The sequence below is a fragment of the Colwellia sp. BRX8-4 genome, from assembly GCF_014077345.1.
Taxonomy (GTDB): Bacteria; Pseudomonadota; Gammaproteobacteria; order Enterobacterales; family Alteromonadaceae; genus Colwellia_A.
Genome location: NZ_JACGVS010000002.1, coordinates 288,357 through 380,448 on the forward strand (window position 1 = coordinate 288,357; position 92,092 = coordinate 380,448).

A 92,092-nucleotide genomic window follows, 5' to 3' on the forward strand; every position below is an offset into this window, starting at 1 on the left:
GGGCTTAGGTTTTGCTTCACTCGTTGACCCGGTTAGTGGCATGAATGTTCCTGCTGTTGGCCAATTTTTCTTGATTCTATCTACCCTGATGTTTTGGGCAATGGACGGACATTTAGCCTATATACAATTTATTGTTGCCAGTTTTGAAACCTTGCCCATCGGGGAGTACAAGTTTACGGCCGATAAATTTAAAGAAGTGGTTGAATGGGGCGAGTGGATGTTTGTTACCGCGTTATCGTTAGCATTAGCGCCGCTAACGGCTATGTTATTGATTAACTTTTCTTTTGGAGTTATGACGCGAGCAGCCCCGCAATTAAATATTTTTGCGATAGGTTTTCCGGTAACTATGTGTGCTGGTTTGTTAATTATGTGGTTAACTATGGGTAACTTTTTTACGCATTATGAATTGCAATGGCAACGTGCACTCGACTTTAGCTGTTACCTCATTAATTGTAAGGCAAACTAATGGCTGATGCAGGTAGCGGTGAAAAAACAGAAGAACCTACGGCTAAGAAAATTGCTGATGCGAGAAAAAAAGGTCAAATAGCACGTTCAAAAGATTTAGGCACTATGTTTGTGTTGGTGGGGAGTGCTGTTGCAATAATGCTGGTTGGCGGTATGTTAACTGAAAGCTTAGCCGGAATTATGAAACGGTCATTTAGCTTGAGCCGTGAAGAAGTCATGGACATTCATGCGTTATACAATGTGCTTAGGGGCTCGGTAGGCACGTTAGTTGCTCCAATGTTGTGGATATTCTCTATTATTATCGTCGCCGCTTTTATTGGCAATACTATGTTGGGAGGGATGAGTTTTTCTTCTGAGGCTATGGCGCCAAAGGCTAGTAAATTGTCACCTTTAGCCGGTTTAAAGCGTATGTTTGGCATAAAAGCTTTAGTCGAGTTATTCAAGTCGTTAATGAAGTTTTTTGTGGTTTTTATTGTCGCGTATCTGTTGTTGAGTAGTTTGTTTCCAGAAATATTAGGTCTTAGTTTGGAGCTGATCCCACTGAGTTTAGAGCACTCGGTAACTTTATTACAATGGATGTTTTTAGCATTAGCCTTATCGGTAGGTATTATTGCTGCGATTGATGCGCCCTATCAAACTTGGGATCACAACCGTCAGTTAAAAATGACTAAGCAAGAAATTAAAGACGAAATGAAAAATTCTGAGGGTAGTCCTGAAATCAAAGGTCGTATTCGTCGTACTCAATATGAAATGTCGCAGCGTAAAATGATGCAAGAAGTGCCAGACTCTGATGTGGTTATCACCAATCCGACGCATTATGCGGTTGCGTTGAAATATGATGTCACCGCCGGTGGTGCGCCAATGTTAGTGGCAAAAGGTATTGATGAAATGGCGATGCATATTCGTACTATCGCTAAAGAAAATAATGTTGAAATTATTGCTTCTCCGGCATTAGCACGGTCTTTATATTATAGCGCAGACGCCAATCAAGAAATCCCAGAAGAGCTCTTCGCTGCGGTTGCTCAAGTGTTAGCTTTTATTTTTCAACTTAACGAACATAAAAAAGGTAAAGCCAAAAGGCCGACACCGATTGCAAAAAACCTTCCTATCCCCGATGAGTTCAAATATTAATGCTCTTTATAATCATTGGGTTAAGTGTTTTGTTGTCGATTTATCCATCACTCTAATTATATTTAATCGACGTTGGTCTACTTATTGCTATTTCATGGTATGCGTCAAAAAAATATCATAAGAGTAATATGCAGTTAATTACTTCATTTAAAGAGTTCAAAAAAAGTAAAATAAACCTATTTTCTGGTTTAGGTACGCCAATATTAATTATGGCGGCGCTTGGTATGGTTATTTTACCTATGCCGGCATTTTTACTCGATATACTTTTTTCTTTTAATATTGCCTTATCTTTGGTGGTATTACTGATCACCGTTTATACCTTAAAGCCTCTTGAATTTGGCTCTTTTCCTGCCGTACTGTTAATTGCCACTATTTTACGTTTAGCACTAAATGTCGCGAGTACACGAGTGGTGCTACTTGAAGGTCATGAAGGGCCTGATGCTGCGGGTAAAGTTATTGAAGCCTTTGGCTCTGTGGTTATTGGAGGTAACTATGCGGTTGGTTTAGTGGTTTTTGTTATATTAATCATTATTAACTTTGTGGTTGTTACTAAAGGTGCTGGGCGTATTGCTGAAGTAACCGCGCGTTTTACCCTCGATGCTATGCCCGGTAAGCAAATGGCAATCGATGCTGATTTGAATGCTGGCTTTATTACCGCTGACCAAGCAAGAGAAAGACGTATCGAAGTCACCAGTGAAGCTGATTTCTATGGCTCAATGGATGGTGCCAGTAAGTTTGTTAAAGGTGATGCGGTTGCCGGCATATTAATTTTATTGATTAATATTATCGGTGGACTCGTTATCGGTATGGTACAACACGATTTAAGCTTTGACAGAGCGGTTGAAATATACACCTTATTAACGATTGGAGACGGCCTAGTAGCGCAAATTCCAGGTCTACTTTTATCGGTAGGTACGGCGATTGTTGTTACGCGACAAAATACCTCTCAGGACATGGGCGAGCAAGTCAGCAGTCAATTAGGTCAAGAACGTTCTTTGTATATTGCTGCCGCCGTTATGTTTGTCATGGGTGTTATTCCGGGCATGCCACACTTTGCATTTTTATTCTTTGCTTTTATGATCGCTGGAACCGCCTTTTTAAGTGGAAAGTACAAAATTGCCAAAGAAAAACAATTAGCGGATAAATCAGATGCTGAACAGGTTGAAACCCAGCAACAAGAAGCAGAAGTAAAAGACTTAGGTTGGGACGATGTTAACCATGTTGACATTATCGGCTTAGAAATTGGTTATCGCCTAATACCTCTAGTAGATAAATCTCAAGGTGGGGAACTCCTTAACCGTATTAAAGGTGTTCGTAAAAAACTTTCCCAAGAATTTGGCTTTCTAGTGCCAGCGGTACATATTCGCGATAATCTTGATTTAGACCCTAATGTTTATCAAATATCATTAATGGGCGTGACTATCGGTGAAGCTGAAATTAGACACGATCATGAATTAGCGATAAATCCAGGGCAAGTGTTTGGCAAACTTGACGGCGTGGCAACAATCGATCCTGCTTTTGGACTAGAAGCAGTATGGATAAAACCAGCACAACGCGAACATGCTCAGTCTTTAGGCTATACCGTGGTTGACGCATCAACTGTCCTTGCCACTCATTTAAGTCAAATACTAACAAATAACGCGGCACAGTTACTTGGTCATGAAGAAGTACAAAACCTTCTTGATATGCTAGGCAAAAATTATCCTAAATTAATTGAAGGGTTCATCCCTGATGTTTTATCACTGGGTACTTTGGTTAAAGTACTACAAAACCTAATGAATGAAGGTGTTGCTGTTCGTGATATGCGCAGTATTATTCAAACGTTAGTTGAATATGGTCCTAAGTCCCAAGACCCTGAAATTTTAACCGCCGCTGTTCGTATTACCTTGCGTAAATTCATTGTTCAAGAGTTAGTGGGACCCGTGACTGAGGTACCTGTCATAACTTTGGCGCCAGAGTTGGAACAGATGTTGCACCAGTCTATGCAAATGGCTGGCGACGATGGTGCTGGCATTGAACCAGGTTTAGCAGAACGGTTACAGAAATCATTAGCTGATGGTGCTCAACAACAAGAAATGGCGGGTGATACGCCAATATTGTTAACCTCAGGGATTTTAAGAGCGGTACTGGCTAAATTTGTTAAATATACTATTCCAGGCTTGCGGGTGATTTCATACCAAGAAATTCCTGATGATAAGCAGATAAAAATAGTAAGCGCCATAGGTCAATAATTACGATATCAGTAATGAGCAGCAGAAAATATTTGCGGTTAAATGAATAAGTCATTAACAGCGATTGCAGTTGATAAGGGGTTAGTTTTGAAAATTAAACGTTTTGTAGCAAAAGATATGAGAAGTGCGCTGACACAAATCAAAGACGAGCTAGGTGCTGACGCTGTGATTATGTCAAATAAACGCGTACCTGAAGGCGTTGAACTAATGGCTGCGGTTGACAACAACGTAGAAATTAAGGCAGCACAACCCGTAATGCAAAATTCTCCTGAAAACAACTCAACAGCGCAAGCAACAAACAGTTTTGACCGTTCGATTGACAATGATGTGGTCAATATTAGACAAAATAATCCTTTGACCAGTCCTAGTGTTTCGCACAACTCGGCAGCAGAAGATACCCGCTTACCCTCAGACAGTTTAGCGGCTTTATTAAGTCGTCAAGTTCAGCAAGCACCTGCAAATATTGGTCAAGGTATTAATCAAGCTCAGCATGATAAAATCGTCCAGGCAGCCGCTAAGCTAAATAATCCAAATAACTCAGCGCAAGTTTCAACGCCAACACCGTCAAGCAATATTGAGCAGCAATTTAAAAGCTTCACCGACCGTTTAGAGCAAAATAGCCAAGAACAAGGTGATGAACAATCAAGCGACTCATATCAACAGCCGGTGATGAACCAAGCACAGTCTTTAGTAAGCGATGGCTTACCGCCACAAAATGTAAATAACGCCGACTTAGAGAAAATGAAACACGAAATGTCTTCTATTCGTGAATTACTAGAACATCAAATTTCGGGGTTAATGTGGCAGGATATGGCGCAAAAAGATCCCGCTCGTGCGATGTTGGTTAATCGACTAATGTCTTTGGGTATGAGCGAACAAGTTTCAGATCAAATTGCAGGTTATATTCCAGCACAAAAAAATGACCAAGATACTTGGTTATTAGCGAAGAAATTTATCAGCCAACAAATTAATACCACTAATAATGACATTATTCATCGTGGTGGCGTGGTTTCATTAGTGGGACCTACCGGCGTAGGTAAAACAACTACCGTAGCTAAACTCGCGGCGCGGTTTGCTCAGATTCATGGCGCAGACCAAGTGGTGATGATCTCAACAGATAACTACCGTATTGCTGGATTTGAACAATTAGCCACTTACGGCCGAATTATTGGTTGTGATGTAAAGCTTGCTGGTGATGCAAAAACCTTAGATACATTGTTGCAACAGTTCTCCAAAAAGAAACTGATACTTATTGATACTGCAGGTATGGGGCAACGTGATATGCGTTTAGCTAAACACCTAACTACTTTAGTTTCTAATGCAAGGGTCAGAATTCGCAACTATTTAGTGTTAGCTGCTAATACTCAACAACGAGTTATGCAAGAAAATGTTGATCGCTTTAAAAAAGTACCTTTAGCTGGCTGTATTTATACTAAACTTGATGAAAGCCTTAGCATAGGAGAAATAATTTCCACTTCGATTCAAAACGGTTTAGCGATAGGCTACTTAACGGATGGACAAAGAGTTCCTGAAGATATTAAAGTTGCAAATGCTGAAAAACTCGTTACGCTAGCAGATAAAATGAGCGCGAAAAATCAAATTAATAATCCAATAAATTGGCGAACAGCACCGATGAGTGCTAATACAGCTGTATTTCCATAACTTGTTCTAAATATGTGAATTTTGAAGCTATAAAAATATGCAGATTAAATGATTATAGGGTTATACTAAATTAAATTGATAGCTATTCGTAAGAAAGTAGAGAAATACGATAAATGAATGATCAAGCAAGTGGCTTAAGAAAAATGCAAAATTCAGCTCCGGTAAAAGTCATTGCTGTCTCTGGCGGTAAAGGCGGAGTAGGTAAAACTAACGTTTCGCTTAATACCGCTATTGCACTTGGACAATTAGGACAACGAGTTTTAGTTTTAGATGCCGATTTAGGCTTGGCTAATGTCGATGTTATGCTAGGTTTGCGGGTAAAACGTAACTTATCACATGTGCTTTCTGGCGAGTGTGAATTAGACGATATAATTATTGAAGGTCCCGCTGGTATTAATATCATTCCTGCTACGTCAGGTTCACAATCTATGGTCGATTTAACGCCTGCTGAACATGCGGGTTTAATTCGCGCTTTTAGTGATATGAACACAAAATTTGATGTACTTATTGTTGACACTGCCGCCGGTATTTCCGACATGGTACTAAGCTTTTGCCGTGCCTCACAAGATGTGATGTTAGTGGTCTGTGATGAACCTACATCTATTACTGATTGCTACGCCTTAATGAAATTATTAAGTCGAGATCATGGTGTATTTAAATTTAAAGTTGTTGCCAACATGGTGAGAACGCCAAGAGAAGGACAGCAACTCTTTGGTAAGCTTTCTAAAGTTACCGATCGATTTTTAGATGTTGCACTTGAACTCGTTGCTGTCATTCCATTTGACGAAAATATAAGAAATTCCGTTAGAAAACAAAAAGCAATTGTTGAAGCTTATCCACAATCGCCTGCAGCGGTTGCTTTTAAATCTTTAGCAGGTAATTTAATTAAATGGCCGGTGCCTAAACAAGCGTCAGGTCATTTAGAGTTTTTTATTGAACAATTGTTAGAACATTAATAACAAGAGTAATCAGATATGAGTACTTTGTTGAAAGTTCTATATCTTTCCTATAATTTAGCGAGTGAGCGATAGTGGTAAAACCAAATGCTTACAGTATTCAAACTGATAAATCTGCTATAATTTCGCAGCATACAGTTTTAGTGAAAAGAATCGCTTATCACCTATTAGCAAGGTTGCCTGCGAGCGTGCAGGTTGATGACCTTATTCAGTCAGGCATGATAGGCCTGCTTGAAGCGTCTAATAATTTTGATCACGGCAAAGGTGCAAGTTTTGAAACCTTTGCTGGTATTCGTATCCGTGGTGCTATGCTTGATGAAATACGCCGTGGTGACTGGACTCCCCGCTCTGTTCATAAAAATAGCCGCATGGTCAGTGAAGCGATAAAATTGCTTGAAGCAAGTTTAGGTCGTGATGTAACTGATATTGAAGTTGCTGAAAAACTTGATATTTCGTTAAATGACTACCATCATATTCTAAGTGAGGTAAGTACCGGTAAAATAATTGGTATTGAAGACTTAAGTACGGGGGCAGATGCTATATCGAATATGGAAGATGTGAATAATAACGATCCCTATGATAATTTTGAAAAAATAGTTTTTAAAAAATCGTTAACAGCATGCATTTCCACTTTACCCGAACGCGAAGCTCTAGTACTGTCACTATATTACGACGAAGAATTAAATCTTCGAGAGATTGGTCAAGTGCTTGATGTAAGTGAGTCGCGTGTTAGCCAAATTCACAGTCAAGCGATGCATAGGTTAAAAGGACGTATGCAATCTTGGCAAAGTTGAGTAGAATATACATATAATCACAATTTTAAAATGTTCTCACCGGAGGGTGCCTTGGATAAAAATATGAAAGTTCTTGTTGTTGATGATTTTTCAACGATGAGACGTATCGTCAAAAACTTGTTACGAGATTTAGGTTTCACTAACATTTCAGAAGCAGATGACGGTAGCACTGCTTTACCGATGTTAAAAGAAGGCTCTTTTGACTTTGTTGTAACTGATTGGAATATGCCAGGTATGCAAGGTATTGATTTGCTCAAAGCCATCCGTGCCGATGCGAAGTTATCACATATCCCAGTATTGCTGATTACTGCTGAAGCAAAGAAAGAACAAATTGTGATGGCGGCTCAAGCGGGTGTTAATGGCTATATTGTAAAACCATTTACCGCAGCGACGTTAAACGCCAAGTTAGATAAAATATTTCAACGCTTAGGTTAATTCCTTAATTAGATAGATAATTAATTAATCTAAACGTGAGGTTTTTGCATGAGTGCGAATACAAATGTGCATGTTTCTTTGGAAGAAGCAAAGCTACTGGTCGAATATTTAGAAAGTGGTCAACAAGACAAGGCAGATGAATTAATTGCTGAAATTCAAAATCCAATTAATTCTGAATTGTTTGCTGAAATAGGCAAGCTGACTCGCCAACTACATGACTCATTAAATAATTTTCAATTAGATTCCAGGTTAAATGATTTAGCGACAGCAGATATCCCCGATGCTCAAGAACGTCTAAACTACGTTATAACGCGAACGGAAGAAGCCGCTAATAAAACCATGGATGCTGTTGAATCTATTTTTCCCGTTGTGGATACGATACAAAAGCAAATAAAGGCTGTTAATCCGTTATGGCAAAAATTAATGCATAACAAATTGGAATTAACCGAATTTAAAAGTTTATGTGTTGATATAGATTTATTATTAAAAACGACAGATAGAGAATCAGTGCGTATGCATGATTTAATGACTGATGTTTTGATGGCGCAAGATTTTCAAGATTTAACCGGACAAGTTATTCGTAAAGTTATTGATCTAGTTCGTGAAGTAGAGGATAGCTTGATTGGTATGCTAACCGCTTTTGGTATTACGACAGATAGTAATGCAGAGCGAAGTAAACCTAAAGTAGGTGATAACTTAGTTGAAGGCCCGATCGTTAATGCAGCACAACGTGATGATGTTGTCGCTGACCAAGATGATGTTGATGACCTTTTATCAAGTTTAGGATTTTAATAGGAGTTGCTGGATGTCATTTGAGCAAGATGAAGAGATTCTTCAGGATTTTTTAATAGAAGCTGGAGAAATACTTGAAACGCTTTCGGAACAACTCGTAGAACTTGAAAACGACCCCGATAATGCCGAATTATTAAATGCTATTTTTAGAGGTTTTCACACCGTTAAAGGTGGAGCCGGATTTTTAGCATTACATAATTTAGTTGACGTATGTCATGGCGCGGAAAATATTTTCGATCTGTTACGTACCAACCAACGTAGTGTTAGTGCAAGCTTAATGGATGTTATTTTACAAGCGCTTGATGTTGTAAATGAAATGTTTGTACAAGTTCAAAACGGCGAGAAACTTGATAAAGCTGATGCTCAACTACTTGCAGAATTGCATCGTTTAAGCCAACCAGAAGGCAAAGAGCAAGCGCCTGCGCCAGTCGTTGTTGAAGCAGTAGCTACTCATGAAAGCGAAAGTTCTTCTAGCGATGAAATGTCAGAAGATGAATTTGAACGACTTCTCGACGAACTCCATGGTGGTGGCTCAGCTTCTACGCCAGCCCCAGCACCTGTAGAAACAGCAACGTCTTCAGACAGCAATGATATTTCAGATGACGAATTTGAATCCTTACTCGATGAACTTCACGGTCAAGGTGCTTTTTCGCCTGAAGTCGCTGCTAATAATTCAAGTAAACCATCTTCATCGAATAGCAGTTCATCAGATGAAATAAGTGACGATGACTTTGAAGCTTTATTAGACGAATTACATGGTCAAGGTCAAGCGCCGAAATTATCTGTTACTCCAGCACCTAGTGCACCAACACCTGTTGCTCAAACACCAGCCGCGAAGCCAGCACCGGTAGCTCCTGCAGCTAAACCTGTCGCTAAAGCGCCAGTGCCAGAAAAAGCGCCCGCTAAAGCAATGCAGGGTGAAACGACTGTTAGGGTTGACACTAAACGTCTTGATCAAATTATGAATATGGTTGGTGAGCTTGTTTTAGTGAGAAATCGCTTAACAAGTTTGGGCTTAACCAAAGAGGATGAAGATTTAACGAAAGCTGTTTCTAACCTTGATGCGGTAACGACTGATTTGCAAGGTGCGGTAATGAAAACCCGTATGCAGCCAATCAAGAAAGTCTTTGGACGATTTCCTCGAGTTGTTCGAGATTTAGCGCGCAGTTTAGACAAAGAAATTAAATTAGTGCTCAAAGGTGAAGAAACCGATCTAGATAAAAACCTTGTTGAGGCACTCGCTGATCCATTAGTGCATTTAGTGAGAAACTCTGTAGATCACGGTATAGAAATGCCTGATAAGCGCGAAGCATTGGGGAAACCAAGAGAAGGTGTCGTGGTGCTTTCTGCTTCTCAAGAGGGTGACCATATATTATTAACCATCAAAGATGATGGTGCAGGCATGAATGCAGAAAAGCTCAAAGAAATCGCGATTACTCGTGGTGTTCTTGACGCTGACTCTGCGGCTAGAATGACAGATAAAGAAGCCTTTAGTTTAATTTTTGCTCCAGGGTTCTCTACCAAGACTGAAATTTCAGAAGTTTCAGGCCGTGGTGTTGGCATGGATGTAGTCAAGACTAAGATCACCCAGTTAAACGGTACGGTAAGTATAGATTCTGAAATGGGCGTAGGTACAATCTTAGAGATTAAAGTACCGTTAACGTTAGCTATTTTACCGACATTAATGGTTATTGTTGGTAAGCAAACATTTGCTTTACCACTTGCTGGCGTGAATGAAATATTTCATCTTGATTTAACCACCACCAACGTTGTTGATGGACAATTAACCATTATTGTTCGTAAAAAGGCGATTCCACTCTTCTACTTAGATAAGTGGTTAGTACGTGATTTTGTTGAGAAGCCAAGAGAAAAAGGTCATGTGGTTATTGTTCAATTGGGCAATCAGCAAATTGGCTTTGTGGTCGACAGTCTAATTGGTCAAGAAGAGGTGGTGATAAAGCCACTCGACCGTCTATTACACGGCACACCAGGTATGGCCGGCGCAACAATTACCAGCGATGGTGGTATAGCGTTAATTATCGATGTGCCTAATATGCTGAAGTTTTACGCAAAAAAATCTGTTGTTAATAAAAAATTACGCTCTTAACGTATAATAAAGCCCTATTAAATTTTATTAGGGCTTTTTCATTCATAATAACAAATGAGATAATAAATGCCCTATAAGGTGTTGGTTGTTGATGACTCGAGTTTCTTTAGACGTCGAGTTACCGATATTTTAAATAAAGATCCGAACCTTACTGTTATTGATGTTGCTGTAAATGGTAAAGATGCTGTTGAAAAGGCTGTATCATTAAAGCCTGATGTGATCACCATGGATATAGAAATGCCATTGCTTAATGGTATTGAAGCTGTGAAACAAATAATGGCGAAAGCGCCAACATCAATCTTAATGTTTTCATCGCTCACTCATCAAGGTGCTAATGCTACCCTCGAGGCCTTAGAAGCCGGAGCACTTGATTTTCTCCCGAAAAAATTCAGTGAAATAGCCAAAACAACTGATGATGCAGGTAGTTTGCTGCGTCAACGAGTGGTTCAATTAGCGAAGACTAACGGTTTATTGAAAAGAAAATTGGCAGTAAAAGCTCACGCGTCACGAATTAGCCTATCTTCAACGGCCACTAATCCGGTGAGTAAACCCGTAAATAAATTCGACATTCAATCGAGAACTCCGCTGCGAACAACTAAAACTGAACCGAGTCAAAGCGAAAGTATTCGCAGTCAGGTTGTTAAAAGAAGCTCAGGTAAAAGTTACCAACTACTCGCTATAGGTACATCAACGGGGGGACCAATTGCCTTACAAAAAATATTAACGCAATTGCCGCAAAACTTTCCGCTACCCATTATTCTAATACAGCATATGCCCGCTGCTTTTACTTTTGCTTTTGCCAATCGTTTAAATACCTTGTGCAATATTAATGTTAAGGAAGCAGCAGATGGGGATATTTTAAAACCTGGTTGTGCTTACCTAGCGCCTGGTGGCAGGCAAATGATTATTGACGGTACGCCAAAATTAGCCAAGTTAAAAATTATAGAAGATAAGTCTGAAAAAATTGCTTTTAAACCAAGTGTTGATGTGAGTTTTGGCTCAGCAGCTAAGGTATTTGGTGGCTCAGTATTGGGTGTTGTATTGACCGGTATGGGCTCTGATGGCCGAGAAGGTGCTCGCATGTTAAAAGGTAAAGGGGCGACAATATGGGCACAAGACGAAGCTTCTTGTGTGGTTTATGGTATGCCGCAAGCCGTTACCGTTGCAGGTATTTCTGTTTTATCTTTAGCATTAGAAGATATCAGCCAAAGTATTATCAAGGAAGTGGACCATGGATAAGTTAACCATTGCCGGGCTTTTTGTCGCAATTACGGCCATATATTTAGGTTTTATTCTCGATGGAGGCTCCCTCGCTGCGTTATTTGAGTTACCTGCCTTTATCATTGTCTTTGGCGGTACTTTAGGGGCTGTAATGTTACAGTCATCTTCAGCGCAATTTTTTCATGCGTTGTCTTTATTAAAGTGGATATTTTATCCACCCAAGTATGATATTGACCAAGGCATTGATTCGATAGTTTCTTGGTCTGAAAAAGCACGAGAATCTGGATATTTATCACTGGAAAATATTGCCGAAGAAGAACAAGATTTTTATACCAATAAAGCGCTTAACTTATTAGTTGATGGTATAGAAGTAGACAACTTGCGTATCTCATTAGAATTAGATTTAGATCTTTATCGCGAGCATAATTTGCGCTCTGCTCATGTTTTTGAGTCTATGGGCGGTTACAGTCCTACCATAGGTATTTTAGGAGCGGTACTTGGCCTCATTCATGCGATGAGTAACCTTACCGATCCCACTTTACTTGGACAAGGCATTGCAACGGCTTTTATTGCGACTATTTACGGCGTTGGTTTTGCCAATTTAATATACCTACCCGTTGCTAATAAAATAAAGGCTATTATTCACCAGCAAACCATGTACCGAGAAATGATTGCTGAAGGCCTTATTTCTATTGCATTAGCAGAAAATCCACATGCCATTGAAAATAAGTTGTCGGCCTTTCGGTTAGAGCAATGAACCACTTAAGGAAACGTCGACATTCAGTCGAAAATGATAATGTCGACAGATGGTTAGTTTCATACGCCGATTATATGACCTTGCTCTTTGCGTTATTTGTTGTTTTATATGCAATGGCAATGGTTGATGAAGAGCCCTATGAAACCGCGACAGAATCAATAGGTAAAGTTTTTCAAGCCAATAATAAACTACCTAAAAATCGGGGGCATGGTGACGATATCCTCGATGTTAACAGCTCAAAAACTAATAAGCGCTTGTATGGTAATGGCATTTTAGATGTCGCTGGCCCTGAACTTTTTGACGGTGAGAAAACACTTTCTAATGTTTCTGACAGTCAGGTAGGCACTAATCTAACGTCACTAGAAAAAGAATTACATACCGCCTTGTATGAATTAATCGAATCAGGTTATGCGCAACTGCAGATTGATGGTGATTGGTTAGAAATAGAATTAAATAGTGGTATGCTTTTCCCCAGCGGCTCATCATCAGCAACCAACAATGCAACAACAATACTTGCGGTTATTTATGATGTAATTGGTTCATCCAGCAATTTTATTCGCATAAGAGGCTATACTGATAACCAACCGATTAATACTGAGATATTTTCTTCAAATTGGGAATTATCAGTTTTTAGAGCAACGGCTATTTTACGAGTGCTTGAAGACTTATCCCTTGATCCTGCTCGTATGGCTATTGAGGGGTATGGGCAATATTATCCACGAGAAGACAATAAAACAGCACAAGGCCGCGCGCAAAACCGTCGTGTTGTTATCGCTATATCAAAATATGGTTTAGAAAAGTCAAATTTACTTGCGACCCCTACCATCAGCATTAAAGACGTCGAAGCCATAAAGCAGATAGATAATGGTGATGATGAGGATAATGAAATACGTATCATAAGACTTGATAATGGTGGCATTAGAATTACAACACGAGAAGATGATAACCCCTCTTCTGAGCAGAACAATAATTAGTACAACGAAATAAGTAGGTTAGCAACTTGGTAGTATGGACCGTAGCAAATCAAAAAGGTGGCGTTGGTAAAACCACAACAACAATCTCCTTAGGTGGCTTATTAGCTGAGCAGGGCTATAAAGTGTTGTTGGTAGATACTGATCCCCATGCTTCTTTGAGTTATTATTTTGGTATCGAATCTGAAGATCTTGAGTTAAGTGTTTACGATTTATTTGTTCAAGTTTCAACGAAAGAACAAATAATGCAAAGTTTATGTCCAACGAAATACGACAATATAGATATACTCCCGGCAACTATGGGCTTAGCTACTTTAGACCGTTCACTCGGTAATAAAGGTGGTATGGGCTTAGTGTTGAAAAAAGCGATGATAAAAATAGCCGATGAATATGATTATGTCTTAATTGATTGTCCTCCGATTTTAGGTGTGCTGATGGTGAATGCTTTGGCGGCATCGCAACGTATTATTGTGCCAGTGCAGACTGAGTTCTTAGCCTTGAAAGGCTTAGACCGCATGATGAAAACAATGGATATTATGCAAGTTGAGCAAGATAAGCCGTTTAAATATACCATAGTGCCGACCATGTTTGATAAACGTACTAAGGCATCATTACTGACCTATAGAAAGTTACAAGAGCTATACGATGATAGTGTTTGGGCCGGTGTTATACCGGTAGATACTAATTTTAGAAATGCCAGTTATGCAATGCAGGTACCTTCAGATTACGCACCGTTAACACGTGGTGTTAGTGCATATAAAAAACTACTAAGCAGTTTATTAGAACTGCAAAAATTAGGTTAATTGTCCAATGGCAAAGTCACTCGCTGCAAGTAAGAAACTAATGCAGAATTATTTATCAGAATTGTTGACTGAAGATCAGCAAGAATCGGACCTGCCAATTATTTCTGTAAAAGCAAAATATCAGCAACCGTTAGAAAAACTTTTACAAAAAGTTGATATTACTGAACGTATTGCCGACCCAATAGATGAACCTGTTTATACTGTTAAAAGCTCTGTAAAAAATGAACGACCTAAAATAGTTGAAGAAAAAGTTCAGGACAAAGTCGAAGAAAAAACACAATTGACTCTTGATGAACCGCTTAAGACAAGAAAAAGTGATCAGCCATTAATTGTTCATCAGAGTAAAAATTATCGAAAGGGTAGTTTTCAAGCGATGTTCTTTAATGTTGCGGGTTTAACGATTGCAGTGCCGTTGATTGAATTGGGTGGCATACATAACGAAGACAAAACAACGAGTCTAATGGGTAAGCCTAAATGGTTTACTGGTGTTATGTTACATCGAGATGAAAAAATTAATGTAGTGAATACCGCTTTATGGGTAATGCCAGAAAAATGTGACGAAGCGTTAATAAATTCGCTAAACTATCAATATATTGTCATGCTAGGTAATAGTCATTGGGGATTATCGGCTGAAACATTAGTCGATACAGTGACGTTAGAGCAAGAAGATGTAAAATGGTTAGACCTACCGAACAAACGACCTTGGTTAGCCGGTTTAGTCAAAGAACGTATGTGTGCACTACTTGATGTCGAGTCTTTGATTAAGTTACTTGACGCAGGCGCAAATATTAACCAAGATTAATGGCTAGATCTCCAGATAGTATTATACTATGTACACTAGACGAATAATCAAACAGATTGATTTTCAATAAGATATTTAAGAGGCAGGCTGTATGGCTGATGATAGACGTAATGCAAATGAAAACGTAGACAACGATGAAGTGTTGCAATGGGTAACCTTTAAGCTTGATAGTGAAACCTACGGTATTAATGTAATGCAAGTGCAAGAAGTTTTGCGTTATAGTGAAATTGCACCGGTGCCAGGAGCACCTACATATGTATTAGGTATCATTAATCTGCGAGGGAACGTTGTTACTGTCATTGATACCAGACAACGCTTTGGGCTTAAACCTGCGGATATTTCTGATAATACTCGTATTGTTATCATTGAAGCCGAAAAACAAGTTATTGGTATCTTGGTAGATAGTGTCGCTGAAGTTGTTTACTTAAAAAATTCTGAGATAGATGATGCTCCGAATGTAGGTAATGACGATAGTGCACGATTCATTCAAGGTGTTTCAAACAGAGAAGGTGAGTTATTGATTTTAGTCGACCTAAATCAGTTACTTTCTGACGACGAATGGGATGAACTTAAACAGTTCTAGGCTGTTTACTGAGTCTCTTTAAATAAAGCCTGACTTATCAGGCTTTATCTAGTTGTAATGGTTTAAGAAGCGTTTATGTTTATTATCTCGCCACTTTTGATTTTAGTTAGCAGTTTTGTGCTTTTTATAGTGCTAATTGGTTATATTTATCGCCAAAAAACTTATTTTCATCGAACTAATAAAGTGCTGAAAACACAACTTGAAACGCAAGAGTTGTTTATAAATGAGCTACAATCGTCGCAAAATAGCGTAAATAAACAATTGCTTGAGTTTAATAATAAGCTTGAAAGTCTGCAGTTAGAAAACGAGCAAGTCAGTAAACAACTTGAACATCGTATTAAAATACTGCAAGAAGAGAGTGGGCTTCAAAAGCAATTAATAGATCAATTTCAAAATCAGCAACCGCAAGATAAACTCTATTCACGTGCTTTTAAACTCGTTGAGTTAGGCGCAGAGATCGATGAGGTCGTTCGAGAATGTGACATCCCACTTGCTGAAGCTGAGATGTTAATATCTGTCCACAGAAATAAAACATCGCCTTCTTAAAACCAATCATTTTATGGTTTTTCCGCAGATAAATAGTTAAAGCTTTTATGTTGCATTGCATTTTTGCGTGGTAAACTGCGTCATTATTTTTTTACTCAATATCAAGGACGCTAAGTGAAAGTAGCCGCTATATTTTCTTATTTGTTCAATAATCCAACAAAAAGAATTGTTGTCATTCTACTGGCATTAGTTATTTCTGCCTGTTCATCAACACCTGCTGAAAATAGTGCTAGTGTTTCAGATCCTAAAGATCCATTAGAATCAATTAACCGACCGTTTTGGACTTTTACCTGGGATTATGCAGACAAATATGTGCTTAAACCGACAGCCCAAGCGTATGTTGAATATATGCCAACAGACTTTAGGTCCGGGATACATAATGTTGCCTTAAACCTAAACGAGCCATCAACGGTTATAAATAACCTGCTGCAAGGAAAGTTTAGTGAAGCGGGTAAAAGTACGGGGCGTTTTATCCTTAACTCTACTATCGGCATATTTGGATTTTTTGACCCAGCAAGTGACTTCGAATGGATCAGAGCACAAGAAGAATTTGGTGAAGTCTTAGGCTCATATGGTGTTGGAGATGGACCTTATCTAGTTATACCGGCTCTTGGGCCAAGCTCAGTTCGTGAAGAAGTGGGTGACTATGTTGATAAATACTACTGGCCATTAGCTATTATTGATTTTTGGCCTAACTTACTTCGCCAAGCCGTACTCGGGCTTGAACAACGAGCTGCGCTTGTTGATCAAGAGCAAATTATTAATGAATCTATTGATTCGTACGAATTTGTTAAAAATGCTTACTTTCAAAATATGGAATTTAAAGTTTATGATGGTAACCCGCCCATCGTGATTGATGAAGACAGTGAAGACGAAATTAATGCCTTTTTAGAAGAACTCGATAACATGGCAGACGTTGATCAATAAACTTGCTTTGCAGAGTGAAGCTTAGAATACTTCAAGCTTCACTCATTTTTACAAAACTATTAATTAAAAAAAAAGCTGTGGTGTTAGTGTAAATCGCGGTTTTTTTGATGTGATAATTAAAGATTAAGCTAATTTATTATACTGCTTGATCGCAACACTGAGATATTTACGGGTAAAAATTAACGATACTGGCCGAAGTAAAATAAAATACACGGCTAGAAAACTAAACAAAGATACCACAAAGAGCAGCCCATCTAATTGTGCCATAAATATAAAAGGTGGCACCAACATTATTAACTTCAAAATATTTAATACGAACTTCTCTGGTGCGGTCAATTTAGCGGCAGCGAGTGTTAAAATCTGCTGTCTTTGCCCAAGCGAATAGCTTTCGAGTTCGGGAAGTTTATTTGTTGAAAATATAAAAGCCATAGGTATCGTATTTTTAGTGAGTAATAGCAGTATTCTACAGTATTTTTACACTTAATTAAGCAAACAAGTACCGAATTGTCTCTGGGTTTGGTAGAATTGCGGCAAATTTTTTGTGAGTGAAATATAAATGAATATCATTGAAGCTAATTTTGACGCAGCAGGTAAAAAGTTTGCCATCGTTGTTTCACGTTTTAACAGTTTTGTAGTTGAAAATTTATTAGAAGGTGCAGTTGATGCACTTAAACGCCATGGCAATGTTGCAGATAACGACATTACTATTGTTCGTGTTCCTGGCGCATATGAATTACCCCTTGCTGCTAAGCGTATTGCAAGTAAAGGCGAGTTCGATGGCATTATAGCTATTGGCGCCGTTATTCGTGGCGGAACTCCACATTTTGATTTTGTTGCGGGCGAATGTAATAAAGGCTTAGCGCAAGTTTCAATGGAATACACTATTCCTGTTGCTTTTGGTGTCATTACAACCGATACCGTTGAGCAAGCAATAGATCGTGCCGGACTTAAAGCAGGTAATAAAGGCGCAGAAGCGGCTTTAAGTGCTTTAGAAATGGTTAATGTTTTAGATAAAATATAAGCGGGAATTTTTGTGAAACCAACTCCTAGAAGGAAAGCTCGTGAGTTAGCTGTTCAAGCTATTTACTCATGGCAGCTTAGCCAAAACTCAGTAACTGATATCGAAGTTAACTTTTTAACTGATAACAGTGCGCGCCGTTTTGATATTCCATATTTTCAACAATTACTCCACGGTGTAACCAAATCAGTTGGTTCTATCGATGAAGCTATTTCTCCACATGTTGACCGTCCTTTAAACGACGTTGACCCAGTAGAAAAAGCTATTTTACGTGTCGCCATTTATGAATTGAAAGATTGTAAAGATGTGCCATACCGAGTTGTTATTAATGAAGCTATCGAATTAGCAAAATCTTTTGCTGCCGACGATAGTCATAAATTTGTTAATGGTGTTCTTGATAAAGCCGTTAAACTGATTCGTCCAGAAGAATAATTTGCGTTCATTTTCTCAAAGCAAAGCAAAGGATTGGTTGTTGTATGAAAGAATTTGAAGTCATTCGACGTTATTTTACTGAACAGGTAGTGAAGCGCAAAGACGTTTATTTAGGTATTGGTGACGATTGTGCACTGGTTACTCCGGGTGAACGCCAACACATTGCAGTAACGACAGATACCTTAGTGGCAGGTGTTCATTTTCCTTTAAATACATCGCCACGTGCTATTGGTCATAAATCGATAGCTGTTAATTTGTCTGATCTTGCCGCTATGGGGGCAGAGCCTAGTTGGGTTTCTTTAGCACTCACGCTTCCTGAGATTGATGAAAATTGGATCAATGAATTTTGCCTTGGTGTTTTTGACCTTTGTGAATTTTATAATGTCCAGCTTATTGGTGGTGATACGACGCAAGGACCATTGAGTATAACCATTACAGCGCAAGGACAAATTCCTTTTGGACAACATATTTCCCGTTCAGGTGCTAAAGCAGGAGAATGGTTATATGTTACCGGTGAGATAGGTGCAGCGAACCTCGCTTTACAACATATCCAAGGTAAAGTGAAAGTAGCAGCTAAATATCAGCAAGAAATACAAAAACGCTTAGACTTTCCTAAAGCAAGGGTTTTGGCTGGACAAGCTTTACGTAAATATGCGACTTCTGCGATAGATTTATCTGATGGTTTAGTCGCAGACCTAGCTCATATCTGTAATGCTTCGGGTGTTGGTGCTAATATTGTTCTTGATGCTTTACCGCTTTCTGCCGCATTAAGTGATACTGTTGGTATAGACGCAGCGTACGATATAGCTTTAGAAGGTGGCGATGATTACGAGCTATTATTTAGTGTTACTGAAGATAACCGCGTAGGCATGGAAACAGCCTTAGCTAACTCAGGCAATAAGATTACCTGTATTGGCCAATTGAATGGTTCAGGAAAAATTACCACGACATTAAATAAAAAAGCGGTAAATATTAAGGTTCAGAGCTATCAACATTTCTCTGATACTCCTTCTACTAAATAATGTAAGTTAAATGTAATGAGTAAATCTACCGAGAATTTTCGTATAACTAACCCCATCCATTTTCTTGCTTTAGGGTTTGGTAGTGGTTTATTACCTAAAGCACCAGGTACTTATGGCACGCTTGCGGCCATTCCTTTGTACCTGCTGTTAGCGCCTGCTTCAGTCAGTACTTATTTAGCTATTGTTATTATCATGAGTATTGCCGGTATTTATATTTGTGGAAAAGCGGCAGAAGATGCAGGTGTACCTGATCATGGCGCAATTGTCTGGGATGAAATTGTTGGTTTTTTAATCACTATGTTTCTTGTTCCTTTGACATGGCAAAGTATTGTTGTTGGTTTTATCTTATTTAGAATTTTTGATATTTTTAAACCTTGGCCTATTTCCTATGTAGATAAAAATTTACATGGCGGTCTAGGTATTATGGTTGATGATATTCTTGCGGGCTTAGCAGCACTGGCTTGCATGCACCTGATCTTTTAATCCATAGCACAGAACGTCGAGTTTTAGTGTCTGTTCACTTCTTTTTAAAACCTTGATTAAATGACGGGTTACTTGATACATATCAGCCTATTTATTTTTCAATTTGCTACTATAAATTAAAGACATACTTTAATGCGGTAGTGATAATGGAAGAATGGGTTGGTGGGATTTGGCATAAGTATATTACCCGTAAAGCCAGTACCGAATATGAGCAAGCAAGCGTGTGCTTTAGTGAGGTCAGTAAATCTGTTGGTATGGTTTTTCGTGCCTTAGGTGGCGACGTTGTTAAGCGTATAGAGGCGGCGAGTTCAAGAGATTATCTCGTTCGTCGCACCTTTCTGCAAAAAGTATCGGGTGAAAATCAACAAGTCAGTCTTGCGTGGCAAGACCCTGAGAGTTTACGTTTACCTGAACGTTTAGCGGTATTTCCAACGACTGAACTCAATCGTGACCTTTATATTTGGCTAGCTATTTTAGCTGCGCATCATAGTGGACGCTTTCAGCATTGGGCGATAGATAATCAGCAACTCGTTGTTGAAGTCTTAACAAAATTTCCTGCATTAACTCCCCGTTATCAACGATTAGCCCAAGCTTTTTTAGTAAGCAGACCCTCGTTAAAAAAACTACCCGAGCAAGAAAAAATAATGGAGCAGGCGATTGTCCAAGCGATTCTAGAACCGGGCACTGTTAAAATATTTCCTACGGTTAATTACGCGCCGAAAGCGGTATTCCTTTGGTTATATCCTTCAGCTCATGTTGATCCATTACTCTTGCCTGATTATCAAGACATTACTGAAGACGAAAACCAAGCTCAAGAAAGTAAGCAATCAACAAAAAATAAAATTAGCCGTAAAAAAGCAGATCGCGAACAAGCAGATGAAAGTAACGATGGCATGATGATTTTTCGTTTAGAAAGCCTTTTTTCATGGAGCGAATTTTCAAAACTAGATAGAGGCTCTGATGATACCGATGAAGATGAAGAAGATTTATTACGTACAGCAGAAGATCTCGACAATATTACTTTATCGCAACAACAAGACCAAAAAAGTGCCAATATAAAAATTGATTTAGATTTACCTTCCGCGTCCGAAGATGATATTCCGCTTGGGAAAGGCATTTCTTTACCCGAATGGAATTACAGAACGCAGCAGTTAGAAGCCGACCGTTGTTTACTACAACCAATGCTGCCAAAAAATTATACAGCTCAATCTTTGCCTATTAAGCTTCAAAAAACGGCAAAGGCTATTCAAGCTCAATTTGAACAATTAACCAGTGTACGTTACTGGCTAAAAGCCCAACCGCAAGGCGAAGAACTTGATTTGTCTGCTTGGTTAGACTTTTATGTAGAAAGTAAAATAGCGCCGACTCAAGAAAAAGGACTTTACCAAAGTTTTAGAGGTAACAATCGCGACATTTCTAGTTTATTACTGGCTGATTTATCTATGTCTACTGATGCTTATTTAGATGATGATAACCGTGTTATTGACGTGGTTCGCGATAGTATGCTGTTATTTGGTGAGGCGTTAAATAGTGTTGGTGATAACTTTGCTATGTATGGTTTCTCTTCAGTAAGACGTTCAAATGTTCGTCTTACTATGCTAAAAAACTTTAATGAACCATACAATGATGAAATTCGTGGCCGCGTTCAATCTATTTGCCCCGGTTTTTATACGCGAATGGGAGCGGCTATTCGCCAAGCAACCAAGGTTTTACAAGAGCAGCGTAGTACGCAAAAATTGCTACTGATTTTAACCGATGGAAAACCTAATGATATAGATCATTATGAAGGGCGTTTTGGTATCGAGGATACTCACCAAGCGATTGCTGAAGCAAATAGGTTAGGCATTAAACCGTTTTGTATTACCATTGACCAAGAAGCAGAAGAGTATTTACCTTATTTATTTGGTCGTGATGGCTTCACCGTTATTTTACGACCAGCACAATTACCGATACGTTTGCCGCAACTTTATCATCAATTAACGAGTCATTAATTATGTCTGCGAAACAGTTACCTTGTCTTTATTGCCAAACAAAAAATGAGATTAATAGGCAAAATTGTCAAAATTGTGGAATGCCGTTAGCAAAAGATCATCCTGACGGTGAAAATGCGCGGCAACGATTTTTTGTCAAAGCCTTCTGGGGTATTGTTATATTTTGTATCGTGATGATGATTTACTTACCGAGATATCTTTTTTAATCAGATTATGGGCTGTAAACTCTTTAGTGCAACTATTTGTTGACAGCTTAACCCTCAGAAAAATAACTCAATGCTATCATTAATACCAATTATTGTTCTCGCTGGTATAATGCCGCAATCTTATATCGTTATCTTCTATACTTACTTGTATTTTAAAACGTATTTTGACGTTTTATCAAAGTAAGCCTTAAATTTCAGGAGTTCTTCAAGCAATGTCTACTATGAATTTATTAAACGAAACCCACAATTCAGCCCGAGTTAGTTGGCTTGTCACTGCGAATAAAGCAGATACCGACTTTCCTATTCAGAACTTACCTTTTGCGGTTTTTAAACGTGCAAATAGCGAAGAAGCATTCCGTGGTGGTGTAGCAATTGGTGATCAAGTTATTGACTTAGCTGCCTTGGCTAACGCAAATGTTTTTGACGGTCTAGCCCAAGCAGGCGTAAAAGCCTGTAATGCACCACAGTTAAATGATTATATGGCGATGGGTAAAGCGACATGGAGCGCTTTACGTTTAGCACTCTCTGATGCTTTGAAAGAAGGCTCAGCTTTACAAGATAAAGTGGCCGCTTGTTTAATTGCTCAAGCTGACGTTGAATATGCACTACCTTGTAATATTGGTGATTACACTGATTTTTATACCTCAATTCACCATGCTACATCAGTGGGTTTGAAGTTCCGTCCAGACAACCCATTATTACCTAACTATAAATGGGTACCGATTGGTTACCACGGTCGTTCATCTTCTATTGATGTTTCTGGTCGAGATTTTAAGCGTCCTTCTGGACAAACTAAAGCGCCGACAGCAACTGAACCATCATTTGGCCCTTGTAAGCGTCTCGATTATGAATTAGAAGTAGGCATATTCATTGGTAAAGGTAATGACTTAGGCGATGCTATCTCTATCGATAACGCCGAAGATCATGTCTTTGGTTTATGTTTATTCAACGATTGGTCTGCGCGTGATATTCAAGGTTGGGAATACCAACCCTTAGGGCCATTTTTGTCGAAGAACTTTGCGTCAACAGTCTCACCTTGGATTGTGACGACAGAAGCATTAGCACCTTATCGCTCGGCTTGGACACGTGTTGAGACAGATCCTCAACCAATGCCATACCTAGAGTCAGAAAATAATCGTACGATCGGTTCATTTGATATCCAGCTACAAGCCTTGCTTGAAACCCAAAATATGCGTGAAAAAAGTGAAGAAGCGGTTGAAATGTCACAATCTAACTTTAAAGATTCATACTGGACAGTGGCACAAATGGTCGCTCATCATACCGTTAATGGTTGTAACCTTCGCGCGGGTGATATGTTTGGCAGTGGTACGCAATCTGGACCTAAGCCTGAAGAAGCCGGTTCAATGTTAGAGCTTTCAAATGCGGGTGCCGATCCTATTACTTTACCTAATGGTGAAAAACGTACTTTCTTAGAAGATGGTGACAACGTCATAATGAAAGGTTGGTGTCAAAAAGAAGGTGCAGTGCGCATTGGTTTTGGTGCCGTATCAGCGACAATTTTACCAGCGAGTTAACGGCTAAATTAGCTAATTGCTCATTGAGTTAATCGCAAAGCGTTGGTTGTTTATGATCAGCGCTTTTTTTATCACTAAATTTCAATAGTAATAATCTATTTTATTCCCCACTACTTCTCATTAAATTTTGTTTTGATCTAGATTATCTTTTTTATAAATCAGCCCTGCGAATACAAAATTATTCAATAAGTGTGCATAAATAAGCGACGAAATGCTAAAAAAAGACGATGAATTACTTTGTATATTGTATGCACTGTAAAGTTAGTGTTAATTTTTAGTGCTTTGACTGTGACTTCACTAAATAGTGCAATATTTTTATAATTTATTTTTATGTCAATTTGGAATAAGAAAATTCTTTTAGGTCTATTTGGATCTATTTGATTACGAAAATATTCGGATATTAATTACTGGTTAATAAGTCCACAGTCACTAGCCTGTATAGTCCTTATAGAGAAAACCTCTTTATCAATTACTAGACTTCTTTTCGTAATTAAACGTTATTTAATGAAGAACATCTATTTTCGCGCTATTTTCAATTAATTTCGCCCTTGTAAACACTTTTAGGCTGTTTTATAAAGTACCTGCAAGTCTAGGTAGTTTCACCTATTGACTACCTAGTCTAAAAAAACATAAAAATATAAAAATATAAACATAAATCTATGAAGGAAGTAACATGTCTACTCAATTATTTCGTACAGCAACGTTAACGTTAGCGGTAAGTATTGCACTAGGTACTGCCCCAGCATATGCAGAAGAAAACAGCTCAAAAGTAAAAGTAAAAGATGTAGAAAGAATAGCGGTTGTTGGCTCACGTTCAGCGCCTCGTTCTGTTGCTGACTCTCCTGTTCCAATTGATATTATTGGTGGTGAAGATTTAGAGAAAATGGGTTCAAGTGACATGCTTGATCAACTTGTCGGCAGTGTTCCTTCATTTAACGTACACGCTAACCCAATTAGTGATGCGGCGACATTAGTTCGTCCGGTAAACTTACGTGGTTTGTCTTCAGATAGCACATTGGTGTTATTAAATGGTAAACGTCGTCATCGCGCTTCAGTTATTGCATTCCAAGGTGGCGGCATTAATGATGGTGCACAAGGTCCAGATATTTCTGTTATTCCAAGCATAGCGTTAAAGCAAGTTGAAGTACTACGTGACGGTGCAGCAGCACAATACGGTTCAGATGCAATCGCTGGTGTAATGAACTTTGTTTTAAAAGATGCTGCAGAAGGCGGTAGTTTCTCTGTTAAGCACGGTGAATATTACGAAGGCGACGGCGCTACAACAACCTACGCAGGTAACGTTGGTATGCCATTAACTAAAGATGGTTTCGTTAACTTAAGTTTTCAATATAAAAATGCTGATGCGACAAGCCGCAGTGTTCAAGTAGCCAATGCTGCGACCATTGCAGCGGCAGGTAACTCATTCATCGCTGAAGAAGCTCAAGTTTGGGGCTCTCCAGAAGTTAATGATGACACCACACTTTTTGGTAATATTGGCCTTGATTTAGGCAATGATAAAAAATTCTACATGTTCGGTAACTATTCAGAACGTGATGTAAAAGGTGGCTTCTACTGGAGAAATCCACATAACCGTTCAAGCATTTATTCAAATGATGGTGGTGACACACTACTTGTTGGCGATTTAGATGGCGTAGATAACGGTATTACTTGTCCTACCATAGCTATTGGCGCTAATGTTTTAGACCAAGCTGATTATCAGTCTATTGCCGACAATAGTACGGCTTTAGGTAAAAACTGTTTTGCGGTTAACGAAACATACCCAGGCGGCTATACGCCAAACTTTGGTGGTAATGTAGTCGATACATCATTAACTATGGGTGTTGAAGGTGAAATTAACGGCGGAATGCTAGACGAAGTTTTCTTTGATATCAGTGGTTCTGTTGGTCGTAATAAATCAAGCTTTAGTATTGTAAATACCATTAACTCTTCAATGGGTCCTGAATCTCCACGTGATTTTGATTTAGGTGATTACACACAATTAGAAAAAACGTTTAACTTAGATTTATCTAAGGGCGTTGAAGTTGGTCTAGATTCACCAATGAATGTTGCGGGTGGTTTAGAATGGCGCGAAGAGACATTTGAAATTGGCGCGGGTGATCAATACTCATTCCTTGCTGGTCCATTAATCGACCAAGGGTTTAACCTAGGCTCACATGGTTTCCCTGGTTTTCAACCATCACAAGCCGGTGTATTCTCTAGACGCAGTGTTGCTGCATACGTAGATGTTGAAGCATACATTACTGACGACTTTTTACTTGGCGCAGCTTTACGTTATGAAGACTTCTCATCATTTGGTGATACGTTAAATTATAAATTAACGGCTCAATATTCTATTAATGATGAGTTATCAATACGTGGTTCTGTAAGTACTGGTTTTAGAGCTCCTACCGTTGGTCAAGCTAATGTAAGTAACGTTTCTACCGCATTAGAAGATGGTGAATTAACTGATTCAGCGTTATTACCACCAACAAGTGAATTTTCAAAATTATTTGGTGGTAAAGAATTAGAGCCAGAGCAGTCAAGCAGCTATGCATTTGGTGCTGTTTATCAAAATGGAGATTTTTTCTTTACGGCTGATTACTATCATATTGAAGTTGATGACCGTATTACACAATCTGACCGTACAAAATTAGAAGAAGCTGACTATGCTAAATTAGAAGCATTAAATGTAGCTAACCCTCGTTCAGTCGGTACAGTAAGTTTCTTTGCTAACGATTTTGATACTACAACACAAGGTGTTGATATTGTTGCAAACTACGGTATGCAGTTGTTTGAAGGTGATACTAAACTTAGCTTAGCTTACAACTGGAATGAAACCGATGTTACGGGTAGTTCTGATATTACAGGTGCTTTTAAAGTTAAACGCTTAGAAGAAGGTTTACCAAAGCATAGAGGTTCATTCACTGTTTCTCAAAGCTGGGATAATATCAGTATGTACGTTCGTGGTAACTACTTCGGTGAATACCATGCGGTACACGTAGATTATGACCTAGCCGCTCAAGATGCTGATGCAGCAATTACTTTTGATGCTGAAGTGAGTTACTTTATTAATGACTCATTTACAATAGCAGCTGGTGCACAGAACATCTTTGATCAACAAGCTGAAGAGTTAGAGTTTGAAGAAGCTTCACGTAATCATCCTGATGGCTTCACACCTAATAACCAATGGGGCGGTAAGTACTACGAAACATCTCCATTTGGCTTTAACGGTGGCTTCTACTACGTAAAAGCAACCTATAGCTTTTAATTGAGTTGTAAATAGCGGTTAGAACACTAATCGTCTTACTTAAAAAAGTCAGCTAATTTAGCTGACTTTTTTATATAAAAATATTGAGGAGTTGAATAGGTTAGTTAACTATGTCGAGAATAATAACCTGCTCACAGTGAAGCTAAATTAGCGTGCGGGCTGGGTAGATTTACTTGGTACTTGAATGTTTTTTTGATTTTTCAGCCAAAGGTTAAAGATTGTTAACTTGCACATGACCTACTTTAAAGCTCTGAACAAGTTCAATGCGTTTTTTATTTATGGCTTCTTTAATATCTGCACCTTTTATTCCTTGTTCGATAAACTCTTTAGCGGTTACCGTTAAGGCCGCTTCAAAAGCACTACGTAAGTAATCTACTTGCGGATAGGGTTTGTTCTCATTGTACAATCGACCGCGAAAATCAGCCGTACAGGCAGTCAAAAAATCAGTAAACTCTTCAGGCTTGCGCCATACATCTAAACTATTAAACAACTTAACTAGCGTGTTGGCTTTTAATTCAAATGCTTTATGGCAATGTAAATGAAATTCACAGACTTTACGCGCTAAAATTTTGTGATCTTTAGGCACTTTTAATTGCTCACATATTTTGTCAACTAATGCTAAACCTGAGTTTTCATGACCCCGGTGGCTGGGCCAATTTTCTTCTAAGGTCAAAGATTTACCCAAGTCATGACAAAGTGCCGCGAACCGTACAGATGTTTTAGGGGAAAGCTTAACCGCTTGTTGCAGAACCATCATAGTATGAATACCCGAGCAAATTTCTGGGTGCCATTTTTCTGGATTAGGGATCCCCCATAGCGAGTTAAGTTCAGGCCATATTTTCGCTAATGCACCACATTCACGTAACACTTGAAAAAATACTTCTGGGTTATTTTCAGTCAAACTGCGCTGCATTTCTTGCCAAATACGTTCACCTGACAGTGTCGCTAATTCTCCGCTTTCACTGATTTTAGTCATCAAGGCTACTGTTTCACCAGCAATGGTAAAACCATAATCATGATAACGGGCAGTAAATCGAGCTACCCGTAAAACACGAAGTGGGTCTTCAACAAAAGCTAATGAAACATGTCGCAATATACGGTTTTTTAAATCAACTTGGCCATTATAAGGGTCAATAATAGTGGTGTTATCAACGCTATCGTTAAAGGGCATCGCCATTGCATTAATAGTGAGGTCGCGGCGAAGGAGATCTTCTTCAAGGGTAACAGCGCTACTGGCATCGCAAATAAAACCGGTATAGCCTTGGCCTTGCTTACGTTCAGTTCTTGCTAAGGCATACTCTTCTTTAGTCTTGGGATGCAGAAATACCGGAAAGTCTTTACCGACTTGCGTAAAGCCTAATGTCAGCATCTGTTCAATCGTTGCGCCAACAACAACATAATCATGATCATAGACCTTGTGTCCTAAAAGTTTGTCGCGAACGGCACCGCCGACTAAATAGCGGTTAAGTACTGAAAGGTCATTGTTGATCATTATTACTCTTTATTTATTAAAGCTGACATATTTTCAGAAAGCTTAGCATATTTATATAAATTATTTACCAGCTAGTTTTGACTTATGATGGACTACAGGGTAGTTTCTATGACAGTTTATTGACTTTAAAAATTACTTAAATCTATTATGTATAAAGGTTATTTTGGTTTAAAAGAAAGCCCTTTTTCAATCGCACCTAATCCTCGCTTTTTATTTATGAGTGAACGCCATAAAGAGGCTTTGGCTCATTTAAGTTATGGCTTGGGTGAAACAGGAGGCTTTGCACTTTTAACGGGTGAAGTTGGCACCGGAAAAACCACGATCAGTCGGCGCTTAATGGAGCAGTTACCCGAAAATACGCAAGCGGCTTTTATTCTTAATCCAACATTATCAAGCCAAGAGCTACTGGCTACTATTTGTGACGAGCTAAAGATTCGTTACCGAAAGACGGGGGCAACGTTAAAAACACTCACCGATAAAATATATGAAAAACTCAATAAAAACCATCAAGCTAATCTTAATACGTTATTAATCATTGATGAAGCGCAGCATTTAGCGCCAGAAGTTTTAGAGCAGTTACGTTTATTAACAAACTTAGAAACAGATACTAAAAAATTACTACAGGTCATTTTAATTGGTCAGCCTGAATTAAAACAATTGTTGCAACGTCGAGACTTGCGACAATTGGCACAACGCATTACTGCTCGCTATCATTTGCTGCCGTTAACTAAGGGCGAAGTAGGACATTATATCCAACACCGCTTGTCAGTAGCACAATGTGAACGTATGTTATTTGAACGTGCCGCAGTGGCGGAAATTCATCGCATTTCACAAGGTATACCGCGGATAATTAATTTGTTATGTGAGCGTTCACTGACCAACGCCTATTGCAGTAATAATGCTTTGGTGACTAAAAAAATTGTTTTATTATCTGCACAAGAAGCATTAGGCGATGAATACCAAGCGACCTATTGGTGGCAACACAAAGCGGTTAAGGCGCTAGCCGCATGCACAATGTTAGCGGTTATTGTCGGTAGCTCATATTTCCTAGGTCAATTCTTTGGTGAAGATATTAACGAAACGTCGGCGCTCAATATTACTGAGCCTGCGGGTAATAACCTTATAAGTGACACTAGCGCTCCAGCGCTTATTGTTGCGGATAATGAAAGTTTAGCGACTAACAATAAAAAAACACCGGATAAAAATTTAGTTGCAGTAACAACAGACAATGCTTCTAAAGTGTTTGAAATAGAAAGCGATGGTGACAAAAAACGTGCTGTTGAGCAGCGTATCGTAACAACCGATAACACCGCAAACGTGCTTATGCCGGACAAGAGTTCTTCAGAGCAACTATCTACATTAGCAGACAGTAAATTAGCTGAAGATAAAGCGACAAGCAAGGTTAAAGAAAAGCTTTCGGTGAAAGCGGTTGACGGTGTTTCTGATGATTTGCTGGCGCTTTTTCAAAACGCAATAGATGATACCGAGCAAGACCCTCAATTCAAAAATAGCGCAAACCAAGCTGTCGAACCTGAGGTTAATGCACCGACATTATCAGATATGCCTGCTTGGGTGCAAAGTGAGTTACCTTCATTAAATTTTCAACAACATATTTATACCAGTGAAGGTGAAAGTTGGGTAAAAGTTAATGGCAGAGATCGCTATGAAGGCGACACTATTTCTGAGGAATTAGTGTTAAATCATATTTATGGTCAGAAAGTTATTTTAACGTTTAAAGGCCAGCAGTTTAGTTTGCCGGCGCTTTCTTCTTGGTAATATCATCGTTTTAAGTGGTCTGACTAATGTTTATCTGCAAGCGCTAAACGTTAGTCGATAAAGGCGGTTTTGAAAAAACCTAATAAATTAAGGTTAAATTCTTCAGGTCGAATACAGCAGTCAATTTGATCTTTGTATTTTGATTCACTCAAGTTAACTTCTCTAATCGGTATAGCTTGATTGAGGCGTATATTATAAAAAACGCGTACGTACGGGTGTAAGGGTTTTTGTTTATTTAAGCGGCTAATTAGCCCTAATTTACCACTGTTAAGTTTGACTAAGGTACCGACGGGATAAACGCCCATACACTGAATGAAGCTTTCAACTAATTCTTCGTCATAACATTCGGGGGACTCAGCAATAAGTTTCTTAAAAGCATTAATAGGGTGAACACTCTTTCTATATGAGCGATCACAGGTCATGGCGTCGTAGCTGTCGATGATAGCAAGCATCTTGCCATATTTTGATATGTCATCTCGCTTAAGGTTATTAGGATAACCCGAACCATCTAAACGTTCATGATGCTCTTGTATCATAGTCATCGCGACATGAGAAATGCTAGGACTGTCTTCTAATATCTTTAAGCCAAGCGCAACGTGACTGCGAATAATACTTTGCTCTTTAGCGGTTAACGTACCTTGTTTATTTAAAATATCGCTAGGTAATAATACTTTACCAATATCATGCAAAAAGGCACCCAGCGCTATTTCTTGGATCAAACGTTTGTCAAAGCCTAAATGTTTAGCAAAAACAGCCATCAAAATTGAAACATTGAGTGAGTGTTCAATAAGATAAGAGTCTTTAGTTTGAAAACGGGACATGCAGGTTAGGGCATCTTGATTTCGAAAAATAGAGTCAACCATAGCGTTAGCTGATTCTTCAACCTCGGCAATATTAATCGATTTTTTTTGTCTAATTTGTGAAAGGATTTTTTCTTGCAGTAATTTTGCGTTTTTATACAAGTCGCTGGCTTTTTTCATTTCGCTGTCAAATGATATAGCTAACTTTTCTAGCGAATTATTTTTTAGTTCAATAAGTTGCCTGGTTTTAATGTCAGAAAAAACCTTTTCAACATTAACGGTTTGCTTCTCTTTATCAGGCACAATAACGAGCTGAACAATATCAGCGTTACGTAATTGAGTAATACTTTCAAGACACGAAATATAACCTTCAGATTTGATCGAAAGATGATTGTTATCGGAAAATGATTTTACATACATGCCAGGTTTGAGCTGATCGATAGAAATAATTTCGGTGATTTCGCTCGTTGTTATTTTGGACATATTGTTAGGCGGCTAGTTACAAAGCTATAATTGATAATAGCTTATTACTAAACAATACTTTAGATTAATTTTAGTCATTAGTGCAATTGATGGGTGAAAGGGGGGAGGGGTGAAAAAATAAAGCTTCATCTACAATTTATCGGTAAAGAGCAGATGAGGCTTTAGGACGTAATACTTTACTTATTGCCAGCTTGGCATTTTTGCTTCAAAAGCTTTTATCGTGTCTAGCTTGTTTAATGTCCAGCCAACACTGTCGATGCCTTGTTCTAAACAATATTGATGAAACTTATCTAAACTAAAGGTGAAACTTAATTCGCCACAAGTGATTGTGTTATTGATTAAGTCGACGGTTAACTCGAGGTTTTCTTGGCTGCTCATTTTAAATAACGTGTCAATTTCTTCATCACTAAGTTTTATTGGCAGTAAACCAATATTAATACAGTTACCATAAAAGATATCGGCAAAACTTGGTGAAATTATAGCTTTGAAACCGTATTCCTCTAATGCCCATGGTGCATGTTCTCGACTTGAACCACAGCCAAAATTTTCACGGGTTAGTAGAATGCTTGCACCTTGGTACTGAGGTTTATTCAAAATGAATTCAGGGTTGTTTACTTTCCCTGATACGTCTAAATAGCGCCAGTCATGAAATAAATGCTGCCCAAAGCCTACTCGCTCTGTTTTTTGTAAAAACTGTTTTGGGATTATCTGGTCGGTATCTACGTTTGCTGCATCTAAAGGAACAACTAACCCCGTATGTGTTGTAAATTTTTCCATGATTATATTCCTTGTGAATTCAAATCAACAAAATGACCGGTAATTGCAGAAGCAGCAGCTAGCTCTGGGCTCACTAAGTGCGTTCGGCTACCACGGCCTTGTCGGCCTTCAAAGTTACGATTACTGGTTGAAGCACAGCGGTCACCTTCTGTTAGCACATCATCGTTCATGCCTAAACACATTGAACAACCGGGTAAACGCCATTCAAAGCCGGCATTACTAAATATTTTGTCTAAACCTTCCGCTTCTGCCTGCGCTTTTACGCGATATGAACCGGGAACAACGATGGCATCAACATTTGCTGATACTGATTTCCCTTGTGCTTGATAGCTTGCAACAACACCTGCGGCTGCGCGTAAATCTTCGATACGTGAATTTGTACATGAACCAATAAAGACTTTGTTAATAGTAATATCTGTAATTTTTGTACCCGCCGTTAAGCCCATGTAGGTTAAGGCCGCCGCACAAGAATCTTTTTCTACTTGCTCGGTAAAGTCATCGGGCGATGGCACTACGCTATCGACTGAAGTAACCTGTCCCGGTGTGGTTCCCCAGGTGATTTGCGCTTTAATCTCTTCGGCTTTAAGGGTTAAAATCGTGTCAAACTCAGCGCCTTCATCTGTTTTGAAGGTCTTCCAATCATTTAACGCTTCAAGCCATACATCGCCCTTTGGCGCATATTCTTTACCTATTAGATAATCGAAGGTGGTTTTATCAGGAGCGATTAAGCCCGCTTTCGCGCCAAATTCAATGCTCATGTTACAAACGGTCATGCGTTCTTCCATGCTCAGTGCTTCGATAGCACTACCGCAATATTCAACGACATAACCGGTCGCACCCGCACTACCTGTTTTGCCAATAATCGCTAAAATAATATCTTTTGCACTAATTCCAGCGCCTACTTGACCATTAACTTCAATTTTCATGGTTTTTGCTTTTGTTTGGCGTAAGGTTTGAGTGGCAAAAACGTGTTCAACTTCTGAAGTACCAATTCCAAAGGCTAATGCGCCAAATGCGCCATGGGTTGCGGTATGAGAGTCACCACAGACAATTGTTGTACCCGGTAACGTTAAGCCAAGTTCTGGCCCAATAACATGAACAATACCTTGATTTTTATGGCCCATACCAAATAGTTCAATACCAAACTCTTTACAGTTTTTTTCTAATGTTCTTAATTGATTGGCTGCGCCTTCACCCGCAGCATCAATTTCTATTGAACGGGTTGAAATGTTGTGATCCATCGTTGCAATCGTACGCTCTGGATGACGAACAGGGCGGTTATGAAACTTTAAGTTAGCAAACGCTTGTGGTGAGGTAACTTCGTGGATCAAATGACGGTCAACATAAAGCAAAGGTGTTTCACCCGCTTTTTCTTCAACAACATGTTGTTGCCATAATTTTTCATATAAGGTGGTAGCAGAATTTTTAGGACTCATCGGTTATGCCTCTGTTATTTTTTGATTAGCACTATTTTGTGCACTACTTTGTCGCGCAATAATCTGTTGGCAAATATAATCACCCACTTCAGTGGTGTTTTTAGCCTGATGTCTTTGGTTTGCGGGCAGTAAATCAGCGGTTAGCACGCCATTGTCTAATGCGCTTGCTACGGCATCTTCAATCGCTTGTGCAGCTGCACTTTCATTTAAGCTGTAACGTAGCATTAATGCTGCTGATAAAATTTGCGCGATAGGGTTAGCGATACCTTTTCCGGCAATGTCAGGCGCACTGCCACCGGCAGGTTCATACATACCAAAACCATCGCTATTTAAACTTGCAGAAGGTAATAAGCCCATAGAGCCGGTTATCATTGCGCAGATATCCGAAAGAATATCGCCAAATAAATTAGGGCATAATAAAACGTCAAATTGGTTGGGATCGCGAACAAGTTGCATGGCGGCGTTATCTACATATAAATGCTCTAAGGCAACATCGGGGTATTCACTCGCGACTTCTTCAACCACTTGGCGCCATAACTGACTGGTCGCTAAAACATTGGCCTTATCAACAGACGTTACCTTATTGTTACGTTTTTGCGCCGCTTGAAACGCCAAGTGAGCAATACGTTTAACTTCTTGACGAGAATAAAACATCGAGTCAAAGCCAGTTTCTTCTTCACCTTCACCGCGACGTCCTTTTGGCTCACCAAAGTAGATATCGCCGGTTAACTCGCGAATAACCAGTACGTCGAAGCCTTGCTGTGAAATATCACTGCGCAATGTCGATAATGATGATAAAGCCGGTTGTAAGGTCGCTGGGCGCATATTACAAAATAAATCAAAACGGCTACGCAAGCCTAATAATGCACAACGTTCAGGTTGTTGTGTAGGAGGTAAGTTAGCCCATTTTGGACCGCCAACAGAGCCAAATAAAATAGCATCGGCTTGTTCACAACCTTTCATGGTCTCATCAGGAAGGGCGTGACCGTGGCTATCAATAGCAGCACCGCCTATAGCGTAATCTTGTGTCGATATTTTTATATCAAATATTGTTGCGATGGTACTTAATACTTTTTTAGCTTCAACCATTACTTCTGGTCCGATGCCATCACCGGCTAATATTGCTATGTTCGACATGTCTTTTATACCTTTAGTCAATCTTATATGTTTGAATTTATTATAATGAAGCTTGAACGTCGTTTTTTAGTTCGCTTTTTATTTCATTAATGGTAATAGCGCGATGAATACTATTCAGTGCGTGTATCAAGGCTTTTGCTGAAGCGTCGATAACATCGGTCGCTAAGCCGTAGCCATGAAATTTTCTGTCTTGCCAGGTAACCACTAAATCAGCTTTACCTAAACCGTCTTCACCTTCACCTTTATTTGATATTTTGTAATCAGCGACCTCAAAGTCAATATCAACCGCTTTTTTAATCGCTCTATATAATGAGTCAACCGGGCCATTACCCGTTTCAGAAACAATATGGCTCTCTTTACCGGCTAATAATTTAATACTTGACGTGGAAAACTCTCCGCCGCCACACTGCACGTTTAATGTTTCTAGATGATAAAATTCTTGCTCTTCACCTTGTTGTTGAATATTAAAGTGTAATGCTTCTAAATCATCATCAAAGACTTGACCTTTTTTATCGGCTAACGCCAAAAAGTCACTGTATAACTCTTCTAAGTCAAACTCAGCTTCGGTATAACCTAAACTTGCCATGCGGTGTTTAATAACGTGACGACCACTGCGTGAGGTTAAGTTTAATTTTGTTTTACTGATGCCGACACTTTCTGGGGTCATAATTTCATAAGTATTACTGGCTTTTAACATGCCGTCTTGGTGTATACCTGACGAATGACTAAAAGCGTTACCGCCAACAATCGCTTTGTTTAATTGCACGGGCATATTACATAATTCGCTGACTAACTTTGAAGTGCGGGCAATTTCTTGATGGTTAATATTGGTGTGTACATTTAAGAAGTCATGCCGGGTTTTCATGATCATCGCGACTTCTTCTAGTGAACAATTACCGGCGCGCTCACCAATACCATTAATGGTACATTCAATTTGTCTAGCGCCTGCTTGTACCGCAGTCATTGAGTTGGCAACGGCTAAACCTAAATCGTTATGGCAATGCACCGAAATTACCGCTTGGTCAATATTAGGCACACGATTAAATAATTGGGTAATAATGCCGCCAAACTCATTGGGTAGGGTATAACCAACCGTATCAGGAATATTAATGGTGGTGGCACCCGCTTTTATAGCGTTTTCAACCATGCGACATAAATTGTCGATAGGGGTACGGCCAGCATCTTCACAAGAAAACTCGACATCATCAGTAAATTTTCGGGCAAATTTAATTGCATGGATTGCCATTGCTTCAACATCGGCAAAATCTTTCTTCAATTTTTGTTGAACATGAACATCTGATGTTGAAATAAACGTATGAATACGGAATTGGTCAGCGACTTTTAACGCATCGGCACAGGCTTGAATATCGCCTTCGACAGCTCGAGCTAAAGCACAAACTCGGGAGTTTTTAATGGTGCGGGCAATTTGTTGCACTGACTTAAAATCGCCTGGCGAAGAAACAGGGAAGCCAACCTCCATTACATCTACCCCTAAGCGTTCAATGGCTAGCGCAATTTGTAACTTCTCATGCACTGAAAGGCTTGCATTTAGTGCCTGCTCTCCGTCACGTAAGGTGGTGTCGAAAATAATGACCTTGCTGTCCATGTTTATTCCTTAATATTTATTGTGCTTAGGGTATTGGCTACTTACATAAAATACGGGTATAAAAAAACCCGCGGTAATATGCGCGGGTTTTAATGTTTATCTTTAATTTACAACAATAAAAAACCTATCCGCGCATTGATAATGTGAGGAGGAGGTTAATGCGAATAATATTTTTTATGGTCATTGTCGTTGTCATTGTCATTGTCGTTGTCATTAAAGTTGTCTTATTAGGTTAGTTTAGCTCGCTAGAGCAAACAGTCATCTATTAATAGCGTATTTACTCAAATAATGTCAATTAATTATTAATATTTAAAAAGTATAATGATGGCGCTAATGAATATAAGGCGTTTAAAACTTCCAATAATTAAGAATTTTGCGTTGCTTTAAGTTTCTGATGATATTGCGCGGTAGTGTTTTTATTGCCTGCTTGCCATTGAGTCGAATATCTTCTACAGCCTCTAATATCCGAAATGACGACTTACCATCACTATAAGGATGTAACTCCTGGGCATAACGATTTATCGCCAATATAAGTGTTTCTGAAGGCGATAATGCAACAGTTAATGCTTGGGGTAATTCTTTTGCATCGGTAATGTTAATTAAGTAATCACCGGGTTGGCTGTTATTGAACGCGATAACCGGCTTACCCAGTAAAGCAAACTCACCAATAACCGATGAAGTATCCGATACCATAATATCAGCCGACTGCAATAAGCTATTTATATTCGACGATGTTATTATTTTCAGGTTTTCTGAAGAGAGTTGAGCATAAAGCTCTAACCACTTTTTATCCATTTTTGGGTGAAACTTAATCAGCCAATTATATTTTTTATCATCCACTAAAGCGGCAATTTCTTCATATAAAAAAGGTGCGCAAGTCAACGCGGGTGAAAAAGTGGGCGCAAAGAGGATTGTTGGCAGGTTATTACTAAAATATTGCTCTTTGGGGGTATTAAATAAATTATCTAATTTTGGCCAGCCTGTTTCTTTAACATCGAAAAACTTATGCTGGTTAGCTAATTCATTAAAGCGATTGGTGGTCGCTGCGCCATGAGTACAATAGAGATCAAAGCAGTCTCTAATAACAAAGTGACCTTTTTTCTTCCACTCTAAGCCATGGAAAACTTGTACTTTAATACCGGGAATAAATCGTGGGATTATATTACCCGGCACGAAACTAGCGACAGGGTTAAAACTAATCACATCAGCAACACTGTTAAGTACCACTTCATCGGCAGCAAAATTACTCAGATCAACATCACTACCAGCAACAAACCAGGCAACTTGGCTGCCTTGGCTTAGTATTTCTTGCTGTAAAGGTCGCAAAATTTCAAAAGAATAATTTTGTGAAATATAGAAAAGATATTTTTGATTATTTTTCATTAACTGCGCTTAGTTTTTACTATTTCGATAATTTCTGTGGTAGAAACTGAAGGTGTCCTTGGTAAATATATCACCTGACAAAGGTCTTTTAAATGATCAAATTTACCTTGCCAGTCATCACCCATAATTAATATATCGGCATTGTAGTATTTAATATATTCAGCTTTTAGTTCTAAAGATTCTTCAAGAAAAACTTCATCGACGCATCTTAATGACCGGATAATATGCTTTCTATCTTCATCACAATATATAGGCGCTCGACCTTTTTTTGAAATATTTAATTCATCCGATGAAACACCAACAATTAAATGAGAGCCATGAAGACGAGCACGCTCTAAAATATTGACATGGCCAACATGAAAAACATCAAATGTACCAAAAGTAATTACGCGCATAGTTAAATCTCTGAGGTTATAAAATTCGCAATTCGTTCACTGCATTTACCATCAACCGTTCCCGTAAGCAGCTCGGTCATGGCTATACGGTCAGCTTCCTTTAAATCGGGATGCATAAGTTGATTGCTAATTTCATGAATTAATTGTTTTATGTTTGTTGTTTGACAGGCCACTTTGGCAAAATATTTTAAATCATCATCTAATCGATTGTTTAAACGCCATTTAAAAATCCCACGATAAGACCAACGGACCTTATAAAAGTCACACCAGATAGCAGGTTTATTTAGTGCAGTAAACTCAAAGAGTGTTGATGATGCATCACTAAATAACAAGTCGGCAACGCCCATAAAAGGAATAATAGATGTTTCTTCAATGGAGGAAACATAGACATTACTATAGGTGTCCCAGTGCTTAAATAGTGCTTGATGCTTTTTATATTTGTTTTTTATCAGCGAAAAAAAGTGAGGTTTCAAAATTAAATTATACTGGCCTACCAAAGAGGGGAAATCGTCAGGTAAGCACTCTATACTGCTGGGATAGAAAGTGGGAGCATAAAGAATCGTTTTCTTTTTAGGGTCTAATCCTAAGTCAGATAAGTTGATGCAATCTGAAGTTTTCTTAATAATAGGGTCCAATTTAGCATAACCCGTATCAACAAATACTTTATTGGGAAATAGGTTCTGTAAACGTTTTAATCTATGCTGACCTTCGACAAAACGGTAAGTTATATCTGATTTAGATACATCGTAATAGCATGATTTAGGACCAATACCATGTTGCATCAGTGCTGTTTTAGTAAAAGCGTTAATTTTTTTTAAGCCATTGAAGGCATTTCCAAAAATAATCCAATGAGGTTTTTTTTGCAGATAAAGTTCTCTCGCCTCATCAGAATCTTCAACAAGGGTATAACTTAGTTTTTCTTGTTCAACACTCTTTATTAATACAGTCTGTAGTTCTTTTTGATTGTATAAAAAAAAATGACAATTTACGCCATTTTTTTCAAGTGCATTTTTTACCGGCAAATACTGAGGTAAATAATAAAGATGTTGAATATCAAAAAAAACATTCATAAATTACCAGTTATAACCCAAAGTCGCACGGTAGAAAGACTCTCCATAAATATCACTACCAGCTGTTAACGAATAATTAATAAATCCATTTTTATATACTTGTTTTAAACTTAATTCTATCTCTTGCGCTCTAGAGTACTTATCTTGGGCCAAAGAATCTATAGCAGCGGTTCGAAATAGTGTTTGTAAATGATACTTGGGTGAAAAATCCCAGTTTAGTCTAATTAACGAAGAACGTCCCTGTGAACCATCTAAAAGTTCCTTGTTATTACCCCACCAGTGCCCCATAACAATACCATCATTTCGATAACCTCCATCATATATATGGTTGATATACCATGAGCTTTGAAACTTAGCGTGCTCTACATATAAGGAAAGTGTTTTGTTAATATAAGGTAAAAACAACCCGTAGGTTTCACCAATGTTACCTAACTGAGTGTTCTTGTGTCCTTTGGTATCCTCACCTGCATATTCCATATAAAAGGTAAAAGGGAAACCTCGGTAAGACAAGTCAAATTTATTGGTTAACGAAGCAATTTGATTACCCACTTCTTCATCGGAGTTGGCACAACCTGTTAAACCTGAGCCACAGTTATCTGAGTTAACGGGATCAATAATCGCATTCCAAATATCACTTAGGCCAGTGCTTCTTTTGCCGCCACCAAATTGAAAGGCTCTATTAGCACCTATCGTCCACCAGCTAAAGGGTTGAAAACTCATATGCATAGTCATTAATAATGGCTTTCCTGAGGATCTTGAACCACTATATTTTATACCCTCCATTTCTTCTAACTGTCCTAATGAAAATTCGTATTTAACATGCCAAGAGGTAATAGGTTTTACATTACTCATGGTAATAGACAAGGTTGGGGCAGCGTTAGTGGACAGTAATAATGCACTTTCTTGTGAGGGTGATAGCCAATGTTCGCGGTAGCCAATATCAAATTGAGCATATTCATAACCCAATGAAAAGTAGCTGTTATGGGGAATAATATTCTTACCATCGACGATGGTCCCCCCTAAATTTGCGATGGCATATTGATTGAACTGATAAAATCCAGCGGCACTTGCTTGGGCCGTGCTGTCCATGGCAACACCGCGATTATTGACTATGGTGAAGTTTTTATTGTTAGATGTTGAAAGCGTGGTTGATAAATGAGTGATCGCACTCTGCTTTTTATAACGTTTTATATAAGCAGAAATTCTATAAAAAAGGTCAGGATGAGAACCTTTAATTTTGTTTAGATAATCAACAACCGTGACAATATGGTAGGGTTTACTCAATATTGGCATTCGAGAAATTGTCGCTAGACGTGCGATTTCAAGTTCAATAAGAGCATCAGTTTTTAACGGTAAGTAAGGGCTAACACCATTGGCATTAGCCTGTTTTATATAAAATAATATAAATAAAGTGATAAAAAAAAAGTATTTAGTTTTGTGCACAAAAAAAGCCATCATATAATCTAAAATCGCTGTGATTATACGCGAGTTTTTCTAACATAATAGGGGTTACTTCCAATTATCCATTGAGCCTTTGCGGCGAGAAGTTAATCTTGGCAGAATCAAACCTAAAAGTAAGCCAATAACTAACACTATAGCGCCATTATAAAACCATTCTTTTTTGATATTGGTATCTTGGTCTTTTAATTTGGCTCGTATCGTTATCAGCGTTTTATTAAGCTGGCTTATTTCATTGTTAAGTTGGGCTTTTTCACTGCTAAGGTTTTGAATAGTATTTCTACTTTGGGAAAGTTCCTCTGACATACTGTCAGTATTGCTGCTGGTATTGGCTAATTTTTCATTAAGCTCGGCAATAACAAAACGTAAGCCAGGTTTTAATGATAGATACTTACTTTCAACCCAGACATTTCTATTTTTATCATCAATGATTTCAGTGTAATCATTTTCACTTTTACCAGTTACTTTCACTTCAGTGCCAGAATTTATACTGCCTAGAATTCGATAATTATTACCCGCTCCTGAATGCATATAAATAAATAAATCGTCTGAAATATAGCCAGAAGGAAGGTTGGTTGGGCTGTCTTCTGCAAAAAGAGGGGAAGATGAACTTAGAACTAAACCAACCAATAAAGCTTTTATTATTTTCATGAAACTACCATTAACCTTTATAAAATTATGCATAGCAAAATACTAGGGGTTTGGCGGATTGATAGCAAGTTAAGTTTACGAACATTAAGGTTTTATTGATAAAATAAATAAGTGTTCTCAATATTTTGTAAACAAGATATTACATAGCTAATTCATTATGATAGTTTTTACTAAAAGTTTGTTAGGGCATCAGCAGTCAGTTAAATTTTTTGTATATCGCTATATTATATGAAAGAAACTTATCGGAATTGGCATTCGCTATTTGTTTTCATATGTCGCTGTTGTAAACTCACTATGTTGACATAATAAAACAAATTATTGGAAGAATATGGTTACCGAAATTGAGCTTAAGTATTTTGTTACAAGTGATAATACTCAAGAAAAAATCACCCAGTTATTCACCACAAAACAGCTGTCATTTAGCTGTGTAACAAAGCAATTATCGAACTGCTATTACGATACAACTAATTTAGATTTTCGCCGTCATGATATGGGGCTAAGAATTAGAGGTTGTGACGGAAAGTTAGAGCAAACCATAAAAACAGCTGGGGTGGTAATTGCGGGCTTACATCAGCGACCAGAGTATAACGTTAATATTGTTAATAACTTCCCTGAACTTTCCTTGTTCCCAAATGAAATTTGGCAGTCAACTCAAAAGGTAGAGCAGTTACAAGAATCGTTAATCCCCCTTTTTTCAACGGACTTTACCCGTATTATTTGGTTAGTTACTTTAGCGTCGGGTACCGTGGTAGAAGTTGCCTTCGATCAAGGTGATATTAGTAGTGATGGTCGCAGTGTTAAAATTTGTGAACTCGAACTAGAACTTGTCAGTGGCATAACCTCAGATTTACTGTTGCTTGCCAAGCTATTATTTTCTGTACTGCTTGTTAGGCCAAGTAGTCAAAGTAAAGCGGCTCGTGGCTATGGTTTATGGAAAAACATTCCCGTTAATTATAAAAAGAATATTACAGACACTTTTCCCATTGACCGCAGTCACTCTATTTCTAATGCCTTTTCTACCGGTATCAATTATTGCCTAGTTAACCTACATGATCATATTGAATACTATATAACGTCGCCAAGCTTAGTCGAGTTAGAAAAAATAACAGAAACTTTAGCGTTAATCCGCCATGGTTTTTGGCTATTTGCAGACTATCTACCTGAAGAAGCAGTAAAAATTCGTGATGAACTAAGTTATTTTGTGCACTTACTCTCGTGGGTTGATAATGCCGTTAACCTACAAGAGCTTACTAATAAAACGGGTAATTACAGACGCAAGTTAAATTACAGCGAACAATTGGTAGAACAACTAAGAATAGAGAAACGTCGCCTTCCAACGAGCGAAAATGTCATCGAATTATTGCATGGCCAGCGTTTTAATACCCTGCAGGCTCATTTGTTGGAAATGCTATTAACTGAAGATACACAGTTTAGTGACTCGTTATTACCTTTTGCGCAGCAAAGTTTAACGAAAAGTATGGCGGTGTTATTTGCTGATAGCACACCATCGCAGTCGCTGAGCAGTGAGCAATACTTATCACAAGCAAAACTGTTAAACCGAAGTTTACTGACAGGAACTTGGTTTGGTTTATTATTTGATGAAGAAGAACGTAAACACTATCGAGCACCTTGGTTGGACATTCAGCAAGGGATCAGTGAATTACAAACATTATGGATTATTCACCAGCAACTACAAACGTTAGATGAAAAACCTAAAAAACTCGTTTTATGGCAAGGAAGCAAAGTTGAAGGGTTACTCATCGCGTTAGACAGCTCCAGAAAAATGGCGTTATTAACAAAGCCGTATTGGTTAGATGAGTCATAGCTGTTTATCGGTTCGAATAGAAAAAGGTTTTAAATAATGTTGAAGATAATTCGTAGGGTCATAAATTAATGAAGTGGGTTGTTAAATTAAGTTTATTGTTAAGTAGTTTTATTACCTGTGTTAGTTTGGCGAGTGTTTATAATCTCCCTGCCGCCAATTCAAGGTTAGTGGGTGAGGATATTATCCATAAAGCAGTAAAAGGCGATTACTTTCAAGCTTTAGCTGAAAATTATAACGTAGGTTTTTTTGCCTTACTTGCCGCTAACCCCGGTGTTGATCCTTTTTTATTGGCTCTTGATCACAATATTGTTATTCCTAAACAGATGCTTCTACCCTTTGGTAAACGTGAAGGTATTGTCATTAATCTAGCTGAGTTACGCTTGTACTACTACCCGAAAGGAGAGAAATTAGTTTACGTTTTCCCTGTGGGTATTGGTAGAGAAGGACTAGAAACACCGCATTTAACCAGTACTATTGGCGACAAACGTAAAAACCCGAGTTGGCGTCCAACTGCAGAGATGCGCGCGCGTTATTTTGCCGAACATGGCAAAGAGATGGTAAGAGAAGTCCCGGCAGGACCCAATAATCCCTTTGGTAAATATGCATTACGTATTGGCACAAGTGAATACCTAATTCATGGCTCCAATAAACGCTTTGGTATCGGTATGCGAGCAAGCTCTGGCTGTATTCGTATGTATGATGATGACATCGAATGGTTATATAATAATATTCCCGTAGGCACACCTATTCGCATATTCGAACAGCCCATTAAAATGTCTTATGAACAGGAAGGAAAAAAGATAGAAGTACATCGTCCATTAACGCCTGAGGATGGCGCAGAAGTTGAATTAGCGATGACAAAAGCAGTAAAACATTTTATCGGTAATGATGCTCAAATGTTAAAAAAAGTGAGTTCACTACTAGCTAATCCAGAAGGTGTAGTTGTATCATTAAATTGAGCTTAAGTGATATTGTCAATTAGAATTAAATCCAACTCCGTTACGATGAACTAAACTCCACCAGCATGAACCCAAACTTCGACAGAATGAACCCAAACGCCGTCATCCTGAACTTGTTTCAGGATCTGTACCTAACAACTAGAAGCCCAGATACTGAAATGAATTCAGCATGACGGGAGTGGAAATTGAAATAAATTCAGGATGAACTCAAACTCCATCAGGATGAACGCAAACTCCATCAGAATGAACTCAAACCCCACCAGAATGAACCCAAACTCCATCAGCATGAACCCAACCGCCGTCATCCTGAACTTGTTTCAGGATCTCGTACCTAACAACCCAAAGCCCAGATACTGAAATAAATTCAGCATGACGGGAATGGATACTGAAATAAATTCAGCATCAACGCAACACCCATCAGCATGAACGCAAACACCATTAGCATGACTCAAAACGCCGTCATCCTGAACTCGTTTCAGGATCTCGTCCTTAACAACTTGAAGACCAGGTACTGAATTTATTTCAGCATGACGAGAATGGATACTGAAATAAATTCAGCATCAACGCAACACCCATCAGCGTGAACGCAAACACCATTAGCATGACTCAAAACTCCGTCATCCTGAACTCGTTTCAGGATCTCGTCCTTAACAACTCAAAGCCCAGATACTGAAACAAGTTCAGCATGACGGGAATGGATACTGAAACAAGTTCAGCATGACGAAAGTGGATACTGAAACAAGTTCAGCATGACGGGAATGGAAACTGAAACAAGTTCAGCATGACGAAAGTGGATACTGAAACAAGTTCAGCATGACGGGAATGGAAACAGAAACAAGTTCGGCATGACGAGAGTGGAAACTGAAATAAATTCAGAATGAAACCAAACTCCGTCATCCTGGACTCATTTCAGTATTATCGGGGCTGTATTCGGTTTTGTTACACGTTCAAATGATGGATCGTTAATGTGGCAATAAAAAAAACGAGACTTATTAAGTCTCGTTTATTATTGTTTACGCTAAATACTCAGAAAAACTAATGAAGAATACGTGCGCGTATTGTGCCGTCAATTTGTTTTAATTCACGTAATGCTAATACACTATCTTGTGCTTCAATATCAATAACTACATAACCAATTTGATCGTCTGTTTGTAAGTACTGTGCAGCAATATTAATATTGTGCTTAGCAAATGCTTGGTTAATTTGGGTTAACACGCCCGGTTGATTACGGTGTATATGTAATAAGCGGCTTGTTCCCGTATGACCAGGCAAAGAAACTTCAGGGAAGTTTACTGCCGAAAGTGTTGAGCCGTTATCAGAGTATTTTGCCATTTTGCTGGCAACTTCTAAGCCGATGTTAGACTGGGCTTCTTTGGTACTTCCACCAATATGTGGTGTCAAAATAACGTTGTCGAATGCGCGTAATGGTGAAATAAACTCTTCATCATTACCTTTAGGTTCAACAGGGAAAACATCAATTGCTGCGCCAGCGACTTTTTTACTTTTAAGCGCTTCTGCTAATGCATCAATATCAACGACAGTGCCACGAGAAGCATTAATAAAAATAACACCGTCTTTCATGAGTGCAAATTCTTTTGCTGCCATCATGTTTTGAGTTTGAACTGTTTCAGGTACGTGTAAGCTAACTACATCAGCTTCTTTTAATAAAACTTTTAAACTTGATGCTTGGCTCGCATTACCTAACGGAAGTTTGGTTTCGATATCATAAAAGCGTACTCGCATACCTAAAGTTTCAGCTAAAATGCCTAATTGCATGCCAATATGGCCGTAACCAATAATACCTAAAGTTTTGCCACGAGCTTCTACCGAGCCAGCCGCAGATTTATTCCATTCACCACGATGAGCTTTTGCGCTTTTTTCAGGAATACCACGTAATAATAATAAGGTTTCACCTAATACTAGTTCGGCAACCGATCGTGTATTTGAAAACGGGGCATTAAAGACTGGAATGCCACGTTTTTGTGCCGCTTTAATTTCAACTTGGTTAGTACCAATACAGAAACAACCAATAGCCGCGAGTTTTTTAGCATGGCTTAGTACATGGTCAGTTAACTGAGTACGAGAACGAATACCAATAAAGTGAACATTAGCAATTTTTTTGATCAAATCTTCTTCAGCAAGCGATGTACTAATACATTCAATATTGCTGTAGCCTTTCATTTTTAACTCTTCAACAGCGCTCGGGTGGACACCTTCAAGTAATAAAATCTTAATTTTTTCTTTTGCTAATGAATTATTGCTCATTTTCTAATATCTCATGTAGGACTATAGTGGTCATTGCCTTAACCAAATATAAAGTGTTTAGATGGCTAGATTTCTAAACTAGCATATAGTGTATAAACTCTAAAGATTTATTTTATGAGTTTTGCGCCATCTTGAGTGCCTAAAATTAAAACATCAGCGCCACGTAGTGCAAATAAACCATTAGTAACAACACCTACAATGGCATTAATATCGCTTTCAAGTTTTTTAGGATCAAGTATCTCTAAGTTATGCACATCGAGAATCACACAACCGTTATCGGTAATTACGCCTTGGCGATAAACCGGGTCACCACCTAACTTAACAAGTTCACGCGCTACATAGCTTCGTGCCATCGGAATAACTTCTACCGGCAGTGGAAATTTTCCTAGCATTTTTACTTGTTTACTTTCATCGGCAATACAGACAAATGTTTTTGCTACGGCCGCGACAATTTTCTCTCGGGTTAGTGCAGCACCACCACCTTTTATCATCGACAGATATTCAGTAATTTCATCGGCGCCATCAACATAAACATCAACACTACCGACATTATTCAATTCAAACACTTCGATACCATGGGCTTTCAATCTTTGAGTCGACGCTTCAGAGCTAGAAACAGCACCTTCAATATCGTCTTTGATGGTTGCTAGGGCGTCAATAAAGTGATTGACAGTAGACCCCGTGCCTACGCCAACGATGGTATCGTTTTTAATAAATTCGAGTGCTTTAAAGGCTGCTGCCTTCTTCATTTCATCTTGTGTCATGTGAATCCTAATTAGCGAGGGGAAATTAGGTAGAAGTATATCAGCAGATGATTAAATATCGAAGTTATAGCTGGTGGTAGGAGTGATAATTTTAGGCAGTGGGATATCCCAACTTTCAAAGGGGATCGTGTTCACTTTTTGGCAATCGTGAGCTAAGCCAACTGGTAAGGGTTTAGCGTGTTTGTTTTGTTGATATTGAATATGCCAAGCCGAAAGTGTTCGGTCATAAAAGCCACCGCCCATGCCTAAGCGATTACCATATCGGTCAAAGGCGACTAAGGGGGTAAAAATAATATCAAGCTGAGCGACCGTTATTATATCTTGAACGTTAAGCTTAGGCTCTAAAATACCATATTTGTTTTTGACGAGAATAGACGTCTCAGCATATTTTAAAAAGAGTAAATTATTCTTACTAAAAGGATGTATTACCGGTAAATATACAGTGATGTTATTTTGCCAGCACCAATCAATAAAAGGCTGAGTATTTAACTCGCCATCATTAGCTAAATAAATCGCGATGTGTTTAACGCCTTTGACTACTTGTTCTTTAATGAGTCTTTTAGATAATAAAAGTGATTGTTCTGCTTGCTGGTCAGCGCTTAATAAACTGCGTTGATAGCGAATTTCTTGGCGAAGCACATCTCTTGTTTTCATGATATTCAACCCCTTATAAAATAAGTCTAACGACAACAAGTAAGTTACAGTAAAAATCAGCTATAAAAAAGCCAACAATAAATGTTGGCTTTTCAGAGTCACTTTAACGATGAACGATAGTTAACTAAGCGTTAGTCGTTGCCGTTGAACCATTTGCGTTAGTTGTAGATGCTTCTGAATCATCAGGCAAATTTTCCCAAAATCTAGATTTGAAACCAATCAACAAAATGATTAAACCAATACCAATGCTAAATAAGCTAATTTGAATATAAAGCGAAGGTATTTGCGCGACGTTATTTGGATCGTAATTACCGGCTAACAAACCAGAAATTATATTACCTATTGAATAAGTTAATACAAATACGCCCATCATTTGTCCTGCAAAGCGTTTAGGTGATAATTTACTTACCGCACTAAGTGCTACAGGGCTTAAACAAAGCTCACCAACTGTATGTAGGAAGTAAGTTGCTACTAACCAGTAAGGGGCAACTTTCATTCCTGAAGCAGCGTATTGTGCAGCAAAAAACATCACGATAAAACCACTCGCCATAATGATTAATCCAACAGCACACTTTATGCCATAAGAAGGACTGACCAGTCTTTTACCTAAGTTAATCCATAAAGCAGCAAAAAAGGGTGATAGTAAAACGATAAAAAACGAGTTTGCAGATTGAAACCAACCCGTAGGTATTTCAAATGATCCAATGACGCGGTCAGTATAATCGCGCGCGAATAAATTCATCGACGAACCCGCTTGCTCAAAGCCCGACCAAAAACAAGCTGATGCAATACAAATCAATAATAATGCCCAGAGTTTTTTCTTTTCATTTTGCGTTAGGTTACTACCAAAATATATTACCGCATAATAAATAACGAAAATTGCAGAGAATGCTACGGCAACGTATTGAGCGACAGTTACAGGAACAATAGTAATAATGCCTTGAAAAGTAGCATAGGTAACAAACGCAATAACCGCTAAAACAATACCAATAATTGTCCAGCTGGTTTTTTGTGCTTTCTCTGACATAGGATATACCGGCTTTTCACCAATACCTTGAAGCTTAGGGGTAGTCAATTTGTATTGAATTAAACCTAATGCCATACCAATAGCTGCGGCGCCAAACGCCCAATGCCAACCAACATTTTCCATTAAGTAGCCACAAACTGCATAGCCAATAACTGAACCTAAATTGATGCCCATATAATAAATGGCATAACCACTATCACGGCGAACATCTTCATCTGAGTATAATTGACCAACCATAGCGCCAATATTTGGTTTTAATAAACCCGTACCTAAAATGACGACGATTAAACCAATAAAAAAGGTGGTATCATTCGGAATAGCTAAGATGATATGGCCAATCATAATAATGATTGCGCCGTACCAAACTGCTTTTTGACCACCAATTAATCGGTCAGCTATCCAACCGCCAGGTAAGCCCATAAAATAAACACTACCGGTATATAAACCATATATAGCAGCGGCAGAAGCAACGGTTAAACTTAAGCCTCCTTCTTGTAAAGTAGCGGTCATAAATAATACAAGTAGCATACGCATACCGTAATAACTCATGCGCTCCCACATTTCTGTAACAAACAGCGTTTGTAACCCTGCCGGATGGCCAAAAAAAGAACCTGAATCAGGTTTGCTCATAAAAAATTCCTCTAAGATAAGTGTAAATTACAGTTAAATATTATTATTTTAATTCGCTAAAAACATTTTAAAATATTGAAATAAGTTCTTTGCGCTGTAATTATTGTCAAATTTATTTGCGAAAGTCAGCGTGTGTTATACCTGTGCTTGCCATGAAAGGCAATAGTTTGGCACCGAGATTTGATTAAGCAGATGTAATGTTTTAGTTACTTTTGATACTTTTAGAAAGAAAAATAATAAACAGACTCTCCAAAATTAATTATTTGACGCCATAAAAGGTAAGCAAGTTACTTTATTCAATAGCTTGTTACTGATAAACTCCAGACGTTAATTTTAGAACTTATTTAGTCAATATATTTGGCCATTATTAATTTTTATGGTTTATAAGTATTGAGCTAATGTTATACCTCGCATTTATAGGAAATTTATTGCCCCAATGATGAACATTACTCGCTATCTTATAGCAACCTTTTTACTTTTTGCGCTTTCTTTAAATTTACATGCCCAGCAAGTGTCTGCTCAGCAAATTGAACAATTTAAAAAGTTACCTAAATCTCAACAACAAGCATTAGCCAAAAGTATGGGCGTAGATTTAAATGCTATTGAGGCTCAGTTATCAGGAAGTAATACACAAAGCTCTCCTATTAATACACAGGTAATGCCACGCGATATAAATAGCCTGAACAATGAAAACCTTAAAGCCAAAGATGCAGAAGAAACAGAGAAAGCTGAAGCCATTTTTAAGACCTTGCCACGGTTTGGTTTAGATGTATTTGCAAATTCGCCAACAACATTTTCTCCGGTTATGGATATTGCCATTCCAGAGGGCTATATCTTAGGTACGGGAGACTCAGTTTCAATACAGGTGTTTGGTAAAGAAAACCGAGAAATGCAATTAACGGTGACACGTGAAGGTGAGTTGGTTTTTCCTAATCTGGGCCCCATTAGCGTTGCAGGATTAACATTTTCAGAATTAAAGACTTTTGTTGTTAATAAAATTCAACAAAAAATTATTGGTGTTAATGTGGTGGTTAGTTTAGCCGAATTACGCTCTATGCGTATATTTGTTTTAGGTGAAGCTTATAAACCTGGCCCCTATACGTTAAGTTCATTATCTTCAGTTACCCATGCCATTTTTGCTGCAGGTGGTGTCAGTGATATTGGCTCATTAAGAAATATTCAAGTAAAACGTTCAGGGAAGCTAATTCAACAAGTCGATTTATATGACTTATTAATTGAAGGTGATTCATCAAGTGATATTTTGTTGCAATCAGGCGATGTGGTTTTTATTCCCCCTCAAGGCAAGTCTGTGTCAATTGCCGGAGAAGTTAGACGTCCTGCTATTTATGAATTGAGCCAATCAGACGATTTTTCTAATGTCATTAAAATGGCTGGCGGACTTTTACCCGCGGCTTACCCAAAATCTACCATCGTAGAGCGTTATAACAAAAGCGATTTACGCAGTATCCTAAATATTGATTTATCTGATAAAGCCCAAAAAGCTGAAAAAGTTCAAGCGGGCGATTTTATTAGAGTGTTAAAAAGCTCAGATTTATATGTCGATTCAATTACTTTAATAGGCGCTGTAGCGCGTCCAGGTAAATACCAGTTGCAACAAAATATGTTGTTATCCGATGTTATTACCAATGCTGACGCTCACCTATTACCTTACGCCGATTTAAATTACGGCATTGTCGTTAGAGAGATTGATAGTGCCCGTAATATTGAAATATTACAGTTTAATTTAGCCAATGTTTTTGCTGATAAAAATTCTAAGAGCAATATCCAACTCAGCAGTAATGATAAAATTATCATCTTCTCTAAAGCCTTTAAGTTTTCTGAAGAACAATTCTTATTAGACGAGCTCGCCTACACTCAAGAAGAGCTATTAGCGAAAGAAAGAAATTTAGCGATAGAAACAAGTAAGAAAAAAGAGTTTTGGGAAACCCATGAGCAAAATGATGTTATGGCTGAGACCAAAGATGAAAAAATTTATACCTCTATCAATAATATTAACAGTGGTGCAGAGCACGAAAACGTAACTATTCGTGAAATGGCATTGTTTTCTCGCCAACGTTTACTGGTGCCTATTGTTAATAAGCTTCGATACCAAGCAGGGGCCGGTCAATCGGTAAAGTTAATTGAAATTGATGGTGAAGTTAAATTTCCAGGGGTTTATCCATTAGGGAAAGACGCTCGGGTAATCGATTTAATTTTAGCAGCCGGTGGCGTTAAAGAGTCAGCTTACTTATCAAGAGCTGAGTTAACACGTAATGAAATGAGTGGTATTAACTCTGTAAAAACCTCTAAAAATATTCATTTAGTGAATGCCCTCAATAATATTGATGAAGACAATATTCTGCTAAAAAGTAAAGATCGCCTTAACATTCATCGCATCCCTTCATGGAGTGAAAACCATGTTATTGAGTTACGCGGCGAAGTACTTTTTCCGGGAAAATATACAGTCCGTCGAGGAGACAGCTTATCAAGTATTATTCTTAAAGCGGGAGGATTAACAGATTTTGCAGATCCCAATGGCTCTGTTTTTTCAAGAACAAAGTTAAAACAACTTGAAAGACAAAACTTAATGAAAGTAAGTGCCGACTTACGTATTGAAATGGCAACTAAGTCTTTATCAAGTAACAGCGGGGTAACTTCATACAGTGAAATTCAATCGTTATTAGCAGACCTATCTAAGGTAGAACCGCTAGGGCGTTTAGTCATTAATTTACCGCAAGTTATCGCCAAAAATGATTATGATATTGCGATAGAGGGCGGCGATGTATTGTACATCCCAACTCAGAATCGCTCAATTAATGTCATGGGGCAAGTGCAAGTAAATAGCTCACACATGTTTGATTCAACAAGCAGTGTTGAAGATTATATAACGCAAAGCGGCGGCTTAAAAAAACGTGCCGATGATGAAAGAATTTATATTATTTCGTCAAACGGTAGTATCCAAATGTTTGAAGAAAGCAATTGGTTTAGCGGCGGTGCTGACTCAGCTTTAAAGCCGGGTGATTCAATTGTTGTACCACTTGATTCAGAGTACATGAACAATTTAACCTTGTGGACAACAGCGACAACCATTATGTATAACACAGCGGTTGCCATAGCGGCAATTAGTGGACTTTAATACTTGTTTTTTAATAAGTTTAATAAGTTTAATAAATTTAATAAATTAAAAATGGAATGATAATGATCAAAGATTTAAATGAAGTTAAATTAGCTATTATTGGATTAGGCTATGTTGGTTTACCACTGGCTGTTGAATTTGGAAAAAAATATCCAACATTAGGTTTTGATATCAATAAGCCAAGAATAGCAGAGCTTCAAAGTGGCATCGATAGCACTCTAGAAGTAAGTAGCGAAGAGCTTGCGGCTACTAAAGCATTATCATACTCATGTACTGTCGAAGATTTAAAGTCGTGTAATATATATATTGTTACTGTGCCAACACCCATTGATGAGCATAAACAACCTGACTTAACGCCGTTAATTAAAGCCAGCGAAATGCTGGGTAAAGTCATTAATAAAGGCGATATTGTTATTTATGAATCAACCGTTTATCCAGGGGCTACTGAAGAGTCATGTATCCCTGTTGTCGAGAAATTTTCAGGTTTAACCTTCAATAAAGATTTTTTTGCGGGATACTCCCCTGAACGAATTAATCCAGGCGATAAAGAACATCGGGTGATTAACATTTTAAAAGTAACCTCTGGTTCAACGCCTGAAATTGCCGAATTTGTTGACCAGTTATACCGCTCCATCATCATTGCTGGTACACATAAAGCAAGCTCAATAAAAGTGGCAGAAGCGGCAAAGGTTATCGAAAACACCCAGCGTGATGTCAATATCGCATTAATTAATGAGTTATCAATCATCTTTAACAAACTGGGCATTGATACCCTAGAAGTATTAGAAGCTGCTGGTACTAAATGGAACTTCTTACCATTTCGACCGGGTCTAGTAGGTGGACATTGTATCGGTGTCGATCCTTACTACTTAACACATAAAGCACAATCTGTTGGATATCACCCTGAGATGATCTTAGCTGGCCGTCGTTTAAATGATGGTATGGGGGCATACGTCGTATCGCAACTTGTTAAGAAAATGCTAAAAAATCGAATTCAAGTTGAAGGGGCTAACGTATTAGTCATGGGCTTAACCTTTAAAGAAAACTGTCCAGATTTACGTAACACCAAAATTGTTGATATCGTTAGCGAACTAAAAGAATACAACATAAATGTCGATATTACCGATCCTTGGTGCTCAACTGAAGCAGCCGAGCATGAATATGGTTTATCTATTACACAAACCCCAGAAGCGGATAGCTACGATGCAATAATTCTAGCTGTTTCTCATGATGAATTTAAAAAACTAGGTGCGGAAAATATTCGTAAACTAGGTAAAAAGAACCACGTACTTTACGATCTAAAATATTTACTTCCTAAAGATAGTGTTGATATGCGTTTGTAGCGTTAACGCTCTTTTCAAGAAAATACCGTATTGTTATTAGGCATTTGCCACCCGATACTGAAATAAATTCAGCATCAGGTGGTATTACGCCAATACACTAAATATAGATATTGAAAGACAGTTTTTTCATAAAATATGAGTTCTACAATAGAGTAGGCAAGTTAAACATCACTTCTCAGCATATCAAAACAAACCAATATATAAATTAAAGGAAAATTATGTCTCGCTATAACGAAATCAAATTACAGCTGCAAACAGCGCCTAAAAAATGGCTTGTTACCGGAGTAGCTGGATTCATTGGTTCAAACATCCTTGAAAAACTATTAAAGCTTGATCAAACGGTTACCGGGTTAGACAATTTTGCTACCGGACACCAGCATAACCTAGATGAAGTACAGTCAGAAGTTTCGGCTGAGCAATGGGCAAGATTTACCTTTATTAAAGGTGACATCCGAAATTTTGATGATTGTCAAAAAGCAGTTTCAGGCGTTGATTACATCCTTCACCAAGCGGCATTAGGCTCTGTACCACGTTCTATTGCTGATCCGATATTAACTAATTCTGCAAATATCACCGGTTTTGTTAATATGTTAACAGCCGCTAAAGAAGAAAAAGTAAGTACTTTTGTTTACGCCGCATCAAGCTCTACTTATGGCGATCACCCAGCATTACCTAAAGTAGAAGAAAACATAGGCAAACCATTATCACCTTATGCCGTAACTAAGTATGTAAACGAGCTATATGCTGACGTGTTCAACAGAACCTATGGTTTGAACGCTACAGGGTTACGATACTTTAACGTTTTTGGTAAACGTCAAGACCCTGATGGCGCTTATGCAGCTGTAATTCCTAAATGGACAGCCGCAATGATCAACAATGAAGATTTATATATCAATGGAGATGGCGCAACTAGCCGAGATTTCTGTTTTGTTGAAAACGCAGTACAAGCAAACATATTAGCCGCTACTGCTGATGATGCCGGTAAAAATCAAGTCTACAACGTTGCTTTAGGCGATAGAACAAGCTTAAACACTTTATTTGATAGTTTAAAAATAGCATTAAAAGCGAACAGTGTGAATTATGATAAATCAGCAATTTATCAAGATTTCAGAGCAGGGGATGTTCTACATTCTCAAGCCGATATCTCTAAAGCTAAAAACTTATTAGGTTTTGAACCTGAATTCAAAATACAACAAGGCATTGATAAAGCGATGCCTTGGTATATTAATTTTTTAACAAAATAGATAATTTTTAACAAAAAATAAGTAAAGTCCGATTTTATCGGACTTTACATTGTTAAATGAAATCCCAGACAAAACCAGTTCAGCCAATACAAAAAAGCCCACCACCATAGCGGCAGTGTAAACCTTAATCCTGATTGTGTAACGGTTATCGAGAAACAACCACGATCAGCCTGACACCACCATCGTAAGCCAGACACCACCACCGTAAGCCTGACACCACCGTCATCCTGACACCACAACCGTCATCCTGAACTCGTTTCAGGATCTGTACTTGGTCAACAAACCCCAGATACTGAAATGAATTCAGCATGACGAAAAAAGGGCAAGGTAACTCTACGTGTGTAGCCATCAGCCAGACCCCGCCACCATCAGCCAGACCCCACCACCGTCATCCTGAACTCGTTTCAGGATCTGTACTTACTCTACAAAACCCAGATACTGAAATGAATTCAGCATGACGACAAAAGAGTAAAGCGAGCAACGTTAACATCAACAACCCCGTTGCTCTTAACAACCACCGTCATCCTGAACATATACCCGCCATCCAGACACCACCACCGTCATCCTGAACTCGTTTCAGGATCTGTACTTACTCTACAAAAACCAGATACTGAAATTAATTCAGCATGACGACAAAAGAACTACGTAATTCTCCCTGTGTGCCCCGTCAGCCAGACTCTCCACCGTCATCCTGAACTCGTTTCAGGATCTGTACTTAGAACCACAAAAACAAAAATACCAAAACAGTATTTTTAATTTTATATGAGAAACCTGACAAAACAATAAAGCTCAACTACAATATTAATAACATGTAAAAATAATGTTAACAAAAGGAATTGGTATGAATACATTAGTTTATATTTATATATTACAGTCGGTGGATGGTAGCTACCACACTGGCTGCTGTGATGAACTTGGCATTGTGTTAGCGAAATACGATAAATATAACCAACTTCTTTTAGGTACTGAAATAACGCCCCCTGTCAAACTTGTCCACCAGCAGAAATTTAAAACTGAACAAGAAGCAAGATTGATAGAAAATGAAATTAGAAGGTGGTCTAAAAAACAAAAACAATTTCTTATTAACAATGATTGGCCTGAAATATCTAAATTAGCGAAAAAATTTATTTACTAACAGGGTCGTCGATATGAAACAGCCTCATATTTATATAATGACTAATATAAAAAACACGACACTATACATAGGTGTAACGAGTCAGTTAGTTCAAAGGGTCTATCAACATAAATCTAAACTGACATTAGGCTTCACCAATAAATATAACCTGAATAAATTAGTATATTTTGAGTCATTTGAAACAATGTACGATGCGATAACAAGAGAAAAGCAACTTAAAAACTGGCGAAGGGCCTGGAAGAAAAATCTAATAGAACAAATAAACCCGAATTGGCTAGATCTGAGCAAAGATTTCTAAGCCACACAACCACCACTGTCATCCAGCCCCAGACTCCGTCAGCCAGCCCAAAACACCACAACCGTCATCCTGAACTCGTTTCAGGATCTGTACTTACCCAACAAACCACAGATACTGAAATAAATTCAGCATGACGACAGAAGGGCAACGCGCCTAAACCAGATACTGAAATAAATCCAGCATGACGCCAAGGTTAATGAGCCTATACACAAGATACTGAAATAAACTCAACATAACACCATCAACATGACGACAAACAGCAACGTGCCCAAACCAGATATTGACATAAATCCAGTACCACAAGGACATAACTCCGTTACTCCAACAATTTCCTTTTTTCTGACTAGACAATAGTTAATAACTTGCGTATTATTCTGCGCAATACAGCTTTAACTATCTAGGCCTTATACGTTCATATATTGAAATGTATATATCGATTAGATGAAAGCATGCAATTATATTTGTCTGCTGACTATTCCGGCATTAAGATGGCCATAATAATAAAGTGAGAACTGTACGCATTGTTAAGATGTTATTTACAATAAACATCAAAAATTTCAAAACAACACGGCAGTTGACTCACTTAGCGAAGGATTGAATAAACTTACACGATGTTAAAATACTCTAAAAAACTAGTTGTCTCATTGTCATTATTGATGCTGAGTAGTTGTAGTATGATCCCTGGCAGTCATATGGAAGGCGTTGATGTTGAACCTGAAACTTCTACGCTAGCGCAAGACTTATCGAATGTTAGTATTTCGGTGATCGATTCAGCGCTTATCTCTGAATTAAAAGACAACCAACAAGCCTTCACTAAAGCCAAAAAATACAATCCAATGTCAATCGAAGGTTATGATTATGTGCTTGGTATTGGTGATGTATTATCTATTGGCGTATGGGACCATCCCGAACTTACTATTCCGGCCGCTGTTCAAAGAACTGCTGCATTTGACGGTTTTAGAATTCAAGCTGATGGCACCATTACCTATGCTTATGCTGCGAATGTACCTGCTGCCGGTAAAACCATTAGACAATTACACGCGATATTAGTAGAAAAACTAAGCCGAGTTATTGAAAAACCACAACTAGATATAAAAGTAGTCGGTTTTAATAGCCAAAGAGCTTATGTTACCGGCGAAGTAAACAAGCCAGGCGTATACCCAGTTACCGAAATCCCACTGACGTTAATCGACGCAATTAACCAAGCTGGCGGTTTAAGTGAAAGAGCTGATTGGCGCACAGTCACTTTTACACGAAACAATCAAACCGAAATCATTAAGCTAGATGACTTTTATACCAAAGGGGATATCAGTCAAAACCGTTTACTAAAACACGGTGATATCCTTCATGTGAATCGCACAGACAATCAAAAAGTATTTGTACTGGGTGATGTAAACAAAGCTGGTAGCATTGAAATTAATCGTTATGGCTTAAGCCTTGCTGAAGCATTAAGTGATGTAGGCGGTTTAAACGAGCAAACAGCCAATGCTAATGGTGTTTTTGTTTTACGCAAACGCCCAGACAACCAAGAAGGCATCATTGCTGATGTTTATCAATTACATGCACAAAATTTAGTTGCACTCGTATTAGCCGATCAATTTAAGTTACAACCTCGTGATATCGTGTATGTAACTACGGCACCAATAGCACGTTGGAATCGTTTAATCAGTCAACTAATACCAACAATTCAAACCGTTTACTCTATATCTACTATCAAAAATCAAGGGACGATATTCTAATGGGAATGTTTAACTCCATTTTAGTAGTATGCGCGGGTAATATTTGTAGAAGCCCTACGGGTGAATATTTACTTAAAGATAAGCTAAAGAACAAGCCAGGCGATAGCCATATAAAAGTTTCTTCAGCAGGACTAACCGCATTAGTGGGTAATAGCGCAGAAGCAACGGCAACGAGTATTGCTTTAAGTAATAATATTGATATGAGCGGCCATAAAGGCAGACAACTCAATTCAACATTAATTACAGAAAATGATTTGATTTTAGTGATGGAAGAACGTCACTTAACCGATTTGTTAGGTAAATATCCACAAGCCAGAGGAAAAACCTTCTTGTTAGGTAAATGGATCGATAATACTGAGATACCTGATCCTTACCGCCAAAGTCATGAAGCGTTTGAGCATGTTTATCAATTGGTTGATAAAGCCTGTTCTGCTTGGACCAAATACCTTTAAACTAGCGTTTTAATTTACCCTTAAACAAAAAGTTTAAATTCAGAATTATTTATTAAAAAGTACACTTAATATGTCAATTAATGAAAATATAGCTCAGCCTACAGTTAAAAATCAGCAAAGCAATAATGCACCAGCGAACGAAATTGACTTAATGTCACTCTTTGGCGCGTTAGTAGATCGTAAGTTTTTTATCTGTATTATTACGGCTATCTTTATGCTGGTGGGTGTTGCTATCGCCATGTTTTCAACGCCTATCTATCAAGCAACGGCAATGATTCAAGTAGAAGAAAGTGGTGGTTCAGTACCAGGGTTAGATGACATGGCCGGCATGTTTGAAAGTAGCTCTAAATCAATAACAGAAATCGAATTGTTAAAGTCACGCTCTGTTATCGGCGAAGCCGTTGATGCTTTGAAATTAGATATTGTAGCCAAGCCGAAATTATTCCCAATAATTGGTGGTCGTAGTTTTAGAAAATTCAACCCGACAAAAACAGGTGATGTGGCACCAGCCAGTTTTGGTGCAGTGAGTTACGCTTGGGGCGGTGAAAAAATTGATGTTTTCCGCTTTGATGTACCTAAGTACGCGGTCAATCTTGAGTATATAGTGCTAGCGGGTGAAAATAATACTTATAAACTTTTATCAGAAAATGAAGAAGTAATTTTACAAGGTAAAGTAGGCGAAGAACTCACTAATGGCATTTTCAGTATTACCCTTAAAGCGTTAACGGCAAGAGTAGGTACTGAATTTACTGTTATCCGTAAAGATCGTTTAAATACCATTGTTGATTTACAGGCAGCCATTGGTGCCAGCGAAAAAGGTAAAGATTCAGGTATTGTTAATTTAAGTTTGCAGCATGCAACACCTGCTTACGCTGAAAATGTATTAAACAAAGCAGCTGAAATATATGTACGTAGAAATGTTGATAGAAACTCAGCAGAAGCTAAAAAATCACTCGACTTTTTAGAAGTACAATTACCTGAAATTAAAAAACAATTAGAAGTGTCGGAAGCCTTATTTAACGATTATCAAATAAACCAAAAATCAGTCAATATCACCCTCGAAACTCAAGGGGTATTAGAGCAAATAGTTGAGCTAGATACTAAGTTACAAGAACTTGACCTTAACCGTCTTGCTATGTCTCGAAAGTTCAAACGTACCCATCCTAACTACCAAGGCATTGTTGAACAAATTGATGCCGTACAAAAACAACGCGATGGCTTAGCACAAAAAATATCTAACTTACCTGAAATGCAACAAAAATTATTAGGCCTAACCCGTGATGTTGAAGTAGGTAACGAAATCTACATGATGCTGCTAGGCAAAGTACAAGAGTTAGATATTGTGCGTGCCGGTACGGTAGGTAATGTGCGTATAATTGATGTAGCTGAAGTGAATACTACCAAGCCAGTAAAACCTAAAAAAGCATTAATTGTGGTTATGGCTACTATGCTAGGTGGTATGTTAGCGATAGCAATAGTACTTATACAAAAAGCCATGAATAAAGGGGTTGAAGACCCAAGTGAAATAGAAGCGATTGGCATGCCAGTATACGCCAGTGTGCCTTACTCAGCCTATCAAGATAAATTGTCAGATTTAATTAGTGGTAAGAAACGAAAAAAGCAGGCAGGAAAAAAAGTATTAGCCGTAGATAACCCCGCAGATTTATCTATTGAGGCATTACGTAGCCTGCGTACCAGTTTGCACTTTGCCATGATGGAAGCTAAGAATAATGTTATTGCTATCTCTGGACCTTCTCCAGGTGTCGGTAAATCTTTCATATCAACAAACTTAGGGGTAGTGCTCGCGCAGAATGGCAAAAAAGTGTTGTTGATAGATGCCGATATGCGTAAAGGCTATATCCATAAGTATTTTGACTTTGCATGGAAAAACGGTTTGTCTGAATATTTATCAGGCCAAGAAACGCTAGAGCAGGTCACTAAATCGACTGATGTAGCAGGTTTTGACATTATTACACGGGGTCAAGTACCGCCTAACCCGTCTGAGCTATTGATGCATGCCAATTTTAGTCAATTAATCGCAGAGATAAAAACTAAATACGACATTATCATTATTGATACCCCCCCTATTTTAGCGGTTACGGATCCAGCCATTGTTGGCGGCCATGCTGGAAGTATGTTACTTGTTACGCGCTTTGGTCAAAATGGCATTAAAGAAATAGATTACGCTCGTCAACGTTTTGAACAAAACGGTATCGATGTGAAAGGCGTGGTATTTAATGGCGTGCTTAAAAAAGCTAGTAATGCCTACGGCTATTACGGATACGCTAACTACGAATATAAATCTGATAAGTAATCCATAGGCGCGAGTTTGGCTATACCGTCATTCCCGAGTTTAGCTATGCCGTCATTCCCGAGTTGTCTTGTCGGGAATCCATGGGCTTTGTAGGCGGGAATTTATTCGCGCAGTTATTAATAAGTAAAAATTAGCGATAAATGCAAACCATAAATTATCCGACTTTAATATTGGAAACTATTGGTAGGGAAAGAGTTTTTTTCTTTAAGTTATTGTAAGTAAAAATTTTAAAGGGATTACTGCTAATTGATAACATTAAATGGCGACGGTTTGTGTCTCTGACATAAAATAAACAAGAGTTTTGATGTTGAATTAATTCAACAGCTAGCAGTATATATTACACACTAAACAGTATAGTAGAAGTGATTTAAATGACTAAAAAACGTATTCTTACCGTATTCGGTACACGTCCTGAAGCAATCAAAATGGCGCCATTAGTTCATGCATTGGCAAATGACGAACGCTTTGAAGCAAAGGTTTGTGTGACCGCGCAGCATCGTGAAATGTTAGATCAAGTGTTGGAGCTATTCGAAATAACACCAGAGTACGATCTAGATTTAATGAAAGCAGGTCAAACGTTACCTGAGATCACCAGTCGTATATTGCTTAACCTAACACCCGTATTAAAAGAATTTAAACCTGATGTCGTATTAGTGCATGGTGATACGGCAACTACTTTTGCAGCAACGCTTGCTGCATATTATGAACAAATAGCGGTTGGTCATGTTGAAGCAGGCTTACGAACAGGTAATATCTATTCACCTTGGCCTGAAGAAGGTAATAGAAAACTCACAGGCTCATTGACAAAGTTTCACTTTGCGCCAACCGCAACATCAGAACAAAACCTATTAAATGAAAATGTTGATGCCAGTAATATTCATGTAACAGGCAATACGGTGATAGACGCGTTATTACTTGTGAAACAACAAATTGAAAGTGATAAAGAGTTAAGTAATAACCTAGCTTCACAGTTCCCAATGCTTGATGAAAGCAAAAAACTTATTTTAGTAACGGGTCATCGCCGTGAAAGTTTTGGTGGTGGTTTTGAACGCATTTGTGAATCTCTTGCTATAACTGCTAAAGCACACCCTGATTGTCAAATTCTATATCCAGTGCATTTAAACCCTAATGTTCAAGAGCCAGTCAACCGTATTTTGAAAGATGTAGACAATGTACATTTAATCGAACCACAGCAATACCTTCCGTTTGTGTATTTAATGAATCGTGCTCATATTATCCTAACAGACTCGGGTGGTATTCAAGAAGAAGCCCCTAGCCTTGGTAAGCCCGTTTTAGTTATGCGTGATACTACCGAACGGCCTGAAGCTGTTGCGTCAGGAACGGTTAAATTAGTAGGTACCGATGTAGCTAAAATAACTTCAAAATTGAACACATTACTTACTGATAGTGAAGCATACGATAAAATGAGCTTTGCCCATAACCCATACGGCGATGGTAAAGCATGTGATAAAATACTGAGTGTACTAAGCAGATAGTAAAGTTACTTTCACTTGTAACTAGTTTTGTGATAAATCGGAAAATTCATATTGCTAGAAAGTTAATTTAAGCTTTTATGTTTGGTGTTGAGCCAAATGTAAAAAATAATCGAAAATTTAAAAATTTAATAGATGTAAAAGGTGTTTAGAATTTATGAAAATTTTAGTAACAGGCGGTGCCGGTTTTATTGGTTCTGCAGTTATTCGTCATATTATTGATAATACCAATGACAAAGTGGTTAATTTAGATAAGTTGACTTATGCAGGTAATTTAGAGTCATTGATTTCGGTTGAGAATAATGAAAATTACAGCTTCGAAAAGGTTGATATTTGCAATAAAGAAGAACTTGACAGAGTGTTCAATTATCATAAACCTGATGTCGTTATGCATTTAGCTGCAGAAAGTCATGTAGATAGGTCAATTGACGGTCCTTCAGAGTTCATACAAACTAATATTGTTGGAACGTATAATTTGTTAGAGGCTAGTCGCCAGTATTGGTTAGCGTTAGATCAAGAAAATAAAGGCAACTTTAAATTTCATCACATATCCACCGATGAAGTATATGGGGATCTTGAAGGACCTACTGATTTATTTACAGAAGAAACATCTTATAAACCAAGTAGTCCTTATTCAGCATCAAAAGCATCTAGCGACCACTTAGTTCGAGCATGGCAACGTACTTATGGGCTACCTACGTTAATTACTAACTGTTCAAATAATTATGGCCCATATCATTTCCCTGAAAAATTGATCCCTTTAGTCATTTTAAATGCATTAGAAGGTAGAGCTTTACCTGTGTACGGGGATGGTCAGCAAATTCGAGATTGGTTATTTGTCGAAGATCACGCAAGAGCACTATATTTGGTTGCTACCAAAGGGAGCATTGGTGAAACATATAACATTGGTGGTCACAATGAAAAAGCTAATATTGACGTTGTAAAAACAATTTGTGAATTATTAGAGGAATTAATTCCTACAAATAGTTATTCCCGTGAAGGTGGAAATTTCAAAGGATTCGAATCACTAATTACTTATGTAACGGACAGACCTGGTCATGATGTACGGTATGCTATAGATGCGTCAAAAATCGAGTTAGAACTTGGGTGGAAGCCAGAAGAAAGCTTTGAAACCGGAATCCGTAAAACAGTTGAATGGTATTTGAACAACAAAAATTGGTGGCAGCGTGTATTGGATGGTTCATATTCAATGGAACGATTGGGCTCAGATAGCTAAGGAAATATAATGACACATAAAACAAAAGGTATAGTATTAGCGGGTGGCTCAGGTACTAGGCTGTACCCGATAACTAAAGGCATATCTAAGCAATTATTACCTGTGTATGACAAACCTATGATATTTTATCCAATCTCAGTACTTATGTTAGCAGGTATCCGAGAAATACTAATAATCACTACTCAAGAAGATCAAGCCGGTTTTAAAAGATTGCTAGGAGATGGTAGTCAATTCGGTATTGAATTAACTTATAAAATTCAACCAAGTCCTGATGGATTAGCACAAGCTTTTATTCTTGGTGAGGAATTCATAGGAGATGATAATGTTTGTCTAGTTTTAGGTGATAATATCTATTTTGGCCAAGGATTCTCACCAATGCTGATAAATGCAGCGCAAAGAAAATATGGCGCAACAGTGTTTGGCTACAAAGTCAAAGACCCTGAACGTTTTGGTGTTGTAGAGTTTGATGAAAATAAAAAGGTACTTTCAATAGAAGAAAAACCGGAAATTGCTAAGTCAGATTTCGCGGTAACAGGTTTATACTTTTATGATAATGATGTTGTTAGTATTGCTAAAAACGTTAAGCCATCTGAACGCGGTGAACTAGAAATCACCAGTATAAATAATGCATATTTGAAATCAGGTAAGCTCAATGTAGAGTTACTAGGTCGGGGCTTTGCATGGCTCGATACAGGTACTTATGACAGCTTGATGGATGCTGGTCAATATGTACAAACAATTGAGCATAGACAAGGATTTAAAATAGCTTGTTTAGAAGAAATTGCCTATAACCAAGGTTGGTTAACAGCAGAAGAAATTAAAAAAATAGCAAAGCCGTTAATGAAAAATACCTATGGTGAATATCTGTTGAGCTTAGTTGATTAGAATACCCCTAAGTAAGGTATGTTTTATTATAGTGTCCTTGTAAATAATGAAGAGAGTATTTCTTTAAGGAATATAATTATTTTATTACCGTATTTCAGGATGTTTTGATATGTTTTATAACGCTGTATGGAGAGCGTTCAATGAATATACAAAATATTTAGTAAAATTTATAATTTGTATTGAGATATGAAATATTGTTTCTTATTTTAATAACTTCAGTAAAATTTAATAAAGTCAAAGGTTACTAAATTGAATTCATTTATAATTGATAACAATAATTTTATACACTGGCAAGAAACTCCTTGGGATGAAAAAGTTTTTTCTGTAACAACTGCTGAGCTAACTAGCTTAAGATTTGATTCAGAAAGAAATGCAAATACATTGATACGTGAATTTGAGTTGAAATCAAAAGTTAATTTAGCATATGGACGCTTTGAAGCCTCAAATATGCTAATAAAATCAGCTTTAATGAAAAATGGATATTTACCAAGTGAAACTTCTTTAGAAGTTTTTCTTTCTCAGTTAGACAAGTATAATCTCCCTGACATCTATAAGAAAAAATTAATGCCGATAACAGCTATTGTTGCAAACGACTATAAAGATATTTCGATTATTGCGAAAGATATGTTCTATTTTTCTCGTTTCCATGAAGACCCATTCATTGATACCGAGTTGTCTAATAAAAGGATGAGTTACTGGGTAGATGATCTATTTCTTCAGAATGTTTCTGGTTTTATTTACAGGAATAAGGCGGGGCAACTTGTCAGTTTTATGTTGTTTAGATTAAATGATAACAATGTTGCAGAATTGATATTAGGTGGTAGCGCCAAAGGCTTTGGAGTCTATTCTCCCTTTTTTTGGGGAAGTGTTATAGATGCGCTTAAATTTAAAGGTGTGAAAAAAATCACTTCCGTAATATCGGCAGCAAACTCTGGTGTTCTCGCTTTATATTTAAATTTAAATTTTAATATTTCAAAAACAAAAATTGATTATCACAAACATAAGGTTAATTAAAGATCATGACATGTCGAGCTATAATAATAGACAAAATCAATGAAGTGTTAGAGCAAACTAATAACACTTTACTTGTAGAATCCTTGACCGATGAGGTTATACTTTTTGAGTCAGGCTTAGATTCTTTAGGGTTTGCAATCCTAGTGGCTTTGCTTGAAGAAGAATTGGATTTTGACCCTTTCCAATTGATGGATGAGCCAGTTTATCCAAATACATTTGGTGAATTCGTAGCAATTTATGAGAAGTACAGTGATTAATCCTATTGTTGATATCTTTAATCAGGTACCAAGTGAAAGAGTTTATATTCAGAATAAATCTGAAGACGTTACTTATGGATATATTAATAGGTCAATAAATCAATTTTCCGAAGATTATTCTTACTTAGATGGGAAAAATTGTGCGTTAGTTACTAGCTCTCGATTTGAGTTGGCAAAAGTTTTACCTTTAATAGCATCCGTAGCGAATAAAGTTTTTCTTCAACCTAAGTGCTTGAAAGAAGACGTTGAAAAAGAGTTTTATGAAAAATCAGGCATCGAATACGTGATTAACGTAAGTGAATCCGGTATCTGTACTTCAAAAATTTCGGATGTTAATGCCCCAAAAAAACAGGAGTGGTTGTTATCCACATCTGGGACGACGGGGTCGCCTAAATTAATAAGTTACAATTTAGCATCGTTAATGAAAACGAGTAAAAAAGATATATCTAAAGGAGGGAATTTCAAATGGGGCCTATGTTATGACCTTAATCGCTTTGCTGGGTTGCAAGTTTATTTTCAAGCTATAGCCTCTGGCTCATCCTTAACTATATCGGAATCATCTGATGAACTAAGTGATAGTGTCAAATTATTTATAGATAAAAATGTAAATTGTTTATCGGCAACTCCATCTTTTTGGCGCAAGGTCTTGATGACAAAAGGTTCAAAACTCTTAGGTTTAAAAAGAATCACCCTAGGTGGTGAAATTTCTGACCAAGCAGTGCTTAATTCGTTAAAAAAATATTATGAAAATTCTCATATTGTTCATATTTATGCCTCAACTGAAGCTGGCGTTGGCTTTTCTGTTAAAGATGGGCTTGCTGGGTTTCCTGTTGACTATTTAGAACCCTCAAGTTCCAATTCAGTTATATTAAAAATAATCAATGATATTTTATGGATTAAGAGTGACCGTGCTTCAACTGGAATTATTAATGGCAAGATAGAAACAGATGATGATGGTTTTATTAATACTGGTGATATCGTAGAAGTTAAAGATAGTCGTATATTATTTCTTGGCCGAGATAGCGGCACAATAAATGTTGGCGGCAATAAAGTTATTCCAGAAGAAATTGAAGCTGTACTGAACAGTCATTCAAAAGTTATGCAGTCAAGAGTTTTTGGTAAAAAAAATCCTGTATTAGGTATGTTAGTAAATGCTGAAATTATTAGTAATAAAACTCTTGCAATTGACGAAGAAAAAAAATTTAAAAAAGAATTATTTGCATTTTGTAATGGTAAGTTAGAGCCATTCAAAATACCTGCAATGCTAAAGTTCGTAGAGTGTATTGCCATTAATGAATCCGGAAAAATAGTGAGGAAACAATGAATAAAATGGTTATCGTATCTGGTGCAACTAAAGGGCTAGGCCTAGCCATAAGTAAAAAACTTGTGGAGAGCAAATATATTGTTGTAGGAGTAAGTCGTACAAACTCAGAAGAGTATAGTGAGCTTACATCTAATCATCCAAATTCCGTTTTTTTTCAGACTTTTGATTTTTCCAATACTGATAAAATATCTACTTTGGTTAAAAATATCGTAAAGAGCCATGGCAGACCGTATGCATTAATCAATAATGCAGCACTGGGGCATGATGGTGTTTTAGCGACAATGCATGAAAAAGATATCCATGAACTTATCAAAGTTAATGTAGAGGCGCCTATTTTACTTGCTAAATACGCATCTCGATCCATGTTATTAAATAGAGTTGGACGTATTGTTAACGTTGGTTCAATAATTGGTTCTACTGGCTTCAATGGGCTAAGTGTTTACGGGGCAACTAAATCTGCATTAGGTGGTTTTACAAAATCATTATCAAGAGAGCTTGGAAGAGCAAATATTACGGTTAATACTTTAGCTCCTGGTTATATGGAAACAAATATGACTAAAGGTTTGCAAGGGGATAAACTAAAATCGATTACTCGTCGGAGTCCATTAGGGCGGCTTGCAAATGTTGATGATGCTGCACAGGCAACGTTATTTTTATTATCAGATGGCGCAAGCTCTATAACAGGTTCAACAATAACTGTTGATGCAGGTAGTACCGCGTAAAAATTTAAGATTCACGTCTTACATTAAACATAATATGGAAAAAAATGATAGTTTTTAATAAACCACCATACACTGGTAATGAAGAAAAATATGTCCTTTCCGCTATGCGCAGTGATAAAATTGCAGGCGATGGCAAATTTACAGGGTTATGTCATCAATGGTTTAATGACAAACTTGGTTGCGCAAAATCTTTACTAACACCTAATTGTACTCAGGCGTTAGAGATAGCAGCGATTTTAATTGGTACTGAACCTGGTGACGAAATCATCATGCCCAGTTATACGTTTGTTAGTACCGCTAATGCTTTTGTTTTGCGTGGGGCTAAAATAATTTTTGTAGATATTCGCCCTGATACCATGAATATTGATGAAATGCTTATAGAGCAAGCAATAACTACAAAAACTAAAGCTATAGTACCTGTTCATTATGCTGGTGTTGCATGCGAAATGGATACTATTATGGATATAGCTAATCGTCATTCTTTGTATGTTATAGAAGATGCAGCGCAAGGCATGATGTCAACTTATAAAGGTAAGCCATTAGGTACTATAGGGCACTTAGGTGCGTTTAGTTTTCATGAGACTAAAAATTATACCAGCGGTGGCGAAGGCGGTTTATTAATTATAAATGATGTGCAATTTGTGAAGCGAGCTGAAATCATTCGCGAAAAAGGCACAAATCGAAGTCAGTTTTTTAGAGGCATGGTTGATAAGTATTCATGGGTTGATTTAGGTAGTAGTTATTTACCATGCGAATTACAAGCCGCCTATTTGTGGGGGCAATTAGAAAAGGCTGATGTGATTAACAGCTCAAGATTAAATGCTTGGAATTTTTATTTTCAAATGCTTTCACCTTTACAGCAAAAAGGTCTTGTTAAGTTTTCAACTATTCCATCAGAATGCAGCCATAATGCGCACATGTTCTACATGAAAGTCAAAGATATAAATGAACGAACAGAGCTTTTAGCATACCTAGAAAGTAAAGATATTTCTGCCGTTTTTCATTACATACCTCTACATAGTGCCATTGCAGGAAATAAATATAGTAAATTTATAGGTGATGATAAGTTTACTACCCGTGAAAGCGAGTGTTTAATCAGACTACCTCTTTGGTTTGGTATTGAGGAAGTGATGTTAAAGCACATATGTACAACCATTTTAGATTTTTATGCATAATGAGTTTTATTGGCTTGATTGTTATAAAATTTTTTAAGTACCTATTGTTTTAAAGGTTAATTATTTGAAGAATTCGAAGTTTTTAGTTATTTTTTCTCGAGGTGGGAATGCTCTAATTCAATTCCTTGTTGTACTATTTTATGGGGCACATTTTTCTGCTCCAGAATTCGGTCAGTTAAGTATTTTAATGATTATCATTGGGCTTAGTTATGGTGTTATCGATTTTGGTACAGCTAATACAGTGATAACACGTCGAGTAAATAGGTTTGTTTGTGGTAAGTTGCAATTATTAAATTTTACAATAGGGATTTTTATCGGTCTTATTTTATTGTTATTTTCATTTATTCAGGTTGGCTTTTTCGACTTTGGAGAGAGTTTTTTTGATGCATTGAAGTATGCTCTTCCCATGTTTGCAATATACTCCTGTACTATTGTTCCTTATGCAAGACTTCATAAGGCTCTGAGACTAAAGGAGTTAGCACATGTCGATTTTCTTCCCGTGTTTTCTTTGCTAATTACAGTTCCAACTTTTTTGCAGCTTGGTTTCGGTTTGTCTACGCTGATGATTTCTATAGGAATTCAGGTGTCGTTACGTTTTCTGGTACTTAGGTATTTTTATGGCTCGATAATTCGTTTTCGCTTAGATCAAAAACTACCACTTAGCACTCTATTTCGACAGTATTCTAACAATCTAGCCGTTTACTCAACGAGTAAGCTTGACCAAGTAATGGTGGCAACTTTTCTAAGCGCAGGTTCACTGGGGATTTATAGCTTTTTAAAGCAAATACTTAATTACCCAATTAGTCTTCTAATTGCAATATACACACAAATAACGTTCCCTTATTTTTCCAGATATAAGAATAGTATAGGTAAGATAAGGTGGCTACTATTTAAGTCAAGCACGATTCTTTTTAGTACAATATTCATATACTTTATTTTTATTTTAGCGCTTCCGGAAAAAATCATGATGGAACTTGTTCCAATGTGGGGATTTAGAACTGAGTTAGCTATATTGATAATGGTTCTTTCTTTTGTTCGAATAGCTACAGAAGTTCTATCTGCTATGGCTATTGCTTTAGGGTTTGTTGGCCGTCAACTATATATCAATCTGACGTTTCTTTTTCTCACATTTATTTGTGGACTTGTTATACCTCATTTAGGTTTAAATTATTACCTAATAGCGTTAATAGCTTCAGCCATTATAATTTCGATTTTTATTTATATAACTACTTTCAACAGGATCAATAATGGCAAAAATCGCTCTTTACATTCCCTCTAGAATATATGGTGGTGCTGAAAGGCAAATGGCATTGCTCGCTTGTCTTGCAGCTGATGATGGGCACAAAGTAACGCTAATAGATTCTAAAGTTGGGATAGTGTCACAAATGCTTGAGACTAGAGATGATATAGATATAGTTACAGAAGATGGTCGGAATAAAATAGAAGTGCGAGATTCCATACTTATTACACAAGCCAGTTATGCTTTTTGCCTTGATTCAATGCTGGATATTGTTGATTCTGATGTTCGGTTTTGGTTTATGCACCAGTTAAACCTCCCTCAAATGTATTTAAATAGCAAGCTTCCTAGATTTATAAATAAAGTATATTCTTTTATATTCAATAGGTTTTATAAGGAAGAGCTTCAGCGCTGTTCTGCTTCATTCTTTTTTATGGCGCTAGATTTAAAAACAACAGTCGAATCGTATTATGATATAAAATTTGAAGAAAGTTTTACTGGTCTGCTTTCAGATCAAAAGTATTCTAATGAGTTAAGTGATGTTGATAGTAGCCAATATGGCTCCTTATGCTGGTTAGGTCGCCTTGACAAAAGTTCTAAACTCTTTATCGTTAAAAAATTGTTACTTGATTTTTCTATGTTTAGGGAAAAGCTCAGTTTAACTCAATTTGATATTATAGGTGATGGGGAAGCCAAAAAAGAGTTAATTCGTTATTCTGAGAGTCTTGGTATTAGTGAATACGTTACATTTCATGGGCATGTCGATTTTGCTGAACTTTCAGCTATTATAGGTGGAAGCTTTTTATTGTTTGCTCAAGGAACGTCTGTGTACGAAGGTGTTTATTCAAACGCCCCTGTTGTGCTGGTTGATTTTTATACAAAGTGTGCGCATTTGAATAACATGAAATATGAACTTTATGCTGATGTTGAAGGGCATGGATTTGGTGACTTAATCACAGATAGATATGACTTAAAAATCACAAAAGGTGATGCTTTCGAGGAATTAATAATGAAGGTATTCTCTAATCGAACTTTAATTGTAAATAAACAGACTAACAAGTTAAATTATTCGATAAGTATTGGAAAGATGCGTTGCCGTGCTTTGTTTCAAAAAGCTAATTTTAGAAAAAAAAGACCAAAGACATTTCTATTAGATGTTGTTTTTTTTAAATTTAGACGGTTAGTTTTAATACTAAGGAGTTATAGTGTTTAGGGCTATATCCTTATTACTATTTTTACCATCGGTTACTTTTGGTCTTATCTCAGCCGAAGTTTTCCCTTGGGGTGTGATCTTTGCTGCGTTTCACATGAGGAGTGTGTCTAGACCTATGCTTTTATTGGTAGGCATAATGTTTGCATCCTGTTTTTACGCTTTGGCTGCTTTGATCATTGATGGTGGTACTTTAGAAACTGATGTTATAAGAAGTTTAGCTGCTTATATGAATGTAATATTGGTAAGTTGTACTTTATTATCACTTGGGAAAAATCGTGCAATAGAAATTTGTTTGCTTTCGAAAAAAATTTTTTGGGGTCTTATTGCTCTTGGTTTAATTCAGACACTTGGTTCCGACATGTTAGGTAGCTTTATTCAATTGCTAGTTCCTAGAGGCGAGGGAAGTGCGCTTGTTGAAAGTAATCGAGGTGTTACTTTGTTTGCAACCGAACCTGCTCGGGCAGGAATAGAGCTTACATTAATCTACTTAATTAGCAGATTAACTTCTGAACACAATAGAAATACATTAATAATGGACTTATTTTTAATCGTTTTTATAGCATTAATCATTAAGTCTGCTTCGGCGGTTGCTTTTGCAATAGGAGCCTTCGCTATTATTCACTTTAAAGTGAAAGCAAATATAATCACATTATTTTCGACTTTGGTTCTGACCTCTATACTAGGTTTCTTTGTTATATCAATATTACCTACTATGGGAGGGAGGGCAGGTGATTTAGTTGCTTCTTCGAGTGATATGGGGTCACTTGGACAAATACTCTTTTATTTAGCCAATGAGTCAGGTAATCGTTTGCTGGCTTTGTATTCATTTTCTGTGTCAGGTTTATATCATCCTTTAGGTTTTGGAATAGGGAGTTGGCCCTACTCTTCAATGATAGCTGTACAGGAATCAGGTCTTGATTTTCATGATTTCCGCTTTTTTGAGGTAAGGGGAGATGGCCACCTCATCCCTTTCAGAGGCCCGGGTGTAATTTCTAATTTACTTTTGGATGTTGGGATTATAGGCGTAATTTCATTGTTTGTTTTATTTAAGCGCTCAATGTTAGAATATGGAACGTTCAATAGCCTTTCAAAGAAGGCTTTCTGGATATTCTTTTTCAAAATATCTTTATTCGGTTCTCCAGGGAACCCCATTGTATTTATTTTTTTTATAACAGTTTTCTTGGTGCTTTCATCAAGAATAGATACTCAAAACATTTCCAAATAGGACCCATATAAAATGGAAAAAAATATCAGACGCTTCTTTTTTAGTGTATTTGTACAAGATTTCTTTGCAATTCCTCTTGCTCGATTGTTCATTAGGTTTAGAGTTAAAGCTAATTATGTGACATTGCTGGGGTTACTCGCATCTATCGCTAGTGGCATATTGTACATTGATCAAAGTTACATACTTGGCGCTATCCTTTTCTTTTTTGCTCTAATACTTGATAGTACAGATGGAAGAGTGGCTCGGGGGACAAATACATTTTCTGACTTTGGAGCACGCTTGGATGCATTAACTGACAAAGTTCGCTCATTTTTTGTAGCTTTTTGTTTCATTTGGAGTTTAGGTTATGGTCTTACAATTTCGGGGCTTATTTTTGCTTTCTATATCCTTTTACCAATAACGCGAGTTCTAATGTCTCGTAAAGATGCAGACTTTTACGATCCAACCATACTGTTTTGGGATGCAACTCCTTTGAGGGATTGGTTTGTAAAACATAAAGTTTGGGGTTTATACAATGGTTGGGAGCGCTCTGTTCTTGCATTAACTATTGCACCACTTGTAGTTTATAAGATTGAAGTTTTTATTTTTTCAATTGTATTAGAGCAGTTGTTATTTGTTTTAGGACTGTGTTTTTTCAAAGATTCTAAGGTGGGGAGATAGAATGAAAGTAGTAATTTTTTCTCAATTTTTCCCTCCTGAAATGGAGCCTAGCGGGTTTATGTTTGGTTCTTTGGCCAAGTTTCTTGCTAAAGGAGAGAAAATTGAAAAAGTAGACGTTATATGCGGTTTTGCAAACTTCCCAAGCGGGAAGTTTATCGATCGAAAATGGTATTCACTTTTCAAAAGAAGTAGGCAAGATGGAGTAAATATTCACAATGTTATTGTTGTTCCTTCAAATAATAAAAGTAATATTAAGCGAATTTTAAACTATACGTCTTATCTTTTTACTGGCATATTGAAAGGTGTTTTTATAAAATCGCCTGATGTTGTGATAGCGACAAGCCCTCCTATTTTTGCAGCCTTAGCTGGCTTAATTGTTGCTAAGTTAAAAGGTGCAAAGTTTGTACTAGATGTTCGCGATATTTGGCCTGAATCGGCAGTTCAAATGGGCAGTATTAATAACAAGAAGATAATTTCGATCCTTGAGTGGATTGAATTGTTACTTTATAAAAATGCTTCATTGATCACCGTCGCTACCCCAGGCATGGTCGACATAGTACGTAGTAAAATACCAAAGCAGAATACACCTATTAAGTATATACCTTGTGGTGTAGCGATACCTGCTGATAATGATTTGGAGAGAGTAGGTGTTAGTCCATTTCAAGAAATTGACCATGGAAAATTCTGCGTATTATATGGTGGTTTACACGGGCATGCCCAAAATCTTACTACCTTAGTAGATGCAGCCTCTCTTCTCAAAAAAAGGGATGATATTGTCTTTTACTTCATAGGATCAGGGCCTGATAAGGACAGAGTTGTTGAGTATGCTTCCTCATTAGGGCTATCTAATATTAAATTCTTATCTCCTGTAACGCGTGATGAAATCAGACGCTATTATATTTTTGCAGGTTGTGCCATTGTTCCTTTACAAGATTTACAAATATTTAAAAATGTGTTTCCGTCTAAAACTTTTGAACTGATGTCTTATGGTGTACCTACAGTAGTAGGGGTTGGCGGTGAAATAGGTAAACTGATCGAATCTTCAGGGGCTGGTCAATCAGTTAAGCCAGAATCTCCAGAAGATTACTCAAATGCAATTGTTCGATATGCAGATGATGAATCATATAGGAATAAAGTATCTCTTAGTGCTATTGAAACGGCCAAAAATAGCTTTGACTATGAAGTTGTAAATAATGAATTTGAAGAGTTATTAGATTCTCTTCGTAACTAGATAGATAGGTTGATAAAGAATGAAAAAAACTGTTGGTTATACTACAGGTGTTTTTGATATGTTCCATATTGGGCACCTTCACCTGTTAAAAAAAGCAAAACGACACTGTGATTATTTAATCGTTGGGGTGAGCTCTGATGAGCTTGTTCAGTCATATAAAGATAAGACCCCGATTATTCCCTTCGAGCACCGCTATGAAATTGTGAATGGGTTAGATGTGGTTGATGAGGTTGTGGTGCAGTCGCATAGAGACAAAATCAAGCAGTTTCATGAGATTCAATATGATCTTATGTTTGTCGGTGATGACTGGAAAGGATCTCCTTTATTCAACGAGGTTGAAGCCGAGCTTAATAAGCATGGTGCGGGTGTCGTTTATTTTGAATATACAAAAGAGGTTTCTTCAACGAAATTCACAGGTATTTTACAAGATATTTATGATGCAGAGAATAAATTAGGATGAAGCTACTACATAGGGAGTGGGATCGTTTCTGTTCAACAATAGATTCATCACGGTGTGTTACGATATCTGAACTGCCAGATAAATTGAAAACAGAAATTTGGATTTCAATTAAGCATGATGTAGAGACAAATGTAGAGCGTGCATACCAAATTGCTGTTATTGAAGCTAGGTACTCAATTCGTGCTACATATTTTGTGCAATCAGACTTACTTGAAGGAAACAAAGCCTTACTGCACTCTATTGCAAAACTAGGTCATGAAGTTACTTACCACTATGATGTACTGGACGCAAACACAGGTGATATGAAGCTTGCAATTGATGAATTTGCTGAGACGGTTATAAAATTTGAAGATGCAGGCTTCCCTGTGACATCTGTTTGTCCTCACGGAAATCCTTTAATGAATAGGAATGGTTGGAATTCCAATAAGGATTTTTTCCGTGATACAAAAGTAGCATCTCATTTTTCCAATATTTTTGACCTAGTAGTTCAAGGGAAAGAAAAAATCAAATCTGATTATAAATATGTATCAGATGCAGGTTTTGGTTTTAAGGTGATTACGGATATTGTTGGAAACGACCAGAATCCATCTCAGGATGTTGCAATTGCAAATATTGATGAGTTGACGAACCTTACTCAGTCCAATGGATCTGTCATTATTAGTACCCACCCTCATCGGTGGGTTAATAGTAGCTTTCTTGCAAGCTTTGCAAAAGCTAGATTTATCATCATTCGGAGAGTTGCGCTTTTAGCATCAAAATCTAAAATACTGAAAAAAATAATGAGTAAATTCTACTTCTTAGCAAAAAAAATATAAGAGTATTGAGCATTGACTAAAATTGATTCTGCAATTAAACGTATATTTGATATTTTACTTTCATTTGTGCTACTCATAATATGTAGCCCTCTAATCATGATAGCTCTTATTGTCGCAAGTATAGACACTAAAAGTTTTGGTTTATTTGTCCAAAAACGTGTCGGCAAAGATGCTGTAAAAATTAAAGTTTTTAAGATTAAGACTATGTACGATGCTGTATCCGGAACAAGGGATAGTATTACAGCAAATGTCCAAGCTGAAATTTCAAAAACAGGAATATATATGAGGAAGTTTAAAGTCGATGAATTACCTCAATTAGTTAATGTTCTTTTTGGCACCATGAGCTTTGTTGGACCTCGACCAGATGTTCCAGGATATGCTGATTTACTTGAAGGTGACGATAGAATTGTATTAACAATTAAGCCGGGAATCACCGGTCCAGCTTCAATTAAATATAAAAATGAAGAAGAGCTTTTGGCTCACCAAACAGACCCGAAATTTTATAATGACACTGTTATTTGGCCTGATAAGGTCAAGATTAATAAGGAGTATATTTCAAAATACTCTTTTTATACAGACATAAAATTTATTTTAAAAACAGTTCTGGAAAGATAATGTTAAATACAAAATTCTCGCCTTGGCCTCGCTTCACACAAGAAGAGGCTGATGCAGTACAAAACGTTCTATTATCAAATAAAGTGAATTATTGGACTGGTCAAGAAGGCCGTGAATTTGAAAAAGAATTCGCTAGCTTTGCTGATAGTAAATATGCCGTTGCATTAGGTAATGGCACCTTAGCCCTAGATATTGCTTTAAAGGCTATGTATATAGGTGCTGGAGATGAAGTAATTACCACACCGCGTACTTTTTTAGCTTCGGCTTCAAGCATTGTAACGGCAGGTGCAAAACCTGTTTTTGCTGATGTTGATTTGAATAGCCAAAATATTACAGCTGAAAGCATTGAGGCTGTTCTAAATGAAAATACTAAAGCTGTAATAGTGGTTCATTTAGCCGGTATGCCTGCTGAAATGGATGAGATCATGGCATTAAGTGCAAAGCACGGTTTTTATGTGATTGAAGATTGTGCCCAAGCACATGGTGCAAAATATAAAGGGCGTAGTGTCGGCTCTATTGGTCATGTTGGCGCTTGGTCTTTTTGCCAAGATAAAATTATGTCTACCGGTGGTGAAGGTGGCATGGTTACCACTAATGATGAAACATTATGGAAAACCATGTGGGCGTATAAAGACCATGGTAAATCGTGGGATGCTATTTACAACAAAGAACATCCACCAGGTTTTAGGTGGTTGCATGAAAGTTTTGGTACCAATTGGCGTATGACAGAAATGCAAGCTGCTATTGGGCGTATTCAAATAACTCGCATGACGTCTTGGACTCAATCTCGCCAAGCTTATGCCAAACAATTAGATGAAGCGGTAAGTGCTTTTGATATGGTGCGCTTAGTTGAAGTACCGGAATACAGTGAACATGCTGAATATAAGCATTATATGTTTATTAAACCTGATCTTTTAGCTAATGGTTGGGATCGTGATCGTATTGTTAATGAAATAGTTGCTGCAGGTGTCCCTTGTTTTCAAGGGAGTTGCTCAGAAGTTTACTTAGAAAAGGCTTTTGATAATACGGGTTTTAGGCCTGAAAAGCGTTTGTCTAATGCCGTTGAATTAGGTGAAACCAGTTTGATGTTTTTAGTTCATCCTACATTGACTCAAGATGAAGTTGATAAAACTGTTAGTGTTATTAAGCAGGTGTTTGGTTTGGCTAGTAAAAAATAGTGAATTCTGAGTAAGATAGTGATGAATTACATGGGAAGAGCTCGGACTTGATTCCCGATAAGAAAACTCGGGAATGACGGTAAATTGGCTTGGTGGATTCAGGATGATTTCTCCTAAATCCTCTAATTAGTAACATCTGTTCCACATCGGCATATGAGATAACGGGAATAACAGATTCACATTGATTATTCCTGAGGTAACTTAATCTGGGGGCAGGATTTTTAGTTATGCTTCCTTTGCTTTAGTTATTCAGGCTTAAGAGATAGCCTGAATAACTAAAGCAAAGGAAGCTGAACGTCGTCAGATACTTCGAAGATAACAGTTTATAAGTTTACTTATACAAGTCGTAATCGAACCACATTATACGAAACAGTAAGCGACATTTCAGAGTAACACGCTAACTGATTAGTCCCTCGTACTCCCTCAATATAGAAAGCTAATTGTTGTGTAAATGTACAGGGATGCATTTATTTTCAGTTAAATTTCGGTTGTTTTAGTTTATACTAGATCGTTCTTTAAAAAGAAAATGTATTTTAATTTATAAAAGGAATTAGTTAGTGACTTTGATTCAATCAGTTTTGAAATTACCACGCCCCTATAAGCGCGCCATTTCACTATTAATAGATTCAGTATTTTTATTTTTAGCCTTTTGGTTCGCATTGTTCATGCGACTTGAAAGCTTCTCTCCTCTATTTAAGCAAGATTACTGGCTAGTTTTTTCCTGTGTGCTGCCGTTTAGTTTACTCGTTTTTGTAAAACTAGGTCTGTATCGTGCTGTTCTACGTTATATGAATATGCAAGCTATTTGGGCTATTGGGCTAGGCAGTGTTTTTTCTGCGGTATTAATCATTGGTTTTTCTTTCTTCTTTACAGTTGCTATGCCTCGCACTGTTCCTTTTATTTTCTTTAGTTTATGTTTGATATTGATTGGCGGTTCAAGAGTTGGCGTAAGGGCGGTTATTAGCCACCCACGCTGGCATAAGAAAAACTCAGTCTTAATTTATGGTGCGGGCTCTGCAGGACGTCAGTTATCAACCGCTTTATCACAAGGGCCTGAATATCATGCTGTCGCTTTTGTTGATGATGATGTTGCATTGCAAAGAACCGTTATTCAAGGTATTCATGTTTATGCCCCCGATGCAATACCAAGCCTAGTCAAAAGTAAAAAGATAGAAAAAATATTATTAGCTATGCCCAGTGCTTCAAGATCACGTCGTAAAGAAGTGTTGAGTAAAATTGACTCACTAGGTATTCAGGTATTAACTATTCCTGGCATGGCTGATGTTGTTGACGGTAAGGCTAACCTTGAAGAATTTAAAGACGTTGGTGTTGAAGATTTATTAGGCCGTGATCCAGTAGAGCCTAAACCTGAGTTAATGAATGCTAATGTCGCGGGTAAAATTGTCATGGTTACTGGCGCTGGTGGTTCTATTGGCTCTGAATTATGTCGTCAAATTATTAGGCTAAAGCCAGCTAAACTGGTTTTATTTGAGTCGTCTGAGTTTGGTTTGTATACCATTGATAAAGAGCTTAATGAATACAAATTAACACACGGTTTAATCGTAGAAGTATTGCCTATTATGGGCTCAGTGCAAAGAGTTAATCGCATTGAAACTGTGATGAAAAGTTTTGCTGTACAAACTGTTTACCATGCTGCGGCATACAAGCATGTACCATTGGTTGAGCATAATGTTGTTGAAGGTGTTAGAAATAATGTTTTCGGTACTTATCATGCAGCGCGTGCTGCCATAAATGCCAATGTTGAGACTTTTGTATTAATTTCTACCGATAAAGCCGTTAGACCCACCAATATAATGGGTACGACTAAACGTGTGGCTGAGTTGGTACTCCAAGCGTTGTCTAAAACACAAGATACCACGCGTTTTTGTATGGTTCGCTTTGGTAATGTTTTAGGTTCGTCTGGATCTGTGGTTCCTTTATTTAGAAAGCAAATTAAGGGCGGTGGTCCGCTAACGTTAACGCACCCAGATATTACTCGTTATTTTATGACGATACCTGAAGCCTCTCAACTTGTTATTCAAGCCGGTGCTATGGGCACAGGTGGAGATGTATTTGTACTTGATATGGGCGAGCCAGTAAAAATTTATGACCTAGCCTGTAAAATTATTCACTTGAGTGGTTTTTCGGTTAAATCTGATAACAAGCCTAACGGTGACATTGTTATTAAATGTACTGGGTTAAGGCCTGGTGAGAAGCTTTATGAAGAACTTCTTATAGGTGATAACGTTTCAGGGACTATTCATGAGCGTATTATGAGTGCACAAGAAGCCATGCTTGATTGGCATGAGCTAGAACCCTTGCTAAAAAAACTCGATAATGCCTGTCATGCGTTCGACCATGAGTTAATTCGTGAGATATTGCTTAAGGCCCCAACAGGATTTAACCCCACCGATGGAATATGTGATTTAGTGTGGCTACAAAAAGAAAAAGGGCCGTTGAAAACAGCTGAAATTATCGAGTTGAAAAAAGTCACTTAATACGTCAATACGTTAAAGTAATGGCTTGCTGTTTAAGTGGTCATTAAAATGTGGCTGTTTTTCGTTATTGTGATTTAAAAGCCATTCGGGGTTGAATGCTCAGAATGGTTTTTTCTAGTTATAGCACCACAAACCCTATGATTTTTGTCGAGCCAAGTGATACAGCACCTGGAACTATTTTGCTCTACGACCTCTTATTATCAATAGTTAGAATTAACCTTGTTAGGATTTATTAAAATGAAGCACCGTATTTTGTTTGTATTGGCTTTACTGCCTTGTTTTATTACTGCCGCTGAACCTGAGGCAACTATGTCTTTTCAAGGGTATAGCGGACTAATAAATACCCCTACAGCAACATTGTTTGATGAAGGTACGCTTTACCTGAAATACAGTAACCAAGTTGAAACAATTGATGGTTATCGGAACGGTGATAATTATAACTTTGGTGTCGGTTTATGGAAGTATGTTGAAGTATCAGCCCGGTTAGCTGATTATCAAGCCCCCAATGGTGGCAATAGCCCGACAGATCTATCGGCCAACATTAAAATAGGTATTCCTTTTATTCCAAAGGACTGGTTTAGTTTAGCGGTAGGTATTCAAGATCTGGGTGGCGCAGCTAACTATTTTGATGCTAAGTATGCTGTGGCGACAAAAAATATCCTAGAAGACGTTAATATTTCACTGGGTATTGGACAAAGCGACTCAAACCAAGGGCGCCTTGATGGTGTTTTTGCGGGTGTTGAATGGCAGCCTTATCAATGGGTAAAGCTTTCAGCAGAATATGATGCAGCCGATACTCAATTAGGTATGCATTTATCTTCACCTAAACAGTGGCTGAGCAGCGGTATCCAATTAACGACTGAACTACTTATCTCTAGCAGTAACGAAGCATTAAAAGATGATGTTTATTATGGTATAGGGTTAACTATACCGCTTGATTATGACGCAGGTACTCATTCATCGCAGCCAAAAAGAGATCCGATAAACCATGGTAAAGTTGATAGTGAATTAGAACAAACGGGTGAATACGTAGCATTAGCTATAAATGATGTCGAGTTAGATGATGCTTATCGCTCAGGTGCACTTGAACGATTACAGTTAAGAAAATTACTGGTTAAAGAAGGTTTTGAATCAATCAGGGTTGTTGAAGCTGATGTAAATACGGTCTATGTGGAACTTGAAGATCACCTTTATAACCGTAACAAAATAGATGGGCTTGGTGTTATTCTAGGGATTATCAGTAAAAATATACATCATAATTACTCGTACTTTACGTTAGTACTGAAAGAGCAAGAAATTTCAACTTTAGTCGTAAAAGGCAGTATTGCTGAATATGATGCCTTCTTAAGAGATGATAAGCCTTTAAAAATTGATATATCAACGGATACTTTTGCCACTGAGCGGTTGACCTCGGAAGATGCTGATAATAGCAATAATTTTTGGCTAAAACCACGCTTTACCTTTTGGCCAGGAATAGCCTCTAGAGTTGGTACAGAACTTGGCGTCTTTGATGCATCTGTAGCCCTAATTAGCCACGTTGAATTACCCTTATGGCCCGGTGCTGCTTTAACCGCCGCACATGTTGCACAGTTTGCTGAAACCAAGAACTTTGAAGATGGTCAATATTTCGCTGATGATAAGCAAACAACAGGACTAAAAGAATATAGCTTTCATCAGACCTTTTCATTACCGTATTCGGTAAAAAACATGACTTTTTTTGGTCGCTATCGTGATACTTATAACTATGTAGCGAATGAAGCTCGTTGGCAAAGTGTTGCTGGTGCTCATAAATTAAACCTTTTCACTGCAAGATATGAAAACCAATTAGTACCAACAGGCAGGGCTTACGCTGGGTGTAATATTTTAGCTTTGCGTTGTAGGTCGCCAAAAGAACCTGAACCAAGAGAGGTTCTTATTGGTACATATAAATATTATAACGCTCATCTTAACGCGACTGCTGAACTACAGGTAGGAAAGTACTGGCAACGCGATAAAGGTTTAATCTTTAAAGTAGAGAGAATGTTTGGTGATGTGTCGTTAAATTTAACCTATAAAAATACAAAAATTGATGGTGAAGAAGCTAATCAATTTATTGGTCTTGGCTTTTCAATACCGTTAACACCACGTAAAGATTACAATAATAAATACTTTCAAGTAAGAGGTAAGCCTAAGTGGAATTATTCAGTGAGTACGCTCGTTGGGAAAAACCATAATAGACTAACACCAGGTACTGGTGATAACACTAAGCAGTTTTATAACCTTGATAGTGCCTTTTATAATCATGACCGTTTAGGCAGTGAATATATTTATGAAAATTCGAGTCGCTTAAAAGAGGCATATTATCAAGCGCGTTAATATGTTTATAATTATGAATAAAACCCAGTAATCATTTGAGTTGCTGGGAGTGAGATAAATTTGTATTCACGGGTAAAAAAAAACGGCTATGTAGCCGTTTTTTTTGGTTATTGGTAATTTAAATTAACATTACCCTTTTCAAGCTCGTTCGAAAGCTTATAGCTAACGACATCTATTTTTAATAATCGATCTCCGGTGTCTTATCTACGAACTTAATTTTGGAGATAATCATGAGAGTTATACGTAGCCAAGAACAATGGCAAACCATCATTGAAGATCAGCAAAACGGTGGCTTAACTAAATCTAATGCAGTATAATCCGCAAGCTTTAATAGGGAAGTGTCCTATTGTTATTCAAATAGTTAAGTATGGAAAATCTGCAAGTGCCAAATCAGAATCAATCGAGTAATAATAGTACTCAGCAATCCACTACACAGTTTTCTCCAGAAGTACTTTTGCTTTCTCAGCAACTTGCCGAAAAGAATGACTCAGACGATGAAATTGACTTAGCAGAATTATGGCGAGCTATATGGTCAGGGAAATATATTATCATCGTTATTTCATTTATATTTGCTGTGTCATCTATAGCTTTTGCCTTATCAAAACCTGATGTTTATAAAGCATCAATTTTATTAGCGCCAGCCTCATCAGATTCTGCCGGTGGAATGGGGGCTCTTGCTGGACAATTTGGTGGTTTAGCCAGTCTTGCGGGAATTAGCTTAGGTGGCGGTGGAACTGATAAAACGGCTTTAGCTCTTGAAATTATAAAGTCACGCGCATTCCTTGAAACCTTTATTATTAAACATGAATTGTTAGTGCCGTTGATGGCCAGTGAAAATTGGAATAGAGCAACAGACTCTCTCGTTATTAATAAAGAAATTTATGATAGTAAAAATAAAAAATGGTTAAGAGAAGCCTCATACCCCAAAAAGTCTGAACCGTCTTCTTGGGAAGCCTATCAAGAACTTTTAAAATTACTTTCCATTACACAAGATAAAGCAACATCGCTAGTAACAATAGATGTCGGATTCTATTCACCTGATGTAGCAAAACAATGGCTAATTTGGCTAGTTAAAGACGTTAACGACTTTATGCGTGAAAAAGATGAAAAAGAAGCTCAGTCTTCTATTGATTATTTAACAAAACAACTTGAGAAAACAGAAGTAAGTGCCATGGAAACTGTTTTTTATCAATTGATTGAAGAGCAAACAAAAAATATGATGCTGACTAAGGTTTCAGCAGAATATGTTTTAAAAACGATTGACCCTGCTCAAGTACCAGAAAAAAAGTCTGGCCCTAAGCGTGCATTAATTGTAGTACTAGGTACAATGCTGGGTGGTATATTGTCGGTACTTATCGTTTTAATCAGACACTCTACTAAGAACAATAAATCGACTAAACCAAAGGACGAAAATTTAGCGTAAGCTAATATGAAATTATGATGGAAGTATTTATCTCTGCACTTACCGCTTTTTGCTTTGCCTTTATCGCAATTAAGTTCTTTAAACCTGTAGCAATAGAAGTTGGCTTAGTTGACAAACCAAGCGAGCGAAAATTGCATGCTGGACATATTCCGCTTATTGGCGGAATTTCAATCTTCATAGCGGTACTTATGGCTAGCCTTTTATGGCTTCCTAATACTTTAGAGCTTCGTATGTACCTCATTGCCTCAGCAATGATGGTTTTCATTGGTGCGGTAGACGACAAATTTGACTTGAAAGTACGTATTAGAATTATTGGGCAGCTTATTGTCGCTAGTCTAATGATTTATGGCGTAGGTGGTTATATTTCAAACTTAGGTAACTTGTTTGGTTTAGGTGATGTAACACTAGGCCCTGTAGGTATTATATTTACCTATGTCGGTATTATTGTTGTTATCAATGCTTTTAATATGGTTGACGGTATTGATGGTTTAATTGGCAGTTTAAGTATTAATACTTTTACGTCTATAGCTATATTATTTATTATGAGTGGTCAAAACGATTACGTGAGTTACCCGTTAATACTTGCTACGGCGACTATCCCCTATTTAATTTTTAATTTAGGTTTAGCGTCCAAAGCAAGAAAAATATTCATGGGTGACGCAGGAAGCATGTTCATTGGTTTAAGTGTTATTTGGTTATTAACCATGGGGACCCAAAATGAAAACGCCTCATTTAGGCCTGTAACCGCGCTGTGGATTTGCGCTGTACCATTAATGGATATGTTAGCAATAGTGGTTCGACGTTATAAAAATGGTAAATCGCCTTTCAAACCAGACAGAGACCACCTTCACCATATACTTCAACGTGTAGGTTATAGCTCTCGTAAAACTTTGGTTGTTATCTCTATATTTGCAGTAGCAATGTCAATAATTGGTTTGGTGGGTGAATATTTTACTGTGCCAGATGTGATTATGCTAACAGGTTTTATTTTCATGTTTACCTGTTATGTCGTGATAATTAGAAAAATCACAAAGTTTGAAAGAGTAAAGTAGATAAGCCTATTGACAGTGAATTTTAGTTGAATAGTTAAGTTATTGTAAATAAAATTTTTAATGGGTGTGTTCTGGTTTTTTTATGTTGAATTTTTTCAACAATAATTGTTTTTAAACTGTAGTTTATCAATTTGAAATGTAGTGATTTTTACAGAGTTTTAAGATGTTTGGTAAAGAAAATAAAAAACTAGCAATCATTGGTCTTGGTTACTTAGGGCTACCACTAGCCGCTGAACTTGGTGAGAAATATACTAAAGTTGGCTTTGATATTAACCAAGCTCGTGTAAGTGAATTACGTGATGTTATTGATTCGACATTAGAATGCTCTGCCGATGAATTACAAGAAACACTAAAACTAACCTATTTAGATTCAACTGTTGATTTAAAAGCACATAACGTATATTTCGTTACCGTGCCAACACCTATTTATGATCACAAATAACCTGATTTGACGCCGCTTATTAAAGCCAGTTCATTACTTAGTTTTTAGCCTGAGTTCATAATCCAAGATGGTATTAATAAGACTATTCCTTGTTATGTTAACTTTATATTTCTAGAAAATAATTAAGGTTAATAAAGCTTTGATATTAAATAAGTAGTTATTTAGGTTAGGGCTGTAAATTTTTTATTCAAAAATAAATAAACTTTTATCATTTAAGTTTATTGCTGCGATATTATGAAGCTTTTTAATATAATAATTGCTTAGAATTAAGGTTTTTTTATGCTTGTGAAACTATTTAGCCAGTCATTTGTAGGCTCTTTGGTATACGCTTTAACCCAGTGGTTAATAATTGCGTGTATTAGTAAACTTTTATCAATTGAAGCAACAGGGGTGTATGCTACAGCATTAGGTATTGTTGTTGTTGTAAACGTATTTTTTAACTTTGGAATAAGACAGATAACTTTTACTTCAGGTACAGAGGAGGTGCTAAAACTCGGGAAAGCTATTCTTTTTTCTCAATTGACTGGTCTTATAGTTGCTTCTTGTATTTTAGTAGTTTTTTATCCCGAACTTTTGTTACTTGGTGTGTTTATTTATTTACATAAAATAATAGAAAGCTTTTCAGAATATCAATATGGGGTTTATCAGCGGAGTGAAAGTCATTACAAAATAGCAATCTCGAGAATCATACGCTCTCTAACTTATACCGCTACTTTTGTTGTTACACTGTATTTGACACATAGCTTAAGCCTTTCCACTTTAGCAATGGCCATTAGTAATGCTGCTTCATTTTTCATTGTTGATAAATTTAGGTTTAAAAATTCAGATGTAAAAGATAAAAAGAGGGCACTTAATGTCTATTTTAGCCTAGGGCTACCGTTAGCTATTACCGCTTTTTTACTTTCTTTAAGAAGTGTATTACCTCGTTTTTTTATAGAAAATGAAATGTCGTTTGAGTATGTTGGAATGTTCGTGTCATATCTATATTTAGTAAATGCAGCAGGTATTGCTATCCAGTCTTGGTCTCAAGTTATATCGCCTAAGATATCTATCGCATTCAATAATAATGACTTTACGCAGGTTAAGTCTATTTTTTTAAAGGGGGGAGTAGGTGTTTTTTTATATTCACTTGTCTTTGCTATCGGTTTTTACTTTCTAGGTAAGGAATCAGTTAAGTTGATTTATAGTGATGAATTGAATTTGGAAACTAGTACGATAACAGCCATCTTACTGTACATGTTCACAACTTATATCGCTTCATATCTAGGTTATTGCGTTACGGCAATAAAAGAATTTAAATCACAACCACGAATTTTTCTATTATTACTTTTAATCTGTATCATATTTGTGCATTTGTCAGCTCAGATGCATAATTTAGATTATATTATCTACGCATTAGCTGGTGTTTCTATCCTCCAAGTAATAATACTGTCTATTTTGTTCTATAAAAAAGTGTATCAAGGTTCTTATGGACGCGGTTAACTTTTTTAAAGCTATTGTTTTTACATTGTCTTTATATCCATTACAGTACTCTTTGCGATCCTTTCTAAAAGGGAAAATAAATGCTGCGGTTATCCTTTATCCGATATTTTTTGTTTTTTATTCAATACATCTGCTCTTAGATGTGATTTATGGCGTTCCCATATACCCAAAAAAATTCCATTCGTTCTATCTCGCTACTCAAAACCTTGAGACGGTGATTATTTATCTTTTATATGTGGTTTCGGTGATTGGAGTATTTACATACTTTCAAAAAAAACGGAAGTATATTCTAGTTGAGAGAAGAAAAAGACAAAGTTTAGTTGTTTTGGTTATTAAGAGCTTTTTTTTATTCTTTGCCATATATTTATCTTTATATTTTATTTCATCACCGAACCCTTTAGACTATTTGGTCTATGGGGATATTAGAACTGTTACTAATCCTGCAGCTAAACTTTATTATGGCAAAGTAGCCTTCTTTTCAATGATTTCAGGCTTTATAATTTTAGTTTTGAGGGCTTCTGATGGTAGTAGATGTAGTCAAAGAAAACGAATTGTGTATGTTTTTATATTACTGCTAGATATATACCTGAATAACAAGCGCTTAGTTTTTTCATTTATCCCTCTATATTATTTGTTAGAGGTGTTTTTTTCTGATAAGAAAAAAATACCAACTTTGAAATTTGCTATATCAATGGTTTTAATGGTTATTGCTTATTACAGTTACGCGCATTTTATTAAGCTTTCAACTAAGGTGGTAGATAACGATTTGATATATTTTTACTTAAGGCATGAGTTAGGTCGAGATGACACTATGCAATTCGCCATCTACCAAACCATAGTTAATGGTAGGGATATCATGGAATATCACGGACAAAGTTTTATTTCGACAATTCTTAATTATTACCCTAGAGATTTCTATTCCAATAAACCATATCCTTATAGCCAGTACTTCACTAATAATTTACTTTATGGTCGAGTGGGGGCTGGTCTACTGGGCTGGTCTGTTACTACAAGTATCCTAGATGAATTTGTGTCTAATTTTCACATTCTAGGTTTACCGCTATCACTTTTATTCATTGCTTATTTTATTAAATATATTGATAAACAAAAAAAAATTAATGTAAAACTGTTTTTTATGTTTCTTTTTATCTTATTAATTATGGTTCACACTAGCCCTTATGGGTTATTAGTTTACATTGCTGGTTGGATTGTTATTAAAAAATCTTTTAAAAAAAGTATGCTTAGTTTAATACCTAAAAAAGTAAAAGAATGAGACGTAGTAAAGTTTTTAAAATCTATAATGAGAATATACAATGAAAGTTGCGCATGTTTTAAGAGGTCTTGAGCCTGGTGGAGTCGAAAAGTGGTTGGTTGATTTAACTTATGTTAATAAGAATGCTTGCGATCCGATTGTTTTTGATTTTATATTGCAAAATAAACATGAGGTTTTTTTTGAAGAAGATATTCTTGAAAATGATGGGCATGTAATAAAATTAGAATATAATAAGAGAAATATCATCAGCTATTTATTCCAATTATACCGTGAGTTTAAAAATAACCAATATGATGTTGTTCATAGTCACGTATATCATTTTTCAGGTGTTGTGTTACTGATTGCGTATTTGGCTGGTGTAAAAACAAGGGTGAGCCATTGTCATAATGACAAATCTGATATTAATAATAAATCGAATTTTGTTAGGAAGTTTTACCATAAATTATCTAGGAGCCTGCTTGAAATATTTTCGACGCAAAAAATAGCGGTCAGTCAATTAGCTGCAGATTCATTGTATAACACCTCAACGGACCTTGAACTAATCCCATGCGGTGTGGGTTTTGAGCTAAATTTACCTGAATATTCGTCAGACTTAGAAAAACGAAAATTTACATTGATGAATGTTGGTAGTTTTGTTTACCAAAAAAATCATGCATTTATAATCGAAATATGTCGCGAACTTAAAGCAAGAAAAACCGACTTTATCTGCTACTTGATTGGCGCAGGCCCTTTACAGGCGGATATTATTCATAAAATTAATAAATACCAACTGAATAAAGATGTAATATTGCTTGGTAAAAGAAAAGATGTCCATCAAATTATGAGTAATGTGGCCAATGTTTTCATTTTTCCATCGCATTTTGAAGGTTTAGGCTTAGCAGCTATTGAATCACAATATTATGGTATGAATACTCTTGTTTCCAAAAAGCTACCGGAGGAACTTAATGTTTCAGATTTTATTCAATTTCTTCCAATCGATAAAAGCTCTGTAGAATATTGGGCTAATAACATTTTAAACACTGAACCCATCAGTAAGAGAAGTAAAGAAGACTGTGTTGAGCGTATTAGAGCGTCTAATTTATATATAGATAATAATTATCTGAAGATGCTAGAGCTATATCGTCGCAAATCTAATAGCTGTAATTAAAAGTAATTAAGCACATGTACTCTTTAGTTTAACCCTAGTAAAAACATACCGGAAGTAAAATGAACTTAATTGTTATAAGTGAACCTGAACTGATTGTCGGGAAAGGTACAAGAAATAATGCACTAAATGAGATTCTTACCTATTATCTCGAACATAATCAATCGGTAACCTATTTCTCGTCTAGCGATCAATTACAAGAGTTTAATGTTGATGGTGTTGAGTATTTTTCGTTATCGAATTATTCGAAACAGAAGCGCATTGTCTTTAAAGAGTTTTTCTCTATTCGGAAAAGGTTTAAGGAAATATTAGCCAAGTATAAGGATGCTCATGTGCAATTTAGGTTGCCATCGTTATATTCAATGCAGATATACCTCATTGTTAAGAATTTAATTCCCAAGAAGCAACTTAGTTTTTACATTGCAGGGGATTGGCAAGAAAGTCTTAAGTTTAATTACCCAGAAAAATTATATTTAAGTAAAATCCTGCCTGTATTACAAAATAAAATTATTCAGAACCATTTGTGTGTTTTCACTGGCAAAACATTATTAAATAAAAATGTTAAACGCGTAGAAAGGGGATTTGCTTTTTATTCAACTACGCACGCTAATAAAGATGTGCCTGAAACTATTACCGATAAAAGTGAAAAATTAGGTATTTGTTTTATCGGACGAATTGAAAAATTAAAGAATTTTAATTTTTTTATTGAGTTAGCTAAGTCAGAAAAAATATCAAGAAAATATTCTTTCCATTTATTGGGGGATGGTCCAGAAACTACCCATGTCAAAGACACCTTAATTAAGTGTGGCATAACTAATTTAACCCTGCATGGTCATGTAAACGATAGAGTGACATTTGATGAAATAATCTCAAATAGTAAGTATTTTGTTTTACCTAGTTATACCGAGGGAACTTCAAAAACGTTACCAGAAATGATGTGCCGTTCTACCATACCTATAGCCTTTAATGGTGTAGGTTCAAATAACGATATTTTACAACACAACAATGGATTCCTTAGTGATGTTGATGATTTAGATGCCGTTATTAATTTTATTAATGAAGTAGATATGGATAATGAAAAATATTTCCAGATTTTGCAAGCGGGTAATAAATACGCAAAAGAAAATGCAATTGAAAAGCAGCTAAAAACTATGTTTGAATTTTTATATGCAAAAGTAAAAGGGTAAAAATGAAAGTCATCGTTTTTTCAGCTAATACCTCTTGGTATCTTTATAACTTTAGGCGATCAACAATTCAAACTTTTATAGATTTAGGATATAAAGTTGTGTGCTTTTCTCCAGCAGATGATTATTCTGAAAAAATTAAAGAGCTGGGTTGTATTTGGCAGCCACTGTTCATGAATAATAAGTCAACTAATCCATTAAAAGACTTTATGATTGTATTGCAGTTCATTCGTTTGTTCTCAAAATATCGTCCAGCTTATTGTTTCAATTTTACGGTTAAAAATAATATTTATGGGACATGGGCAGCCAAGTTATTAAGAGTGAAAGCTATTAATAATGTTTCAGGGCTAGGCACTGCTTTTATTCATAACAACATGACGTCAAAAATAGTAAAGTTTTTATATAAAACTAGCCAACCTTTCGCTTCAACTGTGTTTTGTCAAAATCCAGATGATTATGATACTTTGTTACAGCATAATTTAGTGCCGCAGGACAAGTTGATTTTGTTACCAGGCTCAGGGGTTGATATTGATATGTTTAATCCTAGTTTGCGTAAAGAGAAAACTGAAAAATTCAAGTTTTTATTTGCAGGCCGTATTTTAAAAGACAAGGGGATTATTGAGCTGATCGAAGCTTTTAACTGTATTAGCCAAAGGGATTTTCCGTGTTCTCTGACATTATGTGGCTTTGCTTCATCTGACAATATTTCTGCTATAGGTGAAGATAAAATACTTGAGTGGGAGCGTAATTCTAACATTAAATGGATAGGCTCAAGTGATGATATGCCTAATGTTTACGCCTTAGCTGATTGTGTTGTTTTACCTTCTTATAGAGAAGGAATGCCAAGGAGCTTATTAGAAGCTGGTGCAATGGGTCTTCCATCTATCACAACAGATGTTCCCGGTTGTCGGAATATCATTAAGAACCAATATAACGGTTACATATGTCGTGTTAAAGATGTTACAGATTTATATAATTCGATGCTAACAATTTTAAAACTAACTGATGATGAGCTTCTTCAGTTATCAGTAAATTCCAGAAAGCATGTAGAACAATATTATAATGAGAGCATTGTTATCAATGAGGCTGTTTCTGCAGTTAATAAATAACT

General features: G+C 37.2%; 78 protein-coding genes (1 of these 78 running past the window's edge). 62 read left to right on the plus strand and 16 right to left on the minus strand.

Annotated elements, in window-relative coordinates:
- The 17 genes from fliR to H4J56_RS03170 form a co-directional block, all read left to right on the plus strand.
- On the plus strand, positions 1-466 hold the 3' portion of the coding sequence (gene fliR, locus H4J56_RS03090; protein ID WP_182213520.1) for a flagellar biosynthetic protein FliR. 317 nt of this gene lie to the left of the window's left edge; the window shows 466 of its 783 coding nt (coding positions 318-783); its start codon lies beyond the left edge, outside the window; its stop codon occupies positions 464-466.
- Positions 466-1,596 (plus strand): flagellar biosynthesis protein FlhB, encoded by a 1,131-nt coding sequence (flhB, locus tag H4J56_RS03095; protein ID WP_182213522.1) that lies wholly within the window; start codon positions 466-468, stop codon positions 1,594-1,596. The genes fliR and flhB overlap by 1 nt, the downstream gene beginning before the upstream one ends.
- Positions 1,597-1,724: 128 nt before the next feature.
- Positions 1,725-3,827 carry a flagellar biosynthesis protein FlhA gene (flhA, locus tag H4J56_RS03100; protein WP_182213523.1) on the plus strand — a complete coding sequence of 701 codons (2,103 nt, stop codon included), beginning with the start codon at positions 1,725-1,727 and terminating at the stop codon, positions 3,825-3,827.
- A 42-nt stretch (positions 3,828-3,869) separates the two neighbouring features.
- On the plus strand, positions 3,870-5,489 hold the full coding sequence (gene flhF / locus H4J56_RS03105; protein ID WP_259364648.1) for a flagellar biosynthesis protein FlhF: 1,620 nt from the start codon (positions 3,870-3,872) through the stop codon (positions 5,487-5,489).
- Between the two features lie 113 nt (positions 5,490-5,602).
- Positions 5,603-6,445, plus strand: a complete 843-nt coding sequence (locus H4J56_RS03110; protein WP_182213525.1) for a MinD/ParA family protein — start codon at positions 5,603-5,605, stop codon at positions 6,443-6,445.
- Between the two features lie 74 nt (positions 6,446-6,519).
- Positions 6,520-7,239, plus strand: a complete 720-nt coding sequence (locus H4J56_RS03115; protein ID WP_070374618.1) for an RNA polymerase sigma factor FliA — start codon at positions 6,520-6,522, stop codon at positions 7,237-7,239.
- A 51-nt stretch (positions 7,240-7,290) separates the two neighbouring features.
- Positions 7,291-7,674: a chemotaxis response regulator CheY gene (cheY, locus tag H4J56_RS03120; RefSeq protein WP_182176128.1), complete on the plus strand. Its 384-nt coding sequence runs from the start codon at positions 7,291-7,293 to the stop codon at positions 7,672-7,674.
- Between the two features lie 48 nt (positions 7,675-7,722).
- Entirely contained in the window at positions 7,723-8,466 is a 744-nt protein-coding gene (locus tag H4J56_RS03125; protein ID WP_182213526.1) for a protein phosphatase CheZ, read from the plus strand.
- Positions 8,467-8,479: 13 nt separating this feature from the next.
- Positions 8,480-10,573 carry a chemotaxis protein CheA gene (locus H4J56_RS03130; protein ID WP_182258834.1) on the plus strand — a complete coding sequence of 698 codons (2,094 nt, stop codon included), beginning with the start codon at positions 8,480-8,482 and terminating at the stop codon, positions 10,571-10,573.
- Between the two features lie 66 nt (positions 10,574-10,639).
- A complete protein-coding gene (locus H4J56_RS03135) occupies positions 10,640-11,812 on the plus strand; it encodes a chemotaxis response regulator protein-glutamate methylesterase (protein WP_182213529.1) in 1,173 nt (390 codons plus the stop codon).
- A complete protein-coding gene (locus tag H4J56_RS03140) occupies positions 11,805-12,551 on the plus strand; it encodes a flagellar motor protein (protein WP_182213531.1) in 747 nt (248 codons plus the stop codon). The genes H4J56_RS03135 and H4J56_RS03140 overlap by 8 nt, the downstream gene beginning before the upstream one ends.
- The gene (locus H4J56_RS03145; RefSeq protein ID WP_182213533.1) at positions 12,548-13,525 is read left to right on the plus strand and encodes a flagellar motor protein MotB; all 978 of its coding nucleotides are present in this window, start codon (positions 12,548-12,550) and stop codon (positions 13,523-13,525) included. Before H4J56_RS03140 ends, H4J56_RS03145 begins: the two co-directional genes overlap by 4 nt.
- A 26-nt stretch (positions 13,526-13,551) precedes the next feature.
- Positions 13,552-14,325 (plus strand): ParA family protein, encoded by a 774-nt coding sequence (locus H4J56_RS03150; protein WP_182176122.1) that lies wholly within the window; start codon positions 13,552-13,554, stop codon positions 14,323-14,325.
- 7 nt (positions 14,326-14,332) lie between these two features.
- A complete protein-coding gene (locus H4J56_RS03155) occupies positions 14,333-15,127 on the plus strand; it encodes a chemotaxis protein CheW (RefSeq protein ID WP_220465897.1) in 795 nt (264 codons plus the stop codon).
- Positions 15,128-15,218: 91 nt separating this feature from the next.
- Positions 15,219-15,710 carry a chemotaxis protein CheW gene (locus H4J56_RS03160; protein ID WP_146799106.1) on the plus strand — a complete coding sequence of 164 codons (492 nt, stop codon included), beginning with the start codon at positions 15,219-15,221 and terminating at the stop codon, positions 15,708-15,710.
- A gap of 75 nt (positions 15,711-15,785) precedes the next feature.
- Complete coding sequence (locus H4J56_RS03165) at positions 15,786-16,256, plus strand: DUF2802 domain-containing protein (RefSeq protein WP_182258835.1); 471 nt, start codon at positions 15,786-15,788, stop codon at positions 16,254-16,256.
- 114 nt (positions 16,257-16,370) lie between these two features.
- Complete coding sequence (locus H4J56_RS03170; RefSeq protein WP_310733825.1) at positions 16,371-17,183, plus strand: VacJ family lipoprotein; 813 nt, start codon at positions 16,371-16,373, stop codon at positions 17,181-17,183.
- 123 nt (positions 17,184-17,306) lie between these two features.
- On the opposite strand, the gene H4J56_RS03175 is transcribed toward H4J56_RS03170, so the two are convergent.
- A complete protein-coding gene (locus H4J56_RS03175) occupies positions 17,307-17,612 on the minus strand; it encodes a DUF6170 family protein (protein ID WP_182258836.1) in 306 nt (101 codons plus the stop codon).
- Positions 17,613-17,739: 127 nt separating this feature from the next.
- Between H4J56_RS03175 and ribE the strand changes: the two genes are divergently transcribed.
- From ribE to H4J56_RS03210, 7 genes are all read left to right on the plus strand, one after another.
- Positions 17,740-18,204 (plus strand): 6,7-dimethyl-8-ribityllumazine synthase, encoded by a 465-nt coding sequence (ribE, locus tag H4J56_RS03180; protein WP_070374607.1) that lies wholly within the window; start codon positions 17,740-17,742, stop codon positions 18,202-18,204.
- Between the two features lie 12 nt (positions 18,205-18,216).
- Entirely contained in the window at positions 18,217-18,633 is a 417-nt protein-coding gene (gene nusB, locus H4J56_RS03185; protein WP_070374606.1) for a transcription antitermination factor NusB, read from the plus strand.
- Positions 18,634-18,677: 44 nt separating this feature from the next.
- Positions 18,678-19,655 carry a thiamine-phosphate kinase gene (gene thiL / locus H4J56_RS03190; protein WP_182241664.1) on the plus strand — a complete coding sequence of 326 codons (978 nt, stop codon included), beginning with the start codon at positions 18,678-18,680 and terminating at the stop codon, positions 19,653-19,655.
- 15 nt (positions 19,656-19,670) lie between these two features.
- Entirely contained in the window at positions 19,671-20,138 is a 468-nt protein-coding gene (locus tag H4J56_RS03195; protein WP_070374604.1) for a phosphatidylglycerophosphatase A, read from the plus strand.
- Between the two features lie 146 nt (positions 20,139-20,284).
- The gene (locus H4J56_RS03200; RefSeq protein WP_182258837.1) at positions 20,285-22,129 is read left to right on the plus strand and encodes a nitric oxide reductase activation protein NorD; all 1,845 of its coding nucleotides are present in this window, start codon (positions 20,285-20,287) and stop codon (positions 22,127-22,129) included.
- Positions 22,130-22,556: 427 nt separating this feature from the next.
- Positions 22,557-23,870 carry a fumarylacetoacetase gene (fahA, locus tag H4J56_RS03205; protein ID WP_182258884.1) on the plus strand — a complete coding sequence of 438 codons (1,314 nt, stop codon included), beginning with the start codon at positions 22,557-22,559 and terminating at the stop codon, positions 23,868-23,870.
- Positions 23,871-24,543: 673 nt separating this feature from the next.
- Complete coding sequence (locus H4J56_RS03210; protein WP_182213543.1) at positions 24,544-27,138, plus strand: TonB-dependent siderophore receptor; 2,595 nt, start codon at positions 24,544-24,546, stop codon at positions 27,136-27,138.
- 211 nt (positions 27,139-27,349) lie between these two features.
- Here H4J56_RS03210 and H4J56_RS03215 read toward each other — a convergent pair whose 3' ends face one another.
- Positions 27,350-28,630, minus strand: coding sequence for a multifunctional CCA addition/repair protein (locus H4J56_RS03215; protein ID WP_182258838.1), 1,281 nt, complete (start codon positions 28,628-28,630; stop codon positions 27,350-27,352).
- 147 nt (positions 28,631-28,777) lie between these two features.
- Here H4J56_RS03215 and H4J56_RS03220 point away from each other — a divergent pair, with 147 nt between their 5' ends.
- Positions 28,778-30,406 carry an AAA family ATPase gene (locus H4J56_RS03220; RefSeq protein WP_182258839.1) on the plus strand — a complete coding sequence of 543 codons (1,629 nt, stop codon included), beginning with the start codon at positions 28,778-28,780 and terminating at the stop codon, positions 30,404-30,406.
- Between the two features lie 50 nt (positions 30,407-30,456).
- On the opposite strand, the gene H4J56_RS03225 is transcribed toward H4J56_RS03220, so the two are convergent.
- The 10 genes from H4J56_RS03225 to H4J56_RS03270 form a co-directional block, all read right to left on the minus strand.
- Positions 30,457-31,689, minus strand: a complete 1,233-nt coding sequence (locus tag H4J56_RS03225; protein ID WP_182258840.1) for an HD-GYP domain-containing protein — start codon at positions 31,687-31,689, stop codon at positions 30,457-30,459.
- A 180-nt stretch (positions 31,690-31,869) separates the two neighbouring features.
- The gene (leuD, locus tag H4J56_RS03230) at positions 31,870-32,466 is read right to left on the minus strand and encodes a 3-isopropylmalate dehydratase small subunit (RefSeq protein ID WP_182213549.1); all 597 of its coding nucleotides are present in this window, start codon (positions 32,464-32,466) and stop codon (positions 31,870-31,872) included.
- Positions 32,467-32,468: 2 nt separating this feature from the next.
- The gene (gene leuC / locus H4J56_RS03235; protein WP_070374598.1) at positions 32,469-33,902 is read right to left on the minus strand and encodes a 3-isopropylmalate dehydratase large subunit; all 1,434 of its coding nucleotides are present in this window, start codon (positions 33,900-33,902) and stop codon (positions 32,469-32,471) included.
- A gap of 3 nt (positions 33,903-33,905) precedes the next feature.
- A complete protein-coding gene (gene leuB / locus H4J56_RS03240) occupies positions 33,906-35,039 on the minus strand; it encodes a 3-isopropylmalate dehydrogenase (RefSeq protein ID WP_182258841.1) in 1,134 nt (377 codons plus the stop codon).
- Between the two features lie 40 nt (positions 35,040-35,079).
- On the minus strand, positions 35,080-36,645 hold the full coding sequence (leuA, locus tag H4J56_RS03245) for a 2-isopropylmalate synthase (protein WP_070374596.1): 1,566 nt from the start codon (positions 36,643-36,645) through the stop codon (positions 35,080-35,082).
- Positions 36,646-36,993: 348 nt separating this feature from the next.
- A complete protein-coding gene (locus tag H4J56_RS03250; RefSeq protein WP_182258842.1) occupies positions 36,994-38,028 on the minus strand; it encodes a CDP-glycerol glycerophosphotransferase family protein in 1,035 nt (344 codons plus the stop codon).
- Positions 38,028-38,423 (minus strand): adenylyltransferase/cytidyltransferase family protein, encoded by a 396-nt coding sequence (locus H4J56_RS03255; RefSeq protein WP_070374594.1) that lies wholly within the window; start codon positions 38,421-38,423, stop codon positions 38,028-38,030. Before H4J56_RS03255 ends, H4J56_RS03250 begins: the two co-directional genes overlap by 1 nt.
- Before the next feature lie 2 nt (positions 38,424-38,425).
- Positions 38,426-39,493 carry a CDP-glycerol glycerophosphotransferase family protein gene (locus H4J56_RS03260; RefSeq protein ID WP_182258843.1) on the minus strand — a complete coding sequence of 356 codons (1,068 nt, stop codon included), beginning with the start codon at positions 39,491-39,493 and terminating at the stop codon, positions 38,426-38,428.
- Between the two features lie 3 nt (positions 39,494-39,496).
- The gene (locus H4J56_RS03265; RefSeq protein WP_182258844.1) at positions 39,497-40,936 is read right to left on the minus strand and encodes a capsule assembly Wzi family protein; all 1,440 of its coding nucleotides are present in this window, start codon (positions 40,934-40,936) and stop codon (positions 39,497-39,499) included.
- Between the two features lie 66 nt (positions 40,937-41,002).
- The gene (locus tag H4J56_RS03270) at positions 41,003-41,602 is read right to left on the minus strand and encodes a TIGR04211 family SH3 domain-containing protein (protein WP_182241653.1); all 600 of its coding nucleotides are present in this window, start codon (positions 41,600-41,602) and stop codon (positions 41,003-41,005) included.
- 328 nt (positions 41,603-41,930) lie between these two features.
- On the opposite strand from H4J56_RS03270, the gene H4J56_RS03275 reads away from it, so the two are divergent.
- Both H4J56_RS03275 and H4J56_RS03280 read left to right on the plus strand, forming a co-directional pair.
- Positions 41,931-43,427 (plus strand): CYTH domain-containing protein, encoded by a 1,497-nt coding sequence (locus H4J56_RS03275; protein WP_182258845.1) that lies wholly within the window; start codon positions 41,931-41,933, stop codon positions 43,425-43,427.
- Between the two features lie 68 nt (positions 43,428-43,495).
- Positions 43,496-44,386, plus strand: a complete 891-nt coding sequence (locus tag H4J56_RS03280; RefSeq protein ID WP_182258846.1) for a L,D-transpeptidase family protein — start codon at positions 43,496-43,498, stop codon at positions 44,384-44,386.
- A gap of 1,035 nt (positions 44,387-45,421) precedes the next feature.
- Here H4J56_RS03280 and serA read toward each other — a convergent pair.
- From serA to H4J56_RS03300, 4 genes are all read right to left on the minus strand, one after another.
- Entirely contained in the window at positions 45,422-46,651 is a 1,230-nt protein-coding gene (gene serA / locus H4J56_RS03285; RefSeq protein WP_182218522.1) for a phosphoglycerate dehydrogenase, read from the minus strand.
- A gap of 107 nt (positions 46,652-46,758) precedes the next feature.
- Positions 46,759-47,415: a ribose-5-phosphate isomerase RpiA gene (gene rpiA, locus H4J56_RS03290; RefSeq protein WP_070374586.1), complete on the minus strand. Its 657-nt coding sequence runs from the start codon at positions 47,413-47,415 to the stop codon at positions 46,759-46,761.
- A 51-nt stretch (positions 47,416-47,466) separates the two neighbouring features.
- Positions 47,467-48,069, minus strand: a complete 603-nt coding sequence (locus H4J56_RS03295; protein WP_182258847.1) for a 5-formyltetrahydrofolate cyclo-ligase — start codon at positions 48,067-48,069, stop codon at positions 47,467-47,469.
- Between the two features lie 124 nt (positions 48,070-48,193).
- Positions 48,194-49,726 (minus strand): peptide MFS transporter, encoded by a 1,533-nt coding sequence (locus H4J56_RS03300; RefSeq protein WP_182221043.1) that lies wholly within the window; start codon positions 49,724-49,726, stop codon positions 48,194-48,196.
- 436 nt (positions 49,727-50,162) lie between these two features.
- Between H4J56_RS03300 and H4J56_RS03305 the strand changes: the two genes are divergently transcribed.
- The 35 genes from H4J56_RS03305 (at position 50,163) to H4J56_RS03475 (ending at position 92,090) form a co-directional block, all read left to right on the plus strand.
- Positions 50,163-52,862: an SLBB domain-containing protein gene (locus H4J56_RS03305; protein WP_182258848.1), complete on the plus strand. Its 2,700-nt coding sequence runs from the start codon at positions 50,163-50,165 to the stop codon at positions 52,860-52,862.
- A 62-nt stretch (positions 52,863-52,924) separates the two neighbouring features.
- Positions 52,925-54,205: a Vi polysaccharide biosynthesis UDP-N-acetylglucosamine C-6 dehydrogenase TviB gene (gene tviB / locus H4J56_RS03310; RefSeq protein ID WP_220463338.1), complete on the plus strand. Its 1,281-nt coding sequence runs from the start codon at positions 52,925-52,927 to the stop codon at positions 54,203-54,205.
- A gap of 218 nt (positions 54,206-54,423) precedes the next feature.
- The gene (locus H4J56_RS03315; protein WP_182258849.1) at positions 54,424-55,449 is read left to right on the plus strand and encodes an NAD-dependent epimerase/dehydratase family protein; all 1,026 of its coding nucleotides are present in this window, start codon (positions 54,424-54,426) and stop codon (positions 55,447-55,449) included.
- Between the two features lie 841 nt (positions 55,450-56,290).
- The gene (locus H4J56_RS03320; protein WP_070374583.1) at positions 56,291-56,584 is read left to right on the plus strand and encodes a hypothetical protein; all 294 of its coding nucleotides are present in this window, start codon (positions 56,291-56,293) and stop codon (positions 56,582-56,584) included.
- 13 nt (positions 56,585-56,597) lie between these two features.
- The gene (locus H4J56_RS03325; protein WP_182241648.1) at positions 56,598-56,882 is read left to right on the plus strand and encodes a GIY-YIG nuclease family protein; all 285 of its coding nucleotides are present in this window, start codon (positions 56,598-56,600) and stop codon (positions 56,880-56,882) included.
- Between the two features lie 611 nt (positions 56,883-57,493).
- Positions 57,494-58,621, plus strand: a complete 1,128-nt coding sequence (locus tag H4J56_RS03330) for a polysaccharide export protein (protein WP_182258850.1) — start codon at positions 57,494-57,496, stop codon at positions 58,619-58,621.
- Positions 58,622-58,626: 5 nt separating this feature from the next.
- Positions 58,627-59,073: a low molecular weight protein-tyrosine-phosphatase gene (locus tag H4J56_RS03335; protein WP_182258885.1), complete on the plus strand. Its 447-nt coding sequence runs from the start codon at positions 58,627-58,629 to the stop codon at positions 59,071-59,073.
- A gap of 70 nt (positions 59,074-59,143) precedes the next feature.
- Positions 59,144-61,387, plus strand: a complete 2,244-nt coding sequence (locus tag H4J56_RS03340; protein ID WP_182258851.1) for a polysaccharide biosynthesis tyrosine autokinase — start codon at positions 59,144-59,146, stop codon at positions 61,385-61,387.
- 371 nt (positions 61,388-61,758) lie between these two features.
- Positions 61,759-62,883, plus strand: coding sequence for a non-hydrolyzing UDP-N-acetylglucosamine 2-epimerase (gene wecB, locus H4J56_RS03345; protein WP_182258852.1), 1,125 nt, complete (start codon positions 61,759-61,761; stop codon positions 62,881-62,883).
- Between the two features lie 154 nt (positions 62,884-63,037).
- Positions 63,038-64,117 carry a dTDP-glucose 4,6-dehydratase gene (gene rfbB, locus H4J56_RS03350; RefSeq protein ID WP_182258853.1) on the plus strand — a complete coding sequence of 360 codons (1,080 nt, stop codon included), beginning with the start codon at positions 63,038-63,040 and terminating at the stop codon, positions 64,115-64,117.
- Positions 64,118-64,126: 9 nt separating this feature from the next.
- A complete protein-coding gene (gene rfbA / locus H4J56_RS03355) occupies positions 64,127-65,002 on the plus strand; it encodes a glucose-1-phosphate thymidylyltransferase RfbA (RefSeq protein WP_182258854.1) in 876 nt (291 codons plus the stop codon).
- A gap of 249 nt (positions 65,003-65,251) precedes the next feature.
- The gene (locus tag H4J56_RS03360) at positions 65,252-66,016 is read left to right on the plus strand and encodes a hypothetical protein (protein WP_182258855.1); all 765 of its coding nucleotides are present in this window, start codon (positions 65,252-65,254) and stop codon (positions 66,014-66,016) included.
- Between the two features lie 5 nt (positions 66,017-66,021).
- Positions 66,022-66,273 (plus strand): acyl carrier protein, encoded by a 252-nt coding sequence (locus tag H4J56_RS03365; RefSeq protein ID WP_182258856.1) that lies wholly within the window; start codon positions 66,022-66,024, stop codon positions 66,271-66,273.
- A complete protein-coding gene (locus H4J56_RS03370) occupies positions 66,254-67,597 on the plus strand; it encodes an AMP-binding protein (protein WP_182258857.1) in 1,344 nt (447 codons plus the stop codon). Before H4J56_RS03365 ends, H4J56_RS03370 begins: the two co-directional genes overlap by 20 nt.
- Complete coding sequence (locus H4J56_RS03375; protein WP_182258858.1) at positions 67,594-68,319, plus strand: SDR family NAD(P)-dependent oxidoreductase; 726 nt, start codon at positions 67,594-67,596, stop codon at positions 68,317-68,319. Before H4J56_RS03370 ends, H4J56_RS03375 begins: the two co-directional genes overlap by 4 nt.
- A gap of 44 nt (positions 68,320-68,363) precedes the next feature.
- Positions 68,364-69,494 (plus strand): dTDP-4-amino-4,6-dideoxygalactose transaminase, encoded by a 1,131-nt coding sequence (rffA, locus tag H4J56_RS03380; protein WP_182258859.1) that lies wholly within the window; start codon positions 68,364-68,366, stop codon positions 69,492-69,494.
- A gap of 64 nt (positions 69,495-69,558) precedes the next feature.
- Positions 69,559-70,773 (plus strand): oligosaccharide flippase family protein, encoded by a 1,215-nt coding sequence (locus tag H4J56_RS03385; protein ID WP_182258860.1) that lies wholly within the window; start codon positions 69,559-69,561, stop codon positions 70,771-70,773.
- Positions 70,742-71,944 (plus strand): hypothetical protein, encoded by a 1,203-nt coding sequence (locus tag H4J56_RS03390; protein ID WP_182258861.1) that lies wholly within the window; start codon positions 70,742-70,744, stop codon positions 71,942-71,944. Before H4J56_RS03385 ends, H4J56_RS03390 begins: the two co-directional genes overlap by 32 nt.
- A complete protein-coding gene (locus tag H4J56_RS03395) occupies positions 71,937-73,169 on the plus strand; it encodes a hypothetical protein (protein ID WP_182258862.1) in 1,233 nt (410 codons plus the stop codon). Before H4J56_RS03390 ends, H4J56_RS03395 begins: the two co-directional genes overlap by 8 nt.
- Positions 73,170-73,181: 12 nt before the next feature.
- The gene (locus H4J56_RS03400; RefSeq protein WP_182258863.1) at positions 73,182-73,829 is read left to right on the plus strand and encodes a CDP-alcohol phosphatidyltransferase family protein; all 648 of its coding nucleotides are present in this window, start codon (positions 73,182-73,184) and stop codon (positions 73,827-73,829) included.
- Between the two features lies 1 nt (position 73,830).
- Positions 73,831-75,060 (plus strand): glycosyltransferase family 4 protein, encoded by a 1,230-nt coding sequence (locus H4J56_RS03405; RefSeq protein ID WP_182258864.1) that lies wholly within the window; start codon positions 73,831-73,833, stop codon positions 75,058-75,060.
- 19 nt (positions 75,061-75,079) lie between these two features.
- On the plus strand, positions 75,080-75,520 hold the full coding sequence (locus tag H4J56_RS03410) for an adenylyltransferase/cytidyltransferase family protein (RefSeq protein WP_182258865.1): 441 nt from the start codon (positions 75,080-75,082) through the stop codon (positions 75,518-75,520).
- 83 nt (positions 75,521-75,603) lie between these two features.
- A complete protein-coding gene (locus H4J56_RS03415) occupies positions 75,604-76,335 on the plus strand; it encodes a hypothetical protein (protein WP_182258866.1) in 732 nt (243 codons plus the stop codon).
- 12 nt (positions 76,336-76,347) lie between these two features.
- On the plus strand, positions 76,348-76,950 hold the full coding sequence (locus H4J56_RS03420) for a sugar transferase (RefSeq protein ID WP_182258867.1): 603 nt from the start codon (positions 76,348-76,350) through the stop codon (positions 76,948-76,950).
- Positions 76,950-78,128: a DegT/DnrJ/EryC1/StrS aminotransferase family protein gene (locus H4J56_RS03425; protein ID WP_182258868.1), complete on the plus strand. Its 1,179-nt coding sequence runs from the start codon at positions 76,950-76,952 to the stop codon at positions 78,126-78,128. Before H4J56_RS03420 ends, H4J56_RS03425 begins: the two co-directional genes overlap by 1 nt.
- A gap of 557 nt (positions 78,129-78,685) precedes the next feature.
- On the plus strand, positions 78,686-80,626 hold the full coding sequence (locus tag H4J56_RS03430; protein ID WP_182258869.1) for a nucleoside-diphosphate sugar epimerase/dehydratase: 1,941 nt from the start codon (positions 78,686-78,688) through the stop codon (positions 80,624-80,626).
- A gap of 237 nt (positions 80,627-80,863) precedes the next feature.
- A complete protein-coding gene (locus tag H4J56_RS03435; protein WP_182258870.1) occupies positions 80,864-82,981 on the plus strand; it encodes a YjbH domain-containing protein in 2,118 nt (705 codons plus the stop codon).
- A 367-nt stretch (positions 82,982-83,348) separates the two neighbouring features.
- Positions 83,349-84,404 carry a Wzz/FepE/Etk N-terminal domain-containing protein gene (locus tag H4J56_RS03440; protein WP_182258871.1) on the plus strand — a complete coding sequence of 352 codons (1,056 nt, stop codon included), beginning with the start codon at positions 83,349-83,351 and terminating at the stop codon, positions 84,402-84,404.
- 17 nt (positions 84,405-84,421) lie between these two features.
- A complete protein-coding gene (gene wecA, locus H4J56_RS03445; protein ID WP_182258872.1) occupies positions 84,422-85,456 on the plus strand; it encodes a UDP-N-acetylglucosamine--undecaprenyl-phosphate N-acetylglucosaminephosphotransferase in 1,035 nt (344 codons plus the stop codon).
- Between the two features lie 163 nt (positions 85,457-85,619).
- Entirely contained in the window at positions 85,620-85,898 is a 279-nt protein-coding gene (locus tag H4J56_RS03450) for a hypothetical protein (protein ID WP_182258873.1), read from the plus strand.
- 279 nt (positions 85,899-86,177) lie between these two features.
- Positions 86,178-87,380 (plus strand): lipopolysaccharide biosynthesis protein, encoded by a 1,203-nt coding sequence (locus tag H4J56_RS03455; RefSeq protein ID WP_182258874.1) that lies wholly within the window; start codon positions 86,178-86,180, stop codon positions 87,378-87,380.
- On the plus strand, positions 87,367-88,653 hold the full coding sequence (locus H4J56_RS03460) for a hypothetical protein (protein WP_182258875.1): 1,287 nt from the start codon (positions 87,367-87,369) through the stop codon (positions 88,651-88,653). Before H4J56_RS03455 ends, H4J56_RS03460 begins: the two co-directional genes overlap by 14 nt.
- 40 nt (positions 88,654-88,693) lie before the next feature.
- Complete coding sequence (locus H4J56_RS03465; protein WP_182258876.1) at positions 88,694-89,800, plus strand: glycosyltransferase; 1,107 nt, start codon at positions 88,694-88,696, stop codon at positions 89,798-89,800.
- Positions 89,801-89,859: 59 nt separating this feature from the next.
- Complete coding sequence (locus H4J56_RS03470) at positions 89,860-90,984, plus strand: glycosyltransferase (RefSeq protein ID WP_182258877.1); 1,125 nt, start codon at positions 89,860-89,862, stop codon at positions 90,982-90,984.
- A 2-nt stretch (positions 90,985-90,986) separates the two neighbouring features.
- The gene (locus H4J56_RS03475) at positions 90,987-92,090 is read left to right on the plus strand and encodes a glycosyltransferase family 4 protein (protein WP_182258878.1); all 1,104 of its coding nucleotides are present in this window, start codon (positions 90,987-90,989) and stop codon (positions 92,088-92,090) included.
- Positions 92,091-92,092 lie beyond the last annotated feature (2 nt).

Bases quoted from the DNA above. Each gene is read 5' to 3' on its own strand.
- flhB (WP_182213522.1), top strand. From the start codon at position 466: ATGGCTGATGCAGGTAGCGGTGAAAAAACAGAAGAACCTACGGCTAAG.
- flhA (WP_182213523.1), top strand. From the start codon at position 1,725: ATGCAGTTAATTACTTCATTTAAAGAGTTCAAAAAAAGTAAAATAAAC.
- flhF (WP_259364648.1), top strand. From the start codon at position 3,870: ATGAATAAGTCATTAACAGCGATTGCAGTTGATAAGGGGTTAGTTTTG.
- H4J56_RS03110 (WP_182213525.1), top strand. From the start codon at position 5,603: ATGAATGATCAAGCAAGTGGCTTAAGAAAAATGCAAAATTCAGCTCCG.
- H4J56_RS03125 (WP_182213526.1), top strand. From the start codon at position 7,723: ATGAGTGCGAATACAAATGTGCATGTTTCTTTGGAAGAAGCAAAGCTA.
- H4J56_RS03130 (WP_182258834.1), top strand. From the start codon at position 8,480: ATGTCATTTGAGCAAGATGAAGAGATTCTTCAGGATTTTTTAATAGAA.
- H4J56_RS03135 (WP_182213529.1), top strand. From the start codon at position 10,640: ATGCCCTATAAGGTGTTGGTTGTTGATGACTCGAGTTTCTTTAGACGT.
- H4J56_RS03140 (WP_182213531.1), top strand. From the start codon at position 11,805: ATGGATAAGTTAACCATTGCCGGGCTTTTTGTCGCAATTACGGCCATA.
- H4J56_RS03145 (WP_182213533.1), top strand. From the start codon at position 12,548: ATGAACCACTTAAGGAAACGTCGACATTCAGTCGAAAATGATAATGTC.
- H4J56_RS03155 (WP_220465897.1), top strand. From the start codon at position 14,333: ATGGCAAAGTCACTCGCTGCAAGTAAGAAACTAATGCAGAATTATTTA.
- H4J56_RS03160 (WP_146799106.1), top strand. From the start codon at position 15,219: ATGGCTGATGATAGACGTAATGCAAATGAAAACGTAGACAACGATGAA.
- H4J56_RS03165 (WP_182258835.1), top strand. From the start codon at position 15,786: ATGTTTATTATCTCGCCACTTTTGATTTTAGTTAGCAGTTTTGTGCTT.
- H4J56_RS03175 (WP_182258836.1), bottom strand. From the start codon at position 17,612: ATGGCTTTTATATTTTCAACAAATAAACTTCCCGAACTCGAAAGCTAT.
- ribE (WP_070374607.1), top strand. From the start codon at position 17,740: ATGAATATCATTGAAGCTAATTTTGACGCAGCAGGTAAAAAGTTTGCC.
- thiL (WP_182241664.1), top strand. From the start codon at position 18,678: ATGAAAGAATTTGAAGTCATTCGACGTTATTTTACTGAACAGGTAGTG.
- H4J56_RS03195 (WP_070374604.1), top strand. From the start codon at position 19,671: ATGAGTAAATCTACCGAGAATTTTCGTATAACTAACCCCATCCATTTT.
- H4J56_RS03200 (WP_182258837.1), top strand. From the start codon at position 20,285: ATGGAAGAATGGGTTGGTGGGATTTGGCATAAGTATATTACCCGTAAA.
- fahA (WP_182258884.1), top strand. From the start codon at position 22,557: ATGAATTTATTAAACGAAACCCACAATTCAGCCCGAGTTAGTTGGCTT.
- H4J56_RS03210 (WP_182213543.1), top strand. From the start codon at position 24,544: ATGTCTACTCAATTATTTCGTACAGCAACGTTAACGTTAGCGGTAAGT.
- H4J56_RS03215 (WP_182258838.1), bottom strand. From the start codon at position 28,630: ATGATCAACAATGACCTTTCAGTACTTAACCGCTATTTAGTCGGCGGT.
- H4J56_RS03220 (WP_182258839.1), top strand. From the start codon at position 28,778: ATGTATAAAGGTTATTTTGGTTTAAAAGAAAGCCCTTTTTCAATCGCA.
- H4J56_RS03225 (WP_182258840.1), bottom strand. From the start codon at position 31,689: ATGTCCAAAATAACAACGAGCGAAATCACCGAAATTATTTCTATCGAT.
- leuD (WP_182213549.1), bottom strand. From the start codon at position 32,466: ATGGAAAAATTTACAACACATACGGGGTTAGTTGTTCCTTTAGATGCA.
- leuC (WP_070374598.1), bottom strand. From the start codon at position 33,902: ATGAGTCCTAAAAATTCTGCTACCACCTTATATGAAAAATTATGGCAA.
- leuB (WP_182258841.1), bottom strand. From the start codon at position 35,039: ATGTCGAACATAGCAATATTAGCCGGTGATGGCATCGGACCAGAAGTA.
- leuA (WP_070374596.1), bottom strand. From the start codon at position 36,645: ATGGACAGCAAGGTCATTATTTTCGACACCACCTTACGTGACGGAGAG.
- H4J56_RS03250 (WP_182258842.1), bottom strand. From the start codon at position 38,028: ATGAAAAATAATCAAAAATATCTTTTCTATATTTCACAAAATTATTCT.
- H4J56_RS03255 (WP_070374594.1), bottom strand. From the start codon at position 38,423: ATGCGCGTAATTACTTTTGGTACATTTGATGTTTTTCATGTTGGCCAT.
- H4J56_RS03260 (WP_182258843.1), bottom strand. From the start codon at position 39,493: ATGAATGTTTTTTTTGATATTCAACATCTTTATTATTTACCTCAGTAT.
- H4J56_RS03270 (WP_182241653.1), bottom strand. From the start codon at position 41,602: ATGAAAATAATAAAAGCTTTATTGGTTGGTTTAGTTCTAAGTTCATCT.
- H4J56_RS03275 (WP_182258845.1), top strand. From the start codon at position 41,931: ATGGTTACCGAAATTGAGCTTAAGTATTTTGTTACAAGTGATAATACT.
- H4J56_RS03280 (WP_182258846.1), top strand. From the start codon at position 43,496: ATGAAGTGGGTTGTTAAATTAAGTTTATTGTTAAGTAGTTTTATTACC.
- serA (WP_182218522.1), bottom strand. From the start codon at position 46,651: ATGAGCAATAATTCATTAGCAAAAGAAAAAATTAAGATTTTATTACTT.
- rpiA (WP_070374586.1), bottom strand. From the start codon at position 47,415: ATGACACAAGATGAAATGAAGAAGGCAGCAGCCTTTAAAGCACTCGAA.
- H4J56_RS03295 (WP_182258847.1), bottom strand. From the start codon at position 48,069: ATGAAAACAAGAGATGTGCTTCGCCAAGAAATTCGCTATCAACGCAGT.
- H4J56_RS03300 (WP_182221043.1), bottom strand. From the start codon at position 49,726: ATGAGCAAACCTGATTCAGGTTCTTTTTTTGGCCATCCGGCAGGGTTA.
- H4J56_RS03305 (WP_182258848.1), top strand. From the start codon at position 50,163: ATGATGAACATTACTCGCTATCTTATAGCAACCTTTTTACTTTTTGCG.
- tviB (WP_220463338.1), top strand. From the start codon at position 52,925: ATGATCAAAGATTTAAATGAAGTTAAATTAGCTATTATTGGATTAGGC.
- H4J56_RS03315 (WP_182258849.1), top strand. From the start codon at position 54,424: ATGTCTCGCTATAACGAAATCAAATTACAGCTGCAAACAGCGCCTAAA.
- H4J56_RS03320 (WP_070374583.1), top strand. From the start codon at position 56,291: ATGAATACATTAGTTTATATTTATATATTACAGTCGGTGGATGGTAGC.
- H4J56_RS03325 (WP_182241648.1), top strand. From the start codon at position 56,598: ATGAAACAGCCTCATATTTATATAATGACTAATATAAAAAACACGACA.
- H4J56_RS03330 (WP_182258850.1), top strand. From the start codon at position 57,494: ATGTTAAAATACTCTAAAAAACTAGTTGTCTCATTGTCATTATTGATG.
- H4J56_RS03335 (WP_182258885.1), top strand. From the start codon at position 58,627: ATGTTTAACTCCATTTTAGTAGTATGCGCGGGTAATATTTGTAGAAGC.
- H4J56_RS03340 (WP_182258851.1), top strand. From the start codon at position 59,144: ATGTCAATTAATGAAAATATAGCTCAGCCTACAGTTAAAAATCAGCAA.
- wecB (WP_182258852.1), top strand. From the start codon at position 61,759: ATGACTAAAAAACGTATTCTTACCGTATTCGGTACACGTCCTGAAGCA.
- rfbB (WP_182258853.1), top strand. From the start codon at position 63,038: ATGAAAATTTTAGTAACAGGCGGTGCCGGTTTTATTGGTTCTGCAGTT.
- rfbA (WP_182258854.1), top strand. From the start codon at position 64,127: ATGACACATAAAACAAAAGGTATAGTATTAGCGGGTGGCTCAGGTACT.
- H4J56_RS03365 (WP_182258856.1), top strand. From the start codon at position 66,022: ATGACATGTCGAGCTATAATAATAGACAAAATCAATGAAGTGTTAGAG.
- H4J56_RS03370 (WP_182258857.1), top strand. From the start codon at position 66,254: ATGAGAAGTACAGTGATTAATCCTATTGTTGATATCTTTAATCAGGTA.
- H4J56_RS03375 (WP_182258858.1), top strand. From the start codon at position 67,594: ATGAATAAAATGGTTATCGTATCTGGTGCAACTAAAGGGCTAGGCCTA.
- rffA (WP_182258859.1), top strand. From the start codon at position 68,364: ATGATAGTTTTTAATAAACCACCATACACTGGTAATGAAGAAAAATAT.
- H4J56_RS03390 (WP_182258861.1), top strand. From the start codon at position 70,742: ATGGCAAAAATCGCTCTTTACATTCCCTCTAGAATATATGGTGGTGCT.
- H4J56_RS03400 (WP_182258863.1), top strand. From the start codon at position 73,182: ATGGAAAAAAATATCAGACGCTTCTTTTTTAGTGTATTTGTACAAGAT.
- H4J56_RS03405 (WP_182258864.1), top strand. From the start codon at position 73,831: ATGAAAGTAGTAATTTTTTCTCAATTTTTCCCTCCTGAAATGGAGCCT.
- H4J56_RS03410 (WP_182258865.1), top strand. From the start codon at position 75,080: ATGAAAAAAACTGTTGGTTATACTACAGGTGTTTTTGATATGTTCCAT.
- H4J56_RS03425 (WP_182258868.1), top strand. From the start codon at position 76,950: ATGTTAAATACAAAATTCTCGCCTTGGCCTCGCTTCACACAAGAAGAG.
- H4J56_RS03435 (WP_182258870.1), top strand. From the start codon at position 80,864: ATGAAGCACCGTATTTTGTTTGTATTGGCTTTACTGCCTTGTTTTATT.
- H4J56_RS03440 (WP_182258871.1), top strand. From the start codon at position 83,349: ATGGAAAATCTGCAAGTGCCAAATCAGAATCAATCGAGTAATAATAGT.
- wecA (WP_182258872.1), top strand. From the start codon at position 84,422: ATGGAAGTATTTATCTCTGCACTTACCGCTTTTTGCTTTGCCTTTATC.
- H4J56_RS03450 (WP_182258873.1), top strand. From the start codon at position 85,620: ATGTTTGGTAAAGAAAATAAAAAACTAGCAATCATTGGTCTTGGTTAC.
- H4J56_RS03455 (WP_182258874.1), top strand. From the start codon at position 86,178: ATGCTTGTGAAACTATTTAGCCAGTCATTTGTAGGCTCTTTGGTATAC.
- H4J56_RS03460 (WP_182258875.1), top strand. From the start codon at position 87,367: ATGGACGCGGTTAACTTTTTTAAAGCTATTGTTTTTACATTGTCTTTA.
- H4J56_RS03465 (WP_182258876.1), top strand. From the start codon at position 88,694: ATGAAAGTTGCGCATGTTTTAAGAGGTCTTGAGCCTGGTGGAGTCGAA.
- H4J56_RS03470 (WP_182258877.1), top strand. From the start codon at position 89,860: ATGAACTTAATTGTTATAAGTGAACCTGAACTGATTGTCGGGAAAGGT.
- H4J56_RS03475 (WP_182258878.1), top strand. From the start codon at position 90,987: ATGAAAGTCATCGTTTTTTCAGCTAATACCTCTTGGTATCTTTATAAC.